This is a genomic window from Nitratidesulfovibrio sp. 1201_IL3209, assembly GCF_036763125.1.
In the GTDB taxonomy this organism is placed as follows: domain Bacteria; phylum Desulfobacterota; class Desulfovibrionia; order Desulfovibrionales; family Desulfovibrionaceae; genus Cupidesulfovibrio.
The window spans coordinates 173015-286322 of the sequence record NZ_JBAIYT010000002.1; the positions used below are offsets into that span (position 1 = coordinate 173015).

Annotated in this window: 102 protein-coding genes, 2 tRNA genes, 1 other RNA gene and 2 pseudogenes; 62 read left to right on the forward strand and 45 right to left on the reverse strand. The window is 67.8% G+C overall.

The window, feature by feature from the left end; all coding sequences use genetic code 11:
* Positions 1-135: 135 nt before the first annotated feature.
* Complete coding sequence (gene aprA / locus V6B97_RS02290) at positions 136-2133, reverse strand: adenylyl-sulfate reductase subunit alpha (protein WP_333504868.1); 1998 nt, start codon at positions 2131-2133, stop codon at positions 136-138.
* A 42-nt stretch (positions 2134-2175) separates the two neighbouring features.
* Positions 2176-2679: an adenylyl-sulfate reductase subunit beta gene (aprB, locus tag V6B97_RS02295; protein WP_333504870.1), complete on the reverse strand. Its 504-nt coding sequence runs from the start codon at positions 2677-2679 to the stop codon at positions 2176-2178.
* Positions 2680-3543: 864 nt separating this feature from the next.
* Between aprB and V6B97_RS02300 the strand changes: the two genes are divergently transcribed.
* From V6B97_RS02300 to V6B97_RS02445, 30 genes are all read left to right on the forward strand, one after another.
* Positions 3544-5379, forward strand: a complete 1836-nt coding sequence (locus V6B97_RS02300) for a chorismate mutase (protein WP_333504871.1) — start codon at positions 3544-3546, stop codon at positions 5377-5379.
* Positions 5369-5602: a hypothetical protein gene (locus V6B97_RS02305; protein ID WP_333504872.1), complete on the forward strand. Its 234-nt coding sequence runs from the start codon at positions 5369-5371 to the stop codon at positions 5600-5602. The genes V6B97_RS02300 and V6B97_RS02305 overlap by 11 nt, the downstream gene beginning before the upstream one ends.
* 118 nt (positions 5603-5720) lie before the next feature.
* Positions 5721-6905, forward strand: a complete 1185-nt coding sequence (locus V6B97_RS02310; RefSeq protein ID WP_333504873.1) for a pyridoxal phosphate-dependent aminotransferase — start codon at positions 5721-5723, stop codon at positions 6903-6905.
* A 1027-nt stretch (positions 6906-7932) separates the two neighbouring features.
* A complete protein-coding gene (gene ffh / locus V6B97_RS02315) occupies positions 7933-9480 on the forward strand; it encodes a signal recognition particle protein (protein WP_333504874.1) in 1548 nt (515 codons plus the stop codon).
* A gap of 88 nt (positions 9481-9568) precedes the next feature.
* Positions 9569-9808: a 30S ribosomal protein S16 gene (rpsP, locus tag V6B97_RS02320; protein ID WP_333504875.1), complete on the forward strand. Its 240-nt coding sequence runs from the start codon at positions 9569-9571 to the stop codon at positions 9806-9808.
* A gap of 84 nt (positions 9809-9892) precedes the next feature.
* Positions 9893-10126 carry a KH domain-containing protein gene (locus V6B97_RS02325; RefSeq protein ID WP_333504876.1) on the forward strand — a complete coding sequence of 78 codons (234 nt, stop codon included), beginning with the start codon at positions 9893-9895 and terminating at the stop codon, positions 10124-10126.
* 224 nt (positions 10127-10350) lie between these two features.
* The gene (gene rimM, locus V6B97_RS02330; protein ID WP_333504877.1) at positions 10351-11013 is read left to right on the forward strand and encodes a ribosome maturation factor RimM; all 663 of its coding nucleotides are present in this window, start codon (positions 10351-10353) and stop codon (positions 11011-11013) included.
* A gap of 15 nt (positions 11014-11028) precedes the next feature.
* Entirely contained in the window at positions 11029-12333 is a 1305-nt protein-coding gene (gene trmD / locus V6B97_RS02335) for a tRNA (guanosine(37)-N1)-methyltransferase TrmD (RefSeq protein ID WP_333504878.1), read from the forward strand.
* A gap of 55 nt (positions 12334-12388) precedes the next feature.
* Complete coding sequence (rplS, locus tag V6B97_RS02340; RefSeq protein WP_333504879.1) at positions 12389-12736, forward strand: 50S ribosomal protein L19; 348 nt, start codon at positions 12389-12391, stop codon at positions 12734-12736.
* Between the two features lie 252 nt (positions 12737-12988).
* Entirely contained in the window at positions 12989-13771 is a 783-nt protein-coding gene (locus tag V6B97_RS02345; protein WP_442935456.1) for a ribonuclease HII, read from the forward strand.
* A gap of 65 nt (positions 13772-13836) precedes the next feature.
* Positions 13837-14220, forward strand: a complete 384-nt coding sequence (locus V6B97_RS02350) for a YraN family protein (RefSeq protein ID WP_333504973.1) — start codon at positions 13837-13839, stop codon at positions 14218-14220.
* Positions 14162-15001, forward strand: a complete 840-nt coding sequence (rsmI, locus tag V6B97_RS02355) for a 16S rRNA (cytidine(1402)-2'-O)-methyltransferase (protein WP_333504880.1) — start codon at positions 14162-14164, stop codon at positions 14999-15001. Before V6B97_RS02350 ends, rsmI begins: the two co-directional genes overlap by 59 nt.
* A 98-nt stretch (positions 15002-15099) precedes the next feature.
* A complete protein-coding gene (locus V6B97_RS02360) occupies positions 15100-15879 on the forward strand; it encodes a PTS system mannose/fructose/sorbose family transporter subunit IID (protein ID WP_333504881.1) in 780 nt (259 codons plus the stop codon).
* Between the two features lie 70 nt (positions 15880-15949).
* The gene (locus V6B97_RS02365) at positions 15950-16246 is read left to right on the forward strand and encodes an HPr family phosphocarrier protein (protein ID WP_333504882.1); all 297 of its coding nucleotides are present in this window, start codon (positions 15950-15952) and stop codon (positions 16244-16246) included.
* 3 nt (positions 16247-16249) lie between these two features.
* On the forward strand, positions 16250-18025 hold the full coding sequence (gene ptsP, locus V6B97_RS02370) for a phosphoenolpyruvate--protein phosphotransferase (protein ID WP_333504883.1): 1776 nt from the start codon (positions 16250-16252) through the stop codon (positions 18023-18025).
* A 985-nt stretch (positions 18026-19010) separates the two neighbouring features.
* Positions 19011-19472 (forward strand): SsrA-binding protein SmpB, encoded by a 462-nt coding sequence (smpB, locus tag V6B97_RS02375; protein WP_333504884.1) that lies wholly within the window; start codon positions 19011-19013, stop codon positions 19470-19472.
* Between the two features lie 117 nt (positions 19473-19589).
* On the forward strand, positions 19590-21002 hold the full coding sequence (locus V6B97_RS02380; RefSeq protein WP_333504885.1) for an FAD-binding oxidoreductase: 1413 nt from the start codon (positions 19590-19592) through the stop codon (positions 21000-21002).
* Positions 21003-21047: 45 nt separating this feature from the next.
* Positions 21048-22454 carry a (Fe-S)-binding protein gene (locus V6B97_RS02385; protein WP_333504886.1) on the forward strand — a complete coding sequence of 469 codons (1407 nt, stop codon included), beginning with the start codon at positions 21048-21050 and terminating at the stop codon, positions 22452-22454.
* Between the two features lie 365 nt (positions 22455-22819).
* A complete protein-coding gene (secA, locus tag V6B97_RS02390) occupies positions 22820-25354 on the forward strand; it encodes a preprotein translocase subunit SecA (protein WP_333504887.1) in 2535 nt (844 codons plus the stop codon).
* A 251-nt stretch (positions 25355-25605) separates the two neighbouring features.
* A complete protein-coding gene (argJ, locus tag V6B97_RS02395) occupies positions 25606-26856 on the forward strand; it encodes a bifunctional glutamate N-acetyltransferase/amino-acid acetyltransferase ArgJ (RefSeq protein ID WP_333504888.1) in 1251 nt (416 codons plus the stop codon).
* Positions 26857-26973: 117 nt separating this feature from the next.
* Positions 26974-27066, forward strand: a tRNA-Ser gene (locus V6B97_RS02400).
* Positions 27067-27313: 247 nt separating this feature from the next.
* Positions 27314-29239: a site-specific integrase gene (locus V6B97_RS02405; RefSeq protein ID WP_333504889.1), complete on the forward strand. Its 1926-nt coding sequence runs from the start codon at positions 27314-27316 to the stop codon at positions 29237-29239.
* Between the two features lie 201 nt (positions 29240-29440).
* Positions 29441-29839, forward strand: coding sequence for a hypothetical protein (locus V6B97_RS02410; protein WP_333504890.1), 399 nt, complete (start codon positions 29441-29443; stop codon positions 29837-29839).
* A 766-nt stretch (positions 29840-30605) separates the two neighbouring features.
* Entirely contained in the window at positions 30606-31067 is a 462-nt protein-coding gene (locus V6B97_RS02415; RefSeq protein WP_333504891.1) for a hypothetical protein, read from the forward strand.
* A 14-nt stretch (positions 31068-31081) separates the two neighbouring features.
* Complete coding sequence (locus V6B97_RS02420; protein ID WP_333504892.1) at positions 31082-31501, forward strand: hypothetical protein; 420 nt, start codon at positions 31082-31084, stop codon at positions 31499-31501.
* Positions 31502-31525: 24 nt separating this feature from the next.
* Positions 31526-32107 (forward strand): virion core protein, T7 gp14 family, encoded by a 582-nt coding sequence (locus V6B97_RS02425; RefSeq protein ID WP_333504893.1) that lies wholly within the window; start codon positions 31526-31528, stop codon positions 32105-32107.
* Between the two features lie 397 nt (positions 32108-32504).
* Complete coding sequence (locus V6B97_RS02430) at positions 32505-33047, forward strand: KilA-N domain-containing protein (protein WP_333504894.1); 543 nt, start codon at positions 32505-32507, stop codon at positions 33045-33047.
* 321 nt (positions 33048-33368) lie between these two features.
* Positions 33369-33668, forward strand: a complete 300-nt coding sequence (locus tag V6B97_RS02435) for a phage antirepressor N-terminal domain-containing protein (RefSeq protein ID WP_333504974.1) — start codon at positions 33369-33371, stop codon at positions 33666-33668.
* Positions 33669-34004: 336 nt separating this feature from the next.
* Positions 34005-34682 carry a recombinase family protein gene (locus V6B97_RS02440; RefSeq protein ID WP_333504895.1) on the forward strand — a complete coding sequence of 226 codons (678 nt, stop codon included), beginning with the start codon at positions 34005-34007 and terminating at the stop codon, positions 34680-34682.
* Between the two features lie 22 nt (positions 34683-34704).
* Positions 34705-34998, forward strand: a complete 294-nt coding sequence (locus V6B97_RS02445) for a hypothetical protein (RefSeq protein WP_167127659.1) — start codon at positions 34705-34707, stop codon at positions 34996-34998.
* Between the two features lie 311 nt (positions 34999-35309).
* On the opposite strand, the gene V6B97_RS02450 is transcribed toward V6B97_RS02445, so the two are convergent.
* Complete coding sequence (locus V6B97_RS02450; protein WP_333504896.1) at positions 35310-35843, reverse strand: ATPase; 534 nt, start codon at positions 35841-35843, stop codon at positions 35310-35312.
* A gap of 980 nt (positions 35844-36823) precedes the next feature.
* Here V6B97_RS02450 and V6B97_RS02455 point away from each other — a divergent pair.
* Together V6B97_RS02455 and V6B97_RS02460 are read left to right on the forward strand one after the other, a co-directional pair.
* Complete coding sequence (locus V6B97_RS02455) at positions 36824-37579, forward strand: motility protein A (RefSeq protein ID WP_333504897.1); 756 nt, start codon at positions 36824-36826, stop codon at positions 37577-37579.
* Positions 37569-38312: an OmpA/MotB family protein gene (locus V6B97_RS02460; RefSeq protein WP_333504898.1), complete on the forward strand. Its 744-nt coding sequence runs from the start codon at positions 37569-37571 to the stop codon at positions 38310-38312. The genes V6B97_RS02455 and V6B97_RS02460 overlap by 11 nt, the downstream gene beginning before the upstream one ends.
* A 93-nt stretch (positions 38313-38405) precedes the next feature.
* Here V6B97_RS02460 and V6B97_RS02465 read toward each other — a convergent pair whose 3' ends face one another.
* Entirely contained in the window at positions 38406-38648 is a 243-nt protein-coding gene (locus V6B97_RS02465; protein WP_333504899.1) for a GlsB/YeaQ/YmgE family stress response membrane protein, read from the reverse strand.
* Positions 38649-39026: 378 nt separating this feature from the next.
* On the opposite strand from V6B97_RS02465, the gene V6B97_RS02470 reads away from it, so the two are divergent.
* Positions 39027-39464 carry a hypothetical protein gene (locus V6B97_RS02470; RefSeq protein WP_333504900.1) on the forward strand — a complete coding sequence of 146 codons (438 nt, stop codon included), beginning with the start codon at positions 39027-39029 and terminating at the stop codon, positions 39462-39464.
* Positions 39465-39569: 105 nt separating this feature from the next.
* Here V6B97_RS02470 and V6B97_RS02475 read toward each other — a convergent pair whose 3' ends face one another.
* Both V6B97_RS02475 and V6B97_RS02480 read right to left on the reverse strand, forming a co-directional pair.
* Entirely contained in the window at positions 39570-40637 is a 1068-nt protein-coding gene (locus V6B97_RS02475; RefSeq protein WP_333504901.1) for a hypothetical protein, read from the reverse strand.
* A 57-nt stretch (positions 40638-40694) separates the two neighbouring features.
* On the reverse strand, positions 40695-42392 hold the full coding sequence (locus tag V6B97_RS02480) for a cobyric acid synthase (protein ID WP_333504975.1): 1698 nt from the start codon (positions 42390-42392) through the stop codon (positions 40695-40697).
* 250 nt (positions 42393-42642) lie between these two features.
* Between V6B97_RS02480 and V6B97_RS02485 the strand changes: the two genes are divergently transcribed.
* Together V6B97_RS02485 and V6B97_RS02490 are read left to right on the forward strand one after the other, a co-directional pair.
* The gene (locus tag V6B97_RS02485) at positions 42643-44823 is read left to right on the forward strand and encodes an AsmA family protein (protein WP_333504902.1); all 2181 of its coding nucleotides are present in this window, start codon (positions 42643-42645) and stop codon (positions 44821-44823) included.
* A gap of 91 nt (positions 44824-44914) precedes the next feature.
* Positions 44915-45406, forward strand: coding sequence for a peroxiredoxin (locus tag V6B97_RS02490; RefSeq protein WP_333504903.1), 492 nt, complete (start codon positions 44915-44917; stop codon positions 45404-45406).
* Between the two features lie 137 nt (positions 45407-45543).
* On the opposite strand, the gene V6B97_RS02495 is transcribed toward V6B97_RS02490, so the two are convergent.
* From V6B97_RS02495 to V6B97_RS02530, 8 genes are all read right to left on the reverse strand, one after another.
* On the reverse strand, positions 45544-46473 hold the full coding sequence (locus tag V6B97_RS02495; RefSeq protein ID WP_333504904.1) for a Tim44 domain-containing protein: 930 nt from the start codon (positions 46471-46473) through the stop codon (positions 45544-45546).
* A gap of 237 nt (positions 46474-46710) precedes the next feature.
* Positions 46711-47109 carry a response regulator gene (locus V6B97_RS02500; protein ID WP_333504905.1) on the reverse strand — a complete coding sequence of 133 codons (399 nt, stop codon included), beginning with the start codon at positions 47107-47109 and terminating at the stop codon, positions 46711-46713.
* Between the two features lie 267 nt (positions 47110-47376).
* The gene (locus V6B97_RS02505) at positions 47377-48165 is read right to left on the reverse strand and encodes a DUF4198 domain-containing protein (RefSeq protein WP_333504906.1); all 789 of its coding nucleotides are present in this window, start codon (positions 48163-48165) and stop codon (positions 47377-47379) included.
* 188 nt (positions 48166-48353) lie between these two features.
* A complete protein-coding gene (locus V6B97_RS02510; RefSeq protein WP_333504907.1) occupies positions 48354-49157 on the reverse strand; it encodes a ComF family protein in 804 nt (267 codons plus the stop codon).
* Between the two features lie 3 nt (positions 49158-49160).
* Positions 49161-49793 (reverse strand): flavodoxin family protein, encoded by a 633-nt coding sequence (locus tag V6B97_RS02515; RefSeq protein ID WP_333504908.1) that lies wholly within the window; start codon positions 49791-49793, stop codon positions 49161-49163.
* Positions 49794-49795: 2 nt separating this feature from the next.
* Positions 49796-50017: a hypothetical protein gene (locus V6B97_RS02520; protein ID WP_333504909.1), complete on the reverse strand. Its 222-nt coding sequence runs from the start codon at positions 50015-50017 to the stop codon at positions 49796-49798.
* A gap of 133 nt (positions 50018-50150) precedes the next feature.
* Positions 50151-50783 carry an MBL fold metallo-hydrolase gene (locus V6B97_RS02525; protein WP_333504910.1) on the reverse strand — a complete coding sequence of 211 codons (633 nt, stop codon included), beginning with the start codon at positions 50781-50783 and terminating at the stop codon, positions 50151-50153.
* Entirely contained in the window at positions 50780-51316 is a 537-nt protein-coding gene (locus V6B97_RS02530; protein WP_333504911.1) for a nitroreductase family protein, read from the reverse strand. Before V6B97_RS02530 ends, V6B97_RS02525 begins: the two co-directional genes overlap by 4 nt.
* Positions 51317-51592: 276 nt before the next feature.
* On the opposite strand from V6B97_RS02530, the gene V6B97_RS02535 reads away from it, so the two are divergent.
* Together V6B97_RS02535 and V6B97_RS02540 are read left to right on the forward strand one after the other, a co-directional pair.
* Positions 51593-54166: a tetratricopeptide repeat-containing diguanylate cyclase gene (locus V6B97_RS02535; protein WP_333504912.1), complete on the forward strand. Its 2574-nt coding sequence runs from the start codon at positions 51593-51595 to the stop codon at positions 54164-54166.
* 207 nt (positions 54167-54373) lie between these two features.
* Positions 54374-55354, forward strand: a complete 981-nt coding sequence (locus tag V6B97_RS02540; protein WP_333504913.1) for a hypothetical protein — start codon at positions 54374-54376, stop codon at positions 55352-55354.
* A 134-nt stretch (positions 55355-55488) separates the two neighbouring features.
* On the opposite strand, the gene V6B97_RS02545 is transcribed toward V6B97_RS02540, so the two are convergent.
* A complete protein-coding gene (locus V6B97_RS02545; protein ID WP_333504914.1) occupies positions 55489-56355 on the reverse strand; it encodes a YitT family protein in 867 nt (288 codons plus the stop codon).
* A 220-nt stretch (positions 56356-56575) separates the two neighbouring features.
* Between V6B97_RS02545 and V6B97_RS02550 the strand changes: the two genes are divergently transcribed.
* The 4 genes from V6B97_RS02550 to V6B97_RS02555 all read left to right on the forward strand — a co-directional run bounded on the left by V6B97_RS02550 (position 56576) and on the right by V6B97_RS02555 (position 58075).
* Entirely contained in the window at positions 56576-57247 is a 672-nt protein-coding gene (locus V6B97_RS02550; protein ID WP_333504915.1) for a CBS domain-containing protein, read from the forward strand.
* A gap of 276 nt (positions 57248-57523) precedes the next feature.
* Positions 57524-57673: a BrnT family toxin gene (locus V6B97_RS17380; RefSeq protein ID WP_442935453.1), complete on the forward strand. Its 150-nt coding sequence runs from the start codon at positions 57524-57526 to the stop codon at positions 57671-57673.
* Complete coding sequence (locus tag V6B97_RS17385) at positions 57628-57807, forward strand: BrnT family toxin (protein ID WP_442935454.1); 180 nt, start codon at positions 57628-57630, stop codon at positions 57805-57807. Before V6B97_RS17380 ends, V6B97_RS17385 begins: the two co-directional genes overlap by 46 nt.
* Positions 57767-58075: a BrnA antitoxin family protein gene (locus V6B97_RS02555; RefSeq protein WP_333504916.1), complete on the forward strand. Its 309-nt coding sequence runs from the start codon at positions 57767-57769 to the stop codon at positions 58073-58075. Before V6B97_RS17385 ends, V6B97_RS02555 begins: the two co-directional genes overlap by 41 nt.
* A gap of 306 nt (positions 58076-58381) precedes the next feature.
* On the opposite strand, the gene V6B97_RS02560 is transcribed toward V6B97_RS02555, so the two are convergent.
* A complete protein-coding gene (locus tag V6B97_RS02560; RefSeq protein ID WP_333504917.1) occupies positions 58382-59794 on the reverse strand; it encodes an outer membrane homotrimeric porin in 1413 nt (470 codons plus the stop codon).
* A gap of 347 nt (positions 59795-60141) precedes the next feature.
* Positions 60142-61560 (reverse strand): outer membrane homotrimeric porin, encoded by a 1419-nt coding sequence (locus V6B97_RS02565; protein WP_333504918.1) that lies wholly within the window; start codon positions 61558-61560, stop codon positions 60142-60144.
* A 298-nt stretch (positions 61561-61858) separates the two neighbouring features.
* Between V6B97_RS02565 and uvrC the strand changes: the two genes are divergently transcribed.
* The 6 genes from uvrC to V6B97_RS02595 all read left to right on the forward strand — a co-directional run bounded on the left by uvrC (position 61859) and on the right by V6B97_RS02595 (position 69933).
* Complete coding sequence (gene uvrC / locus V6B97_RS02570; protein ID WP_333504919.1) at positions 61859-63946, forward strand: excinuclease ABC subunit UvrC; 2088 nt, start codon at positions 61859-61861, stop codon at positions 63944-63946.
* A 183-nt stretch (positions 63947-64129) separates the two neighbouring features.
* A complete protein-coding gene (locus V6B97_RS02575; RefSeq protein WP_333504920.1) occupies positions 64130-65515 on the forward strand; it encodes a sensor histidine kinase in 1386 nt (461 codons plus the stop codon).
* A 20-nt stretch (positions 65516-65535) separates the two neighbouring features.
* Positions 65536-67173 carry a sigma-54 dependent transcriptional regulator gene (locus V6B97_RS02580; protein WP_333504921.1) on the forward strand — a complete coding sequence of 546 codons (1638 nt, stop codon included), beginning with the start codon at positions 65536-65538 and terminating at the stop codon, positions 67171-67173.
* A 176-nt stretch (positions 67174-67349) separates the two neighbouring features.
* Positions 67350-67646, forward strand: coding sequence for a phage regulatory CII family protein (locus V6B97_RS02585; RefSeq protein WP_333504922.1), 297 nt, complete (start codon positions 67350-67352; stop codon positions 67644-67646).
* A 180-nt stretch (positions 67647-67826) separates the two neighbouring features.
* Positions 67827-68264, forward strand: a complete 438-nt coding sequence (locus V6B97_RS02590) for a response regulator (RefSeq protein WP_333504923.1) — start codon at positions 67827-67829, stop codon at positions 68262-68264.
* 355 nt (positions 68265-68619) lie between these two features.
* The gene (locus V6B97_RS02595; RefSeq protein WP_333504924.1) at positions 68620-69933 is read left to right on the forward strand and encodes an EAL and HDOD domain-containing protein; all 1314 of its coding nucleotides are present in this window, start codon (positions 68620-68622) and stop codon (positions 69931-69933) included.
* Positions 69934-69969: 36 nt separating this feature from the next.
* Here V6B97_RS02595 and mnmA read toward each other — a convergent pair whose 3' ends face one another.
* From mnmA to V6B97_RS02625, 6 genes are all read right to left on the reverse strand, one after another.
* The gene (gene mnmA / locus V6B97_RS02600; RefSeq protein ID WP_333504925.1) at positions 69970-71013 is read right to left on the reverse strand and encodes a tRNA 2-thiouridine(34) synthase MnmA; all 1044 of its coding nucleotides are present in this window, start codon (positions 71011-71013) and stop codon (positions 69970-69972) included.
* Positions 71014-71058: 45 nt separating this feature from the next.
* Positions 71059-72585, reverse strand: a complete 1527-nt coding sequence (gene gatA, locus V6B97_RS02605; protein ID WP_333504926.1) for an Asp-tRNA(Asn)/Glu-tRNA(Gln) amidotransferase subunit GatA — start codon at positions 72583-72585, stop codon at positions 71059-71061.
* Positions 72586-72960: 375 nt separating this feature from the next.
* A complete protein-coding gene (gene gatC, locus V6B97_RS02610) occupies positions 72961-73248 on the reverse strand; it encodes an Asp-tRNA(Asn)/Glu-tRNA(Gln) amidotransferase subunit GatC (RefSeq protein WP_333504927.1) in 288 nt (95 codons plus the stop codon).
* Between the two features lie 24 nt (positions 73249-73272).
* Positions 73273-75291 carry a penicillin-binding protein activator gene (locus V6B97_RS02615; RefSeq protein ID WP_333504928.1) on the reverse strand — a complete coding sequence of 673 codons (2019 nt, stop codon included), beginning with the start codon at positions 75289-75291 and terminating at the stop codon, positions 73273-73275.
* A gap of 359 nt (positions 75292-75650) precedes the next feature.
* The gene (gene dnaK / locus V6B97_RS02620) at positions 75651-77564 is read right to left on the reverse strand and encodes a molecular chaperone DnaK (RefSeq protein ID WP_333504929.1); all 1914 of its coding nucleotides are present in this window, start codon (positions 77562-77564) and stop codon (positions 75651-75653) included.
* 432 nt (positions 77565-77996) lie between these two features.
* Positions 77997-78347, reverse strand: a complete 351-nt coding sequence (locus tag V6B97_RS02625) for a DVU0772 family protein (protein WP_333504930.1) — start codon at positions 78345-78347, stop codon at positions 77997-77999.
* 205 nt (positions 78348-78552) lie between these two features.
* Between V6B97_RS02625 and V6B97_RS02630 the strand changes: the two genes are divergently transcribed.
* Both V6B97_RS02630 and V6B97_RS02635 read left to right on the forward strand, forming a co-directional pair.
* Positions 78553-78957 (forward strand): hypothetical protein, encoded by a 405-nt coding sequence (locus V6B97_RS02630; protein WP_333504931.1) that lies wholly within the window; start codon positions 78553-78555, stop codon positions 78955-78957.
* Positions 78954-79190, forward strand: coding sequence for a hypothetical protein (locus V6B97_RS02635; RefSeq protein ID WP_333504932.1), 237 nt, complete (start codon positions 78954-78956; stop codon positions 79188-79190). Before V6B97_RS02630 ends, V6B97_RS02635 begins: the two co-directional genes overlap by 4 nt.
* A 291-nt stretch (positions 79191-79481) precedes the next feature.
* Here the strand turns inward: V6B97_RS02635 and V6B97_RS02640 are convergent, their stop codons facing one another.
* The 13 genes and pseudogenes from V6B97_RS02640 to V6B97_RS02700 form a co-directional block, all read right to left on the reverse strand.
* Positions 79482-79886, reverse strand: coding sequence for a F0F1 ATP synthase subunit epsilon (locus tag V6B97_RS02640; RefSeq protein ID WP_333504933.1), 405 nt, complete (start codon positions 79884-79886; stop codon positions 79482-79484).
* Between the two features lie 10 nt (positions 79887-79896).
* A complete protein-coding gene (gene atpD, locus V6B97_RS02645) occupies positions 79897-81312 on the reverse strand; it encodes a F0F1 ATP synthase subunit beta (protein WP_333504934.1) in 1416 nt (471 codons plus the stop codon).
* A 17-nt stretch (positions 81313-81329) separates the two neighbouring features.
* Positions 81330-82211, reverse strand: coding sequence for a F0F1 ATP synthase subunit gamma (locus V6B97_RS02650; protein ID WP_333504935.1), 882 nt, complete (start codon positions 82209-82211; stop codon positions 81330-81332).
* Between the two features lie 14 nt (positions 82212-82225).
* The gene (atpA, locus tag V6B97_RS02655; protein ID WP_333504936.1) at positions 82226-83734 is read right to left on the reverse strand and encodes a F0F1 ATP synthase subunit alpha; all 1509 of its coding nucleotides are present in this window, start codon (positions 83732-83734) and stop codon (positions 82226-82228) included.
* 4 nt (positions 83735-83738) lie between these two features.
* Positions 83739-84290, reverse strand: coding sequence for an ATP synthase F1 subunit delta (atpH, locus tag V6B97_RS02660; RefSeq protein WP_035068451.1), 552 nt, complete (start codon positions 84288-84290; stop codon positions 83739-83741).
* The gene (locus V6B97_RS02665; protein ID WP_333504937.1) at positions 84287-84856 is read right to left on the reverse strand and encodes an ATP synthase F0 subunit B; all 570 of its coding nucleotides are present in this window, start codon (positions 84854-84856) and stop codon (positions 84287-84289) included. The genes atpH and V6B97_RS02665 overlap by 4 nt, the downstream gene beginning before the upstream one ends.
* A 38-nt stretch (positions 84857-84894) precedes the next feature.
* Positions 84895-85311: an ATP synthase F0 subunit B gene (locus V6B97_RS02670; protein WP_333504938.1), complete on the reverse strand. Its 417-nt coding sequence runs from the start codon at positions 85309-85311 to the stop codon at positions 84895-84897.
* Between the two features lie 185 nt (positions 85312-85496).
* Positions 85497-85838: a bactofilin family protein gene (locus V6B97_RS02675; protein ID WP_015946447.1), complete on the reverse strand. Its 342-nt coding sequence runs from the start codon at positions 85836-85838 to the stop codon at positions 85497-85499.
* 59 nt (positions 85839-85897) lie between these two features.
* Entirely contained in the window at positions 85898-87013 is a 1116-nt protein-coding gene (rodA, locus tag V6B97_RS02680; RefSeq protein ID WP_333504939.1) for a rod shape-determining protein RodA, read from the reverse strand.
* Between the two features lie 473 nt (positions 87014-87486).
* Positions 87487-89265: pseudogene (gene mrdA / locus V6B97_RS02685) on the reverse strand (penicillin-binding protein 2); the annotation flags it as partial.
* Positions 89249-89719: a hypothetical protein gene (locus V6B97_RS02690; RefSeq protein ID WP_333504940.1), complete on the reverse strand. Its 471-nt coding sequence runs from the start codon at positions 89717-89719 to the stop codon at positions 89249-89251. The gene V6B97_RS02690 and the pseudogene mrdA, both read right to left, overlap by 17 nt.
* 194 nt (positions 89720-89913) lie before the next feature.
* Positions 89914-90966, reverse strand: coding sequence for a rod shape-determining protein MreC (mreC, locus tag V6B97_RS02695; RefSeq protein WP_333504976.1), 1053 nt, complete (start codon positions 90964-90966; stop codon positions 89914-89916).
* Positions 90962-92002, reverse strand: a complete 1041-nt coding sequence (locus V6B97_RS02700; RefSeq protein WP_007527040.1) for a rod shape-determining protein — start codon at positions 92000-92002, stop codon at positions 90962-90964. The genes mreC and V6B97_RS02700 overlap by 5 nt, the downstream gene beginning before the upstream one ends.
* A gap of 81 nt (positions 92003-92083) precedes the next feature.
* On the opposite strand from V6B97_RS02700, the gene V6B97_RS02705 reads away from it, so the two are divergent.
* The 3 genes from V6B97_RS02705 to V6B97_RS02715 all read left to right on the forward strand — a co-directional run bounded on the left by V6B97_RS02705 (position 92084) and on the right by V6B97_RS02715 (position 94346).
* Complete coding sequence (locus V6B97_RS02705) at positions 92084-93223, forward strand: TIGR01212 family radical SAM protein (protein ID WP_333504941.1); 1140 nt, start codon at positions 92084-92086, stop codon at positions 93221-93223.
* Between the two features lie 155 nt (positions 93224-93378).
* On the forward strand, positions 93379-94011 hold the full coding sequence (locus V6B97_RS02710) for a methylated-DNA--[protein]-cysteine S-methyltransferase (protein WP_333504942.1): 633 nt from the start codon (positions 93379-93381) through the stop codon (positions 94009-94011).
* Between the two features lie 8 nt (positions 94012-94019).
* Complete coding sequence (locus V6B97_RS02715; protein WP_333504943.1) at positions 94020-94346, forward strand: hypothetical protein; 327 nt, start codon at positions 94020-94022, stop codon at positions 94344-94346.
* Positions 94347-94722: 376 nt separating this feature from the next.
* On the opposite strand, the gene ffs is transcribed toward V6B97_RS02715, so the two are convergent.
* The 6 genes from ffs to V6B97_RS02745 all read right to left on the reverse strand — a co-directional run bounded on the left by ffs (position 94723) and on the right by V6B97_RS02745 (position 100478).
* An RNA gene (gene ffs, locus V6B97_RS02720) (signal recognition particle sRNA small type) lies at positions 94723-94818 on the reverse strand.
* A 17-nt stretch (positions 94819-94835) separates the two neighbouring features.
* Positions 94836-94927: transfer RNA gene (locus V6B97_RS02725), tRNA-Ser, on the reverse strand.
* A 786-nt stretch (positions 94928-95713) separates the two neighbouring features.
* Positions 95714-96478 carry an enoyl-ACP reductase FabI gene (locus V6B97_RS02730; protein ID WP_333504944.1) on the reverse strand — a complete coding sequence of 255 codons (765 nt, stop codon included), beginning with the start codon at positions 96476-96478 and terminating at the stop codon, positions 95714-95716.
* A 129-nt stretch (positions 96479-96607) separates the two neighbouring features.
* Entirely contained in the window at positions 96608-97504 is an 897-nt protein-coding gene (locus V6B97_RS02735) for a phosphoribosylaminoimidazolesuccinocarboxamide synthase (protein WP_333504945.1), read from the reverse strand.
* Between the two features lie 231 nt (positions 97505-97735).
* Positions 97736-99040, reverse strand: coding sequence for a histidinol dehydrogenase (gene hisD, locus V6B97_RS02740; RefSeq protein ID WP_333504946.1), 1305 nt, complete (start codon positions 99038-99040; stop codon positions 97736-97738).
* A 349-nt stretch (positions 99041-99389) separates the two neighbouring features.
* Positions 99390-100478, reverse strand: coding sequence for a TOBE domain-containing protein (locus V6B97_RS02745; RefSeq protein WP_333504947.1), 1089 nt, complete (start codon positions 100476-100478; stop codon positions 99390-99392).
* 366 nt (positions 100479-100844) lie between these two features.
* On the opposite strand from V6B97_RS02745, the gene V6B97_RS02750 reads away from it, so the two are divergent.
* The 4 genes from V6B97_RS02750 to V6B97_RS02765 all read left to right on the forward strand — a co-directional run bounded on the left by V6B97_RS02750 (position 100845) and on the right by V6B97_RS02765 (position 105188).
* Positions 100845-101798 carry a sulfite exporter TauE/SafE family protein gene (locus tag V6B97_RS02750; protein WP_333504948.1) on the forward strand — a complete coding sequence of 318 codons (954 nt, stop codon included), beginning with the start codon at positions 100845-100847 and terminating at the stop codon, positions 101796-101798.
* A gap of 202 nt (positions 101799-102000) precedes the next feature.
* Positions 102001-102894, forward strand: a complete 894-nt coding sequence (locus V6B97_RS02755) for a pyridoxamine kinase (protein WP_333504949.1) — start codon at positions 102001-102003, stop codon at positions 102892-102894.
* Positions 102885-103826, forward strand: coding sequence for a glutamate racemase (gene murI / locus V6B97_RS02760; protein WP_333504950.1), 942 nt, complete (start codon positions 102885-102887; stop codon positions 103824-103826). Before V6B97_RS02755 ends, murI begins: the two co-directional genes overlap by 10 nt.
* 258 nt (positions 103827-104084) lie before the next feature.
* Positions 104085-105188 (forward strand): pyridoxal-phosphate-dependent aminotransferase family protein, encoded by a 1104-nt coding sequence (locus tag V6B97_RS02765; protein ID WP_333504951.1) that lies wholly within the window; start codon positions 104085-104087, stop codon positions 105186-105188.
* 233 nt (positions 105189-105421) lie between these two features.
* Here the strand turns inward: V6B97_RS02765 and V6B97_RS02770 are convergent, their stop codons facing one another.
* Entirely contained in the window at positions 105422-105580 is a 159-nt protein-coding gene (locus V6B97_RS02770; protein WP_333504952.1) for a rubredoxin, read from the reverse strand.
* 85 nt (positions 105581-105665) lie between these two features.
* Entirely contained in the window at positions 105666-106220 is a 555-nt protein-coding gene (locus V6B97_RS02775; protein ID WP_333504953.1) for a BON domain-containing protein, read from the reverse strand.
* A 358-nt stretch (positions 106221-106578) separates the two neighbouring features.
* Between V6B97_RS02775 and V6B97_RS02780 the strand changes: the two genes are divergently transcribed.
* Positions 106579-107937, forward strand: a complete 1359-nt coding sequence (locus V6B97_RS02780; protein WP_333504954.1) for a glycerate kinase type-2 family protein — start codon at positions 106579-106581, stop codon at positions 107935-107937.
* Positions 107938-108060: 123 nt separating this feature from the next.
* On the opposite strand, the gene V6B97_RS02785 is transcribed toward V6B97_RS02780, so the two are convergent.
* Positions 108061-108336 (reverse strand): HU family DNA-binding protein, encoded by a 276-nt coding sequence (locus V6B97_RS02785; RefSeq protein ID WP_007526990.1) that lies wholly within the window; start codon positions 108334-108336, stop codon positions 108061-108063.
* Between the two features lie 316 nt (positions 108337-108652).
* On the opposite strand from V6B97_RS02785, the gene V6B97_RS02790 reads away from it, so the two are divergent.
* From V6B97_RS02790 to V6B97_RS02810, 5 genes and pseudogenes are all read left to right on the forward strand, one after another.
* Positions 108653-109123, forward strand: a complete 471-nt coding sequence (locus V6B97_RS02790; protein WP_333504955.1) for an AraC family transcriptional regulator — start codon at positions 108653-108655, stop codon at positions 109121-109123.
* Positions 109124-109187: 64 nt separating this feature from the next.
* Positions 109188-109778: a hypothetical protein gene (locus V6B97_RS02795; protein WP_333504956.1), complete on the forward strand. Its 591-nt coding sequence runs from the start codon at positions 109188-109190 to the stop codon at positions 109776-109778.
* A complete protein-coding gene (locus V6B97_RS02800; RefSeq protein ID WP_333504957.1) occupies positions 109779-111260 on the forward strand; it encodes a tetratricopeptide repeat protein in 1482 nt (493 codons plus the stop codon).
* A gap of 404 nt (positions 111261-111664) precedes the next feature.
* Entirely contained in the window at positions 111665-112864 is a 1200-nt protein-coding gene (locus tag V6B97_RS02805) for an aminopeptidase (protein ID WP_333504958.1), read from the forward strand.
* A 233-nt stretch (positions 112865-113097) separates the two neighbouring features.
* Positions 113098-113308, forward strand: a pseudogene (locus V6B97_RS02810) (IS1595 family transposase); the annotation flags it as partial.

A 113308-nucleotide genomic window follows, 5' to 3' on the forward strand; every position in this document is an offset into this window, starting at 1 on the left:
CCTACAGTTTATCGGGCCTTCGTCAAAACGGCCTAAGCCCAGACAATAAGGCATGCTTACTGCCCCGGCTTAGGCCGTCCGGGTGAAAGGAGAAAGGGGCGGTTGCGGCTTGCCGCAACCGCCCCTGAAGCTCACCTATTCGGTGGGAATGATCTGGTAGTAGGGCTTCTTGAAGATCTTCGTTTCGCCCTTCTTCGGATCATGCTTGGAGTTCACGAAGCACTTCCACTTGGAGTCGTCGAGGCCCATGAAGTCGGCACGGTAGTAGAAGCCGGGGTAACGGGACTCTTCACGGAAGCGGATGTGCTGCATGTGCAGGCGCACGGTCCACAGACGGTGGTAGTTTTCCCAGCAGCGCAGCAGTTCGTGCAGGTCGCGAGCGGCCAGCTTGAGGGAGTCTTCTTCCAGCATGTCCATGAGCGCGAAGCCGGTGTCCAGCGCCGCAGCGGAGGTGGTGTAGTAGGTACCCACGCCACCGCCGTATTCGTCGGTGCACTTCACGAGGCGCATCATGAAGTTCTTGGGGCTGATGTAGGTCGGGTTCACCACCGGGTCGGTGGAGGCGTCCTTGCCGGCCAGGTAGTTGAAGTACGGACGGTAGATGAGCTGCTTCAGCTCTTCGGCCGTTTCCTTGATGGCGGGCTTGAAGTCCTTGTGGTCGATGCACCAGCGGACCATCTGCTTGCCGCAGATACGGCCTTCGGCGTGCGAACCGGAGGAGAACTTGTGGCCGGAAGCGCCCACGCCGTCGGCGCAGGTCCACAGGCCCATGACGGTGGTCATGCGGTTGTAGACCTTGCCGTTGTCCGCGCGCACCTTGTAGTCTTCGGGCACCCAGGGCTCGTCCGGACCGGACACCCAGATGCCGCAGCAGCCGGAGTGCGAGCCGAGCAGGTAGGGTTCGGTGGGCATGATTTCCGAGCCGCGTTCTTCGGGCTGGATGTTCATGCAGGCCCACAGGTTGGCCTGACCCACGCACATGTCGAGGAAGTCTTCCCAGGCTTCGGACTCGAGGTGCTTCTGCTGTTCGGGGGTCATGGTGGCGAAGGTGGTCTGCAGGGCGGTCTTGGTGTCCATGTAGATGGGACCGCGACCTTCGCGCATTTCGCGAAGCATCATGTGGTTACGCAGGCAGGTCGGGATGACGTGGCCCTTGGCGTAGCCGCGATCTTCGTAGGGCTTCAGCATCGCGCGGTTGGTGGCGCAGTAGTCTTCACCCTTGTAGTTGGTGGCCTTCGCCTTGAACAGCAGGAACCACGCGCCCACCGGGCCGTAACCGTCCTTGAAGCGGGCGGGCACGAAGCGGTTTTCCATCATGGTCATTTCGGCGCCGACCTGGGCACACATGGTGTAGGTCGAACCGGCGTTCCACACGGGGTACCAGGCGCGGCCCATGCCTTCACCGGTGGAGCGGGGCTTGTACACGTTCACCGCGCCGCCGCAGGCAACCATCATCGCGTTGGCGCGGAAGATGTGCACTTCGTTGGCGCGCAGGTTGAAGCCCACGGCGCCGGCGATGCGGTTCTCGGTGTTGGCGTCGAGCAGCAGCTTCACGATGAAGATGCGTTCCATGATGCGGGCTTCGCCAAGGGCGTTCTTGGCCGCTTCGGCCACGATGCACTTGTACGATTCGCCGTTGATCATGATCTGCCAGCGGCCGGAGCGCACGGGCTCGTCGCCGTTGCGCAGCGACTTGCCGGCGGCCTTGGCCTGGCCACCGTCGAGGTTGTGGCCGTGTTCGTCCTTGATCCAGCAGGGCAGGCCCCACTCTTCGAACAGGTGCACGGAGTCGTCGACGTGACGGCCAAGGTCGAAGATGAGGTCTTCGCGCACGAGGCCCATCAGGTCGGTGCGGACCATGCGCACGTAGTCGTCGGCGGCGTTCTTGCCGAGGTACGTGTTGATGGCCGACAGGCCCTGCGCCACGGCGCCGGAGCGCTCGAGGGTGGCCTTGTCCAGCAGCATGATCTTCAGGTCGGGAGCGTACTTGTCGGCCCAGCGAACGACTTCGAACGCGGTGCCGCAGGCGCCCATACCACCGCCGACGATGAGGATGTCGACGTCATGTTCCTTCACGATGGGATCGGCGATGGCCACACCCTTCGGCTGTTCCTTAACGGGAATCATCGGCATAGCTAAATCTCCTTATCGCAATGACTTGCGGTGGGTTCCGGACTAGCGGTTGCCGCCTTCGCAACCGGTTTCATACCAGCACTGGCTCAGATCGGCGTCGCTGATCGCGGCCTTCTCGCCCAGGGCGACCTTGGGAGCGATGAGGGCGGTCTCGGTGAACAGCAGTTCGTTTTCGAGGTCGCCGGCTTCGGGCTTGCCGTCGAAGGGCTTGATGGAGCCTTCAGGGGTGGTACGAATGGGGAACTTGAAGCGCTTCACATTCCCGTTGCGGAACTTGACGGTCCACATGATGGAGTCGGCCGAGCGCATGGGGATGCAGGTGCCGCCCATGGGCGCGAAGTCGGCGTAGGGGCGGGCCGTGATGGCGCCCTGGGGGCAGATCTTCACGCAGGAGTAGCATTCCCAGCAGGCTTCGGGCTCCTGGTTGTAGGCCTTCATGGCCTCGGGGTCGAGGATCATGAGGTCGTTGGGGCAGATGTACATGCAAGCGGTCTTTTCGCCACCCTTGCAGCCGTCACACTTGGACGGGTCAACATAAGTCGGCATACCTTATCCTCCAACTCAGCGAATTAAGGGGTTATACCTTGTCAGCCTCAACCCATGCGGATCCCACCATCATGTCGATGGAGGCTGAAAAAGCAGGTTCGGGAGCCTGCCTTTTCGGACTGCATCGCCGCCTGGCGGCCTGATCGTGTTGCTTGTGACCGATTTAACAATGTGGCCCGATAGTGTCAAGCAACTTGTTCAAACCCTTCACAAGGATACGCCATGACACTGTTTTTTCGGGATTTATTCGACTTTTTCGCCACGTTGCCGCCACCCGTGGGGGCCCGGCCCACCGCACTGCCCCTTGCGGTGTATCGTGAAGCAGGCAGAGTTTCAAGACCGTCCGCCGCCGATTCCCGGCCTTTTATCCATTTTTTCACGAAAGACCGTTCGGAACGGGTTTCCCGCGATGGAGGATCGAGTCGATTCCGAACCGGAATTCCCGGCTATGACTGTTCAAACAAGCAGTTGCACGTCGTCGCGACACCAAGGCGACGGGCTTGTGACGGTATGCGCATGCCGCCGAAACGTCACGCGGGCGCGGCCCATCGCCGCATGATGTTGGAGGGACGAACCCGCACCATTCATGCAACCATGCTAAATAACAAGCATCCTCGCCGAAACTGCATCCCGGCCGAGCATGTGCGCTCTGTCTCAAGCAGGTGACGCCCCGCTCGCGGCCGCGCGCGGGCACGTTCCCCCGGCCAGGCCGCCCCTCCCGTTGACACACCGCTGCCGCTCCACGCCGCACAGACGGCCACGGTCGCCGCTTCCCCAGGGGCATCCACGGGCCTTGCCACTTGCCGAAGAACACGTTTCGGGCTAGGTGGTACGCCACATCACCATCCCAACACAGGTTCCCCCATGCACGACACCAACGATTCCCCGTCCGGCCATCCGGAACGGGATGCCGCGTCCCAGCCGGAGCGCTTCGAACGGCCTGAACGGTCCGAGCATTCCGCCCGTCCCGACAGGCCCGCCCGCTCGCCCCGCCCCGGCCAGGGCCGCCCCTCTTCCGGCCAGTCGCTGGTCGAATCCATCATGGAGCTCGACCGGGACATCATCCGCCTGCTGGCCAAGCGCGCCCGCCTCTTCCAGAAGGTGCGCGGCAGCCGCCGTCCCGGCGTGTCCTCCGCCCCCGCGCGCGACACCGTGGCCGAAAAGCAGCTGCGCGAGGCGTGGGAAAGCGCCGCCGCGCGCGTCAGCCGCGACCCGCGCTTCGTGCGCCAGTTGTTCGCCCTGTTGCAGGAAGTGGAAATCCAGGAGCGCAGCCCCGAAGGCGAGGTGCGCCCCAGCTTCAACCTGGCTCCGCCGCGCCGTCCGGTCTCCATCAATATATATGGACCGCTGGCGGCCCGCCCCACCCGGCTGTGGGTGGCGCTGGCCGCCGCCGCCGGTGCCGAGGCTGCCATTGAGGGGGCCATGCTGGGCGACCACCTGATCGACGCCGTGAAGGCGCTGAACCAGGCGGGCGCCCACCTGTCGTGGGAAGGCGACGCCATCGTGCGCAGCAAGGGCGGCGACGCCCTGGACTTCACCGACAAGGTCATCTACGCGGGCGACGATTCCCTGAATTTCCACCTGCTGGCCGCGCTGTCCCTTGGCGCCGTCGGCAAGGTCAAGTTCACCGGCGGACCGGCCCTGAAGATGGCCGACACCACCGCCCTGCGCCAGTTCCTGCCGCAGCTCGGCGCGCGCCTGGCCCCCGTGGTGCCCAAGTCGTCCGGCCTGCCGGTGCGCCTGGAATGTTCCGGCGTGCTGCCCGACGAGGTGCGCATCCCGGCCGAACTGCCCGCCGACGCGCTGACCGCGCTGCTGCTGGCCGCCCCGTTCTGGAACGCCGCCATCACCCTGCACTGCGCCGGCCATCCGGACGCTGCCGCCTGCATCGCCGAGGTGCTGCCCCTGCTCAAGGCCTGCAAGGCCGATGTGGCCATGCTGGGCGAAACCGGCGAGGCCGCCCTGTCGGTGCGCATCGCCCCCACGGCCAGACTGCGCGTGCCCAAGGCCCCGGCCATGGGCATCGACCCGCTGGTGGCCGCCGTGATGCTGGCCATGCCCGCCTTCACCGGCGGCGAAGCCCGGCTTTCCGGCGCCTGGGACGCCGCCCAGCCCCATGCCGCGCAGGTGCTGGACCTGCTGCGGGGCGCGGGGCTGGTGGTCACCGCCGACGCCAAGGGCGTGGCCGCCAGGCCCGCCATGAAGCCCTCGGTGCAGGCCGCGCCCGCGCCCACGGCCCCGCTGGACGCCTCCGCCCTGCCTCTCGACTACGCCCCGCTGGCGCTGGCCCTGGCCGCCGCCACGGCCCGCGCGGCCAAGGTGGACGTGGTGCCCGCGCCGCTCCTGCCCGAAGGGGTGGACGGAGTGACGGCGGAGAGCTTTGCCGGACAGCTGGGCTTCGCCCTGGCGACCGAGGCCGGCCAGCCGGTGCTGCGCGCCGTGGTGGCCGCCGGTTCCAAGGCCCCCGCCAACGGTTCACCCTGGGCCAGCCCCACGGCGGCCTGGACGTTCGCCCTGGCGCTGGGCGCGCTGCTGCGCCCCGGCCTGCACCTGTCCAACCCCGGCAACGTGACCGAGCTGATGCCGGGCTTCTGGGCGCTGTACAACGGCCTGCCCTCGCCCGAGAACGCCCCGCGCAAGCCCAAGGAGCAGAAGGATGACGGCGCCAAGCCCGCTCGACGACGCATCATTGCCGAATAGCATCCCCGAGTTGGAGGCCCAGATGGCCCTGCTCGAGGAGGAACGCCGCGCCTGCGAGGCCAACGTGCGCCGCCTGTGCGAGGCCGAGCGCCCCGACGAGGGCATCTGCTTCGCGCAGGAAATCCACGAGGCGCGCCAGCGCAAGCTGCAACTGGAAGTGCAGAAGGAGTTGCGGCGGGTGCGCATCAACCGCCTGCGCCTGGACGCCAATTCCATGTTCTAGTTCATGACCCGCCGGGGGAGGCGACGCACCGCGCGTCGCCTCCCCCGCGCCGTTCGCGGTCCGCCGCCAGCTTCGCGCCGGACCGCCCGCAGCACCGATCAACCGCCGAGGTCACAGCATGTCGCTCATCTCCCAGCAGATTTCCGGGTACCTTGAACGTTCGTCGTGGATCCGCAAGATGTTCGAGGCGGGCATCGCCCTCAAGCAGCAGTACGGCGAGGAAGCCGTGTGCGACTTCAGCCTGGGCAACCCCGACCTGCCCGCCCCGCCCGCCGTGGCCCAGGCCCTGCGCGAACTGGCCGACCACGCGGGCGAGCCCTTTGCCTTCGGCTACATGCCCAACGGCGGCTATCCGTGGGCGCGGGCGAAGCTGGCCGCGCATCTTTCGCGGGAGCAGGGTGTGGACCTGACCACCGACGACGTGGTGCTCACCTGCGGCGCGGCGGGCGGGCTGAACGCCTTCCTGCGCGCGGTGCTGGAACCCGGCGACGAAGTGCTGGCCGTGTCCCCGTTCTTCGTGGAGTACGGCTTCTACGTGGCCAACCACGGCGGCGTCTTCCGCACCGTGCCCTCGAAGCCCGACACCTTCGCGCTGGACGTGGCCGCCATCGAGGCCGCCATCGGCCCAAAAACGCGCGCGCTCATCGTCAACTCGCCCAACAACCCCACCGGGGTCATCTACAACCGGGCGGAACTGACCGAACTGGCGGCGGCGCTGGGCCGCGCCTCCGCAAGGCACGGGCGGCCCATCTTCCTCATCTCGGACGAGCCGTACCGCTTCCTGTCCTACGACGGCGACGAGGTGCCCTCGCTGCTGCCCCTGTACCCGCACGCGGTGGTGGTCAGTTCGTTCTCCAAGAACCTTTCGCTGGCGGGTGAACGGCTGGGCTACATCGCCCTGTCCCCGCTGATGGAAGGCCGGGGCACGCTGACGGCGGCGCTGCTGCTGACCAACCGCATCCTCGGCTTCGTGAACCCGCCCGCCGTGGGCCAGCACCTGATGGCCAAGGCGCTGGGCTCGCAGGTGGACGCGGGCATCTACGCCCGACGCCGCGACCTCATGGCGCGCATCCTGCGCGACGCGGGGTACGAATTCCAGATGCCCGCCGGGGCGTTCTACTTCTTCCCCAAGGCGCCGGGCGGCGACGACGTAAAGTTCGTCAACCGGCTGATGGAAGAAAAGGTGCTGGCCGTGCCCGGCTCCGGCTTCGGCGGACCGGGGCATTTCCGGCTGACCTTCTGCGTGGGCGAGGATGTGATCGCGCGGTCGGAGGAAGGGTTTAGAAGGGCCATTAGGGGCTGACGCCGGAAAGATTGGGATAAGAGCAAGGCAAGAGAGGTCGTGCGCTGCTGCACCCGGCTTCTACGAAGACACTCCTGCCTCATCGTTCACGCCCGATTTCGTTATGTCTCCGACGGGCAAGGGGCCGCAGAGCGGCGGCCCCTTGCATCCCCGCGCTCCAGGGGGGCTTCGCCTCCCCTGGACCCCCAGCGATTCCTGCACCGCATTCCTTTCGCCGCCAGCTTCCCTGCGGCGCTGGCGCGCCTCGGGCGATCTGGCGGCGGGAATGCGATGTGCGCGCAACTCCCGCAGCCACACCCACACTCGGAAGCCTTTCCCCACGCCCTCGTTGCGACGCATGTGCCGCCGTCAAAGCCCGGCGTCACACGCTTCCACGCACGACACGTCCGCCGTTGTCCAACCAGCGCGCACGCCGGACAACAGCTGATTCCGCATCCGCCCCAAACCTCTGGCGCGTAACAATCGCTCCCAATTACTTGCGCACCGCAAACCAACCGTGGGTAAAGCCCCCCTTTGCCCAAGGCTGCGAGAGATTCGCGCACATCGCATTCCGCCGGGCAGATCACCCGAAGGCGCCTTGGCCGAGGGAAGCTGCCCGGCAGGGAATGCGGTGCAGGATGCCTGCGGATAAAGGCACCCAAGCCTCGCCAGGCCAACGGGAGCCTTGCGCGCATTGGCGTTCCCGGCGGCAGATCGCCCGCAGGCGCCCTGCGCCGCAGGGAAGCTGCCGCCGAAGGAACGCCGCGCATGAAACGCCGGGGGGTTCAGGGGGCAGCGCCCCCTGAAGCGCGGGGATGCAAGGGGCCATCGCTTAATGGCCCCTTGCCCGCCGGAGGCATAACGAAGCCAAACGCATTCAACAGGGCTAGCATGTCTTCGTAGAAGCCGCCTCCAACCGCGCACTACCCCAAACGAACATCACTTTCTCCCTCCCCATCCCCTCCCTTCCCTCCCCCCCCATCCTTGACTTCCCCCCCAAACCCATGTACCGAACCTCCTCTTACGATATTCGCCGGACGGGGTATTCATGTTCGATAGTCTCTCGGACAGGCTGACAGGAGTTTTCCGGAAATTCAGCGGCACGGGCCGCCTCGACGAAGCCAACATCCAGGATGGCCTTCGCGAGGTGCGTCTGGCGCTGCTGGAAGCCGACGTCAACTTCAAGGTCGTCCGCGACTTCATCGAGCGCGTGCGCGAGCGCTGCCTCGGCCAGGACGTGCTGAAAAGCCTCACCCCCGCCCAGCAGGTGGTGAAGATCGTCCACGACGAACTGGTCGAACTGCTGGGCGGCGGCGCCACCCAGCTCGACCTGCGCGGCAAACAGCCCTACGTCATCATGATGGTGGGTCTGCAAGGCTCGGGCAAGACGACCTCGTCGGCCAAGCTCGCCAACCTGCTGCGCAAGCAGAAGATGCGCCCGTACCTGGCGCCCGCCGACGTGTACCGCCCGGCGGCCATCGACCAGTTGCACACGCTGGCCAAGCAGCTCGACATCCCGGCCTACCCCTCGGCCACCGGCATGAACCCGGTGGACATCGCCGTGGCCGCCGTGGAAGACGCGCGCGAAAAGCAGTACAACGTGGTCATCGTGGACACCGCGGGCCGCCTGCACATCGACGAAACCCTGATGCAGGAACTGGTCTCCATCAAGGGCCGCGTCGAGCCGCAGGAAATCCTGTTCGTGGCCGACGCCATGACCGGCCAGGACGCGGTGACGGTTGCCGAATCGTTCAACGCCGCGCTGGACATTTCCGGCGTGGTGCTCACCAAGATGGACGGCGACGCCCGCGGCGGCGCGGCCCTGTCCATCCGCTCGGTCACCGGCAAGCCGGTGAAGTTCGTGGGCATGGGCGAGAAGCTCTCGGACATCGAGGTCTTCCACCCCGACCGCGTGGCGGGCCGCATTCTCGGCATGGGCGACATGATGACGCTCATCGAGAAGGCGCAGTCCACCATCAAGGCCGAAGAGGCCGAGGAACTGGGCCGCAAGTTCCAGAAGGCGGAGTTCGACCTGGAGGACTTCCGCACCCAGATGCGCCGGCTGAAGAAGCTCGGCTCGCTGGAAGGCATCCTGAAGCTGATTCCCGGCATGGGCGCGCTGCGCGAAAAGCTGGGCGAGATGAACGTGCCGGAAAAGGAGATGGGCCGGGTGGAGGCCATCATCAATTCCATGACCATGCAGGAACGCCGCAACCCCAAGGTGCTGAACGGCAGCCGCCGCCAGCGCATCGCCAGGGGTTCCGGCACCACCGTGCAGGACGTGAATCAGCTGATCAAGAATTTCGAGCAGATGCGCGACATGATGAAAAAGGTCATGGGCGGGGGCAAGCCCGCGCAGGCCGGAAAGATGCCGCGCATGCCCAGGCTGCCCGGAATGGGCGGCATGGGCGGGCTTGGAGCGATGGGCGGCATGGGCGGCCTTGGCGGGCTCGGCGGTATGCCGGGAATGCCGGGCATGCCCGGTGCGGGTGACGGCGAAGCCGCGCCCGGCGGTCCCAACCCCATGTCCAGGACCGCGCTCAAGAAGAAGAAGCAACTGCGCAAGCAGCAACGCAACAAGAGCAAGAAGCGCTGAGGACGAAAAGGCGCGGTGTGGGAATTCTCGCCCACTTGCGCTTTTCCCGAGATACCATACTATACACAGACTAGTTGGAGACCAAGCCATGTCCGTGAAGCTGAGACTCGCCCGCATGGGCAACAAGAAGCGTGCCTTCTACCGGATCGTCGCCGTCAACAGCGCCGCGCGCCGCGACGGCCGTCCGCTGGAATTCCTGGGCTTCTACAACCCCATGGTGAACCCTGCCGAAGTGAAGATCGACACCGCAAAGGTGCAGAAGTGGCTGGACCAGGGCGCCGAGCCCACCGACACCGTCCGCGCCCTGCTCAAGCAGCAGGCCGGGTAGTGCGGCGCCGGCTTGCCCGGAATCCCGTCGCGGAGGCGCCTCGCCGGAAGCTGTAATCCTGCGGAACATCCTGTGGAGGTGGCCATGCTGAAGGAACTGGTCGAATACATCGCGAAATCCCTCGTCGACAAGCCGGAAGACGTGCATGTGACGGAGGTCGAGGGCGAACAGACGTCCGTTCTCGAACTGAAGGTAGCGAAGGAAGACCTCGGCAAGGTCATCGGCAAGCAGGGCCGCACGGCGCGCGCCATGCGCACCATTCTGGGAGCGGCTTCCACCAAGGCGCGCAAGCGTTCCGTGCTCGAAATCCTCGAGTAGCCGACGCGCCCCTCCTGGTACGCCAGGACACGCCACGGCCCGCCAAGGCGTGCCACGGTGGGCCAGCACGCGACAGCAGCCATCGAAACGACTAGCCCGGACGCGCAAGCCGAAGGGCTCTTGTCGCTTGGGCGGCCGGGCACGCGCAGTCAGGGGCGAGGCCCCACGGCACCCCGCCCCCCGCACCCTACGGCCATCACCCTCAATCCACGCATCGGGCGCACATGAGCGACGACTCCTTCATCGAAATCGGCCTCGTCGGCAGGCCGCACGGCCTGCGCGGCGAGGTGGGCGTGGACTTCTGGGCCGATTCGCCCGACCTCTTGCGCGGCACCCTGTGGCTGCGCCCCGGACGCGGCGCGCCCCGCTCCATGACGGTGGCGGCGGTGCGGCGACATCAGGGCCGCCCGCTGGTGCTGTTCGAGGGCATCGCCGACCGCAGCGCGGCGGAAACCCTGCGCGGCATGCGCGTGCTGGTGCCCAGGGACCGCCTGCCGGAACTGGACGAGGACGAGGTGTACCTGCACGAACTGCTGGGCCTGCGCGTGCTGCTGCACGACACGGGCGAGGCGCTGGGCATCCTCGACGACGTGCAGATGCCCGGCGGGCAGGAGGTGTGGTCCATCCGCACCGCCGACGGCAAGGAAGTGCTGCTCCCCGCCGTGGACGAGTTCGTGGCGTCCATCGACCTCGACGCGCGCGAGGTGCGCATCACCCCGCCACCGGGGCTCATCGAGCTGTATCTCGAAGCTCCGGACAAGTCCGGGGCCGGCAAGTCCGCCGCCCGCGCATCCGATGCCGACAACGTCGGGCGGAATGGGGCCGGACGGAACGGGGCCGGGGAACCGGCAGGGACCGGAAAACAGACAGGAACGGGCGGCGCATAGCGCCAGGCAGCCGCCATGCACTTCACCCTCGTCACCCTGTTCCCGGAATTCTTCGACTCGCCCCTGTCCGCCGGGCTCATGGCCAAGGCGCGCGAGTCGGGCACCGTGGACTTTTCCTTCCGCAACCCGCGCGACGCCACCACCGACCGCCACCGCACCGTGGATGACCGCCCCTACGGCGGCGGCCCCGGCATGGTCATGCTGCCCGAACCGCTGGCCGCCACCCTGCGCGCCCTGCGTGACCGACATGACGGGGCTCCCACGGGCCGCATCCTGATGATGGCCCCGCGCGGCCGCCGCTTCACCCAGCAAATGGCCCGCGAACTGGCCCGCGAAGAGCGCGTGACCATCCTGTGCGGCCGCTACGAGGGGTTCGACGCGCGCATCGAGGAATTGTTCGACATCGAACCGGTGTGCGTGGGTGACTTCGTGCTCAACGGCGGCGAGGCGGCGGCGCTGAACGTCATCGAGGCCGTGGCGCGCCTCGTCCCCGGCTTCATGGGCAAGGAGGAGTCGGGAGAGGACGAGAGCTTTTCCGACGGCTTGCTGGAATACCCCCACTACACCCGGCCGGAGGTGTTCGAGGGGCTGCCCGTGCCCGAGGTGCTGCGCTCCGGCGATCACGGCCGCATCGCCGCGTGGCGGCGCGAGCAGTCGCTGGCGGCCACCCTGCGCCTGCGTCCGGAACTGCTGCCCGAGGCCCCGCTGACCGAAACCGACATGGCCTTCCTGCGGCGCGAAGCCGCCGAAACCGTGGAACGGCCCGGCCGCAACCTGCATTGCGCGCTGGTGCACTACCCGGTGCTGAACAAGGAAAAAAAATCGGTGGCCGTGTCTTTGACAAACCTCGACATTCACGATATAGGCCGCTGTTCCTGCACGTATGGTCTCGGCGGGTATTACATCGTGACCCCCATCGAAGACCAGCGGCGACTGCTCGACGGCATCCTCCGGCACTGGACGGAGGGCCCGGGTCTTGCGGCGAACCCCGACCGGGGCGAGGCGCTGGGGCTGGTGCGCGGCGCCGATACGGTGCAGGAAGCGGTGGACGACATCACCCGCCGCACGGGCCAGCGCCCCCTGGTGATCGCCACCAGCGCGCGCGGCGCGGGCGACACGACCGTCGGTCAGGTGCGGTCCATCCTCGCGGAACGTCCGGTGCTGCTGCTGTTCGGCACCGGGCACGGCCTCTCGCCGCACCTCGTGGCGGCGTGCGACGGCACCATGCGGCCCGTCCGGTGGATGGACGGGTACAACCACCTTTCGGTGCGCACCGCCGCCGCCATCATCATGGACAGGATTCTCGGCGACTGCTATTAGGCGAAACCGGCGAGACCACGATAGCGAAAAACTCCGGTCCAAGGGAGACACGATCATGAATATCATCAAGAAAATCGAAGGCGAACACCTGCGCTTCGACCTGCCCCAGTTCAAGTCCGGCGACACCGTGAAGGTGCACCTGCGCATCGTGGAAGGCGAAAAGGAACGCATCCAGGTGTTCCAGGGCAACGTCATCCGCATCCACCGCGGCACCACCGGCGGCACCTTCACCGTGCGCAAGGTGTCCGACGGCGTGGGCGTGGAACGCGTGTTCCCCCTGCACTCTCCCTTCATCGACCACGTCGAGCTGGTGACCGAAGGCCGCGTGCGCCGCAGCCGCCTGTACTACCTGCGCGAACTCAAGGGCAAGGCCGCCCGCATCAAGCCCAAGAACCGCTTCTAGGCCAGACTGCTTCATGCAAGGGGGGTCCGGCACGCCGGTCCCCCCTTTTTTCGTTGGCGCGACACGCATCCCCGCCTTGATGATGCGCCGCGTCCACCCCGCCGGACCCCACCCTGCTCCGGCCGCGCATCCGCCCCCGTTTCGGCCCGCTCCACCTGTCCCCCATCCGCAGGAGGCCGCATGTCACCGCCAGCCCGCCGCGCCAGCGCACCCCGCGCGCGTTCCCCGCACGATGGGCACGGCGCGCACGGCATGCTCCAGGGCCTGCTGGCGGACATGGCCCCCACCCACCCCGCCACGCCCTACATCGGTATCGACGAAGCGGGACGCGGCTGCCTTGCCGGGCCGGTGGTGGCCGCCGCCGTCATCCTGCCCCCCCACGCCGACGCGGCCGCCCTGACCGCCCTGCTGCCCGGCCTTGCCGGGCTGACCGACTCCAAGAAGCTCACCGCCGCCAAACGCGAAGCCCTGGCCCCGCGCATCCGCCAGCATGCCGTGGCCTGGGGCCTGGGCGTGGTCTGGCCGCGCGACATCGAGCGCATCAACATATTGCAGGCCACCTTCCACGCCATGTGGCGAGCCGTGCGCGCCCTGCGCCCCGGCCATGCGGACCGGGACGGCGCAAGCCCATGCGGCTTCGACCCAGCGGCCCTGCCCGGCCTGTCCGGTATCCCGTTGATCATCGACGGCGACAAGACCATCCCGGACGCCGTGTTCGCGGGGCAACCGCCCTGCCCGGCCCGTCCCGCGCCCAACGTCGCCGTCCGCCCCGCGCCGACGCAGCGCGCCGTGGTGGGGGGCGATGCGCTGGTCCCGGCCGTGTCCGCCGCGTCCATCCTGGCCAAGACCTTCCGCGACCGGCTCATGACCGCCCTGGACCGCCGCCACCCCGGCTACGGCCTTGCCGTGCACAAGGGCTACGGCACGGCGGAGCACATGGCGGCCATCGCCGAACGGGGCCCCTGCCCGCAGCACCGGGCCACCTTTCGCGGGGTGCGGCCGGATACCCCGCAAACCCAGGGGTCGCTGCTGTGAGCCCGCGCCGCGCCGCGCCCCCGGCCACACCATCCGCCACCGCTACCGCCACCGGCAATGCAGCCATTGGGGCGCGGGGCGAGGAGGCCGCGGCCCGCCTGCTTGCCGAACGCGGCCTGCGGGTGCTGGCCCGCAACTGGCGGCACGGCGGCCTGGAACTGGACATCGTCTGCGACGACCGGGGCACGCTGGTCTTCGTGGAAGTGAAGACCCGCGCCGCCAGCGGCCCCGCCCGGCCCGACGAGGCGCTGACCCCGGCCAAGCGCGGCAAGCTGGTGCGTGCCGCCCGGCAGTATCTGGCCGCCCACGACGCCTGGGACCGGCCGTGCCGTTTCGACCTCGTGTGCGTGGTGCACGACGGGGCAACCCTGACGCTGGAGCACTACCCCCATGCCTTCGACCTCACCGCGTCTCTGGGTGGTGGCGACGCCGCTTGGCAACCCTGGTGACCTGTCGCCCCGCGCCCGCGAAGTACTGACCCAGGCCACTCTGGTGCTGGCCGAGGACACCCGGCGCGCCGGGCAGCTGTTCGCCCGTTGCGGCATGTCCGCCCAGCGGTTCATGAGCTTTCACGACCACAACGAGGAAGAGCGCCTCCCGCGCATCCTCGACGAATTGCGGGCCGACGCGCGCATCGCGCTCATCTCCGACGCGGGCATGCCGCTCATGGCCGACCCCGGCTTCCGGCTGGTGCGGGCCTGCCGGGCGGAAGGCATCGACGTTTCGGTGCTGCCCGGCCCCTCGGCCCCGGTCACGGCGCTGGCGGGCAGCGGCATCGCGCCGCAGCCGTTCACCTTCCTGGGATTTCCGCCGCGCAAGCGGTCCGACGTGGAAAGGCTGTTCGCGGAATACGCCGCCGTGCGCACCACCCTGGTGTTTTTCGAACGCAAGGACCGGCTGGCCGATACGCTTGACGCCGCCTACACCGCGTTGGGCCCGCGCGAGTGCTGCATCGCGCGGGAATTGACCAAGCCCCACGAGGAGTTTATCCTTCTACGGCTGGAAAACAGGGCGCAGCTGACCCGTGAATTGCTTGGAGAAATCACGGTAGTCATCGGTCCTCCGGAATCCGTGACCGCCACCCCGCGCGCGGAGGTGCTGGCCCTGCTGGCGGACGAGGCCGGGGCCGCCCCCGGCGAGAAGCCGCGCGAACTGGCCCGCCGGGTGCATGAGGCCACCCGGGGCTGGACGGTGAAGGACATCTACAAATTGTTGCAGGACAACCGCTAGGGGCTGTTTCCCGGCGAACACGCCCCCGGCCAAACCTGGCCGGTCCAAACCAACCCGGCCGAACCCGCAACACGACAACGGCCTTGCCACGGTGCCCCATGCCCACGCCCGCCCCCTCCATGCCCGACGCCAAGACCCTGCTGCTGTGCTTTCTGCGGTCGTATCTCGTGGGCGCGGCGTTCAACACGCGGGGGCACCAGAACATCGGCATCGTGTTCGCCATGGAGCCGGGGCTGGCCGCCATCTACCCCGACCCGCGCGCCCGGCGCGAGGCGCGCAAGCGCTACCTGCGCCATTTCAACACCCACCCGTTCTGGGCGCCGCTGCTGGTGGGCACCTTCCTGTCGCTGGAGGCGCGCATCGCCCGCGGAACCTTTCCGGCAGAGGTGTTGCGCAGCCTGAAGGACACCACCGTGTACACCCTGTCGGCCATCGGCGATTCGGTGTTCGGCGGCAGCATGCTGGTGTTCTGGTCGCTGACCACCTGCGCGCTGGTGGTTTCGGGCAACAACGGCGCGGCATTCCTGTGGAGCCTGATGCTGTTCGTCTCGTTGCAGGTGTTCAAGCTGTTCACCTTCGCGGCGGGCCTGCGCGAAGGGCTGAAGGTGCTGCAACGGCTGAAGCAGTGGGACCTCATCAACTGGGGCGAAAAGCTGAAGCTGTGCAACGCCGTGGTGCTGGTCGGCCTGTTGTGGCTGATCTGGCCGCACCACCAGCACGCCACGCGCTGGACGCTGTCCGCGCTGCTGCTCATGCTGGCCTCGTGGCTGATCGGCCGCTTTCATGTTTCGCGCATCTTTCTGGCCGTCTGCGCCACCGCCGCGGCCTTCGCCCTGCCCTGGGCCGATGACTGGATGCCTATGCCCTGGGGCTTCTAGGGGGATGTTGGGCGCACCGCCGCCCGCACCATGAACCATACCGGCGCCCTGGCCGGACAGGATACACGACGTGCAGGAACCCATAGAAGAGACGCAGGAAGGACTTACCGTGACGGTGTGCGTGGTCAACGACCAGGGCCTGCACGCCAGACCGGCCGCCCGCCTGGCCCAGGAAGCGCAAAAGTTCGGCGCGGAACTCTTTCTTGCCATGGACGGCATGGAAGTGGACGCCAAGAGCATTCTGGACATCCTCTCCCTGGCCGCCGCCAAGGGCACCCGGCTTACCCTGCGCGGCGTGGGCGCCGATGCGCGCCACGCCTTGGAGCACCTTTCCGCCTTGTTCAGCAACCGCTTTCGCGAGGAGTAGCCGGTGGCGCGCGAAATTCTGCAGGGCATAGCCGTTTCGGCGGGCGTTTCCATCGGCAAGGCGTTCTTCACCAACCGCCGCCGCAGGAGCGTCTCGTTCGAGATCATCCCGCCCGGCGCGGCGGATTCGGAGGTGGCCCGTCTGGAGCAGGCCGCCGCCGACGTGCGCGAGGATCTTGCCCGCGCCCGCGACAACGTGCCCGCCGAACTGCGCGACCACGCCGCGATCATCAATTCGCACATGATGATCTGCCAGGATCCCAAGCTGATCCGCGCCGCCTCGCAACGCATCCGCGATCACCACATCTGCGCCGAATGGGCCCTGGACCAGGCGGTGGACGCCATCGCCGCCGCGTTCTCGGCCATCGAGGACCCGTACATCCGCGAGCGCGTGCAGGACGTGCGCGCCGTGGCCGAACGCATCCAGGCCCGCCTTGTGGGCCGCCTCGCCGAGCCCCTGCGCACCCCGGACGAGCGCATCGTGCTCATGGCCCACGACCTGACCCCGGCCGACGCCATGGGCCTGCCGGTGTTCAAGATCATGTCCTTCGCCACGGCCGAGGGCGGCAAGACCTCGCACACCGGCATCCTGGCGCGCAGCCTGCAGATTCCCGCCGTGGTCGGCGTCTCGTCGCTGGAGGAATCCGTGGCCGACGGCGACCTGGTCATCGTGGACGCCCTGCGCGGCCTCATCCTGGTGGACCCGGACGAGGCGGAACTGGCCGACTACACCGACCTCAAGTACCAGTTCGAGAACTACCAGAAGTCCATCCGCCGCCAGTCCACCCTGCCCGCGGAAACCCTGGACGGCTACCGCATCGACGTGCAGGCCAACATCGAGCTGGTGGAGGAAGTGCCCCAGGTGCTGGACGGCGGCGGGGACGGCGTGGGCCTGTACCGCACCGAATACGCCTTCCTGAACCGCCGCACCTCGCCCACCGAGGAAGAGCTGTACGAAGAGTATGCCCAGTTGGCCAGCCTGCTTTCCCCCCGGCGGGTGGTGTTCCGCACGCTGGACGTGGGCGCGGACAAGATGCTGGCCGAGCAGAGCCAGTTGGAGGAACCCAACCCGGCCCTGGGCCTGCGGGCCATCCGCTTCTGCCTGCGCCACCAGGACGTGTTCCGGCGGCAGTTGCGGGCCATCCTGCGGGCCAGCGCGCACGGTTCCGCGTCGCTGCTGTTCCCCATGATCTCGGGGCTGCACGAACTGCGGCAGGCCAAGCACATCCTGAACGAAGTGCGCGCCGAACTGGACGCGGCGGGCCAGCCCTACGACCCGGACATGCCCGTGGGCATCATGGTGGAACTGCCCTCCGCCGTGCTGATTTCCGAGGCGCTGGCGCAGGAAGTGGACTTCTTCAGCATCGGCACCAACGACCTGATCCAGTATTCGCTGGGCATCGACCGGGGCAACAAGCACGTCTCCTATCTGTACCAGCCGCTGCACCCGGCCATCGTGCGGTCCATCAAGTACGTGGTGGATTCGGCCCACCGCATGGGCATATCCGTGTGCGTGTGCGGCGAGGTGGCGTCCGACCCGTACTGCCTGCCCATCCTGCTGGGCATGCAGATCGACGCCATATCCATCGCCCCGCAGGCCATACCGGGCATCAAGCACATTCTGCGGCGCACCAACATGGAAGAATGCAAGGAACTGTTGCGCGACGTGCTGAGCGCGTCCACCGTCTCGACCATCAACCGCATGGTGAAGGAGACGATTTACAACCGGTTCCCGGAAGAGTTGACCTTCTTCTCGTCCATGCTGGACCAGGATGATTAGGGGCTGACGACTTCCCCACAGGGGAGGAAGAGATTGTGCCCGGTTGGGCACGGCCTCTACGAAGACACTCCAGCGCTGTTGATAACGCTCGATCTCGTTATGCCTCCGGCGGGGTTGAGCGGGGTTGTGCGCGGTTGGGCACGGCCTCTACGAAGACAGTCCTGCCCTGCTGACCACGCTCGATTTCGTTATGCCTCCGGCGGGCAAGGGGCCATTGAACGATGGCCCCTTGCATCCCCGCGTTCCAGGGGGCGCTGCCCCCTGAACCCCCGACGTTTCATGCGCCGCATTCTTACGCCGGGCAGCTTCCCTGCGGCGCTGTGCGCCTCCGGGCGATCTGCCCGTCTGAATGCGTACGCGCGCAATGCTCCCGCTGGTACAGCCACGCGGGGGTGCCCTTACCCAATCCCTCGTTGCGACGCATGTGCCGCCGCCAAAGCCCGGCGTCACACGCTTCTACGCACGTCACGTTTCCTTCGTACCAAACCTATCCTGCCCCACGATATTTGGGATACCGACACCCAAGCTTTGCCAAGCCACCGGGAGCCATGCGCGCATTGGCGGCACCGGCGGCAGATCGCCCGGAGGCGCCCCGCGCCGGAGGGAAGCTGCCGCCGAAGGGACGCCGCGCAGGAAAACATGGGGGGACCAGGGGGGCAGCGCCCCCCGGAGCGCGGGGGTGCAGGGGGCCGCCGCTCAGCGGCCCCTTGCCCGCCGGAGGCATAACGAAATCGAGCGTGGTCAGCAGGGCAGGACTGTCTTCGTAGAAGCCGCGCCCAACCACGCACAACATTTCCACCTCCCCCTATCCCCCTTCCCCCCAACCCTTGCCAATCTCCTCAATTTCTGGTCTTGAAACCCCTTGCGCGCCACGTCATCGCGCGGCACCCGGCGCACGTTTCGCCGCCGCAGCCACCGCCATCCCCTCCCCCGATGGCCCATCCCTCCCCGCGCGCCAGCAACCGCACGAACATTCCCCAAACATATGAGCAAGAAACCCTCTCCCGCCCTCATCGCCCAGAACAAGAAGGCCCGGCACCTCTACGAACTCGACGACTTCATGGAGGCGGGCCTCGTGCTGACCGGCTCGGAGGTCAAGAGCCTGCGCGCGGGCCACGTGAACTTCCGCGACAGCTACGTGGACTTCCGCAACGGCGAGGCGTTCCTCATCGGGCTGCACATCGCCCCATACGACAACGCGGGCTACGCCCAGCACGACCCCGACCGCGACCGCAAGCTGCTGCTGCATGCCAGGCAGATCGACACGCTGGCCTTGCGCGTGGCGCAGAAGGGCCTGACCGTGGTGCCGGTGAACCTGCACTTCAGCAAGGGCCGGGTGAAGGTGGAAATCGCCGTGGGGCGCGGCAAGAAGCTGCACGACCAGCGCGAGGACCTCAAGCGCCGCGCCGCCGACCGGGATACCGAGCGAGAGCTGGCCCGATTCTAGGCAACCGTGACGGGGACGTCGCCGCCACCGCCGCCCCGCCGTTTCCGTTTCCCCCTTTTCCCTTCCCTCCGGCCATCTTTCAGCCAATCTCCAACCGCATCAGCCCCGGGTAGTTTCGTGTCCACGCAAGCCCCCCATCTCACCGCCACGCAGGAACGTTCCCTGCGGGACATCTTTCCCGGCGATTCGCTGCTGCTCGCACCGGAGCAGACCCTGATCTTCGCCACCGACGCGGGCCGCCGCATGGGCACCCCGCTGGCCGTGGTGCGCCCCGCCACCGAAGCGCAGGTGGTGGAACTGCTGCGCCTGGCCCAGGCGGAACACCTGCCCGTGTACGCGCGGGGCCGCGCCTCCAACCAGGTGGGCGCGTGCGTGCCCGCCCGGCCGGGCATCGTGGTCTCGCTGCTGCACATGAACCGCATCCTCGACATCGCGGACGACGACTTCGTGGCCGAGGTGGAGCCGGGGGTGGTCACCTCCGACCTGCAACGCGCCGTGGAGGCGCGCGGCCTGTTCTACCCGCCGGACCCGGCCAGCATCGACATTTCCACCATCGGCGGCAATGTGGCCACCTGCGCGGGCGGCATGCGCGCCCTGAAGTACGGCGTCACCCGCGAATACGTGCTGGGGCTGACGGCGGTGCTGCCCGGCGGCAGGGTGCTGCGCACCGGGGGCCGCTGCCACAAAAACGTGGTGGGGCTGGACCTCACCCGCCTGTTCGTGGGCTCGGAAGGCACGCTGGGCATCGTCACCCGCATCGCGCTCAAGCTGCTGCCCCTGCCGCAGGCCACGGCCACCCTGCTGGCCGGGTTCTCGTCCATGGAAGCGGCCATGCACGGGGTGCGGCGCATCTTCCGCGCGGGCATCCTGCCGGTGGCGCTGGAATTCCTGAGCCCGGAAGTGCTGGACTGCGTGGCCCGCCGCCAGACGCCCCCGTGGCCCGACTCCGTGCGCGGCGCGCTGCTGATCCGCCTGGACGGCAGCCGCGAATCGCTGCCGCTGGAAGTACGCCGCATGCACGACGCCCTGCACGTAACGGATGGCGCCCCCGGCAACGAACCGCCGGTGTGGTCCGCCCACGGCGTGGGCCGCGACGAGGAAGAACCCCTGTGGGCCATGCGGCGCGGCATCAGCCCGTCATCATACCTGGTGCGGCCCAACAAGATCGGCGAGGACATCGCCGTGCCACGCGGCCGCCTGCTGGACGCGCTGACCGGCATCCGGGCCATCGCGCAGGCCCACGACCTGCCCATCCTCACCTACGGTCACGTGGGCGACGGCAACATCCACGTGAACATCATGTACGACGGGGCCGACCCGTCGGAGGTCACCCGTGCCGACGCCGCCACCGTGGAGGTCATGCGCCTTGTCCGCTCCATGGACGGCACCCTTTCCGGCGAACACGGCGTGGGCATGGCCAAGAAGGAATTCCTGCACCTGCAACTTTCGCCGCTGGAAACGGAACTGATGCGCCAGGTGAAGCACGCCTTCGACCCGCTGGGGATCATGAATCCCGACAAGGCATACTAGGGGCACTTCCGCAGCGTTTCTTCACACACCACGCGGCAACACATCATGAGCACGGACACCACTCCCATATCCACGGCCACGCCGGACGACACCGCGCACGGCGACGCCCCCGAACGGCCCCGCGCCTGCCTGCTGTGCGGCCAGTGCACGGCCGTGTGCCCCGCCTTCCTGACCACCGGGCGGGAGGAACTTTCGCCCCGCGCCAAGCACCTGGTGTTCGCCGCCCTGCGCGACGAGCCGGGACGCCTCGGCCTGAAGCCCGCGCGCGAACTGGCCGACCGCTGCCTGTCCTGCGGGCGCTGCGCGGCCATCTGTCCGCAGGGGCTGTCGGTGCCGCAGGCGCTGGCCGCCCTGCGCGCCAAACACCCCAACTGGCAGCAGTGGCTGTGGAAGCAGTGGATCGAACACGGCCGCCTGCTGTGGCCCGCGCTGGCCCAAATGACCCGCGTGGTGCCCGGCGCCGTGGTGCCGGGAGGCGTGCAGCACATACTGCGCTCCGCCGCCGCCATGCTGCCCCCGCCGCCGCCCGCCCCGTGGATAGTGGCGGACAGGGATGAGCACGACCGGGCGACACCGGACACCCTGCGCAACGGCGACGGCCAGAACGAGGCAGGGGACGAAACGCGGGACGAAACGCGCGGCGACGCCCCCCGTCCCCCGGCCATGCTCTTTGCCGGGTGCACGGCCCGGCGCATCCGCCCCCGCTGGAAGGACACGGCCCGCGCCCTGCTGCGCTGGCTGGGCCACCCCGCGCCCGCCCAAGGCGACGAGGACGCCTTCACCTGTTGCGGCTCAACGCTGGAGCACGCGGGCATCCCGGACGCCGCCGCTGCGGCCCGCGCCCGCAACCTGGATGCCTGGCGCGCCGCGGGCCGCCCGCTGCTGGTCACCTTCTGCGCCACCTGCCACCACGGCCTGGCCGAATACCCCGGCCACGCCGACCTGGACTGGCAGGAGGGCGAACGCGAGGCGTGGACCGCCGCCCTGCGCCCCCTGTCCACCCTGTGGGGCAAGGCCGCGTTCCGCGTCACCGGTGACGCCCCGGCCCTGCCCGAACCCGGCGCCCCCGCGCCCGTGCGCTATCACCAGCCCTGCCACCGCAAGGACACGGACCCCGACGCCACATGGCTGCGCGCCCTGCTGGGCGACCGCATGCGCGCCCCCGGCGGGGTGAACTGCTGCGGCATGGGCGGCGTGCTGCAACTGGCCGCGCCCGACCTTTCGCGCACCGTGGCCGACGCCTGCTGGAACGCCCTGCTGCCGGAACGGGCCACCGCATCCGCCCCCGTGTCCACCCCGGTATCTTCCCCGGCGTCTTCGATGGACGCGCAGGCTCCGGAGGTCACCGTACTGACCGGATGCAGCGGCTGCACCCTGCAACTGGCCGCAACCGCGCCCCGCAACGTGCGCGTGCTGCACTGGCTGGACGTGGTGGGCGCTCCGCATTCCTAGTCCGGCCCGCATCCGCGCCGCCCTTCCATGCCACCCCGCCGCGCGCTGCCGGAGACATCCCGCCCCGGCATTCCCCGGCGCGATGTATACGTCACGATTCCCTGTCATTCCGGAATACTGCGTGTGAATTCAAGGTGCGCGCATTGCCAACAGCCGGTATTTGACTTATTTGAGACGGGTTCGGCCACCCGCCGCGCGGCCCATGTTTTCCGTTCCACCGCCGCACGGTGAGCGCCGCGCCATGCGGCCCGCCCGGCACGTCGCCCTTGCGGCCATCGCCAGCCCCGCCCCGCGCGGGGCCTTCCGCGCGGCAACCGGCCTTGGCCGCCCCGCGTTCCCACCGCCTCCATCTTTCGGGAGAAGGAATGTTCGATATCCTGTTCAAAAGCATCTTCGGCTCTTCCAACGACCGCTACATCAAGCGCTGCCGCGCCCGCGTCGAGGCCATCAACGCCCTCGAACCGCAGATGCAGGCCCTTGCCGACGAGGACTTTCCGGCGCGCCTGGCCGAATACCGCGAACAGGCCCAGAACAGCCGCAGCCTGGACGACCTGCTGCCCGAAGTCTTCGCGCTGACGCGCGAGGCGGGCAGGCGCGTCCTGAACATGCGCCACTTCGATGTGCAGTTGGTGGGCGGCATGGTGCTGCACGAAGGCCGCATCGCCGAAATGAAGACCGGTGAAGGCAAGACCCTGGTGGCCACCCTGCCCGTGGTGCTGAACGCCATTTCCGGGCTGGGCGTGCACGTGGTCACCGTCAACGACTACCTGGCCAAACGCGACGCCGCGTGGATGGGCCGCCTGTACAACTTCCTGGGGCTGTCCGTGGGCGTCATCGTGCACGGGCTGACCGACGAGGAGCGCAAGGCCGCCTACGGGTCCGACATCACCTACGGCACCAACAACGAATTCGGCTTCGACTACCTGCGCGACAACATGAAGTTCTACCCGCACCAACTGGTGCAGCGCGAACACAATTTCGCCATCGTGGACGAAGTGGACTCCATCCTCATCGACGAGGCGCGCACCCCGCTGATCATCTCCGGCCCGTCGGAGGATTCCACCGGCCTCTACCGCCGCGTGGACGACATCATCCCCAGGCTTGCGGCCGAAACCCACTTTTCCGTGGACGAAAAGGCCCGCACCGCCACCCTCACCGACGAGGGCGTGGCGAAATGCGAAGAACTGCTGGGCATCGACAACCTGTTCGACCCCGGCAACATCACCTTCCAGCACCACGTGTTGCAGGCCCTGAAGGCCCACCACGTGTTCCGGCGCGACGTGGACTACATCGTCACCCCCGAGGACCAGGTGGTCATCGTGGACGAGTTCACCGGCCGCCTGATGCCGGGCCGCCGCTTCAGCGACGGGCTGCACCAGGCGCTGGAAGCCAAGGAAAAGGTGAAGGTCGAGGCGGAAAACCAGACGCTGGCCTCCATCACCTTCCAGAACTACTTCCGCATGTACAGGAAGCTGGCGGGCATGACCGGCACGGCCGACACCGAGGCCGTGGAATTCCAGCAGATCTACGGGTTGCAGGTCATCACCATCCCGACCAACAAGCCCATGATCCGCCGCGACTACCCGGATTCCATCTACCGCACCCGCCGCGAAAAATTCGACGCCATCGTGGCCGCCATCGGCGAACTGCACCAGAGCGGCCAGCCGGTGCTGGTGGGCACCATCTCCATCGAGACCTCGGAACTGCTTTCGGCCATGCTCAAGAAGGCAGGCGTGCCGCACAACGTGCTGAACGCCAAGCACCACGAGCAGGAAGCGGAAATCGTGGCCCAGGCGGGCCAGCGCGGCAAGGTCACCATCGCCACCAACATGGCCGGCCGAGGCACCGACATCGTGCTGGGCGAAGGCGTGCGCGAACTGGGCGGCCTGCACATCCTGGGCACCGAACGCCACGAAAGCCGCCGCATCGACAACCAGTTGCGCGGCCGCTCCGGCCGTCAGGGCGACCCCGGCTCGTCGCGGTTCTACCTTTCACTGGAAGACGACCTGATGCGCCTGTTCGGGTCCGACCGCATCTCCGGCCTGATGCAGAAGCTGGGCATGGAGGAAGGCGAACCCATCGAAAACCGCATGGTCAGCCGCGCCATCGAAAACGCCCAGAAACGCGTGGAAGGCCACAACTTCGAAATCCGCAAGACGCTGCTGGACTACGACAACGTCATGAACCAGCAGCGCGAGGTCATCTACACCCTGCGCCGCGAAACCATGATGGAGGCGGACCTCGAAGAGACCGCCCTCGAATTCATGGACGACCTGTTCGACGAAATCTACGGCGACGCGGAGCAGGGCAAGGGCGGCGAGGGCGACGACGCCAGGGCCTATGCCCTGGCCCGCCTGCGCGACGTGTTCAACATCACCCGCGTGCTGCCCCTTGCCGACGGCAACCTGCCCGACCGCGAAACCGCGCGCGGCGCCGTGCTGTCCATACTGGAAGAACTGAAGCGCGACACCGGCGAGGTGTACCGCGACATCCTGCGCTTCTTCCTGCTGGAGGAAGTGGACCGCTGCTGGAAGGAACACCTGCTGAACATGGACCACCTGCGCGACGGCATCGGCCTGCGCGGGTACGGCCAGCGCGACCCCAAGCAGGAATACAAGCGCGAGGGCTTCTCGCTGTTCCAGGACATGCTGTTCCGCGTGCGCGAAAACCTGTTCCGCGCCCTGACCCGCCTGCGCATCCAGCGCGAGGAGCAGGCGCCGCCGGAAGAACTGAAGCAGGAATTCAAGCACAAGGAAGAGCCCAAGAGCCTGAACTATTCCGGTGCGCAGAAGGAAACCCCGTCCGCGACGCCCGAGCGACGAGCCGAGCCCAAAGTCGGCCGCAACGACCCGTGCCCCTGCGGCAGCGGCCAGAAGTACAAGAAGTGCTGCGGCGCATGACGCGCCCCACGGCACTGTCGCACACACAGGGGCGGCGCGGGAGTTCCCGCGCCGCCCTTCACTTTTCCGGGACTTGCCCGTAATACGAACGGCGTGCACCGCTGCACGCCGGATTGTGCGCCAACCGCGCGCCACCGTGCGTCACGGCATGTCATGTCATGCCGATCATGCCGAATGCGCGCCGCCACGGACGCCAGCGGGCACCCCACGCACCCGCCAACCGGCCCGACGGGCCGAACACGGAGCCCACCATGGAACCGAACAGGGCCAGCAACCACACCCCCGCCGCCACCCCCGCCACCGCCCAAGAAGCCCCCGCCACCTGCGCGGCTCCCAAGGGCTTCCGCTTCGCCACCACGGGGGCCGGGTTCCGAAAGTCGGGTCGTGACGACCTGGCCCTGGTGGTCAGCGACACCCCCGCCGTGGCTGCCGCCGTGTTCACCAAGAACCTGTTCCAGGCCGCTCCGGTGCTGGTGGCGCGCGACATCCTGGCCCGCGCGCCCAAGGCCCGCGCGGTGCTGATCAATTCCGGCCAGGCCAACGCCTGCACCGGCGACGAGGGCCTGGCCAACTGCCGCGCCACGCTGGAACTGGTGGCCGCCGCCACCGGCCTTGCGCCGCAGGACATCCTGCCCGCGTCAACGGGCGTCATCGGCGCGCAACTGGCGATGGACAAGTGGTCCGCCGCCGTGCCCGCCCTGGCCGCGGACCTTGGCAGGAAGGGTCCGGAAGACTTCGCCAGGGCCATCATGACCACCGACGCCTTTCCCAAATTCGCCTCGCGCACGGTGGAGCTTTCCGGCGGCACGGTGACCCTGGCGGGCATGGCCAAGGGCGCGGGCATGATCTGCCCGAACATGGCCACCATGCTGGCCACCGTGCTGTGCGACGCCGACGTGGAGCCCGCCGCCTGGCAGGCCCTGTTCCGCGACGCGGTGGACGCCACCTTCAACCGCGTGACCGTGGACGGCGACACCTCCACCAACGACACCGTGTTCGGCCTGACCAACGGCGCCTCGGGCGTGTCCGCGCGCGGCGCGGACCTGGCCGTGCTGGGCGCGGCGCTTACCGGCGTGCTGGGCGAGGTGGCCTACATGCTGGTAAAGGACGGCGAAGGCGCCACCAAGGTCATCCACATCAACGTGGCGGGCGCGCGCGACGACGCCGACGCGGAACTGGCCGCGCGCACCGTGGGCCATTCGCAACTGGTGAAGACGGCCATGTACGGCCGCGACGCCAACTGGGGCCGCATCGTGGCGGCGCTGGGCCGCAGCGGGGCCGTCTTCAACCCGGCGGCGGTCATCGTGTCCCTGTGCGGGGTGGAACTGTTCCGGGGCGGACAGCCCACCAACCTGGACTTCGACGCCCTGCTCAGGGAACCGCTGGCCGGGCGCGACATCGTGGTCAACATCATGCTGGGCAACGGGCCGGGCAGCTACCGCCTGCTGGCCTCGGACCTGACCCACGACTACGTCAGCTGCAACGCCGACTACCGCAGCTAGCGGCAGGCGACGCCGCCCCGCCGTGGTTTCCGACCCATGAATCTGGCCCGCGTGCTTGACAGCGCGCCCGCCAACCGGGTACACACGCTTTCTCGCGCGGCTTGTCCGCGCGACAACGGAGAGGTGGCCGAGCGGCCGAAGGCGCTCCCCTGCTAAGGGAGTATACGGGCAAAACCTGTATCGAGAGTTCAAATCTCTCCCTCTCCGCCAGTGAAAGTCAACCATCTAGAATGGTTGCAATATCCCGACGGCGGGGGCTTCAGGTCCTTGTGGATACACCACACGGATACAAACTGGAGCCTCCGCCGTGTCGCTTTTCCAGTCCTCCCCGCCGCCCCTTCCTGCGCCATTACCTTGCACTCTCGGCCAGCAGGCCCCCATTAGGTCCCACTATCGGACCAGCCGCCCACCGCGCGGCCCTCGCTCCACCCTGTCCACGTCAGCACCCGGCTACCTCGTGCAGCACCGGGGCATCCTCTACTTCCGCTTCCGTGTCCCTGCCGAACTCCGGGCCTGCCTTGGCTGGACCGAGATTCGCCGCAGCCTCGGCACGGCCAGTTTGAGGGAAGCCCGGCCTCGCGCGTTGAAGCTGGCTGCCGTCGTTCATGATCTATTCAACCTCGCAAGAAGGCACACGACGATGATGGAGAACACCACACCCAGTGAGGACATGCGGGAACTGGCCCGCAAGTGGCTGGATAAAGTCCTGCACGACGAATACGAAACCCTCCTGATCCGGAGGCCTGTCAGCACGCCGGGGGAACTCAAGACCCGTGAGGAACAGTCAGCCAACCTCTACCACACGCTCATGGAGGCGCAGAACCGGAAGGACCACCGGCACACCACCGCCACGGCGCGAGAGGTCTTGCTGCGGGCGGGCTATCCGGCCACCGTGTCACAGCGGGGCGATTTCGAGGAAAAAAGCCCACCGAACGACGGCACCCCAACGAATGACCCGACCGGAACCGAATCGCCGCTCTCCGGCCATCCTCGTGCGTCGAGTAACGCCCCCACGGACGGTGCTGGATCGCGGCCCCCTGTCTCCCGCCTTCAGTTCCTCAAGCTCTGCGATGCCCTGCTTCTGGCGCAAGCTGCCGTCATCGAGTCGGCATCTTGCCCGACGTTCGCCGGGGAACTGACCGCCCGGCCTGACTACCGGCTCTCGGCGGTCCGGACCATCATGGACGCCCCCGGATGGCAGGCCACGGCCACGGCACCGCATCCGGCCCCTGATTCAGTCCAGGCATCGACTACCACCGTCACCACCGGGGCAGCACAGGCCATCACCCTGTCAGCGGCGGTCGAGAAGTACATAGCGGCGAAAGACCCCGAACTGGCAGAAGGCAGCAAGCGCAACGTCTTCGTCAACGTCCGCCAGTTCGCGGAGGCGATCACGGAAACGCGAGGCCGGGACGTCACCTTGGCCGAACTCGACCGGGACATGATCCGGGACTATGGCCGCCTCATGGCTGCCCAGCCTGCGAACCCGAAGAGCAGGGAGTACGCCGGTAAACGCCTGCATGCTCTCGCCGCTCTCGACCTTCCGGCGGAAAAACGACTGTCCGCAAAGACGCTGAACACGAAGTTCAACATGGTCCGTTCGCTGCTGAACTGGCTGGAACTGGAATACGGGATCATCGCCAAGCCCCTGAACGCCGCCTTTGTGATCCCGAAGGCGCAGGGGAAGGCCCGCTCATCCCGACGCCCGTTCACCACCGAAGAACTGCAACGGCTCTTCAACCCTCGTTCCTACCTCGCCGCTACCGAGCAATCCCCGGCCTACTTCTGGACGCCCCTGATCGCGCTGTTCACCGGCATGCGCATTGAGGAGATCGCACAACTCCTCGTGACCGACATCCGGCAGGACGATGGCGTGTGGTGCATCGACGTGAACGAGGCCGGAGACGGGAAGCACGTCAAGACCGAGGCGGGGGTCCGTTTGGTTCCAATCCACCCGTTCCTGATCGACGGCCTTGGGTTCCTGCGGTTCGTCGAGGAACAGAAGGCCGCCGGACATCATCGCCTGTTCCCCGACCTCAAGCGCGAGAAACGCGGCAACGTCGGCGGCCCCATCACCACATGGTTCACCCGGTACCGGCGCAAGCTGGGCATCGGCGGGGCGGACGGCGAAATCAGTGATGTCGTCTTCCACAGCTTCCGGCACACGGTATCCACCTACCTGCGGACACGGGCCGGGGCTGACATCCTGATGATTCAAGAGGTCATCGGGCACGATAAGAAAAGCGGCGACATCGGGGTTACCGCTACCTACATCGGCAAGTACCCCACCGCCGCGTTGCGGGATAAGGTCATTGCGGTCCTTCCGTGGGCCGAAGAACTCTCTCTGTCGAAACTCAAGGACAGCACATGGGCAAGAAAATGAGACACAACAAACTATTCAACGATCGTTGAGGATCACCCAGCAAACACAGAAACTGCAACGCTTGCGCCATTCAACGTTCATTGACAATCCCGGAAGCGGGGCGATTCAGGCGTTGACATGTTTCCACCAATTCCGCATACGATCGCGTCATCGCTCATGGCCATCATGATTCCACCATCAACATCACACGGACCATCGACCATGAACACGACACACACCCACACCGCCGCCGCCCTGCTCTGCGACCGTCTGTCCTACTGCCTGTCCGCCGTCCATGCCGTGGATCGGATAGCCTCCCTGCTGGGCCTCCCGCCGTCCACCGTGGCTAACCTGCTGGCCCCGGTCATGGGCAACACGGAGCACGGCAAAGGGCCGGACATCGCCCGCCTCGACACCCTGCTCCACACCGCCAAAGCCTTCGGGCTGATCGAAGAGTACGCCATCTGGGAGACCCCCACCGCCACCGAAGGCCCGGACATCGGAGCACCCCGGATCACCGTCGAGGCCACAGACGCCCAGTGGCTGGAGTACCGGATCATCCTGCCGGGCGCGGAGGTCGTGCTTGCCCTCCCCGGCGCGGGCGAGGCGGCGATGAACTGACCAGCCTACTCCCGCCGGAATCACGCGAGGAAGGCGTATCAGGCCTGATCCTGTCCGGGCATGGCCAACGACCTACCTCGGACAGATTCCCCCCCCCGAACTTGCACGAAAAAAGGCCCGCTGTGTTCTGACGACGCAGTGGGCCTTTTCGCGTTCTGGAGGGCCGGGAGACTGACGACCATCCGGGGGCTGAAACAGCGACCACCCATCGCTATTGATTTCAGTGCATTACAATTAGGTTCCACTATCGGGGCAGAGGCCCGTCCGGGGGCCGGAGCAAAGACCGCCCATCGTCATTGATTCCAGACCATTGCCAATTATCTTGCACTCTCGGGCAAAGGGGAACCTCAAGCCAACCTGTAGGGACACCTTAAGCCAGACTGAAAGGGACTACCTTCAGGGGCTATAAACAAGATGAACTACGACTAACACCTTAAGCCCCACCTGTGGCCCACCTGATGCCAACTAAAGGCATCACCATAGGCCCACCTTCAGGGACGCCGCTGCCGTTGTCGTTCATCGTCCATCCCCGTCACAGACCGCCCCACCAGCTACGCAAGCCTTCCTGTTCCCCTCTCGGTTCAACCGCCTACGGCCTCACGTCTCCCCTCCACCGCGCATGGGGGATGGCGTGAGGTCGTGGGCGGTTCTTGGCGCTCCGGGGCATCCGTACCGCCAGCCCGTGAGGTGGATCAGTCGTCCATGTCGTTCAAGGCCCACCCTGTTCACCAACCCCAACCGCTCTACCGAGAGCAAGGAACACACCATGACCAAGAAGACCGTTATCCAGCCCCACACCCTCGACATCCCCCCGCGAACCTTGGCGGTCTATGACCTGATCCTCGAACCGACGCGGCCCATTGATGTGGATGCCGTATCACGGGAAGACCTTCGGCTTGCGCTCGACAATGCAGCCCGCAGGCTCCACGAGGTAGCGGAGGCCCTCGACCGCGCCGCCGAGGCTGTGAAGGAAGTGATCGATGTTGATGTCGCCTTGGAAGTTGCCCGTTCAGGGGTGACGGTGGCTGACGAGACGATCACTCGCCTCGCCCCGTCTGCCATCGCCGTCATGACGTACCGGGAAGCTGTTGTCGCTGTTCGGGAAGCCGCCGAAGCCACCGAGGCCCGCGCCCAGACCCTGCGGTCGATGGCCCCTGTGCTGAACACCTGCGCAGCCCGGCGTCGTACCCGTGGAACCTGCGCCCTTCGTGGCTGTAAGCGGGCCTAAGGGGGATGGTCGTCATGAATGAACCAACCACGACCACCCAGCGCATGACGGTCGAGCAGGCTGCCGACCACCTCGTGGCCTGTCTGTTCGCCGGGAGTACCCCGCCTCGCTCCATGACCGCCCTTGAGGCCATCCGCCACCACTGCGTCCACGACTGCATGGGCGGTGACCGGCGGGCCGTGGAGGAGTGCGCCGACGCAGGGTGCCCGCTGCATCCCTACCGCTTCGGACGCCGGGCCACGACCTGTCCCCATCGGCCCACACCGGCCATCCGGTCCTTCTGCCTCTACCGCTGCATGGGAGGCGATGCCGAGGCCGTGGTCGGGTGTGAGCTGTCCCCGGACGTCGATCCCCGGTACTCCCCGTGCCACCTCTACCCGTTCCGCTGTGGCTGCAATCCGAACTACGCCGCCGCCACTGCGGGACGGGCATAGGGCGAGGTCGTCATGTGTGGTCTAATGGCTGGCCTCGCCACCTCACTTGCCATCGCTTCCACCGCCGCATCCCTCCACGCCCAGCAGCAGCAGGCCGACGCCCAGGCATCGTACCAATCGGCCATGTCCGACGAGTACGCCCGCACGGCCAAGCTGAACCAAGAGGCGGCCAACAGGGAATACATCGAGGCCGCAGCCGCCGAGCGCATCAACCAGATGCAGCAGCAGGCGTCGGCCTCCGAAGAACTCCAGAAGCTCCAGCAGGAGAAGATACAGAAGCAGGGTCAGGCCCTCGCCTCCAGTGAGGCCGCAGGGACCGCCCTCGACGCACTCATGGCCGACTACGAGCGTTCCGCTGCCCAGAAGCGGGACGTGATCATGCAGCAGCTCGACATGGTGGGCGTCAACGCCGACACCGCCATCAGCGGCTACAAGGACAAGGCCGAGGCCCGCATGAAGTCCCAGTCCAACTACATCGGCTCCCCCATCAACCAGCCGAACTACCTCGGCGGTGCCCTGTCCATCGGCGGCTCGGCGCTGGGGGCCTACGACAAGTACGTCTATCAGCCTGAGCAGAAGGCCAAACGGTCTACCACCGCCCCGTAGTGGTCCTGCTAGATCGTCGTGTTACGGTGGGCCGTTTTTCGATGAAAGACCCCACCCAAGCCGGACGACCTAGACCAACACACGGCCCCGTCCCTCTTCGCCGCTCTCCGGCCATCCTCGTGAGCGGACGGCCCAACCTGCCCGCCTCGCGTGGCCCCATACCCATACGACGCACAACGACGGCCCCTCCACATGTCACCCACTCAAGGGCGGCACACGTGGAGGGGCCGTCGTTGTTCGTGCCGGGCTATCGGCTCTGCAAACGGAAGACGCCTGCTAGGTCAGGACTGACAAGGGAATCACGGCAACCACAGTCGCGTTTCTTCCGCACTATGGTCACCGGAGTTTTGGTCCAGTGAGGAGACGATCACCGCCCGCCACCTGCACCCCCGCCCTCGTGATCAACGACACCGCCATCCGCTTCACCGACGACAAGTTCGTGAACCTGACCGACTTCTGGAAGGCCAGCGGCGCGGAATACAACAAGCGCCCGGCGCATTGGCGCGAAACCGATGAAGCCCAGCGTTTCATCAACGAAGTCAGCAAGAAAGAAAATGTCCGCGTGGCGGACCTTTTCCACATCACCCGTGGCCGCTTCGGTGGCACCTTCGCCCACTGGCAGATCGCCTTGGCCTACGCCAAGTACCTGTCCCCCGAGTTCCACATCCTCTGCAACAACATCATCCGCCGGTTCGTGGAGGAAGAGCAGAACCCCGACATGGCCGTGGACCGCGCCATCTCGGTCACTCTATGTCACAAATGGCGTCGTGGAAATGGCTTCCATGCAGCCTCTCGCTCCCGTTTTTGTCGCTCTTTAGCCGCTTTCTCCCTTTCACGCCCACCCTTCGCATACACCACATGTTCACAAACGCCACACACCCAATGGTATGTCCGCTCGACCATTCTAATTCTCTTCCCTCGATCATCCAGACAAACCTGACAAAACGGCTCATCGCGCTCCGTATCCGCATTGTCAAAATAGGCATAGTATTCTTTATCATACACAACAGACTTCATCACATCATCAAGGCCTCTGGCTGCAATAAGCTCACTCTGAAGCCTAGTATTCTCTTCATACAGGTCAAGCACTGCACTTCTCAAGCTAACAAACATCTCCATCAACTCCGGATCGTGGTTAGCTGTTTTTCGCAAATGAGATGCAATATCCTTCGCCAAATCTACAGCCGCTTTTGCTTCTTGGAAAATCATTACAACCTCCACGTTTCCTCGAAGTTAGCCCATCACACAGCATTTCGCCACCATCCTCGCCGACGTCACCGCCGACGACCGCTGCTACTTCTTGCCCCGCCATGTGTGCGAGGCGCTGGGTATCGACTGGAAGTCCCAACATGTGAAAATCAAGGCCGATCCGGTGCTTACCAAAGGTGTGGTGAAAATCACCACGCCTTCCGCTGGCGGTTACCAACGTACCCTCATGCTCCCCATCGAGTTCCTGTCCGGCTGGCTCTTCACCATCAAGAAGGTCCGTCCCGAAGTGCAGGACAAGCTGAATGTCTTCCGGGCCGAAGGCTTCGTGGCCGGACACCCCGGATGTTTCTGACACAAAAATCTGACAGCCCATCTCCTATACCGACCAAGACCCATTCCCCCCATACCGAGGGGTCAATCCATATGGGGGTGGTCGTCCACCTGCCCACCGTAACACGACGGGCCGTTTTCCATCGTAGGAACCCCGCTACCACCATACCCCAACCCATCCCCGACCATCATCCGTTCCGCCGCTCTCCGGCCATCCTCGTGCGCTACCTTGGGCCGGGACGCTGGCCGGGGACAGCCACGACCACTGCCCACCACTTCCCGGTTGACGCCCTGCCTCTTCTTTGTTTACAAACCCCCCTAACGTTCGTTAGCGAGTTCTGTAAGCACGGAGACCACGATGGGACGAGACCTCTTTGTTTCCTACCTACGAGTATCGACGACCAAGCAAGGCGCATCCGGCCTTGGCCTTGAGGCACAGCGGAAGGCGGTAGCCGACTACCTGAACGGCGGGGACTGGACCCTGCTGGGCGAGTATGTGGAGGTGGAGAGCGGACGGAAGAACGACCGTCCCGAACTGCTCAAGGCGCTGGAACACTGCCGCCTGACTGGAGCGAAGCTGGTCATTGCCAAGCTCGACCGCCTGTCCCGCAATGCCCACTTCCTGATCGGGCTTCAGGAAGCCGGAGTGCCCTTCGTGGCTACCGACATGCCGAACGCCAACGAGTTGACCGTGGGCATCATGGCCCTCGTTGCACGGGAGGAACGGAAGGCCATCTCATCCCGGACCAAGGCCGCCCTTGCCGCAGCTAAAGAGCGAGGGGTCAAGCTGGGGTGCCCCACCGGGGCGTCTCACCTCCGGCAGTACGGCAACGCCGCCGGAGTGGAAGCCGTGAAGCAGAACGCCGACGCACGGGCGCAGGGGCTTCGGTCCCTTGTCGAATCCATCCAGGCATCGGGGATCACGTCGGCCAAGGGGATAGCCGAAGAGTTGAACCGTCGTTGTGTTGCCACCCCTCGCGGTGGTAAGTGGCATGCATCAAGCGTTAGCAACCTCATCGCAAGATTATGTCCGTGACGATGCTCAGAAAGGAGTCCACATGGTAGTCTATCCCATCAGAGTCCACGTCAAAGGATACAGCGGAAGCAATCAGAGAAAGCGTGAAAAACTACACAACGACATTGCTGTAGCCCGCAAGCTTGAGGAGTACACCAACACCGAATTTAAACGTCGCATGGAGCTTGGCGTTGATTCCTGCGTCTTTCTGTACGCGAACATTGCCCGCGCGACCGGCGTTGATGTCGAAACAGTGAGTAGGTTGATGTTCTCCGTTGACTGCGGTTCAAATGGGTTCACGATCTGTGCTCCCGGACACGATCCATTGGCGCGGTAGCTACCCTGTCAGCTACAGTTTTTTTGCCTAACCGACGACTTGCCCCGGATACACCCCCTTGCTACAAACGCTCTCTAGGCCCTTCGACGGACCTGAAAAAATCAGTGATTTCGGCAGGAAAAATATCCGAACTGCCGAATCTCTCCCTCTCCGCCAGAATTTTGCGGCAACGCAATCGAGAAAGACCGGAAGCCCCAGCAACAGGGACTTCCGGTCTTTCTTTCGTCCGGTTCCGGGGCGTTCGCGGCCAGGCAAGACAGCGGCCCGGAAGTGTATCCGGGCCGCTTGTCATTGCGATTATGCGGGTGCCGTCACGCTGCCGGGCGTGCAGGACGGAACGCGCCGGGTTCCGTGCCGTTTTCGACCAGCCGCACGTTGGCGTAGAGGTTGCGCATGCGCAGGATCAGTATGGAAGCCTGCTCAAGCAGACTTCCCAGGCTGGAAATCACATAGCCCCTGACCCGTGCGTCGGCATGGACGCTTTTCATCAGCTTGACCAGCCCCACGAGGTACACATGGGCCTGGTCGAGCAATTCGCGGAAATCCCTGGCCGTGTATTTTTCCAGAAGTTCCCGCTCATGCCGGAGCGTGGACGGCGAAAAGTAATAGCTGCGCGTTTCACCGACAGCCTCCACGTCTCCGGCGTCGGCGTCCGGCGTGCCGGAGCCGCCGGGCAGGAGCCTTTCCGCGTCGTTTCCGGCGGGCGGCATTTGCCCGCAGCAGACGAGCAGAGCCTGCGCGGCCTCCCGGAGGTTGTGCGCCAAGGCGGCGAGTTCGGCAGGGTCGGGATGTTGCGGAAGGTTCCGAGGAGGTGAATGCGGGGCATTCGGGGAAGAAGCAGACATGGTAAGGCTCCATTGGGTTAGTAGTATCGGCACTTGGAGATGAGAAATGCCGGGACTCAACTGCGCCCAATGAGCGCTGCTCTTATTCCCCCGAAGGGTATTGTATTCGGAGCTATCGACCCGGCAATGCATGCTGATGGCGACAAGTCGCACAAGAAAAAACCCAGCATAATGCCGGGCAGAGTACGCGCTACGTTTTACCAGCTGCGCGTGCTGCCATTGGGAGTAGTGAAGAAAAAATACCCCAAGCGAAGAAAGGCGTCAATCAGCCCACACCGGCAGCCTCCGCGTCTCCGGCGTCAGTGCCCGGCGTGCCGGAGCCGCCGGGCAGGGGCCTTTCCGTCCCGTTTCCGGCGGGCGGCAGTTGCCCGCAGCGGACAAGCGAGGCAGTGCGGCCTCCCGGAGGCTGCGCGCCAAGGCGGAGAGTCCGGCAGAATCCGGCAGGGTCCGGATGTTACGGAAGGTTCCCAGACAGTGAGTGCGGGACTTTCGGGGAAGAAGCAGGCATTGTTGATGGAAAGTTGCAGCAGAAGCAGTTGCCGGAAACCTTCCGCACCGGCAACGGCGCTTCCTTGAGCCCCGGCGCCACCCCTCGGCAACTCCATCCCAACCCCCATGGTGGGCGGCCCCGCACGTTTTTTCCGCGCCAACCCGGTTCCGCAGTCCCCCTTCCTGCCATAATCCCCAATATATCTAGCGGGCACAGCGTGTTGCGTGAAAACTCACCCCCTTGGCACTTGCATTTCCAGGGGGGTTGCACCAAGATGCTGCACTAGGTTTGCCCGCATTTTCCCAAGACTACGACGCAAGGCCGCTTTCATGGCAAGCGCCGCTGCCGCGTCATGCCCTTTCCGCAACGCCGCAGCGCTTCCGTGCGTCCGCACCGGGCGGTTGCGACGCGCACGCGGGGGAAACGTGGCGGGCGGGCCGCCGCGACAAGCGGGACAACATTGCGGGGCACTTCCCCGGGAGTACGGCGCATGGACATCGCAACCCTCTTCGGCCTCATCGTCGGACTTGCCATGGTCTTCGGGGCCATCATGGGCGGGGGTTCCATATGGCTGTTCGTGGACCTGCATGCCTTCATGATCGTGGTGGGGGGCTCGCTGGCGGCCATCTGCATCAACTTTCCGCTCAACCAAGTGCTTCAGGCATTTCGCGCCGCAACCAAGACACTGATGATGCGCGAATTCTCCGACGCCGACGTGGTGAACACCATGGTGCGCATCGCCGAACTGAGCCGCCGCGAGGGCATCGTGGCCCTGGAGCACGTGCACACCAACGACGCGGTGCTCAAGAAGGCGTGCATGCTCATCGCCGACAACGCCGGGCCGGAACTGATCAAGGATTCGCTGCTCATCGAGATATCCTCGCTGTGCAAGCGCCATTCGGTGGCCCAGAACGTGTTCAAGCGGCTGGGATTGCTGGCCCCTTCGCTGGGCCTTACCGGCACGCTGATCGGCCTGGTGCAGATGTTCGCCAACCTCGACAATCCCAAGAGCATCGGCCCGGCGATGTCGGTGGCCATGATCTGCACCTTCTACGGGGCCATGCTCTCCAACCTCATCCTCACCCCCATCGCGGGCAAGCTGGCCGCGCGCACCCAGCTTGAGGTGCACCGGCTGGAGATCATCTTCGAGGGGGCCAAATGCATCCTCGAAAACAACAACCCGCGCCTGGTCTACGAAAAGCTGTCCTCGTTCCTGGCCCCCAAGGAGCGCCGCTATGCTCGATAGGGATGAACGCAGGAAGGCCATGGAACCCGATGGCGACGACCAGGCCATCTGGCTGATCACCACCTCGGACCTGTCCCTGCTGCTGCTGGCCTGCTTCGTGCTGCTCTTTTCCATGTCCTCGGTGGAAAAGGGCATGTTCTCCGACTCCATCAACTCGGTGCAGCAGGCCCTGGGCGTGGGGGAAAGCGCGCGCATCGTGCGCCTGAAGGACGAGAAGGTGGGCAGCGTGGTGGACGAGGTGATGTACCGCCGCCAGCTGGTGGAGGCCCAGAACCGGCTCTACGCGGAAGTGCGCCTGTTCGCGCAGTCGCGCGGCATGAGCGACATCCTCACCGGCAGCAGCGAGAACGGCAAGATCACCCTGAACATGCCCGCCGGGGTGCTGTTCGAGCCGGGCAGCGACACCATCACGCCGGAAGGCCGCAAGCTGTTGCAGCACATGTACGACCTGTTCGTGCGCCACCCCGACCAGGACATCAACGTGCGCGGCTTCACCGACAGTTCGCCCACCCCTCCGGGCGGACGGTTCCGCGACAACTGGGATTTGTCCTCCGCCCGGGCCATCAACGTGCTGCGCGCCCTGCTGGACATGGGCATAGCCCCGCACCGCATCACCGCCACCGGCCTTGCGGACATGAACCCGCTGTTCCCCAACACCACGGAAGAGAACCGGGCCAGGAACCGCCGCGTGGAATTCGTGCTGGAAAAGCAGATCCTGCGCGACAACACGTAGCGGCGGCGGCCTGCGGGCAATGCCGCGAGCCCCGTGCGACCTGGACAACGCGGGGCCGCGCCGGACCTTGCCGCCCAGCCCGACCCCGCCGCATCAGTTCCGCTTTATCAGGCCCACCAGGAACAGCAGCACGATGGCGCCCACCACGGCGGTGACCAGCGATCCGGTCATGCCGCCGCCGTGCACGCCCACCATGCGGAACAGAAAGCCGCCCAGCACCGCGCCCACCACGCCCACGGCCATGTTGCCCAGAAAGCCGAAGCCGCGCCCCTGCATCAGCTTGGCGGCCAGCCAGCCTGCCAGCGCGCCCAGCAGCAGAAACCAGATGATGCCCATGGATGTGTCCTCCCGTTGTGTTCGGGGGCGCGCGGCAACGGCGCCCGCCGGGGTTGCACCTTCCATGGTACCCGCAGCCCGGAAAAATGTCTGCCCCCCGCGCGGGCGCGGGATGTTTCCGCGTCCGGCGGGGGGCATGCCGTGCCCGGCATCCTTCACGCCACCATCCGCCTGCCGTCAGCCCGCCATCAGCCCATTATCCGCTGACCGCACCCGAGCGCAGGGAATTCCCCACCGTGCGCGTGGTTGCCCGCGACGCGTGCGGGGGTGTATGCTGCGGGCAGTACCGTGCCGGGCCTTGCCGGATACCATGTCCCGGTTTTCGCGCCCGGCGCGCCCGCCATCCGCAACCGTCACCCAACCGTAAGGGAGGTTCCCATGCGCACCCTCGTGCTTGTCTTCGCCCTGCTGCTGTTGCCGGGCGCGGCCACCAGCGCCCACGCCGTGCTCGGGCTGTTCGAGAACGACTACCGGGTGGTGTTCGACGCCGTGCCCGACATCAAGGACGAAAAGATATACCTTGGCGAATCGGTGATGGGCGACATCACCAAGCGCGAACTGAAGGGCAACAACGTGGTGCTCACCGTGGACGTGAAAAGGGAGTTCGTGGGCAACATGGTGGACACCACGGTGTTCGTGGTGGAAGACGGCCGCCTGAAGCACGCCACCCTCGGCCAGTCGTCCACGCCGCTGAACAAGGGGGCCAACGTGCTGGGCTTTACCGATGCGCTGCACCTCAACCTGTTCAAGGCCAAGGCGGCCATGAACGATCTTGGCGACTACCTGCGCAAGAAGGCCGACGAACTGGCCAAGTAGCGGGGGGCGCGGCCGGAAGGGCCCCGGACGGCCGGACGCAAGGCAGGGGAATGGAAACACGGCCTGGCCGGAAAGCGGGAACACGCCCGCCCCGGCCGGGCCCGGCTATTCCAGCCGGCCGAGCATGATGGAGGTCACCAGCCGGTGCCGCGAAACGCCGCCCCGCCACCAGTAGGCCACGGGGTGGCCGGTGGCGTCGGTGGCCAGGCCGATGACCCCGGTGCCCACGCCGCCGATGCCCGGCTCTCGCGTATCCCTGGGCAGTGCGGCAAGCCATGCGGCGCTGCCCCGTTCGATGCCGGGGGCGATGGCCGGGGACGCCTCCACCTCCGGCGGCCGGGGCTGGCCAAGGGTGGTGCCGGGCACGGGTTCCCTCGCCGGTTCCATCACCGGTTGCGTGGGCCGCGCGGCTTCGGATTCCGGGCTGCCCGCCTCGCGCATGGCGGCCAGGTCGCCGTGCGGGCTCAGGGTACAGTCGGCCACGGGCAGCAGCACTTCGCCGGGCCGGGCCGGATTGGAGCGCGGACCGCCCAGCGCCACCATGACGTGGCCGGTGGCGGAACTGGCGCTGCGTTCGGCGGGCCGCAGCCACGCCACCACGTCGCCGGGGCGCAGGTCGGAAACCCGCTCCAGCCGCAGCCAGCCCGTGCCGTCACCTCGCGGCCCGGCGCACAGGATGCTGCGGTGGAAGTCCTCGGCCCGGGGGCGGTAGTGCTTGCCGCTGCGGTCCACGGTGGCCAGCGCCGAGGGGTTCACCTCGTACAGCAGCATGGACAGGAAGCCGGAACAGTTCAGTTCGAACCGGCCGGTCTCCTCGTCCACCACGTAGTTGCCGGTGTAGCGGGTGCTGCGCACCTGCGAGAGCACGCGCACCGCCTCCGCGTACAGGGCCCTGGCCCCTTCGGTGGCGGGCTGGTCGCCGAAATTCGGCATGTGGACAATGGGCGCTGGGGCGGGGGCGGCGACGGAAGCGGGGACGGGGGATTCGGAAGACGCGGGGGAGGGAGACACGGGGGAGGTCATGGCGTCGGAAGCGGGCGCCGCTGCCTGCGGCGCGGCCTCTTCGGCCGCCACGGCGGACACGGCGGGCAGGGCCGCCAACAGTCCCGTCAGCAGACACGCCAGCAGGCACCGGGCCGCCATGCGCGAAATCCGGCCGAAACCATCCGGCATGGCCCGCGCCGCAGCCCGTCTCTCTCCGTCAGTACACATCGCCTCTCCTTTTCGGCATCAGGCCCGCGTCAGGCCCAGCATACCGTAAATGGCGTCCATGTCCACGGCGGCGCGCACGGCGTCGGCCAGCCGGTCCAGCGCCGGGTCCAGCGAATAGGGGGCCACCACCCGGCCCAGCGGAGCCAGCCCCCGGCGTGCGCGCAACCCGTCCAGAAAATGCCTGCGGAAGCCGTCGGCGTCGAACACCCCGTGCAGCGAGGTGCCCCACACCCGCTCCCGTGGCCCGGTTCCGGCGGACCAGCCCAGCGCGCCGCCGTCCTCGCGCAGCAGGAAGGCGCGCGCGGTGTCCGCGCTGGCCGCGTCGCCCGGGTTTCCCGCGTCACCGGACCCTGCACTCCCCTCTCCAACGGTTATCCCGTGCCGGATCTCGTACCCGGCCACCGGCAGGCCGCTGTACGGGTGCACCCCGGCCGTGCGGCGCAGGGTCTTTTCCGCCGCCAGTTCGGTGCGCACCGGCAGCAGGCCCAGCCCGTCCTCGCACCCGCCGCCTTCCAGTCCCAGCGGGTCGGCCACGGAAAGGCCCAGCATCTGCAACCCGGCGCAGATGCCCGCCACCACCGGCCCGTCCGGGTCGCGCGCAAGGCGCGCCAGCGCATCGGCCATGCCCGAGGCGCGCAGGGCACGCAGGTCGCCGGTGGTGTTCTTGCTGCCGGGCAGGATCACCGCGTCCGGGTGGCGCCCCCCCGGTCCCCCCGATACGGCCGGTCCCGCGAGGTCCGCCGGGGTGCGGGCCACGCGCAGCCGCACGTCCGGCTCGCCGCGCAGGGCGTCCACGTCGGTGAAATTGCTGATGTGCGGCAGGTCCACCAGCACGATGTCCAGCGCATCGCCGCCGCCTTCTCCCGCCGCGCCGCCGCCCAGGTCTCGCAGACCACGCAGACCGCCCAGACTGCCCAGACCGGGCAGACCGGGCAGCCCTTCCTTGAAGGTCACGGAATCCTCTTCCGGCAGGCTCAGGTCGCGCAGGTACGGCACCACGCCCAGCACGGGGCGGCCGGTCCGTTCCCTCATGAAGTCCAGCGCCGGGTCCAGCAGGCTGGCGTCGCCCCGGAACTTGTTCAGCAGGTAGCCCGTCACCAGGTCGCGCTCCCAGCCGTCCAGCAGTTCCATGGTGCCCACCAGCGCCGCGAACACCCCGCCCCGGTCGATGTCGCCCACCAGCAGCACCCGCGCCCCGGCGTGGCGGGCCATGGCCATGTTCACGATGTCGTGGGCCTTCAGGTTGATTTCCGCCGGGCTGCCCGCCCCTTCGATGACCATCACGTCGTGCTCCGCCGCCAGGCTGTCGTAGGCGGCAAAGGCCGCGTCGCGCGCCCGTGGCTTGTAGTCCACGTACTGGCGCACCCGCATGACGCCCACCGGCCGCCCCATGACGATGACCTGCGAACCCACGTCGGAACAGGGCTTCAGCAGCACCGGGTTCATGCGCACGTCCGGGTCGAGGCGGCAGGCCGCCGCCTGCACCGCCTGCGCCCGGCCCATCTCCAGGCCGTCGGGGGTGACGCAGGAATTGAGCGCCATGTTCTGCGCCTTGAACGGGGCCACGCGCAGGCCGTCCTGCAAAAAGATGCGGCAGAACGCGGCGGCAAGGATGCTCTTGCCCGCGTTGGAGCAGGTGCCCTGCACCATCAGGGCGGGAGTGCGGGGGGCGGGAGCGCGGGGAACGGCGCGGGTGGATGCGCCGACGGGGGGCATGGGCTGCGTGGCGGGCTTCATGACGGGATTCATGGGCCAAGGTCTAGCGCGAATCGGACCGGTCCGCCAGAGCGTCCGGCCCCGCTCCCCAATCCGCGGACGCCCCAATTCCCCTCCATGCCTTGCCCCAACATCCCCGGTGGGTTATCTTTGGGGAAGGTTCGGGCTTCCCTTCTTCCGCCGCCGTGCCGCGCGGCCCCCGGCCCGCGCCCGCTGCCCTCTTCGGCAACCCCAAACCGGGAGCACCGCCATGAACAGAACGCTCAAACTCGTGGCCGCCGCCATCGGCGCCCTGGTCATCCTTGCCGCGGCGGCCGTCGCCATCGTGGTGGCGACCATCGACCCCAACGACTACAAGGGCCGCATCGCCGACGCCGCACGCTCGGCCACCGGCCGCGAACTGGTCTTCGACGGCGACCTCTCGCTGTCCTTCTTCCCATGGCTGGGCATCGCCTTCGGCCCCATGCACCTCGGCAACCCGCCGGACTTCCCCGGTGCGGGGGCGGGGGCCGCCCCGTCTGCCCCGGCAGGCGACGACGACGTCTTCCTGCGCATCAAGGGCGGCGGGCTGCGCGTGGCCTTCATGCCGCTGCTGTCCAAGCGGGTGGAGGTGGCGGAGCTGATTCTGGACGGGCCGCACCTGAATCTGGTGCGCGCCGCCGACGGCCGGACCAACTGGGACTTCTCCAAGCCTGGCCAGGCCCCCGGCGCGTCCGGCACGTCCGGCGCATCCGGCGCGCAACCGGCCCAGCCCCCGGCATCCGGTTCCTCCGGCTCCTCCAACTCCGCCAGTTCCGGCGGCGCGCCCCTGGCCGTGGCCGTGGACACCCTGTCGGTGAACGGGGCCTCGCTGTCCTTCCGCGACCTGGCCACCGGACAACAGTTCCGCGCCCGCGACCTGAACGTGGACGTCAACGGCCTGGCCCCCGGCGGCGACCCCGCCGACATCAGGCTGACCGTGGCCATGTCCGGCCAGAAGCCGGACATGGAGGCCGACCTTTCCGTCACCGCCAAGGTCCAGTCCGACCTGGGCGGCTCGGTGCTGGAAGTGAACGGCCTGACCGTGACCCTCACCCCCAAGGGCGGCGTGACGCCCGCCGGGCTCGGCAAGGTGGAACTGGCGGGCGACATGACCTTCCACACCGTGCCGCAGCGGCTGGACATCGCCCGGCTGTCGCTGTCCACCCCCACCATGAAGGTTGGCGCCAACGGCACCGCCGCGCTGGGCGCGCAGTCCTTCGAGGGCATGCTGACCCTGGCCGGTTCGCCGCGCAAGGCGCTGGAATCGCTGGGCACTCCCGTGCGCACGGCCGACCCCAAGGCGCTGGACGCGCTGGACCTCACGCTGGACGTGCAGGCCGCGCCCGCCAAGGTGGACGTGCGCTCCATCATCGGCAAGCTGGACGACACCACCGTCCAAGGCAAGGCATCCGCCATTCAGGGCAAGGCGTCCGCCGTGCCCGGCCCGGTGCAGGTGATCCGGGCGGAACTGGCGCTGGACGCCATCGACGTGGACCGCTACCTGCCCCCGGAAGGTGGGCAGAGCGGGAGCAAGGCGCCGGAGAAGGCCGCCCCCGCCCAGCAGGGCGGCAAGGCGGCTCCCCAGGGCGGCGCGGCCGAGGCCAAGAAGGCCCTGCGCGCCTACGACGCGGACGCCACCTTCAAGGCCGGGCGGCTCGTCGCCTCCAAGGTGCCCATGACCAACGTGCTGGTGCGCCTGGTGGCCGACAAGGGGTTGGTGCGCATCAACCCGCTGAAGCTGAACCTGGGCGGCGGCTCCGTGGACGGCGACATCACCGCCGACACCCGCGCCGAAGCGACGAAGTCGCGCATCGTCACCACCGTGAAGGGGGTGGAGGTGGGCGAATTGCAGCAGGCCGCGCTGGGCAAGCGGCACGTTTCGGCCCGCACCGACGCGAAGACCGACCTCACCGCCACAGGCGACGACTGGAACGCCGCCAAGCACACCCTGGCGGGCACGGCCTCGCTGGCCATGACCCAGGGCACCATCCACGGCTTCCAGATCATCCCCGAAGGCATCAAGGGCGCGGAATCCAGGCGGGCCGGGGCATCGGGCCAGAAGTTCGACAGCCTCACCGCGTCCGTCCGCGCCGACAAGGGCGTGGTCAGCAACAGGGACCTCAAGTTCGTCTCGCCGGGCATCGGCGCCACGGGCGCGGGCACGGCCGACCTTGGCCGCAACGTGGTGGACTACGCCGCCACCCTCGACGTCACCGGCCTGCCCAGGATACCCATCAAGATCAGCGGCCCGCTGGACTCGCCCAGCTACGGGGTGGACCCGGCCAAGATGCTGATGAACACCCTGGAAGGCGCGGGCGGCGTCATCCAGGCCCCGGTGGAAAAGGGCGGCGAGGCGGTGAAGGGCATCGGCGGGGCCATCAGGAACTTGCTGCCCGGCCAGAAGCAGTAGCAACGAAGCGACAACCGCCCGGAACGCATGCCCGCCGCGAGGGCCCCGCGTTCCGGGCGGCATCATGACCGGATACCCACGGAGCACATCCATGAACGAACTGATCTCCGCCGCCTCGCTGTCGGGCAAGGCGGCCCCCGGCTTCAGGCTGGCGGACGCATCCGGCGCGCCGCGCGCCCTTGCCGACTTTGCCGGAAAATGGCTGGTGCTCTACTTCTACCCCAAGGCCAGCACCCCCGGCTGCACGCGCGAGGCGCGCGACTTCACCTGCATGCTGTCCGACTTCGCGGCGGCGGGCGCGGCCGTGGCCGGGGTAAGCCCCGATTCGCCGAAAGCCCTCGGCAACTTCACGCTGAAGCAAGAACTGGGCGTGACCCTGCTGAGCGACCCGGACCGGGCCGTGGCCAGGGCCTACGGGGCCTTCGGCACCAAGATGATGTACGGCAAGGCGGTGACCGGCATCGTGCGCTCCACCTTTCTCATCGGGCCGGACGGCATGGTGCGGGCGGTATGGTCGCCGGTGAAGGTGGACGGGCACGCCCAGGCGGTGCTGGACGAAGTGCGGCGGCTCTCGGCCGGATAACGCCCCCCAGCGTCCGCAGGCACGAACGGAACGGGGCGGTTTCCCGTGGGTTTGCCCACGGAAAACCGCCCCTTCCGCATCATCGATCCGCAGCCCGGCTGGACGGCGCTGCCCGCCGCCCGGCTTCGGCCGCGCCGCTACATTTCCACCTGCTGGATGCCGTCCAGACGCCACATCTCGCTGTCCGAACGCACGAAGTGCCACACCTCGCGCACCTGGCCGGGTGCGTCGGCCTGGGCGTCCTCGCGCATCAGCACGTCGAAGAACACCGTGGCCACGGTGCGGCCCTTCTCTTCGGCGACGGACAGCACGCTGGCGTTGCAGTACAGGATTTCGGTGCGCGAGGGGCCGGGGTCTTCCTGCGCCTGCCGGGTGATTTCCTTGAGTATGTCCGGGGTGGTGAACTGGGCGATGTCGTCCAGGTCGCGCCGGTCCCACGAGGATTGCAGGCGGGTGTAGGCCAGCTTGGCCCCGCGCAGGAAGTCCTCGGTGTCGAAGCCTTCCGGAATGCCGGGGGACGCGGGCTGCGCGGCGGCGGACGCCGCCGGGGCGGACCGCAGGGCGTCCCACCCGGCGCCGGAGCCGGACTGCGCGCCATGGTCGGCGTCGCGGCGCATGCCCCTGTCCGGAGCGGGGCCGGTGGCCGGGGCCGGGGCGCCGCCGCCGCGCCGCGCCGCGAAGAACTTCAGTGCCATGAACGCCACCAGCGCGATGAGCAGCATGTCCACCATGCCCACGCCGCCGAAGCCGCCGCCGAACAGCAGCGAGCCAAGCAGGCTGCCCGCCAGCATGCCGCCCATGATGCCGCCGAAGCCGCCGAAGCGGGAACGCGGAGCCTGCTGCGGCGCGGCGGGGCCGGGCTGCTGGGTCTGCTGCTGCCGGTTCATGTTGGGCCCGGCGGGCGAGGAAGGCGAAGGCTGGGTGGGGGTGAAGCTGCGCTGGTAACTGGGGCTGCCGCCGAACGACCTGCCCCCGCCAAGACGCTTGGCGTCGGCAAGGTCGGTCATGCTCAGGCAAAAGGCCACGGCCACGGCCAGGCAACAGGCAATAATCCGGGTACGGGTCATGGGTACTCCCGATGGTTGCGTGCGGTTGGTCGGAGTCGGGGTAGACTGGCGGGCTGTGCCCACCGGCATACCGCATCAGTTGCGGCCCGCAACGTATCGGGCCGGTGCAACGACGTGGGTGTCGGTGCGGCGTCGGTCCACCATCGAAACGGCGGCATGCGACGGGGCGGCGCTGCGGCACGGGGCCGGATGCGCCGGAGCGGATGCGGGGGAAGGGAAAGGTTTCCCGGAGAAATCCTAGCGAATCACTCCCAACCCCTTCAGCATCTGCAGGAACAGCTGACGGTCGATGGGCTTGGGCACGTACGACGTGGCCCCGCCCTTGTAATAGGCTTCCACCACGTTGCGCGGATCGTCGAGGGCCGTGGTCATGACCACGGGCACCTCGTCGGCCGGGGCCACCCCGCGCTCGCGCTCCAGGGCGCGGATGCGCCGCAACGCTTCCTGTCCGTCCATCTCGGGCAGCATGATGTCCAGACAGACAAGGTCGTACGGTTGCTGCGTGTTCAGTGCCGCCGCGAACGCCTCCACCGCCTCGACGCCACTGACGGCGATGTCGCAGGCCCCGTAAGGCGAAAGGATGGTCTGCAGGAACTTGCGGCTGGTGAAATCGTCCTCGACGATGAGCACGCGCATGAAAGCCTCCGAACCGGTTCTGGCGCCGGGACCGGTGCGCCGTGGGGCCGCGCCGGTGGCGTTGGGGCAATCATAAGGTTTCGCCCGTGGAATGCAAGTCATCGCGGGGCAACCTATCACGCGCCCTGCCCTTTTCACGCGCGCCGGTTGCGCTCCGGCCGGGGCCATCCCGCCAATGCGGCAACGCCCGGCCCCGGCGAAGCCGGAACCGGGCGCGCAGCGTCGGCCATGCCCGGCGGGGTGCCCCGCCGCGCGTTATTTGGCGCGTTATTTGGCGGGCTTGAAGGCGTCGAAGCGGGTCCACAGCACCGCGCCGATCTCCACGTCCTTCATGGCGCCGTCGGGACCCTTGACCTGCTCGGGCGCGGTGGTCAGCGCGGCAAAGCCCCACCAGCCGGCCAGCGGGCAGGCCACGGTGAACACGCCGTTGGCGTCGGTCCTGACCACCTGGGTCACGTGGAATTCGGTGGGCGCCGCGTACTTGCCCTGGGCGTTGTAGTATTCCACCTCCACGTCCACGCCGGGGGCGGGCTTGCCGTCCAGCATGGCCACGCCGGTGAACACGCCGCCCGCGTAGTTGCCGAAGGGCCGGGTAAGGGGAATGATCTCGAACTTCAGCCCCGCCGGGGTGTCCCAGCCGTCCTCGTTGCCGAAGGCGGGCACCACCACCTTGGTCAGGTGCTGGATGTAGCAGTCTTCTTCCGGTTCCCAGTACAGCTTGGGCTCCATGGTGAACATGTACACGCCGGGCCTGGGGAAGGTGAAATCGGTCTTCCAGGCGGTCTTGCCCATGACCTTGGCTTCCTTCAGCGCGGCCAGCAGGTCGGTCCGCTCGGTCTTGTCTCCGTCCACCCGCAGCACGCCGAAGGCTTGCGGCCGCTCCAGGTTCATGCCGTGCCCCTCGAAGGGGTGCGAGAACGACAGGGTGACGGTGGTGGCCCGCTTGGCGGCGGTGGCCACCGGGGCGTCGGGGATGATCATGCCGAAGTGGGCAAGGGCCGGGGCCGCGGTGACGAGCACCAGCGCCAGCGCGCCGACGAGCCTGCGAAGCTGCATGGGACACTCCTTTCCTGTTGATATGCGTGTGGGAATACGAAGCGTTAAATATGCGATGCTTCGTTACACGAAATAGATGGTCGTGTCACCATGAAATGCGGACAATGGCGGGCACGGAGGGCGGCCGCGAGGCGGCAAAAATGAAACCGCCCGCCCTGCCGGGCGCTGAAAGCGCGGGAAACCGGCGGCTATCCCCGCCGGTCGGGATGGGCCGGGGTGCGCGCCACCACGGCGCAGTCCACCGCCACGGCACCGGCCCGCAACAGGCAGTCCACGGCGCGGGCCAGCGTGGTGCCGGTGGTGCAGATGTCGTCCACCAGCAGGATGCGCCTGCCGCGCACGTCCGGATGGGCGGTGAAGGCCCCGCGCAGGTTGCGGCGGCGTTCCTGCCGCGAAAGGCCCGTCTGCGGCCGGGTGGGCGCCACGCGCGTCAGCCAGCCGGGCCGCAGCGGCGCGCCCAGGGCGACGGCGGGCAGGCGCGCCAGTTCCAGACACTGGTTGCAGCCCCTGCGGCGCAGCCGTTCCGGGTGCAGCGGCACCGGCACCACCGCTCCGGGCCGGGGAAGGTCCGCGCAGGCCGTGGCCAGCAGACCGCCCAGCAGCCGCGCGGCGGCGTGGTCCTCCGAAAACTTCACGCGCAGCACCAGATGGCGCAGCGCCCCTTCGTACAGGCCGTGCATGCGGAAGGCCGCCCACGGCGGCGGGGCGGCCAGGCAATGGACGCAGGGGGTGTCCGGCAGGGTGGGCAGGGCGTGCGGCGCGCCGCAACGCGGGCAGATGCCGCCCCGGCGCGGGGCCAGGGCACGGGCGCAGGCCGGGCACAGGGCCGGGGCATGGGCATGGGAAGGGGATTCCGGCGCGCCGGATGGTGTGGCCGGGTGCCCGTCGCACGGCCTGCCGCAGGCGGCGCAACGCACCTCGGCCAGGCCGCAGGCGCGCGCCCACGCTCCCAAATCGGCCAGACCGGCCAGACGGGCCAGAAGCGAACGCACCTGCTACTGGTTCACGGCCATGGCCTGGCCGTCGAACATGGCCCGCGCGGCGTTGCCGCCGTATTCCAGCACCCGCGCGCAGGTCACCGGGTCGTTGGCGATGTCGTCGGGTCCGTCGTAGCCCGCCAGCAGCAGCGGTTCGGCCAGGGTGATGTTGAACGCCGCCAGGAAGTAGCGCAGCGTCAGCAGGCTGCCGTCAAAGATGCGCTCGCCCTTCTTGCGCCCGGCCACCAGGGCCACCCAGGCCGTGCGGCGCGGCAGGGACAGCAACCTCTCGTCGCCGTCCTCGCGCCGCAGCCAGTACGACTGGCCCCGGTCGATGAACGCCTTGAACATGGCGGGCAGGTGATAGAAGAACACCGGCGCGGAGAAAAACAGCGCGGGCGCCTCGAACAACATGGAGAACAGCGGCGCGCTGCGGTCGGTGCCCTCCAGGAAGCACCAGCCGTTGGGGTCGTGCTGGCAGCGGTAGCAGGACACGCAGGGGCGCACCTCGTACTGGCGCATCAGCGTAACCTCGATGTTGCCGCCCGCCTCGGCGAAGCCGCGCGCGAACAGCGCGGCCAGCTTGTCGCTGTTGCCGTTCGCCCGCGGGCTGCACGAAATCGCCCGGGCCGGAATGGTGCTTGCGTTCATGGCTACTCCTTGCCGTGCCCCCCGGTGTGGCGTCCCCCACCGGCATCGTCTGGCCCATTCATCGCGTCCGGCCCGGCATCCCGCGCGGGCTCCGGCTCCGGCGCGCCCCGCCGGAAGCGGACTTCCGCATGGCCGTCGTGCCGGACGACCTCGGCCCGCCAGCCGGAAACCGTGTGCAGCGCGCCCAGCGCCGCATCCACGGACCCGTGGCCGACCAGAAACACCAGAACCGCATCCGGCTTGAAACGGAGATACCAACCTACCTCCAGGCCCACCCCTCAGCAGGTGGCGCGCAGGTCCACCATCAACGGTTCCGGCATGTCCATACGCTCCGATATAACAGCTTGCGCGTAAACACTACAGGGAAAACTCCGTAAAGTACGGGTTGTTCAATTTCTCCGCGCCCACGGTGGTCTCCGGCCCATGGCCCGGGTAGACCACGGTGTCGTCGGGCAGGGTGAAGATCTTCTCCACCACCGAGCGGCGCAGGGCGTCCAGGTCGCCGCCGGGAAAGTCCGTGCGGCCGATGGATCGGTGGAACAGCAGGTCGCCCACGATCACCGCGCCCGCCTGCGGGAAATGGAACGACAGGCTGCCCGGCGTGTGCCCCGGAGTGGCCAGCACCCGGCAGACGAGGGGGCCCAGGTCCAGGTCGCCCTCTTCCACCGGCCGGTAGCTGAAGGGGGCCACGCGCGGAAAGCCGAAGGCCCCGCCGCGCCCCAGTTCCGTCTCCATCAGGAAGGCGTCGGCCGCTCCCGCCAGCACCGGCGCGCCGGAGGCCTCCGCCAGGGCGGCGGCGCCGTAGATGTGGTCGAAGTGCAGGTGGGTGATCAGGATGTGCGTGAGCGTGAGCTTGTTCCTTTCCGCATACTGCAACATGGGACGCGGCGTGCCGCCGGGGTCCACGGCCACGGCCGCCCCATCCAGGTGCACGAGATAGCCGTTGGTCTCCAGCGGCCCCATGGGAAAGGTGGAAATGCGCGGCTTCACAGGGCCTCCAGCAGCAGTTCTTCAAGGGGGACGCGGCTGGACGAGCCGCGCTGGGCGGGACGCCCGGCCGCGATGAGGGCCATGAATTCGTACCGTCCGGCGGGCAGGCCCAGGGCCTGTTCCACCTGTTCCGCCTGGTTGACGATCTCGCCCAGCCACACCGCGCCCAGGCCCAGCGCGTGGGCGGCCAGCAGCAGGTTCTGGATGCACGCGCCCGCGCCCTGGTGGTCCTTCATGGGGTGGTAGCACGCCTCGCGGTCGAGGAACACGGCCACCAGCACCCCGGCGTCGCGCACGATGCGGGCGTACTTGGTGCAGCCCGCCAGCGCCTCCTGCCGGGGGTCGCCGCGCTGCACCGCCAGAAAGCGCCACGGCTGGTTGTTCAACCCGCTGGGCGCCCAGCGGGCCGCGTCCAGCATGGACACGATCTCGTCGCGGGTGACCGGCGCATCGGTGAAGCGCCGGATGCTGCGCCGCCCGTGCAGGGCGTCGAGCACGGCGCGGGCTTCTGTGGGAATATGGAGTTCCGTCATGGGAGTGCTCTCGGGAAATATGTCTGGGGTATGTTCTCGGAAAGTGCGCCCGACTCGCGCGATGGCAAGAAGCGGCGCGAACGGGAAACGGATGCGCGCCTGCCCGGCCCATGCCGGTCCGGCCTGACTGGACATTCGGGACCATAGCCCAAGCCACCGCACGGTTCAACCGGCACCCGCACGCCGGGCGGAATGCCACCCCGCACCGGCCATGGCGCGCCATGCCGCGGGCACGTCCGCACGCCTTTCCAACAGTGCGGAAAGACGGTATAAGCCATGCCCATGAAGCAGCCCACCGCCACCCGCGCCGCCGCGTCCGCCAAATCGGGCAAATCGGACAGATCGGACAGATCGGACAGATCGGACAGATCGGGCAGTCCCGCCCAACCCGCCGCCCAGCCCGCCGCCGGGACTTCCGCCGCGTGCCGTCCCGCACGCCCCGAACATCTCGTCCAGCTCAACCGGCGCGACCTGATCGCTTTCGAACACCGCCTGCGCGACGCCATGGCCCGCGTGCTGTCCTTCAAAACGTACAGCCTGTATTTTCCCCGCGCCGCCAGCGGCCCGGAACCGCTGTGGCTGCCGCAGGAGCGCAAGCTGCTGGTGCCCCTGCTGCACCAGGGCGAGCAGCTTGGCGTGTTCGTGGCGCGCGGGGTGGCCGCGCGCACGGTGCGCGCGCTGTCGCCGGTGCTGCCGGGCGTGGCCGCGCTGTGCCTGGAAAACCTGCAACTGTACAAGGCCAGCCTGACCGACCCGGTGACCGGGCTGGCCACCAGGCAGCACTTGCTGGACGCCATCGCGCGCGAGGTGGACTGCATCCGCGACTGCTTCTCCACCGCGTCGGAGGGCAAGTGCGACCTGGCCGCCGGGCACCGGGCCAGCATGGGTGTCATCGCCGTACGCCTGGGCAGCCTGCGCGAGGTGGCGCGCGACCACGGCTACGTCTTCGCCGACCGGCTCATCGCCGCGCTGGCCGAAGAACTGCGCAACGCCGCGCCGGAACAGGCCCTGCCCGCCCGCACCGGAGACTTCGAGTTCGCCCTGTTCGTGCCCGCGGGCACCTCCGGCGGCTGCCGCAAGCTGGCCGTGGACATGGTGCGCCGCCTGCGCGGGGTGACCATCACCTGCGGGCTCACCGACGAGCCCGTGGGGGTGGCCGTTTCCGCCGGGTTCGCCGTCTACCCGCAGGACATGGAGGGCGCCGCCTTTGCCCGCGACCACGGGGAACAGGCCCGGGTGCTGCTGCGCAAGGCCCGCCTTGCCGCCGCCGTGGCCGTGGAGGCCGCGGCCCTGCCGCCCGGCGACGGAGACGGCAAGGGCGACGCGGCCCCCGGCGTGCCGGTGATGGGCTTTTCGCGCATCCTGGCCGAAGGCGGCCGGGTGCTGGAAACCCTGCCCCTGTCGCGGGTGGTGGTGAGCCTTGGCGGCAACATGAACGCCCGCGAAGGGCAGCGCTTTTCCGTGTGGTCGGTGGCCTACCCCGTGCGCGGCGGCTCGCAGGAGCCGCGCCAGCCCCTGTACAAGGGCGAGGTGGTGCTGATGGAGGTGCGCGACAACACCTCGCTGGCCGAAATCATGCATGTCGGCGACCCCACCTGGCCGGTGGAGCCCGGCGACCTGCTGACCCTGCTGCCCGAGGAAAAGGGCGTCACCGTGCGCGACGGCGGCGAGGCCCCGCGCACCGATCCCCTGACCGGCCTGTTCCGGCACGGCGACTTTCTGGCCCGCTGGAGCGCCGAACGGGAGCGTTGCGACGCCTTCTCCCTGGCGCTCGTCCGCCTGTCCGACGAAGGCCGCGAGCCGGAAGGCCGCGCCGCGCACCCGGAGCAGCTCATGGCCGAGGCCGCCCAACTGTGCCGCGACCTTCTGGGGCCGCAGGCCCTGGGCGGGCGCTACGGCCTGAACAGCCTGATCTTCTTCCACCCCGGCATGACGCCGGATGGAACGGACGGGGCGGACGGGGCGCGGGAAGTATACGGCGCGCTGTGCCATGAACTGGAACGCCGCCTGCGCATCGGGGCCGCCGTGGGCGTGGCCTGCCATCCGTATCTCAGCTACCGCAAGGCCGACGCGCTGGAAAACTGCCTCAAAGCCCTGGAATACGCCATGCTGCTGCCCCCGCCGCGTGTGGGCGTGCTGGATTCGCTGGCCCTGAACATCAGCGCGGACAAGCGCTACAGCCTGGGCGACACCTTCGGGGCCATCGAGGAATACAAGCTGGCCCTGCTGGCGGACGAAACCAACACCATGGCCTGGAACTCGCTGGGGGTGTGCATGGCGGGCCTGGGACGGCACTCCGAGGCGCGCCGCCACTTCGGCGAGGCGCTGGCCCGCAAGCCCGGCGACCCCATGGCCCTGTACAACCTGGGCACCGTCTGCCAGTCCGAGGGCGAAACGGCCGAGGCGCGCGACTGCTTCCGCAAGTGCCTGCGCAACGCGCCGGGCCACGTCTACGCCCTGATCCGTCTGGGCCAACTGGCCGAGGGCGAGAAGCGCTTCGCCCAGGCCCGGCAGTACTACACCAAGGCCGCGAAACTGGATGGCGGCGCGGCGCTGACCTGCCGCCACCTGGCCCGGCTGTGCATGCGCCAGGGCCGTCCGGACGAAGCCCGCGAACACCTGCACGAGGCGTTGCTGCACAATCCGCAGGACGCCATCGCCCTGCAACTCATGGCCCGGCTGTACCTGGACGGCGGCGAGGATCCGGAAATCGCGGAGGTCATGGCCCGGCAGAGCGTGGCCCTGCGGCCCGACCTGAAACAGGGCTGGCTGGAACTGGCCCGCGCCCTGCAAGCGCGCGGCCGCGACCACGACGCCCGCGAAGCCCTGCTGCGCGCCGGGGAGCGCTGAGAACCAGCGCCGCTCCCCTTGCGCCCTGGCAATTGATTGGGTACGCTTTCAGTGTGAGGGCCCCGATGCCCGGAACGCCACGGACGTTCCCCCGTCCCACCGCAACCGCGACGGCCCATGGCCGCGTGGCCGCAGCCCGTCCCTTTTGCCCCGCCGGCGCCCAGGCCGGACCACATGGACCCCGCCCCCCCATCATCCGAACCGCACTTGCGACGCATCGCCTGGAACGGCCTGAGCCTTTCCGCCCCGCCCGACTGGCAGCCCGCCAACGTGGAACACCACTTCTTGGCGCTGGCACGGCACGGCCGCACCGCGCTGGAATGCGCCTGGCGGCCCGACCCCGCCGAATTTTCCGTCCCCCGCCGCCGCGCGGCCCTGGAACGCCAGAACCGCCGCCTTCCCGGCTTCACCGCCGACCCGCGCCGGGTGCCCGCCCGCTGGGCGCAGGTGCTGGCCGCCTTGCGCCCCCGGCTGGCCTACGTGCCCTTTGCCTGGCACGGGGGCTGCGGCGCCCTGTGCCACGACGCGGAGGCACTGTGCACCGTTGAAATCCGCTTTCCCGCCGGGAACACGGCCGCCCATGGCGGCGGGGGAACCGCCGGGCCGGGCACGACGCCCGCCGTCACCCGCCTGCACGCCCCGGAACCGGACGAGGCGGCCCTGCTGGAGGCGGCCACGGTGCTGGCCACCCTGCGCCTGCACCCCCGGCACGAGGCCATGCCCTACCGGCTGCACGACATGGAGCTTTCCGTCCCCCCCGGCTTCGCCCTGCGCGACTTCACCTTCCGGCCGGGGTTGTGCGCCCTGCGCTTTCGGCGCGGCGCGGACACCCTGTCCGTAGAGCGCCTTTCGCCCGCCAACGTGGTGTTGCAGGGGCTGCCGCTGCGCCACTGGGCCGCCCGCCGGGCCGGGGTGGATACCCGCGAGGTGCGCTCCCGCCTGCCGTACTGCCAGCCGCCCCGCGCCCGCGAAACCGCCGTCTGGCAGCGCACGCTGCGCCGTCCGCTGCTGGGGGCGCTGCCGGTGCTGCGCGGGCTGTCCCGTGGCCCCACCCGCGAGGAGGGCGCGGCATGGCTCATCGGCGACGAAAACAAACTGGTGACGGTCTGCCTGCGCAGCGCCGGACAGCCGGAGCCCGATACCCTGACCGTCCTGTGCGCCAGCCTGCACCTCATCGAGGAAGACTGACGCCACGGGTGTTACGCGAAAATGATGCGGCGGACAGGGTATCCCTCCTGCCCGCCGCCGTATTCATGAAGCCACGAGGGCGCTGTCCGGTCGGTCGATCCGGCCCGGTCCCGCAATGCCCGTATCCGTGCCGCCTAGTACACCTTGCGCCTGGAAAAACCCGTCCCCAACACGTTGAAGGTGTTCTCCACGATCATGAACGCATTGGGGTCGTGCCGGAACACCGTTTCCTCCAATCGCTTCAACTGGTGGTTGTGCACCACGGTCATCAGCACCTGCTTTTCCCGTCCCGTGAACGCACCCTTGCCTTGCAGGAATGTGGCTCCACGATGCAGGTGCTGCAAAATTTCCGCAGCAATGCATTCCGAGCACTCGGAAATGATGAACACCATCTTGCGCTGGTTGAACAGTGAGTGCACGTAGTCCATGACCTGCGAATAGGTGTACACCAGAATCACGGAATAGAGCACCATGTCCACGTCCAGCGTGGCCAGGCCCACCATGAACAGCACGAAGTTGTAGAGAAAGCTCACCTGCCCCACGCGCATGCCCCAGCGCTGGTGCAGCATGATGGCGATGATGGTCATGCCGCCCTCGCTGCCCAGCGAACGCAGCACGATGCCGAGGCCCGCCCCGCACACGGTGCCCGCCGCCACGGCAGCCAGCAGCGGATTGGCGATGTGCGCCTGCCAGGTGATGAACTGCGCGGCGATGGTGGTCACCGCCGTGCCGTACAGGCTGTACAGGAAGAAGCGGCGGCTGACGAACAGCCAGCCCAGCACGAAGATGGGCAGGTTGAGCAGCACGTACCACAGCGCCGGCGACAGCGCGTCCGTGGCGTAGTAAATGTAGATGCCCGTGCCGAAGATGCCGCCGGAGATGAACCCGTGCGGCACGGCGATGGACTTCATGCCCAGGGAGAACAGCGTGCCGCCGATGGTCAGCAGCGCAAGGTTCCACCACACGGTCATGCTGACGTTGCGCAATTCCCTTTCGAACATGCTGCTTCCCCTGATGTTGCCCGCACCCGGCATGGCGTGGCGGCGCCCGCTCCGCCCAGTTTCGCCCAGTTCCGTTCAGTTCCGTTCAGTTCCGCCCCATTCCCCCGGCCGGGCGCCCGCCGGGTGGTTGTGCTCCCGCCGGAAACAGGTATAGAATGGTTCCAACAGGATACCCTAGAACATCAACGCACGCCATCCGCGACCAAGGAGGTTTCACCATATGCTCATCCGCGAATGGATGACCAAGGATGTCATCACCGTCACGTCTGACACGTCCATGATGAAGGCGTCCAAGATCCTCAAGGAGAACCGCATCCGCCGCCTGCCCGTGGTGGACGCCGAAGGCCGCCTGATCGGCATCGTCTCCGACCGGGACATCAAGGAAGCCTCCCCCTCCAAGGCCACCACGCTCGACATGCACGAGCTGTACTATCTGCTTTCCGAAATCAAGGTCAAAGATATCATGACGCGCGACCCGTTCACGGTGCGCGCCGACGACACGGTGGAAACCGTAGCCCTGAACATGATCGAGAAGCGCATCGGCGGCCTGCCCGTCATCGACGACAACGGAAAGCTGGTGGGCATCATTTCCGACAGCGACGTGTTCAAGGTGCTCATCACCATCACCGGCGTGCGCCACGGCGGCGTGCAGTTCGCCTTCGAACTGGAGAACACCCCCGGCACGCTGAAGCCCATCGTGGACACCCTGCGCGAACACAGCGCACGCATCATCTCCATCCTCACTTCCATGGACGATGCCGGCGGACCCACCCGCCGCGTGTACATCCGCATCCTGCCCATGGACCGCGCCGAAGAAAACCGCATCATCGAAGCGGTGAAGAATCGCTTCCCGCTCATGTACTGGGCGCGCGACAACGTGCATCCCGCCTAGACAGCGCGGAGAGGACGGAATCCCACCCGGCGATGGCGCGCCCCCAGCAGAATACGGGCAGGATACGAACCGCGCAGGACAGCACACGGCCCGCACACGGAAAGGTGCGGGCCGTTTCGCTTGGGTACAGCCAGCGCCTCTGGGCCCCGCTTTCCGGGTCCGGAAACAGAAAAGCCCCGGCCATCTCCGGCTGGGGCTCTGGCGATATCAACCGTTGGCGTATCTTGACATCGCCCGGATTTGTTGTAACATTTTTATAATGACAACGGCGGCGCCATGAAATTTGAATGGGATCCCGTCAAGGCCGAAAAGAACGCGCCCAAGCACGGCGTCGATTTTGAAGTTGCAGCCCGCGTCTTTCTCGATCCCATGCGCTCGAGGTGTTTGACGCAAACCACGTCGAGGATGAAGACCGTTGGAGAATAATCGGCATGGTAGACCCGGTTGTTCTGGTCGTCATTTATACCGAACGCGGGCCAGCGGGCGAAAGTATCCGTATCATATCCGCGAGGAAGGCCAATGAGCAAGAACGCAAAGCATACCACTCGATTCGAGCTTGATCAGCATAATCCCCCCCCTTTGACCGCCAAGCAGCAAGAAATGCTGGCGGCATTGGCTCGCATGCCCGATGAAGAGATTGACTATTCGGACATCCCGGCCCAGGACTGCATGTACCGCCCGGACAAGAAGATGACCACCGTTCGCATCGATGCGGACGTGCTGGCGTGGCTGAAAAGCGGCGGCAAGGGATACCAGACGAAAATCAACGCCATTTTGCGCCGGGAAATGCTGGCGGCAAAACGCAAGTGTCGGCTTCAGGCTTGTTAGGACATGCTGCGCTTGCAATAAGCAACGTCCTCTTGCGGCCATATCTGGCATGTTTTGCAGGCAAACCCTTGCAGGATGTTTCAACGTTTCCACCCGCTTCAACTGAAAGCGCACTGCCGTACGCGCACAACGCCCCCGTCAGAAATGACGGGGGCGTTGCAGTCCTCTTCCAGAGGGCGTCCCCCGGACGCTGGTTGCTTCACTGGGCAACCCGCGCACCTGCGCCCCGCTTTCCGGGTCCGGAAAATGAAAAACCGGGGGCCTTACGGCCCCCGGCGGGGTGTGCGGTCTCAGGCAGAGTAAGGCTTAGAACTCGTAGATGAAGTTGAAGACCAGCTTCTTGGCGTCGGAGAAGTCGTCCGTGCCCCAGGTGTCTTCATCCATGTCGAGCTTGATCCAGCCCATTTCGACCACGAGGGAGAGATTCTCGTAGATCTTGTAGGTGGTGTCGAAGTTCACTTCGATGGCGCTGTCATCGTCGGTCAGGAACACTTCGCCGCGCTTCGGGGAGAAGAAGGCGGCGGCACCGGCGGTATCCTTGATCACGTCGGCGTCGTTGGTGCCCTGCATGTAGACCACGCGGAACACGTGCGACAGGTTCTCCATGAAGGAGATGTCGGCCAGTTGCAGGCCCACGGCCCAGGTGCCGGCGCCGTTAAGACCGAAGTAGGTGTCCTGGCGGTACACGGAACCGGGGAAGCCGAAGCTGGTCACGCCCCAGCCGGTGGGGGAGATGGAGGGCATGCGTTCGGAACCGTCGGACATGTCGTCGTCTTCACCGGAACCGTACCAGGCCAGGATGCCGGGGGTGACCATGTCGAGCTTGTACTCGGCAAGAGCGGCAACCAGCCAGCCGGCGCGTTCGGCGGACTCGGCGTCGTCGTCGGCGGTCTTGGAGCCGTACACGGCATCGACCTTCAGACCGAAGGGAGCGAAGTAGCTCATTTCAAAAGCCACGCCGCCCCACCAGGCGTTGTAGGTGTCGGAATCCTGGTCGATGCCGCTGCCCATGGCTTCAGCCATGCTCAGCATGCCCTGGGTGAATTCCCAGCCTTCGTTGGTGACATTAGCGAATCCAGCATCCTTGCCCACAGAGGCGTACACGCCGTAGGGGGTGATCTTGAAGCCGTCCAGGGTCACGGGCACGGCCAGGGCGAACACGTCGACTTCATCGAAGTCGTTACGATTCTCGGCGACCGTGTTGCCACTGCTGGAATCGACGGGGCGAGCCCACAGGGCGGTCACGCCCACCATGTCGTTGACGGCGTAGGACAGCGTAAGGGCCGCCACGTCGTCGTCGAAGATGGGGGAGGAAGGCGCCACGGCGCCGGGCAGGGACAGGCCCTGGATACCCATGCGCACCTTCAGTTCGGTGTTGGGCACCAGCCAGTCGATGTACGAACGGCGAACCTTGACGGCCTTGCCGTCGGCGCCCAGGGCGCCGTCTTCACGGCCCCAGACCTGGTGGCCGATTTCGAAGAACACGACGCCCTTCAGGGATTCGCTGGCGATGACGTCGATCTGGGTGCGGAAGCGCTGCGCGGCGGAGAAGTCGTCCTCGCCGTCGCCGCCGTCGTCAGAGGACTTGTAGTCGCCGCTGTCGAGCCACGAGAAGTCGAAGGCCCACACGCCCTTGGCCTTGATGTCGGCGGCCTGCGCGCCGGAGAAGGCGCCCAGCACCAGCGCGAAGGCCAGCATCAGGGTAGCAAAACGTTTCATGAAAGCTCCTTCCTTCTTTGCTGTTGGGGGTGCCTGAAACCACCCGCACTACGTACCCGAAGTTTAAAATTTTGGCAACAATTGTGCGACGGGCGCTTTTTGCCCACCGTCCGGCGAATTTTTTGTACGACAAAAATGAAAAACTGCAAAAGCGGGCCGCTTTTGCTATGGCGCACAGCGCCGAAACCACAAGGGCGCCAACCACGCTGACGTCACCGTTTCGATGCCGCCATCAGTGCGCAGCGACAGGAAACCCAAAAAAACCACCGGCATAGCCGGTGGTTTTCTGGACGAAAAAAGAGGAGGCCATGCGGCCTCCCCTCGGGGTGCGTCAGGAACACTGCGCCTTAGAAGCTGTACTTCAGGTTGAAGCCGAGCTTCCAGGCGTCGTCGAAGTCCTGATCATGCCAAGTGTCTTCATCAAGGTCGGCCTTGATGTAGCCCATTTCGACGATCAGGTCGAGGTTTTCGTAGATCTTGTAGAAGTGGTCGAAGTTCACTTCCCAGAGGCTGTCCTTCTCGGTCAGGTACAGGCCGTTCCAAGCGGCGCCATTGCTGTCCACAGGACGCACGGAAGCATGGTCGGCCATATCCTTGTCGTTGGTACCTTCCATGTACACCACGCGAAGGGTGTGCTTCAGGTTCTCCACGAAGGAGATGTTGGCCAACTGCACGCCAACGCCCCACATGCCGGTACCGCTGACGGAAGCCAGTGAGTCGGTAGCGATGGGCGCGCCGACCTTGTCGAAGCCGAACGAGGTGGGACCGAAGTCGGGCACGACGTAGGGCATGCGCTCGGAACCGTTGTTTTCGTCGTCGTCGTCACCGGAGGCGTACCAAGCGAAGATACCGGGGGTCATCATGTCCATCTTGTAGTCGATGGCGCCGATCACCAGCCAGCCGGCGCGGTCCATGTCGATGTTGCCGATTTCGTCGCCGTCCACGGAGCCGTACATGGCGTCCAGCTTGAACGACAGGGGCGAGAACATGGTCAGTTCGAACGCGGCGCCGCCCCACCACGCGGTGGAGTCGTCACCAAAGGTCTGGGTGGTGCCGGAGTAGTTGGCAGGACGCAGGCCGTAAGCGGCCTGGTTCCAGGAAGCGCCATTGCCGTCACCCCGGGCCACGTCCTTGCCGAGCACGCCGTACATACCCCAGGGGGTGATCTTGGCGCCGTCAAGGGTCACGGGCAGCACGAGGCCGAACAGATCGAGTTCATCGAACGCGTTGTTGTTGTGGCCCCCGGCCGGTTCACCGGAGTAGCTGTCGTACGGACGCGCCCAGAAGGCGGTCAGGCCGACCATGTCGCTGAACTTGTAGGTCAGGGTAAGGGCGGCCACGTCGTCGTCGAGGACCGGGGAACCGGCCACGGCGCCGGGCAGGGCCAGGCCCTGGATGCCCATGCGGACCAGCAGGTCGGTGTTGGGCACGGTCCAGTCGATGTACGAACGCTTCACTTCCACGGACTTGCCGTCGGCGCCCAGGGCGCCATCGTTGCGGCCCCACACGGTGTCGCCCATTTCGAAGAACACCACGCCGCGCAGGTTTTCGCTGGCGATGATGTCGATCTGGGTGCGCAGACGCTGCTTGGCGCCGAAGGTGTCTTCGTTGGGCCCGTCGTTGTCTTCACCCTGGAAATCGGGGTTGTCCAGCCACTCGAAGCTGAAATCCCACTGGCCTTTCACCTTGATGTCGGCGGCCGAGGCGCCGGCGACGGAGCCGAGCACCAGCATGGCGGCGAGCATCAGAGTAACGATGCGCTTCATTGTTTTCCCTTCCTTCCTTTGCGGTTCAAGTGCGATGTTCCTGACGCGGGAACACTAGGATTCGGTCCGGAACATACTCCTCCCGCAAAACCTTGGCAAGAGCCGGTGTAAAAATTTTTTTACGGTAGAAGTTTTTCGACCCGGCCCGTCCGGAACCGTCACGCTTGACGCACGAAGTCCGATGGGGGAGACCGGAACGCGACCGCCCGCGCCGCATTCCCCTTTCGCCCAGGAGCGGTCACCCGAAAGTCACGCTTTTGACACATGGCCCGCACCCGGCGGGCCGCCCCTCTTCCGCATGCAAAAGCCCGTCATATCGAGCATTCCCGATACGCCCGGCGTCTATCTGTTCAAGGACGCCGCCGGGCGCATCCTGTACGTGGGCAAGGCCAAGCACCTGCGCCGCCGCGTCGCGTCCTATTTCCGCGAGGCCGCCGAAGGCGCGCCGCCGCCCCAGACCCCCAAAACCCTCGCCATGCTGCGCCAGGCCGAGCGCCTCGACACCCTCAGCACCACCACCGAGAAGGAGGCGCTGCTGCTGGAGGCCAGCCTGATCAAGAAGCACCGGCCGCGCTACAACATCGTGCTGCGCGACGACAAGCAGTACGTGCTCTTTCGCCTGCAGAAGAAACACCCCTACCCGCGCCTGGACATCGTGCGCGCCGTGCGCCGCGACGGCGCCCAGTACTACGGCCCGTTCGCCTCGGCCGGGGCCGCCCGCGCCACGTGGAAGGCCATCCACCGCGCCTTTCCCCTGCGCCGCTGCACCGACCGAGCCCTGGAAAACCGGGTGCGCCCCTGCCTGTACCATTTCATAGGGCAGTGCCTTGCCCCGTGCGTGATCGACGTGCCCAAGGACGACTACGCCGCGTTGGTGCACCGGGTGGAAATGCTGCTCTCCGGCCGCTCGGGCGAACTGGTGGGCCAGTTGCGCAGCGAGATGGAAAGCGCCTCGGAAGCCCTGGAATTCGAGCGGGCCGCCGTGCTGCGCGACCAGATCCGCGCCGTGGAGCGCACCGTGGAACGGCAGGCCGCCGTGCTGCCGGGCGGAGGCGACCTGGACGTGGTGGGCATCGTGGACACCGGCGGCGGGCTGGGTCTCGGCGTGCTGTTCGTACGCCAGGGCGCGGTGCTGGACGGTCGGGCCTTCCTGTGGCCGGGGCTGGGCTTCGAGGAGGCCCCGGAATTGCTGCTGAGCTTCCTGGGCCAGTTCTACGGCCCGCATTCGGCCATTCCCGCGCGCATCGTGGTGCCGTGGCTGCCGGTGACCGAAGATATGGAGGCTGCCGGAGACTCCCCGGAGGCGGATACGCCGGAAACCGGAATGGCGCAGGGCACGCCCGCATCCTCCGCCGCCCCCCTCCCGCTCCAGGCGGCCACGGACATGAGCCTGCGCGCCATCGAGGAAACCCTGGCCGACCTGCGGGGCGGCCCGGTGCGCATCGCGGCCCCCCGCTCGCCCGAGGAGAACCGGCTGGTGGACATGGCCGCCGCCAATGCCCGCGAACATGCCCGCCGCGAGACGGAAGCCCCCCTGCCGGACCTGCTGGCCCGCGCCCTGCACCTGTCCGCACCGGTGCGCCGGGTGGAGGCCGTGGACATCTCGCATACCGGGGGCCGGTCCACCCGCGCGGGCATGGTGGTCTTCGAGGATGGCCGCCCGGTGCGCGACGCATGGCGCGCCTACGCCCTCGATCGGGCCGCCGATGACACGGCGGACGGCCCGGCGGGAGAAACGCCCGATGGCGACAGCGCATTCACCTCGCCACAGGACACCCCGCACAACGACGCCCAGTCTCCCGCCTCCCCTGTCCCGGCCTCGTTCACGGCGGGCGACGACTACGCCGCCCTGGCCGAATGGGCCCGGCGGCGGATCGCCTCCGGCCCGCCGTGGCCGGACCTGGTCCTGATCGACGGCGGCAGGGGCCAGCTTTCCGCCGTGCACCGGGCCATCCGCGAGGCAGGCGGCGAAGGGCTGTTCGCGCTGGCCTCCATCGCCAAGGCCCGCACCGAAGACGGCCGGGCAGACCGCCGCGCGGGCAACGTGGCCGACCGCATCTTCCTGCCCGGACGGGCCAACCCGCTGCCCCTGCGCGACGGCGCGCCGGAACTGCTGTTTCTCCAGCACGTGCGCGACGCGGTGCACGACTTCGCCATCGGACGGCACCGCCGCGCCAGGGCCGGGGCGGCGCTGACCGGCGAACTGCAACGGGTGGAGGGCGTGGGCCCCAAGACCGCGCGCCTGTTGTGGGACCGCTTCGGCACGCTGGCCGCCATGCGCGAGGCCAGCGAAAAGGAACTGGCCGAGGTGCCGGGCATCGGCCCGCGCCGGGCGCGCCAGATTCACCAGCGGCTGAAGGAAATGGACACCACCCGCCGCCGCTGACCCGCCCTCGCTGACCCGCCGCCGTTACCTCGTCGATCCCGCCGCGCACCGGGCCGTTTTCCCCGCGCGCCCCGCAGGTTCCGCATCCCGGCCCATTGCCTTGCGACGCGACTTTGCGCAGTATGGGGCCACACTGGAGATTCCGGCGGATTCCCCGCCGCACCCTTTGGACGCGGAACGCACATGACACGCCTGCTGCACGACCATGCCGGAACCGGCCTTTGCGCGGTGGCCCCCACGGGCCGCGTGCTCGGCGTGAGCGGGCTGTTCCTGCGGGCGCTGGGGCTTGTCGCCCCCCCGCCGGACGCCATGCTGCACGACCTGTTACCCCTGTCCGAGGGCTGCCCCCCCTGCGCGGGGTGGCACTGGCTGCTGGACCTTCCGCCCGCCCCCGGCCAGGCCAGCCAAGCACCCCGTCCGGCCGCCGTGCGCGGCGGCGTGCTGGTGCGGACCCTGCACCCCGCCGAAATCCGCGCCATCCCCCAGTGTCCGGACCTGCGCGATCACGCCGCCGATACCCCCGCCCGGCCAGCCTCCCCCGGCCGTACCGAGGTGCTGCTGCAACTGCATGCCCCGGACCTGTGGGACCTGTGGGATCTGGCAGACTTGGCGGATCATCCCGGCCCGACCGGCCATGCCGGCATTTCCCCGCCCGGCTCCTCCCCCGCCGTACCCGACGCCCACCTGCGCCAGGCGCTGGACGCCCTGTCCGTGGGGCTGGCGCACGACTTCGGCAACGTGGTGGCCTCCATCCTGGGCTTCGCGGAAATCGCCGTCTCGCGGCTGCACGCCGCCCCCGCCGCGCCGCCCTCCACCGACCCCATGGTGGTGCGCAGCCTGGACAACATCGTGCTGGGCTGCCAGCGCGCCCGGGAGGTCATCGCCTTCGCCCAGTCCGTCGCCGGGCGGGTGGACCTGAACACGGAACCGGCCGACCTGCACGCCCTGGTCACCGCCTGGTGCGCCGAGCTTGCGGGCGAGTTGCCCCCCGATGCCCGGTGGACGGTGTCCTGCGGCCAGCCCGCGCCCGAACGGCCGCAGCCCGAACGGTTGCCGCCGGTGCGCGTGGATGCGGCCCGCCTGCGCGAGGCCTTTGCCGAGATATGGCGCAACGCCGCCTGGGCAGTGCAGGACATGGGCCAGGACATGGGCCAAGGCATGAGCCAAGACATGAGTCAGGTCCAGACGCGGGACACGGGATCGCCGGACAGCGCCGGGCATGCCATTCCAGCCACCCCTCAGTCCCCCCAGGCCCCGCCGTCCCCTCAGAACGACAATCCCTCCGGACGCATCCTGGTGGAAACCACCCTGATCACCGCCTCGCCGCGCCATCCCGGCCGCTGGGTACGCGTGCGCGTGCGCGACACCGGACGGGGCATGGACGCGGACACCCTGTGCCGCATGCGCGACCCCTATTTTTCCACCAAGGCCCGGCACGAGGGCAAGGGGCGCGGCCTGGCCCGCGCGGCGGGCATCGTGCGGGCCCACAGCGGGCGGCTGGACATCGCGGCGGGGCCCGGTCTGGGCTGCATGGTGGACATCCTGCTGCCCGTGGCCCACGGCGACTGATCCCTACGGAGCCTGACCACATGGCCAACGTGCTCATCCTCGACGACGACGAACTGTTCTGCGAAATGCTGCGTTCGGCCATGGAGATGGAGGGTCACGCCTCGTCCGCCGCCCACTCGCTGGCGGAAGGCGCCCGCCTGCTGGAACGCGACGTGTTCGACGCCGTGTTCCTGGACGTGCGCCTGCCCGACGGCAACGGCCTGGACATGCTGCCCCGGCTGCGTCACATGGCCAGTCCGCCCGAGATCATCATCGTCACCGCCGCGGGCGACCCGGACGGCGCGGAACTGGCCATCACCGACGGGGCGTGGGACTACGTGGAAAAGCCCGCCTCGCTGGAGCAGATGCGCTTCACCCTGGACCGCGCCCTGCGCCACCGCGACCGGCAGGCCCGCATGCACCGCCGCCCGCTGGACACGGGCGGCATCGTGGGAGCCAGCCCGCGTCTGGCCGCATGCCTGGAACGGCTGGCCGAGGCGGCCATGGGCGACGCCGCCGTGCTCATCACCGGCGAGACGGGCACCGGCAAGGAACTGTTCGCGCGGGCGCTGCACCGCAACAGCCGCCGCGCCTCGGGGCCGTTCATCACCCTGGACTGCGCGGCCCTTTCGCGCTCGCTGCTGCACAGCGAGTTGTTCGGCTACCGGCGCGGGGCGTTCACCGGCGCCATGGAATCACGCGCCGGGCTCATCCGCCAGGCCGACGGGGGCACCCTGTTCCTGGACGAAGTGGGCGAACTGCCCCTGGCCCAGCAAAAGGCCTTCCTGCGCGTGCTGCAGGAGCGGCGCTTCCGGCCCATCGGCAGCAGGGAGGAGGTGGAGAGCGACTTCCGCCTGGTGGCCGCCACCAACCGCAACCTGCCGGACATGGCCGAGCGCGGGGCCTTCCGCAAGGACCTGCTGTTCCGCCTGCAGGCCGTGGAAGTGCAACTGCCCCCCCTGCGGGAACGCAAGGAGGACATCCGCGAACTGGTCGCCGCCCACGCCGCGCGCATCTGCCGCCGCGACGACATCGGGGCCAAGGGCTTCGACCCGGAAGTGTTCGAGGCGCTGGCCGCGTACGACTGGCCCGGCAACGTGCGCGAACTGGTCAACGTGGTGGAGGGCGCGCTGTTGCAGGCCCGCGAGGAGCCGGTGGTGCAACCGGAACATCTGCCCGTGCCCCTGCGCGCCCGCCGCGCCCGCCACAGGCTGGCGCCCGGCGCGACGGGCGGAGTGGCCAGCTCGGGCGGATCGGCCGGACCGGCCGGAGCGGGCGGATCAGTGGATGGACCGGGCGGATTCGGCAACCTGGCCGGACTGGGCGCGCCGGGGAACGCCAGGAGCCCCGCGGGCTGCCTGCCGGGCATCGCCTGCCCGGCCCCCGCCGCGGGTGTACCCGGCCAGACCGCCCCCGGCGGAATCGCCCCGGCGCCCCAGCCGCCGTGCGGCGCAGCCCAAACGTCCGGCACCGCGCCCCCGGCCTGGAAGGACTACCGCAACGCCGCCCTCGGCAGCGTGGAAAAGGGCTACCTGCACCACCTGCTGCTGGCCAGCGGGGGCAACATCACCAGGGCCGCCCGCATGGCCGGCCTGTCGCGGCAACGGCTGTACGCGCTGCTGCGCAAGCACGGCGTGATGCGGCAGTGGGCGGGGGACGGTTCGTCCACGCCAGAATGACAATGTAAACTTTTGCAAGACAAAATATCGTAAAAAATTACGGTTTGATGTCTGCGCACCCGCCTCCATATCACATAACACGCTACTTTAATTGATCAATATCAAAAATAACGCCATGGTATGACTTTTGATAGGACATGCGCGTGTCGCCCTTGATCCCAACCAGGAGACCGCTCATGCTTTCCGAACTGACCAAGATCGTCCACAGCATCGTGCTGGACAGCCCCACCCCGGCCAAGGCGCTGGCCAAGGAAATCGGCAAGCCCTACTCCACCCTGCTCCGCGAGATCAACCCGTACGACACCGGGGCCAAGCTGGGTGTCGAGACGCTTCTTGAAATCATGAAGCACACCGGCAACATCAGGCCGCTGGAATACATGGCGCGGCAGTTGGGCTACCGTCTGGAGCCCGATGCGGGCGGCGCCGAGATCCATCGCCCCCTGCTGCCCCTGCGCATGTCGGCCGAGCGCTAGCCCGGCCCCCACGGGGTCCATTGCCCGACCGGGCACCGGCCGGGCAGTGGTGTTTGCGGACACCTGTCCGTATGGCGACGGGCCGGGCGCACTGCCCGGTTCACAGGCAAGACACCCGCGTTGCCGCACCGGCGGCGCGGACATCCCGCGGGCCTTCCCGCATGCCCACCGGAGGTCGAGGTGCGGATACTGGTCGTGGACGACGATGCCGTGACGCTGTGCTTTCTCGAGGCCCTGCTGTGCAGTTGGGGGCACGAGGTGGCCACGGCGGACAACGGCCGTTCGTGCATGACCTGCCAGCGCACCGCCCCGGCCGACGTGGTGATCACCGACATCATCATGCCCGAGCAGGACGGACTGGCCACCATCGCGCAACTGCGGCGCGAGTTCCCGGGGGTGAAGGTCATCGCCATGTCCGGCGGCACGCCGGTCATGGACATGGAATCGGCCATCCGCACCGCCCACCTCATGGGCGCCGACGCCGTGCTGCCCAAGCCGCTGGACACCGACGTGCTGCGCGGGGCGCTGACCGCCGTGTCCACGCCGCGCGTGCTGGCCGCCACCGCCAGCCACCCGGACGCCCACCCCGCCGCCATGCCCCTGCCCAAGCTCTGCTGACCCTGCCTCCCGGTTGCCGACCCGCACCCGCACCCTTCCTCGCCCCTTTCCCGCCCCTTTCCCTCCGGACGCCCACGGGCCAACGACGCCGGATGCCCGTCATCCCGCGCGCACCCGCTTGCCCCCATGCCCACCCGCATGAAAAACACATCGCCCCCACCCTTGCCGGCAGCAACACCACCAGCCTCCGCCCTCCTCCTGCTCCACTCCCTGCCCGGCGTCTTCACCCGCATCTCCATCAATAGCATGTGCTCACACCCATTCATGGGGCATGCCCGACTGTCGCAAGGCACGAATTCCACGTAGTTCATGTAGGATTGACCCCAACCGGACAATTCCAGGAGCGGAAGGCCACATGGACGAAATCCCGAACAACGATACCCGCCCTCCCGACACGGCAACAACCGGCCCGCCCGCCAGGGATGCCGCGCATGCGCGCCCCGGAAGCACGCCCGTCATGGTCGCGCACCAGCCCATCTTCGACACCGCCGGTCACATTTTCGGATTCGAGCTGTTGTACAGAAACGCATGCTGGCCGCCCGGCAACTGCCCGCCATTTTCCGACGCCGTCGCCACGTCCTCGGTGATCATCGACGGTCTGCCGCTGATCATGGACAGCCTGGGCGACGCCCGGATGCTGTTCGTCAACTTCGACGAATCCCTGCTGCTCAGCGGTCTGGCCAACATGCTCGACCCGGCCCGCACCTGCATAGAGGTGCTGGAAAACACGCCGGCCCTGCCCGGCGTGATGGCCCAGCTGGCCGCGCTCAAGCGGCGCGGGTTCACCATCGCCCTCGACGACTACGCAGGGCCGGGACCGGCGGACGCACTGCTGCCCCTGGCGGACTACGTGAAAGTGGAGGTGTTGCGCAGGCCGCGCGCGGACGTGGCGCGGGACGTGGAGCGGGTGCTTGCCGGCGGGGCCAGGGTCGTGGCCGAGAAGATCGAGGACCGGGCCACGCTGGAATACTGCCGCAAGCTGGGGTGCCATCTGTTCCAGGGGTATTTCCTGGCGCGCCCGCAACTGGCCTCCGGGAGTACGGTCAGCACCACCCAGGCCCTGCGGCTGAAGACCATCAAGATATTCGCTTCCGGCAGCACCACCACCCCGCGCCTCATCGAGGCCATCCGGACCGATGTATCGCTGTCCTACCGGCTGCTGCGCTACCTGAATTCCGCGCACTTCTCCTTCACCGCACGGGTATCGTCCGTGGAGTTCGCGGCCAGGCTCATGGGCGAGGCCGGGCTGCGCCGGTGGCTGTGCGCCGCGCTGCTTTCCGGCATCGCCAAGGGGCCGTTCGTGCCGGAACTGATCCGCATGTCGGTGTTCAGGGGCATCTTTGCCGAGGCCCTGCGCAACAGCACCACCGGCGGGCCGCCGCCGGACAGGTTGTACCTGGCCGGTCTGTTCTCGCTGCTGGACGCAATCCTGGGCATGCCCATGGAGGCGGTTCTGGCGGACATACGGCTCAGCAGCGACATCGACGAGGCGCTCATCGAACGGCGTGGCGCGCTGGCGCACTGGCTGCACGTGGTGGAGTCGTACGAGCGGGGAGACTTCGGCGAGGCCGCGCGGGGCTTTGCCGAACTGGGACTGGACATGTCGCTGCTGACGCACCGCTACCTCCAGGCCCTGAACGTGTCGCAGTGCATCTGCACGGCGCAGTAGGGGCGAAGGCCGCCACGGCCGCAAGGGGTCCGTGACCTACACCGGCCCCAGGATGACGCCCCCGGCCAGCACATGGCCTTCGGCATCGTACACCGCCGCCACCTGCCCGCGCGCGGGCGGGGTTTGCGGCTCGCGGAAGCGCACGGCCATGCCGGTGTCGCCCACGGTCACCCGCGCGGGCTGCGGGGCCTGGCGGTAGCGGGTGCGCACGCTGATCTCGGCGGGCCAGTCGGCGGGCTCCACCAGCAGGTTCACGTCCTCGGCCAGGCAGCCGCGCGCGGCCAGGTGTTCGCGCCCGCCCACCAGCAGCACGTTGTTCTCCATGTCCTTGGCCACCACGTACAACGGCTCGTCCCAGGCGATGCCCAGGCCCCGCCGCTGGCCCTCGGTGTACTGCCACAGCCCCCGGTGGCTGCCGATCTTGCGGCCGCGCACGGTCACGATGGGGCCGGGGCCGGGCAGGCGCGCCTGCCGGTGGCGCAGGAAGGCGCGGTAGTCGTCGCCGGGCACGAAGCAGATTTCCTGGCTTTCCGACGGCAGCGGCGGAACGATGTTCCGCTTCGCCAGTTCGGCCTTCACCTGTTCCTTGCGCCAGTTGCCCAGCGGGAACACGGCCTGCTCCAGCCGGGCGCGGGCCACCAGCGACAGGAAGTAGCTCTGGTCCTTGGCCGGGTCGGTCCCGCGTTGCAGGGTCATGCCCCACTCGGGGTGGCGCAACTGGCGCACGTAATGGCCGGTGGCCAGGCGGGCCGCGCCAAGGTCGCGCGCGGCGTCCAGCAGCAGGCCGAACTTCATGGTGGCGTTGCACCGGGCACAGGGGTTGGGCGTGCGGCCCACCACGTATTCCTCGATGAACGGGGCCACCACGGCCTCCTCGAAGGCGTCGGCCAGATCCACGGCGTGAAAGTCCACCCCAAGGCGGGCGCACAGGGCGCCGATGGCCTCGGCCGGGTCCGGCTTGCCGGGCTGCGGGGGCAGGAAGCGCGCGTGCAGGCCGAACACGTCCTGCCCCTGTTCCAGCAGGAGCAGGAGCGCGAACAGGCTGTCGGTGCCTCCGCTGAGTGCGACGGCGATCTTCATGCTGCGCGGGCTGCCGTGGTACGGGGTGCGGTCATCCGGACGCGCTTACGCGCCGCCCCCGCCAGATGAGCCAGTCGCGCCGGGGGACGCGACAGGGGACGCGGGGGCCACGCCCGGCACGCCCAGCGCGCCGGACAGCACGTTGGCGGCGGCCAGCAGGTCGCCCTCGCCAAAGGAGCGGCCCAGCATCTGCAATCCCACGGGCATGCCGGAACGGCCGCCCATGCCCACGGGGATGCACAGGCCCGGCAGGCCCGCCAGGTTCAGCGACAGGGTGAACACGTCCATCATGTACATCTTCAGCGGGTCGCTGGTCAGTTCCCCAAGGCCCCATGCCGTCACCGGGGAGGCCGGGCCGCACAGCACGTCGCACCGGGCAAGGGCCTTCCCGTAGTCCTCGCGGATCAGGCGGCGCACCTGCGCGGCCTTGCGGTAGTAGGCGTCGTAATAGCCGGACGACAGCACGTAGGTGCCCAGCATGATGCGCCGCTGCACCTCGTCGCCGAATCCCTCCGCGCGCGAGCGCACGTACAGGTCGGCCAGGTCGCGCGGGGACTCCGCCCGGCGGCCGTAGCGCACCCCGTCGAAGCGGGCCAGGTTGGAGCTCGCCTCGGCCGGGGCGATGATGTAGTACGCCGCGATGCTGTAGGGGGTGTGCGGCAGTTCCACGTCCACGATGCTGGCGCCGAGTTCCTTCGCCGTGTCCAGCGCGGCCTGGCAGGCGGCGGACACCTCGGGGTCGATGCCCTCGCCCCGGAACTCGCGCGGCACGCCGATGCGCACCCCGGACAGATCCTTGCGGGCGGCCAGCGCCCCCAGGTAGTCGTCCACGGGCAGGGCCGCGCTGGTGGCGTCGCGCGGGTCGTGCCCGGCGATGACCGACAGCAGCAGGGCCGCGTCCTCCACGGTGCGGGTCAGCGGGCCGATCTGGTCCAGCGACGAACCGTAGGCCACCAGCCCGAAACGCGACACGCGCCCGTAGGTCGGCTTCAGCCCCACGCAGCCGCACAGCGAGGCGGGCTGGCGGATGGAGCCGCCGGTATCGGTGCCCAGCGAACCGAAGCACTGCCCGGCCGCCACGCTGGCGGCGGAACCGCCGCTGGAGCCGCCCGGCACGCGGGCCGCGTTCCACGGGTTGCGGGTGGGGGCGAAGGCGGAATTTTCGGTGGACGAGCCCATGGCGAACTCGTCCATGTTGGTCTTGCCCAGGATCACCGCCCCGGCCTCGCGCAGCCGGGCCACGGCAAAGGCGTCGTAGTGCGGGGTGAAGTCGCCCAGGATGCGCGAGCCGCAGGTGGTCCGGGTGCCCGCCGTGGTCAGGGCGTCCTTGACCGTCAGCGGCACGCCCCACAACGGCTTTGCCGGGTCCGGCCCGGCCGCGTCCAGCGCGCGGGCCTCGGCCAGCGCGGCCTCGCCCCGGTTGGTGAGCAGCGCGGCGATGGCGGGCTCGGTGGCCGTTATGCGGTCAAGACACGCCGCGGTGACCTGCTCCGCCGTCAGTTCGCGCCGGGCCAGCCGGTCGCGCACTTCGGCCAGCGACAGGGAAACGATCGAGGTGGACGTATCGGACATCTCACTATCCTTGGCTGTGCATGCCGCCGCCTGCGCGGGGCCTTGTCTGTGAACTCTCCGGAAAATACCCGCACGAGAGGTGGGCAAGGAATCGGGGCTCCGCCCCGAACCCCGCCGGGGGAACATATTCCCCCGGTCCCCCTGCATTGCCTGCCACCGGGCCGGACACGCATCGGCAACCGCGCCGCGTATCTCCGCGCGTCAGGCGGCCACTCCTTCTTCCTGTCTTTCCCTTCGCGCCTCCGCGCGTCAGGTGCGGGAAGTCCGTGTCGTGGCAAGGAAGGCGATCTTTCCGGGGCGCAGGAATACTCTTCCCGTATTTCAAGCCCCGGAAAGGAAGCCTGACGCCGCCACGGCGCGGAATCCCCGCACCGACTAAACAATCCTGGGCACGATGAAGAATTCGGAATCCGCCTCCGGCGCATTCCGCAGCACGTCCTCGCGCGTGCAGCGCGGGGCGGCCTCGTCGGGCCGCAGGGCCGTGGCATGCTCCACGGGGCTGTACAACGGCTCGACGCCGGTGGTGTCGAGGCCGTTGAGCATCTCCATGTAACCCAGGATGTCGCCGAACTGCCGGGCGAAGGTTTCAAGCCGGGCCTCGTCCGGGGCCAGCCGGGCCAGCCGCGCGATGGCGGCCACCTGATCGGTGCTGATGGTGGTCATGATCGGTCCTGTATGGCGTACGGATTATTGCGGGGTGGCGGTGGCGGCGGCCTTGGCCCGCGCCTCGTGGCGTTCGCGGGTGCGTTCCAGCTTCTGGCGGAACTCCGTGGGCTCCACGGGCCTGAAGCCGTCGGACGCGGGTGTGAACAGGAACAGGTCCTGCGAGGCGCGGCCGTCGGCGGACCAGTGCAGGGCGCCCATGGCCCACTGCATGCGCTGGGCGTCGGCCAGGCGGCGGTTCACCTCCTCCGGGGTCCAGCCTGTTTCCGGCAGGCCCAGGGTGGTGGCGAAGCGCACGAAGTCGTAGCCCAGCCCCACCCAGAAGTCGGGGGCGTCGGGGTTGCCCGCCTCGCGCAGGGTGCGCGCCAGGGCGTCGCCCGCGGGCGAGGACTGCGCGCCGTTCCACGCGCCGGGAAACACGGCCAGGCCGAAGTTGCGCACGTCCACGCCCTTCTGCCCGGCCAGCCCCTGCTCCCACAGGGTGGTGCCCAGCAGCACCTGCCGGTCCTCGCCGTGGAAGAACAGGTTGGGCACCAGCATCTCGGTGTTCTTCCAGCCGTCGGGCAGGAAGGTGGCCTCGAAGGTGGCGGCGGGCACGGGATAGCTGTTGACGGTGCGCACCTTCACGAAGCTGCCCGCGATGCGGTTCCATTCCTGGTGCCTGCTCGCCGGGTAGGACATGGTGGAGGCCACGCTGCCGCCGCGCGCGCGGGCCTGCCCGGCGAAGAGCGAAGCCATCCTGCCGCCGAAGGCGTCGTCGGGGTGCAGCACGCCGTAGCTGGCCACGCCAAGGTTGTCCCGGGTGAAGTTCAGCAGCGCGTTGACCTGGTCGTCGGGGCTGGTGAAGAAGCGCCACGCCACGCGGCCCTCGTCGCTGCCGTCAAGCTGCGGCAGGAAGGTGAAGAAGGCGCGCTGGCCGGTCAGGCCGCGTTCACGGGCGGCATTGAAGCTGTTGGTGCGCAGCGGCCCGCCCACCACCATGCACTGGGGCGGCAGGGCGGCCAGCTTGTCCAGCCAGTCGGGCGATTCGGTGTTCAGCACCACCACCTCGACCTCCACGCCGGTGCGCGAAAGTTCCCACTGGGCGGCGCCCGCCCCGCGCGAGATCTTCCAGCCGATATTGCCGAAAGCGCCGGTCATGGGCAGGGCCAGGGCCACGGTGCGCGAGGCGCGCATGCCGCCCTGCTCCAGCGGCGTCAGCACCCCGCCGAGCAGGTTGGGATCGTTGAAGTTGCCGCTGCGCTGCAACCGGGTGAGGGTTTCCAGCGCGCGCAGCGAACCGGCGTTGGCGGCGGCCATGCGCCGGGCCGACTCCAGTTCGATGATGTTGTACGGGTAGCGGCCCTCGTTTTCCGGGGTCACGCTGGCGGCCAGATTGTCCACCGTGGCCTGGTCGGCGCGCTTCAGCTCGTCGAGCAGGCGGTTTTCCAGCGCGGCGCGGAAGGACTGGCTGCCCGCGCCGCCCCCGCCCTGCGCGCCCGCCTGGGACCACAGGCTGGACAGGGTCTGGAGCGAACCGGGAATGTCGCCCCCTTCCCACTGCCGGGTGGCCACGATGAGCCCGGCCTGCGCGCGCAGGCCCCACGGACGCGCCTGGTCGCCGAACACGGCGCTGGCGCGCTGGCGGCTTTCGTTTCTGGAAATGCGGGTCATGGCGCGGTACCAGGTGTCCTGCCATTCCTGCCCGGCGTCGGCGGCCGGGTCCAGCCTGCGCCACGCCTCCAGGCCGTCCAGGGCCAGGTTGGGGTGGGCGTTGGCCTCGGCCGCGATGCTGTAGCCGCGCCACGCGCCCAGGCGTTCCTCTGGCGTGATGTCCGTGCGCGCGGTCATCATGCCGAAGATGCGCTCGGCCGTGGCCGCGTCGCCGCGCGCGAGGGCCTCGTTGCCCTCGTCCAGCACGGAGCGCCGCACCGGCTGCTGGGCCTGTGGGGTGACCGGTTCCTGCGGAATGATGATGGACCGCTTGCCGCCGCACCCGGCGGCGGAAAGCACCAGAAGCGCGAGCAGGGCAAGGACCGTGGCGCGCGAAAGAACGTGCTGCATCGTGGGTACCGTGGTGTGCACCATGGGGGTGGACCGTTGCTTGCCGGGTGGCCCGCACGGACCTGCCGTACGGGAGTGCCGCGCGGAAAACGCGCCGAAGGCCCATGCGCGAAGGCCCTGCGCGAAGGGCCGGGGCCAGGGACCGGGGCGAAGGCGAAACCCGGCGCCGCGAAACGAGCGGACGTGCTCCGGCATGCCCCGCGGCGAATCGCGTCAGGCTATACATTGTGGCCCCGGAATGCAAGCGGGGCGCGCCCTGCGCCCGGCCTTGCCCCCTGGGACCGGCCGGACGCGCGACGCGCCCCACAGCATTCCATCCTTGCCGCCCGCCATGCGCGCGGGCGGCCAAGGACGGCGGATTACTTCTTCACTTCGGTGTAGTCGGCGTCCACCACGTCGTCCTCGCCCTTGGCGGAACCGGCGTGACCGGCCTCATGCCCCGCTTCCGGACCGGCGCCGGGCTGGCCCTGCTGGCTCTGCTGGTACAGCTGTTCGGCCAGCTTGTGCGAGGCGCGCGACAGTTCTTCCGAGGCGGACTTGATGGCGTCCACATCGGAGCCGTCCATGACCTTCTTCAGGGCTTCGATCTTGCCCTCGATGTCGGCCTTGGTGGCCCCGTCCAGCTTGTCGCCCAGATCGGCGATGGATTTTTCGGTGCCGTAGATCAGGCCGTCGGCCTGGTTGCGGGCCTCGATGAGTTCCTGCTTCTTCTTGTCCTCGTCGGCGTGCGATTCCGCTTCCTTGATCAGGCGCTGGATCTCGCTTTCCGACAGGCCGGACGAGGCGGTGATGCGGATGGACTGCTCCTTGCCGGTGCCCAGGTCCTTGGCCGACACGTTGACGATGCCGTTGGCGTCGATGTCGAAGGTGACCTCCACCTGCGGGGTGCCGCGCATGGCCGGGGGAATGCCGGTCAGCTCGAAGCGGCCCAAGGTCATGTTGTCGCCGGCCATGGGCCGTTCGCCCTGCAACACGTGGATGGACACCGAGGGCTGGTTGTCCGCCGCCGTGGTGAAGGTCTGGCTCTTGCGGGTGGGGATGGTGGTGTTGCGGTCGATGAGTCGGGTGAACACGCCGCCCAGGGTCTCGATGCCCAGCGAGAGCGGGGTCACGTCCAGCAGCAGCACGTCCTTCACGTCGCCCGCCAGGATGCCGCCCTGGATGGCGGCGCCCATGGCCACCACCTCGTCGGGGTTCACCGAGCGGTTGGGCTCCTTGCCGAAGAACTCGCCCACCTTCTTCTGCACCAGGGGCATGCGGGTCATGCCGCCCACCAGCACCACCTCGTCGATCTGCGCGGCGGAAAGGCCGGCGTCGGCCAGGGCCTTGCGGCACGGCTCGATGGTGCGGTCCACCAGGTCTTCCACCAGCTTTTCCAGCTTGGCGCGCGACAGCTTCATCATCAGGTGCTTGGGACCGTTCTGGTCGGCGGTGATGAAGGGCAGGTTGATTTCCGTCTCCATGGAGGTGGAAAGATCCTTCTTGGCCTTTTCCGCCGCTTCCTTCAGGCGTTGCAGGGCCATGCGGTCCTTGGAGAGGTCGACGCCGTTCTCGCGGCGGAACTCTTCCACAAGGTAGTTGATGACCCGCTGGTCGAAGTCTTCGCCGCCCAGGAAGGTGTCGCCGTTGGTGGCGCGCACTTCCACGACGTTGTCGCCCACCTCGAGGATGGAAATGTCGAACGTGCCGCCGCCAAGGTCGAACACCGCGATCTTCTCGTTGGCCTTCTTGTCGAAGCCGTAGGCCAGCGAGGCTGCGGTGGGTTCGTTGATGATGCGCTTGACGTCGAGGCCCGCGATGCGGCCCGCGTCCTTGGTGGCCTGGCGCTGGGCGTCGTTGAAGTAGGCGGGCACGGTGATGACCGCGTCGGTCACGGTTTCGCCAAGGTAGGCTTCCGCGTCGGCCTTCAGCTTGCCGAGGATCATGGCCGAAATCTCGGCGGCGGAGTACTGGCGGCCCTGCACCTCGACGGCGGCGTCGCCGTTGGCCCCGGCCACGATGCGGTAGGGGCTGTGGGTCTTCCAGTTGTTCACTTCGGGGGCGTCGCCCTTGCGGCCCATCAGGCGCTTGACGGCGAACACCGTGCGCTCGGGGTTGGTGACGGCCTGGCGCTTGGCGATATCGCCGACAAGGCGCTCCTTGTCGGTGAAGGCCACGATGGAGGGCGTGGTGCGCCCGCCTTCGGGGTTGGTGATGCACTTGGGATCCTTGCCCTCCATCACGTAGACGCAGGAGTTGGTGGTCCCGAGGTCGATGCCGATGATCTTGCCCATTGTCTTCCTCCTCAAAGGGTACGCGAACGCATCGCGAAATGATCTTGCGCTGGCCGCCGTCCCGGTGCGAGCCGTTCCGGCGTTGGCTGGTGTGAATAGTAAGGCGGGGTTGCCCGTCGTAAAGAGGGGGAAGCCAATTTTTCGTGCAAGGATGTGCACCGGCCCGATTCGTGCGGGGTTCGTGCGGGGTTCACGCGAGGTTGGCGCGGGGTTGCGGGGCGGAAATGCACACGGCGGCGCGCGGGCGGGACGAGGCTGCCCCCCGAAACGCCGACGGCCCCGACACAATGCCGGGGCCGAAGGGGGATCCTTGCCATCGCTGCCGAGGATGGAGGAAGGAGAAAAGCTGGAATCAGCTCAGATTGCGGACGGTTCCGGACACCTTGTCCGGCCTGCGGAGCACGTTGTTCCGTGAGCAATACGGGTCGGGTCTTACGCCAGTCCCATCTCCTGGCGGAGCCATTCCTTGATCTCGGGGGTGGGCTCGTAGATGCCGCGCAGGTCCCCAAACTCGGCCAGAAAACGGTTGGCCAGCCGTTCGGGCAGCGGGGCGCTGTAGATGTCCTCCGCCGCCTCGGAATTGCGGCGCACCAGGCGCACCACCGGGCGCGAGCCCCAGGTGTCCACCACGAAATAGGTGGAGACGTCGTCCTTGGAGCGCACCGGGGGGTATTCCGAATGCCAGTTGTTGTTGCCCCACTCGAGGTACATGGTCACCGCGTGCTCGGGGCTGAGGTTCCAGTCGATATCCATGTGGCCGAGCGTCTTCAGGTCTTGTTGCATCGTTCACTCCCGCCGTGTGGGTTCGCGTGGTGGGCGGACTGCATGCCGCCCGTTGCGTAAGACATCTCGTGACGGCCTGCATGCCGCCGGGGCGTCGAAATTCCGCGTGGCCGCCTCCCCTGCCTGCGGGCATCCGGTCACCTGAGCGGGCCGGGCTGCCACTCCCGGCCCGCTGGTGAACCGTCGCCAATGTGAAGGAGAGAGTGTGGCTGAGGAAGCACCACTCGACTACACAGTAACAATTACCATTACCGTGTCAACGTGTTTCCGGAAAATTCCCGGCACGTCGCACCGGCATGTTCCGGAACCCGGCCAAGGCACCCTGCCAGATGTGGCGGACGTGCCGGACATGACAGACGTGCCGCACGTGCCGGGCATGGCGGACATGGCGGACATGGCGGACATCGTTATCCATGCCGGGCTGCGTCGGCTTGACGGTTGGTGTCCGGTATGTCTTTATGGTGACGGTGGGAAAGCCCAGGGCCATGCCCGGCCTTCCCCACGTGGTTCGGACATGGTTCCGCCCGTTGCCGCCCGCCCTGCTGCCAGCCTGCGCGCGGGTCCGGCGGCGGGCCCTTCTCGCAACACCGCGACCTGGGAGGATACATGAAACCGGAAGAATTCGCCCACAAGTTCATGCAGACCGCCACGGCCATGGGCTGCACCATGAGCCCTTCGGGCAACGTGGTCTGCCCCGGCGGCAAGAACATTTCGGCCGGAAAGGCCGCCGCCGTGTACAAGCGCTACGGCGACGGCGTGGCCAAGGTGCCCTCGGTGGAATTCCGCAACGAGCCGCACAGCCTGAAGCTGTTCCGCTCCATCGCCGCCAAGGCCCTGGGGTAGCCCTGACATTGCGGGGCCTGCCCCGCGACGGAAAAAGCGCCCGAAAGCCGGGTGCCGTGTTCAGCCTGCATGCCGGGCCGGTACTTCCGGCCCGGCTTTCGCTTTCCCGGGCCGGGTGGCCGGTGCCCTGCCCCGCTTCGCGCACGCCGACGCCGTCGGCGCGAAGCGGCGAACGGCAGGCACGGCGCATGGCAGGAAGGCGGCGTGCCGCAACCGCATGCAACGCAAACGGCCCGGAGGTTTCCCTCCGGGCCGTGGCATGTCGTCTTGGGACCGGGCGTGTGCGGCGGGCTAGGCCGCGCCGCGCACCCTCATGCGCGCCAGGGCGCGTTGCAGGGCTGCCTGGGCCCGTGCGCCGTCGAGCTTTTCCTTGGCCTGGGCCAGGCGCTGCTCGGCACGTTCCTTGGCCTTGCGGGCGCGTTCGAGGTCGATGTCCTCTGCGCGTTCCGCCGATTCGGCCAGCACGGTCACCTTGTTGTCCGAAACCTCGGCAAAACCGCCGGACACGAAGATCCAGTGCGTCTTGCCGCCAGCCTTGTAGTACAGGCTGCCGATGTTCAGCGCGGAGAGGAAGGGAATGTGGTTCGGCAGGATGCCGAATTCGCCCTCGTAGCCGGGCGCGCCCACATAGTCGACCTTCTCGCTGAGCACGAGCCTGTCAGGCGTGACGATTTCGAGATGGAGCGACTTTTCCATGGGTCACTCCTTATTGCTGCTCCTGGCGCTTCTTGTACTTTTCGAGGGCCGTCTCGATGCCGCCCACCATGTAGAAGTCGCCTTCCGCCAGGTGGTCGAAATCACCGTTCAGGATGCCCCGGAACGCCTTGATGGTGTCTTCCAGCTTCACGTACACGCCGGGCGTGCCGGTGAAGGTTTCGGCCACGTGGAACGGCTGCGACAGGAAGCGCTGGATGCGGCGCGCGCGGGCGACGGTCATCTTGTCTTCGTCCGACAGTTCGTCCATGCCGAGGATGGCGATGATGTCCTGCAGGTCCTTGTACTTCTGCAGCACCTGCTGGACCGAGCGGGCCACCGAGTAGTGCTCGGGGCCGACCACGTTGGGGTCGAGGATGCGCGACGTGGAGTCGAGCGGGTCCACCGCGGGGTAGATGCCCAGTTCCGCGATCTGACGCGAAAGCACCAGCGTACCGTCAAGGTGCGAGAAGGTGGTGGCCGGCGCGGGGTCGGTAAGGTCGTCCGCGGGCACGTACACGGCCTGGACCGAGGTGATCGAGCCCTTGACCGTGGAGGTGATGCGTTCCTGCAGGCCGCCAAGGTCGGTGCCCAGGGTGGGCTGGTAACCCACCGCCGAGGGCATGCGGCCGAGCAGCGCCGACACTTCCGAACCCGCCTGGGTGAAGCGGAAGATGTTGTCGACGAACAGCAGCACGTCCTGGTTCTCGACGTCGCGGAAGTATTCCGCGCAGGCGAGGGCGGTCAGGGCCACGCGGGCGCGGGCTCCTGGCGGTTCGTTCATCTGGCCGTAGATCAGCGCGGCCTTCTCCAGGACGCCGGCGTCCTTCATTTCGTGGTACAGGTCGTTCCCTTCACGGGTACGCTCGCCAACACCCGCGAACACGGAGATGCCGCCGTGCTGCTTGGCGATGTTGTTGATCATTTCCATGAGGATAACGGTCTTGCCCACGCCCGCGCCGCCGAACAGGCCCATCTTGCCGCCCTTGGGGAACGGGATGAGCAGGTCCACGACCTTGATGCCGGTTTCGAGCAGTTCAACCTTGGTGTTCTGCTCGGTGAACTCCGGCGCCGCACGGTGGATGGGCAGGTACTTGTCGGTATCGATGGGGCCCATTTCGTCAACGGGACGGCCCACGACGTTCATGATGCGGCCAAGCGACGCCTTGCCGACGGGCACCGAGATGGGCTTGCCGGTGTCCACCGCTTCCATGCCGCGCACGAGACCTTCGGTCGCGTCCATGGCGATGGTGCGGACGACGTTGTCGCCGAGGTGCTGGGCAACTTCGCAGACCAGCTCGGGCGCATCGACGTTGTTGGGGTTCTTGATGTCCAACGCGCTCAAGATGTTCGGCAGGTTGCCGCTCGGGAACTCGACGTCCACGACGGCGCCGATGACCTGAACGATCTTGCCAATGTTAGCACTCATGTGTGTACGCTCCCTTATTAGCCTTTCAGCGCCTCGGCGCCACCGACGATGTCCATGAGGTCGCGCGTGATCGAAGCCTGCCGCGTCTTGTTGTAGAGCAGCGTCAGGGAACCGATCATGTCGTCGCAGCTGCGCGTGGCGTTATCCATGGCGGCCATGCGCGCCGCGTGCTCGCTGGCGGAGGTGTCGAGCAGGCCGCGATACAGCTGCACCTTGATGAAGCGGGGCAGCAGTTCGGCCAGCAGGCCCTCCACGGCGGGTTCGTAGATGTACTCCTTGTTGGAGGCGGGGGCAGCCGGGGCGGCCTCCTCTTCCTTGGGAGCGATGGGCAGGATGGGCAGGGCGATGGGCACCTGCCTGGCCATGCTCACGAACTCGCCGTAGACCATGATCACTTCGTCCAGTTCACGCGTCAGGTAGGCATTGATGACATCGAGCCCGATCCGGTTGGCGAGCTGGAAGTCGAAGCTGCCCATCTGGTCGGCAAGCGCCATGGCGACCTCGTGGTCGGTCTTGCGGGCCGCGTCGCGGCCTTTCTTGCCCACGCAGTAGAACTTGACCTTCTTGCCTTCCGCGGCCTTCTTGGCGGCCAGCTTCAGGGCGGTGGTGATGAGGTTGGAGTTGAAGCTGCCGCACAGCCCGCGGTCGGAGGTGGCGAGGACGATCCCACACGTCTTGATTTCCTCGCGCACTTCCAGAAGCGGGTGGACGGAGCTGTCCGCCTTGCTCGCCAGGTCCCCCAGCATGTCATAGAACTTGGCCGCGTAGGGGCGGAACCGTTCTATGCGCTGCTGGGCACCGCGCAGCTTCGCCGAGGCCACCATGTTCATGGCCTTGGTGATCTGCTTGGTCTTCTTGACCCCGGCGATCTTGACCTTGACGTCTTTCAAAGAAGGCATCGGTTACCTCCCGCCTAGGCTTGGAAGCCCTTTTTGAACTCGGCAACAGCTGCCTTCAGGCGGTCTTCGATGTCCGCGTCGAGAGCCTTCTTGGTCTTGATGTCGTTCAGGATGTCGGCCTTCGAGTTCTTGAGGAAGTCGAGCATCTCGGCTTCGAACTTGCGAATGGCCAGCACGGGCACGTCGTCCATCAGGCCGCGGGTGGCGGCGTACATGGAGGCGACCTGCTGTTCGACGGGCATGGGCTGGTACTGGGGCTGCTTCAGCAGTTCCACCAGGCGCGCGCCACGGTCGAGCTTCTGCTTGGTGGCCTTGTCGAGGTCGGAACCGAACTGCGCGAAGGCGGCCAGTTCGCGGTACTGGGCAAGGTCCAGACGCATGGTGCCGGCAACCTGCTTCATCGCCTTGATCTGCGCGGCGCCGCCCACCCGGGAGACCGACAGACCGACGTTGATGGCGGGACGGATGCCCGCGTTGAACAGGTTGGGTTCCAGGTACACCTGACCGTCGGTGATGGAGATAACGTTGGTCGGGATGTACGCGGACACGTCGCCGGCCTGGGTTTCGATGATCGGCAGGGCGGTGAGGGAACCGGCGCCCAGCGAATCGTTGACCTTGGCCGCGCGTTCCAGCAGGCGCGAGTGCAGGTAGAACACGTCGCCGGGGTAGGCTTCGCGCCCCGGAGGACGGCGGAGCAGCAGCGACATCTGGCGGTAGGCCACGGCCTGCTTGGAAAGGTCGTCGTAGATGATCAGCGCGTGCTTGCCGTTGTTGCGGTAGTGCTCGGCCATGGTGCAGCCGGAGTACGCGGAAATGAACTGCAACGGCGCGGGTTCCGACGCGGTGGCGGAGATGATGGTGGTGTATTCCATGGCGCCGTACTTGCGCAGGGTGTCGGCCACCAGGGCAACCGTCGCCTTCTTCTGGCCGATGGCCACGTAGAAGCAATGGATGTCGGTGTCCTTCTGCGCCAGGATGGCGTCGATGCAGACGGCGGTCTTGCCGGTCTGACGGTCGCCGATGACCAGTTCGCGCTGGCCGCGGCCGATGGGCGTCATGGCGTCGATGGCCTTGATGCCGGTGGGCATGGGTTCATGCACCGACTTGCGGGCGATGATGCCGGGCGCCTTCAGTTCCACCGGGCGGAAGTCCTTGGCGTCCAACGGGCCCAGGCCGTCGATGGGCTGGCCGAGGGGGTTGAGCACGCGGCCCATGACCGCGTCGCCCACCGGCACCGAGAAGATCTTGCCGGTACGCTTGACCGGGTCGCCTTCCTTCAGGCCCGTGTCGTCACCGAGAAGAGCGACACCCACGTTGTCCTCTTCAAGGTTGAGCACCATGCCCATGAGGCCGCCGGGGAACTCGAGCAGTTCCATGGCCATGGCATTGCGGACGCCGTAGACGCGCGCAATACCGTCACCGACGTAGAGCACGGTGCCGGTCTCGCTCATCTCGACCCGCTGCTCATAGCTTTGGATCTGCTCTTCGATGATCTTGCTGATTTCTTCGGCTTTGATCTGCATAGCCCTACTCACCCCTCTTGATGTTGTCTTTGAGGATACCTAACTGCGCGCGCAGACTGGCATCCAGCACCCGGTCGCCGACCTTCAGCACGACGCCGCCAAGGATGTCCTTGTTCACGCTGAAGGTGAGTTCCAGCTTGCGTCCGGCCTGCTGTTCAAGAGCCGCCTTGACCTGTGCGCGCTTTGCTTCCGCAAGTTCAACGGCCGTCATCAGCTCGCCGCGGATGACGCCCTTTTCGGCGTCGAGGAGAACGCCGTAGAAGGCCTGTATGTCGGAAAGGCAGTCGAGACGCCCCTTGTCCGCCAGCAGCAGACAGAAATTGCGGACGGTGGCGCTGACGCCGTACTTCTCGACCAGTTTCAGGATCACGTTCCGCTTCTCATCGGCGGTGATGATGGGATTGCGGAAGATGCGGCCAAGTTCGGGTGCCTTGTCGAGAGCCCCGGCAAGCGCGGCAAGGTCGCTGCCGAGCTTCTCGAGCTCACCGACGCCCGATTTCGCGCCCAGCGCAAAGAGCGCGCGGGCGTATCTGCGAGCTACGATGTTGCCGGTCAATTGAGCACCACCTTCGTTAAGTATTTGTCGATGAGCTTCTCGTGCTCCTCACCAGTGAGCTTTTCCTGAAGCATCTTTTCGGCGGCGGCGATGATCTGGTCGGCCATCTCGGCGCGCATGGTCTCCATGGCCTGCTTGATCTCGTTCTCGGCCGTGCGCGCGGCCTGCTCGGTGATCTGGGAGGCGGTCTTTTCCGCCTTCTCGATGATGGCGGCCTGCATGGCTTCGCCCTGGGCGCGATATTCGGCCAGGATGCCCTGCCGTTCCTGCTCCAGGTTGGCGATGCGGCGCTCGACCTCGGCCAGGTTCCTGGCGGCCTCGGCCTTGCGGCTTTCAAGGTCGTTCAGTTCCTGCTCGATGCCCTTCCTGCGGCCGGAGAAGAAGCCCACAATCTTCTTGCCCGCGGCCCAGTAGATGATGCCGATGAAGATGACGAAGTTGGCGACACGGAAGGCGAAGTTGCCCCAGTCGGCCTGGTGCTCGCCCCCGCCCTCGGAGGCCAGCGCCACGCCGGCGGTGACAAGCACCAGTCCGAGCGCCCCTGCACTGTGTTTCAGCCCTTTCAACGCCGATCCCTCCTTGCTGTTGCGCACTGACGGGGTGACTAGCCCAGCACCTTGGCGGTAGCCTTGGCGGCCAGCGCGTCGACCTGCCCCTTCAGGGTGTCCATGGCGGTCTTCACCTGGGCGGCCACCTCCTGCCGGGACTTTTCCAGGTAGTCCTGGGCCTGCCTGCCGGCATCGGCCAGGATCACCTGCTCCCGGGCCACGCCCTCGGCGCGGGCCTTGTCACGCTCGGCCGTGGCTTCGGCGCGGGCCTTGACAAGGGTGGCCTCGTAGTTCTTCAGCTTGGCGTCGGCCTGCCCGGCGAACTGCTCCGATTCGCCGAGAAGACCGGACATCTTGTCACGCCGCTGTCTGATGATATCCCGCACCGGCCGGATGAGGATGGCATTCAGGACAACCAGCGTCACAAGGAAGTTCACCAACTGGAAGAAGAAGGTGATGTTCAGATCGATCATGCCTGCTCCCTTGGTGAGGTTGTGAATTTAAGCTCAAAGTCGGGTTGGATTTAGCTGATTACAACCCGGGTGTCAAAGTCTTTTTTCCTTTGCAAACAGTCTTCTGGAAGCCAACCCGCCGTCATTGCGATACAAATGAAAAAGCCGCCCGAAGGCGGCCTGGAAGGGCATGTGAAGGGGCGGCGTTACTCCGTCTTTTCGGCGGGCTGCATGGTGATGCGGCCCTCGATGACGGCGCCCTCCTCCATGACCAGCACGGGGGTGGACAGGTTGCCGTTCAGGTTGCCGGTGCGGTGCAGGATGACCTTGCGCTGGGCCGCCACCTCGCCGGTGACGCGGCCGGACAGGATCAGCTGTCCCACGCGCACCTGCCCTTCCACGTTGGCGTCCTTGCCCACGATGAGCGTGCCCTCTGAATGCACCTCGCCCACGAAGTTGCCGTCTATGCGCACCGCCCCCTGGAAACTCAGCTGGCCCTGGTACACGGTGCCCGCGCCGAGGAAGGCGTTTATCTCGTCCCTTGCCATGTGTGTCGCCTCCTTTGTGAGCGAAAGTGCAACGCTTTGCAGCCTTGTATTTTCAGTGATCACGACGTCTTGAACATGAACCGCCGCATGGAGACATTGAGCACGAGCCCAATCAGGCAGAAATTGACCAGGGTCGCGCTGCCCCCGTAGCTGATGAACGGCAGGGGCACCCCCACCACCGGCATCAGCCCCATGACCATGCCCATGTTGATCAGTATCTGCCAGAAGAAATAGAAGAACACCCCCACCGTCAGGTAGCTGCCGAAGCGGTCCTTGGCGTCGCGGGCGGTGTTGAAGATGCTGAGCAGGAACAGGCAGAACATCACCACCAGCAGCACGCAGCCGATGAAGCCCCATTCCTCGCCGAACACGGCCAGCGCGAAGTCGGTGTGCTTTTCCGGCAGGAAGCGCAGCTGGCTCTGGGTGCCGCCCAGAAAGCCCTTGCCCCACAGCTGCCCGGACCCGATGGCGATCTGCGACTGGATGATGTGGTAGCCCGCCCCCAGCGGGTCGTTGCCGGGGTCGAGGAAGGTCATGATGCGCTGCTTCTGGTAGTCGTGCAGGCGGAACCAGGCCAGCGGCAGCATGGAGGGCACCACCACCAGGCAGGTCTTCAGCACGCCCGGCCTCACCCCGTGGAACAGGGTGATGCCGCCCAGCAGCATCATCAGCAGCAGCGTGGTGCCGAGGTCCGGCTGCATGACGATGAACCCGGCGGGCAGGGCGCCCAGCGCCAGCACCTCGAACAGCCCCTTCCAGCCCAGCGGCTCGCGGCTGCGCGACAGGAAGCGCGCCCCCATGATCAGGATGGCGATCTTGGCCACCTCGCTGGGTTGCAGGTTCATGAACCCCAGCGGCAGCCAGCGCCGCGCGCCGTACACCACCTTGCCGAACACCGGGATGGCGGCCAGCAGGATCATGGTGACGATGAACAGCGGCAGGGCCAGGCTTTTCATGTGCCGGTAGTCGAACAGCATGAAGAAGACCATGCCGCCAAGCCCCATCAGCCCCCACAGCAGCTGCTTCTGGTAGAACGTGGAGACCACGATGCCGTCTTCCATGCGCATGCCGCTGGCCGAATACAGGTTGGCCACCCCGGCCAGGAACAGCAGCGCGGTGAAGCCCAGCAGGCCCCAGTTCATGTGGGTGATCAGTCGTCGGTCGATGGGGCTCATTGTCCGTCCTCCGGGGCCACGTTCTGGAAGCGGCGCAGCGGCGGCACCACGCCGTCGTCGCCGCCCCGCCCGTCCGGCGAGTCCGCGTCGGGGTCGAAGGTGTCGGGGTCGTAGCGGTGCTGGCCCTCGCGCGCGTCCTCGACCTCGGTGGACTCGGCCCCCCTGCCCGCCGCGCGGTCACGTCCGGCGGGCCGCGCCGAACGGCCCGTGGGCACGGTACGCAGCCCTTCTTCCTGCCGGTCTGGCCGGTCCTGTCGATCCGGCCGGTCCTGCTGTTCCTGCGCGCCCGCCGCCTGACCGGGGCGGGCGGGCGGCACGGCCGGGGCGGCGGGACGGGTGGCCGGGCCGGGCTGAACCTGCTGCATGGGCTGCACGGGCTGCGCGGTCTGGCCGGGGGCGGCCACGCCCGGAGTTGCCGGGGCGGCCGGAGTGGCCTGTCCGGCGGGCGCCAGCGGCGCGGCGCCCGGCGGCGGGCCGAAGAACCTGTCGTACACCCGGCGCGCCACGGGCCCCGCGTCGGAGCCGCCGTGGCCGCCGTGTTCCACCATGACCACCACCACCAGCCGCCTGCCCGCCTTCTCGCCCCAGGTGGCGATCCAGGCGTGGTCGCGGTGCTCGTAGGCCAGGTCTTCGGTGCGCACGCGCTGCTCGCCCACCATCTTCAGCTTGGTGACCTGGGCCGTGCCGGTCTTGCCGCCCATGACGGCGTCGGACCGGCGCAGCACCTTGGCGGTGCCCCGGTCGTCGTTGACGGTCAGGCGCATGCCGTCGAGAATCATCTTGCGGCCCGCGGCGGTGAACGGCAGCGAGGCCCGCACCGTGGGGTCCTCGTCGGCCAGCAGGCTGGGCTTCAGCAGCTTGCCGCCGTTCATCAGGGCGGAAACGAAGGCCGCCACCTGCACGGGCGTGACCAGGGTGAAACCCTGGCCGATGGAGACGTTCAGCGTTTCGCCCCGGTGCCACGGCTCGCCGAAGCGGCGGCGCTTCCAGGCCTTGGAGGGCACCAGGCCCGACTTTTCGTGCGGCAGGTCGATGCCCGTGGGCGAGCCGAAGCCGCAGGCCTTGGCGAAGGCCTCGATCTTGTCGATGCCGAAACGGTCGCTCATCTGGTAGTAGTACACGTCGCACGACTCGATGAGCGAGCGCATCATGTCCACGCGGCCGTGGCCGCCCTTCTTCCAGCAGCGGAACACCTGCTTGCCCAGGGCCACCTCGCCCGTGCACCACACCGAGTCGGCGGGGTTCACGCCCTCGTTCAGCAGCATGCCCGCCATCATCAGCTTCCACACCGAACCGGGCGGGTACACGCTCTGGATGACGCGGTTCTGCAAAGGGTGGCGGGGGTTGTCGCGCAGGGCCGTCCATTCCTTCAGCGAAAGCCCGGCGGCAAAGGCGTTGTTGTCGAACGAAGGCTTGGTCACCAGGGCCAGCAGCTTGCCGGTGTCGGGGTCCATGGCCACCACGCAGCCGGTCTCGTCCTCCAACGCCTCCCAGGCCACCTGCTGCAACCCGAGGTCGATGGCGAGGTCGATGTTCTCGCCGCTCACCGGTTCCTGCACCAGCTTCTTGTTCAACTGGCGGCCCAGCACGTCCACTTCCAGCTGGTGCAGGCCCTTCTGGCCGCGCAGGCGGCGTTCCAGCACCAGTTCCAGCCCCTGCTTGCCCACGAAGTCGCCAAGGTTCAGGTCCTTGTCGTCCTCCAGTTCCTTTTCGTTGGCTTCGGCCACGTACCCCAGGATGTGGGCCATCAGCTCGCCCTGCGGGTAATTGCGCTTGGACCGGGTGACGATCTCGAGGCCCGGCCACTGCAACACGCGGTTCTCGATGCGCGCCAGCAGGTCGAAGGGCATGTCGGAAATGAGCAACAGGTGTTCGAAGGGCTTCACCCGCTGGCGGTCCTGGTTGAACTTGGCGGTGAGCTGTTCGAGGGGGATGCCCGTCCACTCGCTGACCTGGGCCAGGGTGGAGGGGATGTCGCGGCAGTCTTCGCGCACCAGGGCAAGGCCGAAGGCGGGGCGGTTCTCGGCCAGCAGGCGGCCGTCGCGGTCGCGCAGCAGCCCGCGCGAGGCGTAGATGCGTTCCTGGCGCAGCCGGTTCTCGCGCGCCATGCGGGCGAACTCCTCGCCCCGGTGGATCTGCAGGTACCAGAAGCGCACCACGAACAGGAAGAACAGCCCCGCGACGATGCACTGAAGCAGTATCAGGCCCGCGCGGGGCGGCTGGAAGCCTTCCGGCTCAAACTGTATACGCATCGCCCATGCATCTCCGGCGCACGATATGGGTCAGCCACCAGGCCGGGGGAACGACGCAGGCCTGCCACACGCTTTCCAGGAACAGCCTGTCCTGCGGGATGTCCAACTGCTGTAGCGAGGCCATCATCAGGGTGAACAGGAAGTGGCACGCGCCAAGGCCAAGGCTGAGCAGCACCACGAAGGCCAGATTTTCCGCCTCGAACAGCCAGCGCCCCACGTTGAAGAAGACCACCAGCCCGCCGTACCACAGGACCGTGGAGCCGAAGGCCAGCGTGCCCGCCCCCTCCTGCACCAGCAGCAGCACCAGCAGCAGCCAGAAGGTCTGGTAGTGGCGCCGCTCCTGCAACGACACCAGCAGGCCGGCCACCAGCACGTCGACGCCGGGCAGCCCCTGCTGGAGCCACACCCCCGCGACGATGAAGCAGGCCCACCAGACGAGATTGCTGAAATTCATGGACGTTCCGGCATGGCTTGGTGGTTGCGCCCCAACGGGACCGGACGGGACCGGGCAGGACCGGACTGGGTTGGGCTGGTTGGAGTGGGCGGCGTTGGGGTGAACGGGCCTGGGTTGCGTGCGCGTCGCGCGCCGATGGCGCGCCAGGGTGCATGTCCGGCCCCGCGACGCGGCGCTGGCCGGGCGGATGCCGCCTATTGCCGGGGAGCCTGGGCAGGCTGCGGCGCCTGCTGCGGCTGCTGGGTCTGCTGCGCGGGTTGCGGACGCGGCGCGCGCGGCGCGGGCTGGTTGGACTGCACCGGCTGCGCGCGCTGGCCGGCGTGCCCCGCCGTGCCGTTGCCCTGGCCCGGACCGTGGCCGGTGCCCGGCCCCACGCCCTGGGTGGCGTTGACCGCGGGCAGGGGCAAGGTGCGCGCGCCGGGCTGCACGGGGGGGCGCTCCAGCAGCAACACCTCTTCCAGGGCTTCCAGGTCGGCCAGGGGGCTGGCGTACACGGTCTGGAACAGCGAAAGGTCGGACTGGGACACGCTTTCCACCCGGGCCACCGGTACCCCCTTGGGGAAGGCGCCCTCCAGGCCGGAGGTCAGCACCAGTTCGCCCACCTCGATGCGGGCGTTCTGGGGCACGTACTTCATCTCCAGCAGGCCGCGCGGGCCGGTGCCCACCAGGATGCCCGCGGTGCGGTTGGCGGCGCTGAGCACGGCCATGCGGCTGCCCGGGTCGGTCAGCAGCAGCACGGTGGCCGTGTAGGGGCCCGCGCGGTACACGCGGCCCACCACGCCCTCGTGGGTGACCACGGGCGTGCCCGGCCCCGCGCCGGAATAGTAGCCCCGGCTGATGATGGCCGATTCCAGCGCGGCCTGCGGGCCAAGCCGGTTGGCCACCACGCGCGCGCCAAGGGGCCGCCAGCCTTCGGGGGGTTCCAGTTCCAGCAACGCGCGCAGGCGGGCCAGTTCGGCCCGCTCTTCGGAGGCAACCTGCACCTGTTGCGAAAGAGTGCGCACCTGCTCGTGCAGCGCCTCGTTTTCCTCGCGCACCCCGACCAGGTCGAGGTAGTTGTTCCACGACGAAACGACCTGGTCCCTCGCCCACACGCCCGGCTTCAGGATGGCGCCCACGAATTCGAGACCGGCGTGTTCCGCCAGCCTGTCGAGCACGCCGGTTCTCTGGTTCCAGGTATACAGGCCGAGGTACAGGAACAGCGCCAGTACCAGAAGCAGGATGATGCGCTTGAGCGAGGCGTTAATCTATGCACACCTCCTTCAGGATGTGCAGATTGTCCAGCGCCTTGCCGGTGCCGATGACCACGGTGGAGAGCGGATCGTCCACCACGGTGATGGGCAGCGAGGTTTCTTCGCGCAGCAGCTGGTCGAGCCCCTTGAGAAGGCCGCCGCCGCCCGTGAGCACGATGCCCCGGTCCACGATGTCGGCCGCCAGTTCCGGCGGGGTCTGTTCAAGCGCGATGCGCACCGCCTGGACGATGCTCTCGACCTGCTCGGAAATGGCCTTGCGCACCTCTTCGGAGGTGATGATGATGTTCTGCGGAATGCCGGTGACGAGGTCGCGGCCCTTCACCTCAAGCTGCTGCTCGGGGTCCATGGGATAGGCCGAGGCTATCTTGATCTTGATCTCTTCGGCCGACGATTCGCCGATGAGCATGTTGTACTTGCGCTTGACGTGGGTCATGATCGCCTCGTCCATCTTGTCGCCGCCCACGCGCACCGAGCGCGAGTAGACGATGCCCGACAGCGAGATGACGGCCACTTCGGTGGTGCCGCCGCCGATGTCCACCACCATGTTCGAGGTGGGTTCCTGGATGGGCAGGTTGGCCCCGATGGCCGCGGCCATGGGCTCCTCGATCAGGTACACCTCTCGCGCGCCCGCGCTCTGGGCCGATTCCTTCACCGCGCGTTTTTCCACCTGGGTGATGCCGGTGGGCACGCAGATCATGATGCGCGGCCGCACCAGGCGGCGGGAATTGTGCACCTTGGAGATGAAGTGGCGCAGCATGGCCTCGGTGATCTCGAAGTCGGCGATGACGCCGTCCTTCATGGGCCGGATGGCCTGGATGTTTCCGGGGGTGCGGCCCAGCATGCGCTTGGCGTCGTGGCCCACGGCCAGCACCACGTTGTTGCCGCGCGTATCCTTTTTCACCGCCACCACCGAGGGTTCGCGCAGCACGATGCCCTGGCCCTTGACGTAGACGCAGGTATTGGCCGTACCCAGGTCTATGGCCAGGTCGTTGGAAAACATTCCAAGGACGAAATCCAGTATCTTTGCCATGTTATCTTACTTGCCTCTCTGAGGGGGAATGCGTATCAACGTTGGAAACAGGGCATTCTTCCAAAAGGACAGCCATTGTCAATGGAAAACACCACGGCCCGGCTGCACCTGCTGGCGACGTATTTGCGGTTGCGCTTCGGCGCGCGCGTCCAGAAGGTGCCGCTCGACGCCGGCTTCTCCTGCCCCAACCGCGACGGAACATTGTCGCGCGGGGGCTGCGTGTTCTGCAACCCGCGCGGTTCCGGTTCCGGGCTTGGCGAAGATGGACTGACGCTGGAAGAACAGTGGACGGTCTGGACGGGGCGTTACGCCCGCACGCGCAACGCCGGACTGTTCATAGCCTATTTGCAGTCGTTTTCCAACACATATGGGCCAATCGACAAATTGCGCCGTGTTCTCGGCGCGTTGCCTGCACTGCCGGGCATCGTAGGCGCGGCCGTGGGCACCCGGCCCGACTGTGTGGACGATGAACGGCTGGACCTGGTGGCCGCACTTCCCCTTCCCGAAGTCTGGCTGGAACTGGGCTTGCAGTCGGCCCACGACGCCACCCTGGCCCGCATCAACCGGGGGCACGACGCGGCCGCGTCCGAGCGGGCGGTGCGCGCGGCCGCCGCGCGGGGGCTGCGCGTGTGCGCACACCTCATGGCCGGGCTGCCGGGCGAGAACGCACGGGATTTCCTGGCCACGGTGGATTGGGTGAACCGGCTGCCGGTGCACGGGGTGAAGTTCCACGGGGTGTACGTGTGCGAGCACACCGCGCTGGCGCGGCAGTGGCGGGCCGGGGAGTATACCCCGCTGGAACGCGAGGAGTACGCGGACCTCATGGCCCGCGCCCTGCCCCGGCTGCGGCCGGAGATCGTCGTCCAGCGCCTGACCGGCGACCCGGCGGGAGGCGAACTGCTGGCCCCGGACTGGGCCGGGGACAAGCGGGCCACCACGGCGCGCATCCACGAACTGCTGGCCGAGCGGGACACCTGGCAGGGGAAGGATGTGGCGGGGGAAGCCCCGGACGCGCCAAACACGACGGACGCGCAAGACGGGCGCGACACCCGGCCCGCCCCTTCCGGCCCTCCCGCCCCTCCCGCATGGTTCGCCGTGCCGCCCCACCGCCTGCCGGGGGCCGCGCCGCGCCTGCGCGACACGGAACAGGCCCGCGCGTGGGAGGGAGAATACGCGGCGGCGTGCGCGGCGTTTCCGCACCTGCGGCCCGTGGAGGGGTGACGGCGCATTTGTTGACGCGGACGGGCAGGCGTCTGCCGCGCGTTGCCCCCGGTTTGCATGACCATATCTTGTCGTGCACGACAAGCGCGCCATCCGTAACGGAGCGGCAGCGCCACGCAACACCATACTATCCGGAGCGACCTCGCGGAGGCCACATGTCACGACATTCCACCACTCCCCGCCGCCGCCTCGCTGCGGCCGACTTCCTTGACGAATCGCTGTTCGACGAGGTGCGCGAACGCCTCGTGGCCGGACCGCTCTCGCTGATCCTGCACTGGCGTGGCGACCGCTTGCGCGAGATCACCATGAGCTGGGACGCGCCCGCGCTGACCTCCGCACCCGCCGCGCGCGACGGGTGGAGCAACCCGCGCCCGGACTCCTGGCCCGGCTTGCCCGCAGGCCCCGTCACCGTCCATGGCCGCGCCGTGCAGGCCGCCCTTGAAGCCTACGTGGCCGGAAAGCCGGTGCGCTGGCCCGACCTGCCCTTCCTGATGGACGGCCTGACCCCGTTCACCCGCGACGTGCTCATGGCCCTGCGCGACAAGGTGCCGCACGGACAGTTCACCACCTATGCCGGGCTGGCCGCGCTGGCGGGCCGCCCCGGAGCGGCGCGCGGCGTGGGGCAGATCATGGCGCGCAACCCGTGGCCGCTGGTCATTCCCTGCCACCGGGTGCTGGGCGGATCGGGCCGGAACATCCGGCTGCACGGCTTCGGCGCGTCCGGCCTGCCCATGAAACGCTGGCTGCTCTCGCTGGAAGGGGCCATCGACGAGACCATGAAGGACTGACCCGGCCCATGCTGGACAAGACCACCCTCATCGCCGCGGTGTGCGAACGGCTGCCCCGGCTGGAAACGGGCCACTGCCTGGACCTGCGCACCTACAAGCGCAACCGCTCCGTGGCCATCGTGCGCACCGGGCCGGACAGCTACGACGTGTTTGAGGCGGGATTCCACGAGGAGCAATGGACCGGCCTTCCCGCCGACGATGTGCGCCGTCTGCTGAAGACCCTGCTGAAACGGGAATTCCCCCGCAGCCACAAGGTGCGCCTGTACACCCTGCCCAGCCGCGAGGCCGCCAACGTGAACCGCATGGGGCACGGCGCGGGGAGGTTTGGGGAGTGAATCCCGCCATTTCAGCCCGGAAAAACGAGACGGCCAGCGCTCCCGATTGCGCTGGCCGTCTTGTTTGGAGGTGGCGGTGGTATGCCGAGACTTCCCCATAGGGGCGCCCCGTCCTGGTATCTGCGAATTGGTCTTCCGCACGCTGGCTGCGTCAAACGCCTTCCGCCACATCGGGTGAATACATAAAGAGCGCGTTGCGGTCGCCAGCCGTAAAGCTCGAAGACTCGCAAACGGCTGCCGCATACACCCTTGCGACGAACGGGTTTTCCTTGCCAGCGCACGGAATCCCTGCTTCGCAGGTATTGCAGGAGTCCGCCGATGCGCACGTGCGGTATGGACACGGGCACATAACAGATGAAGGCACAAGCTGCCTTGTGCCTTCAGGGAGCCGGACACCCGGCCACAACCGTTACCGCTGCTTCCTTTCGGACCTGACGGGGTTGGCGGCGTTGCCGCCGTCCGGCTCCCGATCTGTGATCAAGCGAAAACTGGCGGAGAGGGGGAGATTCGAACTCCCGGTACCGGGTTAGGGTACACACGATTTCCAATCGTGCTCCTTAGGCCATCTCGGACACCTCTCCGTGCGAGAAGGCAGTGTCTAGCAGACGCCGGGGCAGCATGGCAAGCGAAAAGTGCGGGGGGCGCGCAATCCTGCCGCAAACGGCCCCGCAGCCGCCATCCGCGCGAAATGCAGACAGTTTCCGCATCATCCGCACCAGAGGCGCCACGCACGGCGCACCATGCCGGGCAGCCCGCAGACCGGCCCTGCCAGCCTACTTCCTTTCCTCGTCATGCCCCGTACGGCGCCCCGCGTCCTCTTCCGTCCCGGCACGCTCCCGGCGCGCCCGCGGCGGGCCTCAGCACCCGCCGCCCGAGGGCAGAAACCGCCCCGCAACCACCATCCACACCACCAGAACGGCCACCAATATCAAAATCTCCCACATGGGAAACTGCTCCTTGCGTACGGCTGCCGGAGCGGGCGCGGCATGCCCGCCCATCTCCGGCGCTTCTGTACTCCTACGCCCACGCCCTCCGGACGGCAACGGTGTGGGAACACCGTGGGGCCGACACGCCGGGCCATCCCTCTTCCACAAACACAAAAGGCCCACCCTTTCGAGTGAGCCCTTGCGAAAAAGCCGAAACCGTGGCGGCACTGAAGGGACTGTTCACACTGCGGGGATTTCGTTCTCCGGCAAGGAAGGCGAGTTCCGGGCGAGGGGAGTGCGGCATCCGTATGCGAGCGCCCCGCGCGAGCACTACGGATGCCGCCGCAACGCGCTTCCATACTCGACTCTCGCACGGAACGAGCCTGACGCTTTGCTCTCGATGGCCGGAGGGCGAAAGGGCGCAGTGTGGGCAGTCCCTGCCTAGATGCCCATGACATTGTAGCCGGAATCCACGAACATCACCTCGCCCGTCATGGCGGACGACAGGTCCGAGGCCAGGTACACCGCCGCGCGGCCCACGTCCTCGGTGGTCACGTTGCGGCGCAGGGGCGAATGTTCCTCGATGTGGTCCAGGATCTGCTTGAAGCCCGAGATGCCCGAGGCGGCCAGGGTCTTGATGGGCCCGGCGCTCAGGCCGTTGATGCGCACGCCCTTGGCGCCCAGGTCCACGGCCAGGTAGCGGACCGAGGCTTCCAGCGCGGCCTTGGCCACGCCCATGACGTTGTAGTTGGTGATGACCTTCTGCGCGCCGTAGTAGGTCATGGTCAGCACCGAGGAGCCGGGGTGCAGCAACGGCTCGAAGGCCTTGCACAGCGCCACCAGCGAGTAGGCGGAAACGTCCAGCGCCAGCTTGAAGCCGTCGCGGGTGGTGTCGATGAAGCGGCCGTGCAGGTCGTCGCGGTGGGCAAAGGCCACGGAGTGGACGATGACGTCCACGGCGCCCCACTTCTCGCGCACCATTTCGGCGGCGGCGGCCATCTGCGCGTCGTCGGTGACGTCGCAGGGGAAGGTGAAGTCGCCGCCCAGTTCCTCGCAGATGGGCTCCACGCGCTTCTGGATGGCCTCGCCCACGTAGCTGAAGGCCAGCTGGGCGCCGTGGTTCTTGAATTCCCTGGAAATGCCGTAGGCGATGCTCTTGTTGTTGGCCACGCCGAAGATCAGTGCCTTCTTTCCTGCGAGCAGCATGCGGTTCTCCCTGTTGTTCTGGGTAGATGGCGGAAAACGGGGATGCGGCGCGCGGCGCGGCGCCCCGGCTTGCGGCGGCGCGGCGTTCTTCCCTCAAGGACGCCGCGCGCCGACAGGAATCTGCGAAAATTAGACGGCCAGCTTGGCTCCGGTCAAAATCTCGTACGCCTCGCGGTACTTCCTGCCGGTTTCGGCAATGACGTGCTCCGGCAGGGCCGGGGGCGGCGGCGTCTTGTCCCACGGCTGCGAGGCCAGCCAGTCGCGCAGGTACTGCTTGTCGAAGCTGGGCTGACCCTTGCCGGGCGCATACCCTTCGGCGGGCCAGAAGCGCGACGAATCGGGGGTGAGCACCTCGTCGATCAGGATCACCTCGCCATCCACCAGCCCGAACTCGAACTTGGTATCGGCGATGATGATGCCGCGCCCTTCCGCGTATTCGCGCCCCTGCGAAAAGATCGCGATGGCAAGTTCCTGCACCCTGGCGGCCAGGTCCGCGCCGAGCAGCCTGGCAGCTTCCTCGATGCTGATGTTCTCGTCGTGCGCGCCCTGTTCCGCCTTGGTCGAGGGGGTGAACAGCGGGGTTTCCAGCTTGGCGGATTCCGGCAGCCCGGCGGGCAGCTTGTGGCCGCACACCGCGCCGGTGGCCTGGTAGTCCTTCCAGCCGGACCCGGTGATGTGCCCGCGCACGATGCATTCCACCGGCAGGGGCCTGGCCTTGCGCACGATGACGGCGCGGCCCTCCAACATGTCGCGGTAGGGGGCGAGCGGCGCGGGAAAGCGGTTCACGTCGTGCTCGACGAGGTGGTTCTTCACCAGCCCGGCGAAGCGCTGCATCCAGAACAGGGTAATGCTGTTCAGGATCACGCCCTTGTAGGGGATGGGCTCGCCCATGATCACGTCGAAGGCCGACATGCGGTCGGTGGTGACGATGAGCAGGGTCTGCGCGTCGATCTCGTAGATGTCGCGGACTTTGCCCCGCGAGAGCAGCGGGTATTCCTTGATGTCGGTTTGCGTGACGACCTGCATGTAGCTTCCCTTGTCTTCCCTTGTCTTGCGGTTGCGGTGCGATGCTGCGCGATGCCTGGCGGCGTCACGGCTTGCCGGTGCAGGCAGGCCCGCCCGCGCGGGGGCGGGCCGGAACCGCCGGGCCTTCGGATACGATAACGCGGGTCGGGCGGGCCGTACAAGATGCGCGGCCGGTACAACGTGCGGCCAGACAGGCCATGCGACCAGGCGGCCACGCTCCCCGGCCCGCCGCTACCTGTTGCGGGATTCCGCCGAGCGGGCGTGCGCCTCCAGCCCTTCCAGCCGGGCCAGCCGCGCGATGGAGGCGGCATGCCCGCGCGTGAACGCGGCGGTGGCCGAAATGACACTGGTGCGCTTGCAGAAGGTCTGCACCGAAAGGGCGGACGAGAAGCGCGCCGTGCCCATGGTGGGCAGCACGTGGTTGGGCCCGGCGAAGTAGTCGCCCACCGGCTCCGGCGACCAGCCGCCCAGGAACACGGCCCCGGCATGGCGGATGGAGCCCAGCAGCGCCCACGGGTCCCTGGTCAGCACTTCAAGATGCTCCGGCGCGATCCTGTTGGTGATGGCGACGCCGGTGTCCATGTCCGGCACCACCACGATGGCGCCCCAGTCGGCCAGCGCCTTGCGGGCGATGTCGGCGCGGGGCAGCGTGTCGCACTGGGCGGCCAGTTCCAGCTTCAGGGCGTCCACCAGCGCGGGCGAATCGGTGACGCAGATGGACGAGGCCAGCGGGTCGTGCTCGGCCTGGGACAGCATGTCGGCGGCCACCCAGTCGGCGCGGGCGGTGTGGTCGGCCAGGATCAGGATTTCGCTGGGTCCGGCGATCATGTCGATGCCCACCCGGCCGATGAGCAGCCGCTTGGCCGTGGTCACCCAGATGTTGCCCGGCCCGGCGATGACGTCCACGGGCCGCACGGTTTCAGTGCCGAAGGCCAGGGCGGCGATGGCCCAGGCGCTGCCCGCGCGGTGCACCTCGGTGATGCCCAGGTGGTGCGCGGCGGCGAGGATGTACGGGTTCAGCGTGCCGTCCTCGCGGGGCGGCGAGATGACGGCGATTTCCGGCACCCCGGCCACCTGCGCGGGAATGGCGTTCATCAGCAGGCTGGAAATGAGCGGGGTGTTGCCGCCCTGCCCGCCGGGCACGTACAGCCCGGCGCGGTCCACGGGGGTGACCATCTGGCCCAGCACGGAGCCGTCCGGCCGGGTGGCGAACCACGACCGTTCCTTCTGCGCCTCGTGAAAGACGCGGATGTTGGCGGCGGCTTCGGCGATGATGGCCCGGTCGCCGGGGCCGACCTCTTCGAGGGCGGCGGCGATTTCGTCGTCGCCCACGCGGATGCGCGCGGCGTCGAAGCCGGGACAGTCGAAACGGCGGGTGTAGTCGGCCAGGGCCGCGTCGCCCCCGGCGCGGACGGTATCCAGAATCTCGCGGACGGCGGGTTCCACGGTGTCGCCGGGGTTGTCACGCCCCGCGAGCAGGGCCTGCAGTTCCTCCCCGTCGTCCACGGACCGGAGGAAGAGCGTACGGCATGGCATGGCGGCCTCCTTGAGAGTGCGGCCTGTTGTGCGACGGAAATGCGACGGAAATGCGCGCGGCGGGCACGCCGGCGAAAACTGCCTGCGCGCTCAGGCGGCATGGTGTGTCCGCGCCACATACCGGAGCGGCGGGCAAAAGTCGAGAGCGCCGCACTGGCGCACGGTCCGGCCCCGGCAGGGGGAAGGTGGGGGCGAAAGGCGGGGTGAAAGGGGCGTGGGACGTGGGGGATCGGGAGCAGGCCGACGGCGGCGGGCCACGCACGCAACGCCGTGCCGGACCGCCGACGCGCGTCGTGGAGGCACATTGCCGGAGCGCGCCGCCCGGAACGACGCAGGGCGGGCCGCCCCGTCAGCTTACGTTCAGGATGACGGAAAACACGTTGATCAGCACCCACACCGGAGTGCCCACGGCCAAGTCCAGCGCACGCACCCGGTCCGCCGTGAGCACGGAGCAGATCTCGGTGCCGTCCGCAAGGCGCGCCACCGCTTCCGCCGTGGCCGCGCCCATCAGCACCTTGACGATGGTGGCCGGGTACACGTTGCCCGCCGTGGAGGTGGGGGCCTCGCTGCCCACGGTCAGCACCACCCACGGAGCCTTCACCTCCGCCGCGGCGAACACGCCGGGGCGCAGGCCCAGGTTGTCCAGGCTGTCGTTGGTGATGACCGAGGCCACCCGGATGCCCGACGGCGTTTGCACCGAAACCACCGACTGCACGTCGCCGCGCACCACCGCCGCGATGCGCCCGTAGAAGGCGTTGCGCGCGCTGGTGCGGCGGCGCTGCTCGCGGTCCAGCGCGTGGCCCACCATGCGCTGCATGTCCTCGTGCGAGACGTCGATGTACGCCGCCGTCAGGCTGGCCGTGGAATGGCCCAGCAAGCGCTGCACCACGGGCAGCGGCAGGCCCGAGCGCAGCAGTTCGATGGCCCGCGAGCGGCGCAGGGCGCTGGGGTTGGCGAGATCCGGGGCCAGGTCGCACTCGTGGGCGCGCTCGTAGAACTTGCGACGCACGTGGGCCTGGTCCACGTCGAAGGGGCGTTCGCCCTCGCCCGCCACGGCCTCGTCCAGCAGGTCGGACAACTGGGTGACGAGATCGGGCGGCAGTTGCACCTCGCGCACCGGTTCGCCCAGGCGGGCCACGCCGCGCGCCGTGTCGATGTCGCGGGCCGGGGCCAGGGCCAGCACTTCGCCCAGGCGCGCCCCGGTGTGGCGGATGAGCAGGAACACCAGCAGCATGCGCAGGCGCGAGCGGCGCACGTCGCCCCGCGCCGGACGGGCGGCCCACAGGCGGAAGGCCTCTTCCAGCCGGGCCAGTTCCACCGTGTCCAGATACTTCACGTCGTCGGGTATGGAGAGCATGCCCGCCGGATTGTGGCGGCGTTCCGCCACGTTTTCGGCCAGCGCTTCCCAGATTCGTTCGAGGCTGTCGTCCTGTCGCATGGGTGTCCCGTTGGTTGCGTGCGCGTGGGGCCGGGCGGGGCCGTGCCTGTCGCCGGGCGTGCGCCCTGCGGCCACAGGCCCGGAACACGGCGGCGAACGCCGCGAACCCGTCCGTCGTCGGAATTTTTATCATATAGGCGCTGCCGCGCGAAAATAAAAGCCGTGATTCATTCCGTGCACAGGCATGAAAATAAAATAATCCGTGACATCCGCCCGGCCATGCGCTATTTTCCAACTAACACGAAGATTATAAAAAACGTGTTAGCCAAAGAACCGCCGGAACCGGCCGGGCATCCTGCCCGCCACCGCCGGTCCGGCATCCGCCCCGGTCTTTCCCGCCCGGCCGCTCACGCGCAGGAGGCCGCCATGTACTTCCCCGTCGCAGGCATACACGCGGAACCGTGGATACCGCCGCTGGTGGCGTTCGTGGTGTCGTTCTTCATGTCCATGGGGGGCGTGTCCGGCGCGTTCCTGCTGCTGCCCTTCCAGATGTCCTTCCTGGGCTACGTGAACCCCTCCGTCAGCGCCACCAACCAGTTCTACAACGTGGTGGCCATCCCCAGCGGGGTGTACCGCTACATCCGCGAAGGGCGCATGGTCTGGCCGCTGACGTGGGTGGTGATCGTCGGCACGCTGCCGGGGGTGCTGATAGGGGCTCTGGTGCGGGTGACCTGGCTGCCCGACGCGCGCGACTTCAAGCTGTTCGCCGCGTGCGTGCTGGCCTACATCGCCCTGCGCATGGTGCGCGACCTGACGAAGAAGAAGGCGGGCAACGGCAAGGCCACGGCGGAGGAAAAGTTCCGCGCGCTGGTGCGCGCCCACCGCGAAAAGGCGGCGGCGGAAGGCAGGAACCCCGACGATCTGCCCGCCGTGTGCATGAACGAGTGCTGCCTGTCGCGCATCTCGTACAGCTTCTACGGCGAAACCTACAGCTTCCGCACCGTGGGCATCTTCAGCCTGAGCTTCGTCGTGGGCATCGTGGGCGGGGTGTACGGCATCGGCGGCGGGGCCATCATCGCGCCGTTCTTCGTCTCGTTCTTCGGGCTGCCGGTGTACACCGTGGCGGGCGCGGCCCTGATGGGCACCTTCGTCACCTCGGTGGCGGGCGTCACCTTCTACATGGCCATCGCGCCGCTGTACCCGCACATGTCCGTGGCCCCGGACTGGATGCTGGGCCTGCTGCTGGGCCTTGGCGGCATGGCGGGCATGTACCTGGGCGCGCGCTGCCAGAAGTACGTTTCCGCAAAGCTCATCAAGTGGATGTTGTGCTGCATCCTGCTGTTCACGGCAGGGAAGTACGTGCTGGAGTTTTTCAGGTAACGCAGCGCACAGCGTTCGGAACATGGCAGGCGCTTCGCGCCAAGGGGGCTCCTGCCGGGTGCCTCCTTTTCCTTATGCCTGATGCCCCCCTTGCCTTTTGCCCCGCTCCGTGGTGATGGTGTGCCCGCCGGGCCATTGCGGGCATCCATCGCCCTGCCCGGTGTCCCCGGCCAATCCGGAACTCCGCGCAAGGAGCCCTGCAATGCGCAATCCCGTGCCGCGCGTGGCGGCCATCCACGATCTTTCCGGCTTCGGCCGCACCTCGCTCACCGTGGCCATACCCGTGCTGTCCGCCATGGGCGCGCAGGTCTGCCCCATGCCCACGGCGGTGCTGTCCACCCACACGGCGGGCTTCACGGACTACAGCTTTCTGGACCTGACCGGCCAGATGCGCCTGTTCCTGGACCACTGGCAGGCCCTGGGGCTGCGATTCGACGCGGTGTACAGCGGTTTTCTGGGGTCTCCGGCACAGGTGGACATCGTGGCCCAATGCATCGACACCTGCCGGGTGGAGGGCGGCCTTGCCGTGGTGGACCCGGTGCTGGGCGACAACGGCCAACTGGAACCCACCATGGACATGGAGATGGTGCAGCGCATGCGCTGGCTGGTGCGCAAGGCGGACATCATCACCCCCAATTTCACCGAGGCCGCCCTGCTGCTGGACGAGCCCTACCGCGAATCCATCTCCACCGCCGACCTCAAGGACTGGCTGCGCCGCCTGACGGCCATGGGTCCGCGCGTGGCGGTGATCACCAGCGTGCCGGTGGCCGGGCATGCGGGCGTCAGTTCGGTGGCGGCCTACCACAGCACCCACGACCGGTTCTGGAAGGTGGACTGCCAGTACATTCCCGCGCACTATCCCGGCACGGGCGACACCTTTGCCAGCGTGCTCACCGGCAGCCTGTTGCAGGGCGACAGCCTGCCCATCGCCATGGACCGCGCCGTGCACTTCGTCACGCTGGGCATCCGCGCCACCTTCGGGCACAATTCGCCCAGCCGCGAGGGCATCCTGCTGGAACGGGTGCTGGACACCCTGCGCGCCCCGGTGACCGTGAGCAGCTACGAACTTCTGGAGGACGAGGACCGATGCAAGTAGACGGCCCCGCGTGCGGCACCGCCGCCACGGGCTCTGACCATGACGGCGCGGGCGGATTCACGCCCGGCACATCCGCCCCCGATGCCGCGCACCTGCCCATCGGCATGTTCGATTCCGGCGTGGGCGGCCTGACGGTGCTGAAGGCCCTGCGCACCCGCATGCCCTGCGAGGACATCCTGTACCTGGGCGACACCGCCCGCCTGCCCTACGGGACCAAGAGCGCGGAAACCATCACCCGTTACGCCGTGCAGGCCGCGTCCAAGCTGGTGCAGCGGCGCATCAAGCTGCTGGTGGTGGCCTGCAACACGGCCACCTCCGTGGCGCTGGACGCCCTGCGCGCCGCCAACCCTGGCCTGCCCGTGGTGGGCGTGGTGCAGCCGGGCGCGCAGGCGGCCTGCCGGGCCTCGCGCCGGGGCAGCATCGCGGTCATCGCCACGGAATCCACCATCCGGGGCCGCGCCTACCACAAGGCCATCCACAGTATGCGGCCCGACGCGCAGATCATCGGGCAGCCGTGCCCGCTGTTCGTGCCGCTGGCCGAGGAAGGCTGGGTGGACGGCAGGATCGTGGAAGACATCGCCGCGCGCTACCTGGACCCCATCTTTAGTCCCGCGTCCGGCAGCGACACGCCGGAAACGCCCGACTGCCTTGTGCTGGGCTGCACCCACTTTCCCCTGCTGGCGCGGGCCATCCGCAACGTCATCGGGCCGGAGCCGGTCATCGTCGATTCCGCCGCCACCACCGCCCTTGCCGTGCAGGCGGAATTGCAGGCCGCCGGGCTGGTGCGCCCCATCCGCACGGGGCCGGGCGGCAACGAATGCGGCGAGGCGCGCTTTCTGACTACCGACGACGTGCCCCGCTTCGCCCGCACCGGCGGGCTGTTCCTGGGCACGGCCATCGCCCCGGACGAAGTCGAGTTGGTGGACCTGTAGTTCGCACGACACGCAGCCGCCGTGCGGCTATGGCATGAAGGCGAAGGGTTAGTTTTTCTGTACGCCTCCGGCGGGCAAGGGGCTATCGCCCCCTGCACCCCCCGAATGGGACGGTGAATTTTTGCTATCAGATGGAGACTACACTGATGGGGATGCAAGGGGCGATAGCCCCTTGCCCGCCGGAGGCGTATAAAAAGTCTCCCCCTTCCTCACAGAGCGCACAAACCCCACAGCCCGGCAACCACCGGAGGTCACCCCATGGCGCACAAGCCGTACGCTCCCATCCCCATGGTGCCCGGCCCGGTCACCCTGCACCCCGCCGTGCTGGCGGCCATGACCCGCGACTACGGCTCCGGCCAGATCGAGCCGGACTACCTGAAACTGTACGCGGAAACGGGCCGCAACCTCGCGCGGCTCATGGACACGCGACACGACGTGGTGCTCATGACCGGCGAGGGCATGCTGGCCCTGTGGGCCGCGCTGAAAAGCTGCCTCGTGCCCGGCGACAGGGTGCTGTCCGTGGGCACCGGCGTGTTCGGCGACGGCATCGGCGACATGGCCGCGTCCATCGGGTGCGAGGTGCTCAAGGTCTCGCTGCCCTACGACGAAACCATCGACGACCTCACCGGCATCGAGGACGCCATCCGCAGCTTCCGGCCCAAGATGCTCACCGCCGTACACTGCGAAACCCCGTCCGGCACGCTGAACCCGCTGACCGGCCTTGGCGCGCTGAAGCAGTCCTGCGGCGTGCCGCTGTTCTACGTGGATGCGGTGGCCAGCGTGGGCGGCGCGCCCGTGCGCGCCGACGCCTGGCACGCGGACCTGGTGCTGGGCGGCTCGCAGAAGTGCCTTTCCGCCCCGCCGTCCATGAGCTTCCTGTCCGTCAGCCCGGCGGCGTGGGAGGTCATAGAGGCCGTGGGCTACCAGGGCTACGACGCCATCGCCCCGTTCCGCACCGTGCAGCGGGACGGCCGCTGCCCGTACACCCCGTACTGGCACGGCACCGCCGCGCTCAACGCGGGCGCGCTGGCCATCCTGAACGAGGCGGGCGGCATGCAGGGCTGCTTCGACCGGCACCGGGACGTTGCCGAACGTTGCCGCGCGGGCCTCGCCAAGCTGGGCGTGGACCTGTGGACGGCGGATGGGGCGGTGAACTCGCCCACGGTGACGGCGGCCCTGATTCCCGAAGGCTTCGACTGGCCGGAATGGCAGCGCCGCCTGCGCGAACGCGGGCTCATCGTGTCGGGCAGCTTCGGCCCCATGGCGGGCAAGGTGTTTCGCCTTGGGCACATGGGCACCCAGGCCACGGAAGCCTTGGTGGACGCGGCGCTGGAGGTCATCGAAAGCGTGATGCAGGACTAGGTCAACGCGCGTGGGCGCGCGGCGGGAATGCGGAAAGCCACCGGCAACTTGCCGTAGTGACGACACGGTGGAAACACAGTTCCGGGCCACCACCGGCACCCATCGAAGGCTTTCCGACACCCAACCATCCTTGATCACAAAACATTCCGCACAATCAAACACCCCCGGCGCGCCCTGACTCAGGGGCGCACCGGGGGCGTCGTCATCTGCTGTCGCGGAAACGGCCCGCGCGACTACTGCACGGGTTCGAAGTATTCCTTCTCCGCGTCGCACCACGGGCACACCCAGTCGTCGGGCAGGTCGGCGAAGGGGGTGTCCGGCCCCACGCCGTGCTCGGGGTCGCCCTCGGTGGGGTCGTACACATAGCCGCAGGGGCACTTGTACTTCTGCATCGATGTCTCCTTGCGCCATGTCGGGCGCTGTTTCGGCCGTCCCCGCATGGCCGCGCACGGCCCGCGCGCGGGCACGGCGGGATGGCTACGGAATCAGGTACGACTTCACCGAACGCACGCCGCCCACGCCCCGGGCCACGGCCACGGCGCGGTCCACGTCGGCCTGCGCGCGCACCATGCCCAGCAGCACCACGTGGCCGCCGTACACTTCATGGTCGATCTGGGTGGAACTCAGGGCCTTTTCGGCGATGAGGTTAGTGCGCACCTTGGTCGAAATGGCCAGGTCGTCGGCGGTATTGCCGGTGCCGGGGTCGAACCAGTGGGTGGTCACCGAGCGCACGCCCTTGACCTTGCGGGCGATGCTCACGGCCGGGTCGCGGAACGACGACTGCACCTCGCCCACCAGGAAGACGCGCCCGTCGTAGCTGTACACCTTCACGGCGTACCCGTCCGAGGCGTCGCGCTGCATGAGTTCGCTCTTGATGGTGGTGCGGATGGTGCTGTCATCCACCATGGTGCCCACGGTGCGTTCGTCCTTCGGCACGGAATAGACGGCACAGCCGCCAAGGCCGGAAAGCGCGAGCACCGAGGCCGCCAGCAGCAGCACCGGCATGACGGCGGAAAGGATACGGCGTTTCATGGCTGTCTCCTGCGTGTTTTCTGCGGTTGGTTGCCCCCTGCCCCGCGCCACCCCGTTGCCAGGGGGGGCGGCGCGGGCACGGGGATTCATGGTGAAATATAGCACGCGCCGGGCGCGCTGTCACCGGGCCCGGTATCGTTCGGACATCATGTGGACGGAATCTCGCGCGGGTTCCCCGCCCTCTCCGCCTCCCTCCCGGCCCCCTCTTGACCACGGGTGTTCCGCCCACCTACCATGCGTCACGCGGCGGCGTCCGCCCGTTCCTTCCCCGACGAAGGACCGCCACGGGCCGGAAGCCGCGCCCCGCAACGCACCCCCAACACACGTCCCCGCAACGACGCCCCAAGGAGATCGCCGCATGACCCCCGAACAGCGCGCCGTCCTCGACCATATCCTGTCCCGCGCCCTCGACGCCGTGGCCCCCGACCGCGCCGTGCACCGCCACGTGCGCCGCGAGGGCGACACCCTGCGCATCGCGGGGCGCGCCTACGACCTTGCCGCCCACGAACGGGTGTACGTGGTGGGCGCGGGCAAGGGCGCGGCCCCCATGGCCGCCGCGCTGGAGGACATCCTGGGCGACCGGGTGCACGACGGCGTGGTGGTGGTGAAGTACGGGCACACCGCCCCGCTGAAGCGCATCGCCCTGCGCGAGGCCGCCCACCCCGTGCCCGACGCCGCCGGTGAACGCGCGGCCAACGAAATCCTGGACCTGGTGCGCACGGCCGGCCCGCGCGACCTGGTGCTGTGCGCCCTTACCGGCGGGGCCAGCGCGCTGACCCCGGCGCTGCAACCGGGCATCACCCTGGACGACATGCGCGCCGCCACCTCCCTGCTGCTGGAATGCGGGGCCACCATCCACGAGATCAACGCCCTGCGCAAACACCTGTCGGCCTTCGGCGGGGGCAACCTGGCCCGCGCGGCGGCCCCGGCGCGGGTGGTCTCGCTGATCATCTCCGACGTGGTAGGCGACGACCTGGACGTCATCGCCTCCGGCCCCACCTCGCCCGACGTGTCCACTTACGCCGACTGCCAGTCCATCGCCGACAGGTTCGGCATCCTCGACAGGCTGCCCGCCCCGGTCATCGAACGGCTGACGGCGGGCCTGCGCGGCATGGCGGCGGAAACGCCCAAGCCCGGCGACCCGGTGTTCGGCGCGGTGCAGAACTGCATCGTGGCCAGCAACCGGCTGGCCCTGGAGGCGGCGGCGGAAGCGGCCGCCGCGCACGGCTACCGGCCGCGCATCCTTACCGACACCATGACCGGCGAGGCCCGCGTGCGCGCCCGCGAACTGGTGGAGGAAGCCTCCCGCGCCGCCGAAACCCTGCCCCACCCCGAAGGGCCGTTCTGCCTGCTGGCGGGCGGCGAGACCACCGTCACCCTCACCGGCGGGGGACTTGGCGGCCGCAACCAGGAAATGGCCCTGGCCGCCGCCATCCGCATGGACGAACTGGCCGATTGCGAGCACATCGCCATGCTCTGCGCGGGCACCGACGGCACCGACGGCCCCACGGACGCCGCCGGGGGCTACGCATCGGGCCGCACCCTGTGCGTGGCCCGGGAATGCGGCGTGGACGCGCACGGACACCTGGCCGACAACGACGCCTACCACTTCCTGGACCGCACCGGGCACATCCTGCGCACCGGCCCCACCCTGACCAACGTCATGGACCTGGCCGTGCTGCTGGTGGACGCGCCCAAGGGCAAGCCCGGCGTCTGAGGCGGCCCGGCCCCGCGTCCTGCCCCCACTTCCGGGCCCTTCCCTTTCCCCCCGAAAATGCGAAACGCCCCGCGTCTCCTTGCCGGAGACGCGGGGCGCGGAAATCTGCGGCCCGTGGGCTGCCTACTTCACGGAATCCTTCAGCAGCTTGCCGGGGGTGAACTTCACCACCTTGCCGGAAGGAATGGTGATTTCTTCGCCGGTGCGGGGGTTGCGGCCCTTGCGCGCGGCGCGTTCGGTCACCTTGAAGCTGCCGAAGCCGGTGAAGGTCACGGATTCACCGGCGGCCAGGGCGTCGGCGAGCACGGCGATGGTGGCGTCGAGGGCGCCTTCGGCCTGGACCTTGGAGGCAAGACCGGCCTTGGCGCGGATCTTTTCAACCAGTTCAGCTTTGGTCATCGGTATCTCCATATGGGGGGTTTCGGTCCGCGCGCGCTCCGGCGGCGCGGTATTGCATGCACGTGGTGCAAGGGCGCAGCTTTTACAGAGGTTGGCCCCCTTGTCAACCGTTTCTGCCCACGAAGGCGCGTCGTTGCTTGATTCGTCACGAAAATGCCCCGGTCCGGGCATGGCCCGCGCACCCGCGCCAACGCCCCCGCCCGGACCGGAACGCGCCGTCATGACGGGAAAACGCGTTGCGCAACCCTTTGATTTCGGCCCCGCTTGCGCTATAGAGACCGGACAGGGAGACGGGAAACAGGGAGACGCAAGCCACATGGAAGTGCGCATCGAACGCCTGCCGGAACTTCGCGCGGCCGGCATCCGCGTGCTCGGCCCCTATGCCGAATCGGGGCCGGAGGCGTGGAAGCTGCTCACGCCGTGGATCGCACGGCGGCAGGTGACCAGCGCTTCCACCATGTTCCTGGGCCTGTGCCACGACGACCCGGAAACCACCCCGCCGGAACGCATCCGCTACGACGCCATGGTCACCGTGCCCGAAGACTTCGAGCCGGACGACTACGTCACCGTGCGCATCATCCGCCCGAGGGAATACGCCGTGGCCGTGCACAAGGGTCCCTACGCCACCCTGCCGTGGTCGTGGTCGGCGCTGTACTGGGAATGGCTGCCCGCCAGCGGGCGCACCCCCATGAACGCGCCCCGCATGGAGGCCTACCTCAACGATCCCGGCGCCACGCCGGAGGACGACCTGCTGACCCGCCTCTACCTGCCGCTGGCCCCGCTGTAACACCCGCCGCCCCGGCGGCGAACACCCATGCGCCGCGCCTTGCGCACCGCGCACAGGAGGAACAATGCTTCACCACAACGTTTCGCGCACGCTCGCCGCGCTGCTGCTGGTCCTTGCCGCGCTGGCCCTTTCGGCCTGCGCCCCCGGCAACTCGGTCCGCCTGCTCTACTCGCCGCCCGACGCCTCGGTGCTGCCCGATCCTTCCGCCCCCCGCGTGACCGTGGTCATGTTCGAGGACAAGCGCCCGGTGGTGCAGGTGGGCGAGCGCAAGGACGGCACCTCGTTCGTGGCCTCGTCCACCGTGTCCGACTGGGTCAGCCGTTCGCTGGCCGACGAACTGGCCCGCCAGGGCTTGCAGGTGTCCTTCGCCCTGACCCAGGACCAGGCCCGCGCGGGCGGCCCCGACTACATCGTCACCGGCGTGGTCAACGAGGTGTGGCTGAAGGAGCTGAAGACCACCGAGTTCAGCACGTCCATGAAGCTGGCCGTCACCGTGTCCGACTACACCAAGACGCTGTACACCGAGCACCTTTCCGGCGGGCAGTCCAAGCAGGTCCTCCCCGCCTCGGACGTGGCCGAAAAGCTGCTGGCCGAAACCCTGCGCGACGTGCTGCAACCCGCGGCCCGCAAGATACAGGCCACCGTGAAGAAGTAGATGCGTCATTCCGGACGGGCGGCGCCGGGCCTTTCCACGGGCCCGGCACCGCCCCCTTCCGCCCGCCCCCGCGCCGGGCTTGCCCGGCTGCTCTGCGGCATCGCCATCCTGCTGGCGACAGCCGCCACCGCGCACGCCGCCAGCACCGTCACGGTGCCCTTCGGCGGCGGCCTGCGCAAGGAATCCGCCCTGGTCATCGCCCGCTCCGCCGCGCGCCTGGCCGCGCTGCGCGAGGGGGTGCCCCTCCTGCGCGAAGGCGCGGCCGCGTCCTTCGCCGCCCTGGCCGCGCACGATCCGCAGCGCCGCCTGGCCGTGGCGTCCGCCGTGCTGGCCACCCGCGTCACCGCCACCCGCGTGGAAGGCTACCCGCCCGAGGTGCGCGTGGCCGTGACCGTGCAGGCCGCGCCGCCGTCCGGCATGGCGTCTGGTTATGCCGCTGCTGCGGGGTCAGGTGATGCCACGTCCTCTCCGGCCGACGGTTCCGACCTCGTCCGCGCCGTGCTGCGCAACGAATCCCTGCTGGAACTGCACGAAGAAATGCTGCGCCGGGAGGCCGCCCTGACCGAAGAGGCCCTTGACGCGGCCCAGGCCACCGCCCGCCACGTGGCCCGCCACGGCGGCGACGACGAAAGCCCCTTTGCCCAGCGGCTGGGCGCGCTGGCCCGCTCGCTGGAAGCGCTGGAACTGTACCGCGCCTGCCTGACCGGCATCCCCGCCGAGGGCGAGGCGCAGGACGGAGGCGGCGCGGCGGTCCCGGCCCCCCAGGCCGCAAACGGCGCGGGGAACGGCTGGGGCCTCGCGCCCGAGGCCGTGCTGCGCCACATGCGCCGCGCCGTGACGCTGGACGCGCGCAACCCGCTGCTGTGGAACGCCCTGGGCGAAGCCCTGCTGCTGCTGGACCGGCCGCAGGACGCCATGGAGGCCCAGGACCGCGCCCTCAGGCTGTCCCCCGGCTTCGCCCGCGCCCTGCATGCCCGCGCCGTGTGCCACCTGCGCTTGCAGATGCCCGCCCTGGCCGTGGAGGACGCCTCGGCCGCCATCCGCCTGCGCCCCGACGTGGCCGCCCACTGGCGGGTGCGCGGGGCGGCGTGGCAGGTGCGCGGCGAGCCCGGCCCCATGTGCGACGATTTCTACCGGGCCTGCGCCCTGGGCGACTGCGAGGGGTTGCGCCTGGCGCGCGGGCGCGGGCAATGCCGGCCCCCGACGGACGAAACGGACCAGACGGACGGGGCGGACGGGGCGGGCGCGTTCATCGGGCACGTTCCCCCCGGCGAAAAACCTGCTATGCTGCAACCGTCGCCGCAGGACGGCGCATCGGGCGCCATGGGCGCGCCCGATACGACCGACACGACCAGCAACCCCGGGCAGGGGGATACGTCCACCGGCAACGGCGTTCCCCAAGACACCGGGCGCGACGCCGGACGCAAGGCCAGCCTGTACGAACTGCCGGATGACAGCCCGGCGCCGCGCACGCTGCCCTGACCCCGGTCATCCGAAAATCTTGCGGTGCTGGCGGGCAATCCGGCCCGTCCGGTTCCACGGTTCCGGCGCCACGGTTCCTGCCGCCACCGCCGCCGCGCGCCGCAAAAGAGGTCGGCCGCGCTCCGAGGGGCTGGAACGCGGCCGACGCTGCAAGGGGGAGGATGAGTGGCCGGGGCGCCCTTGCCGTGTCCCTCCGGCGATACGTTTGCTGCCGTACGTATCTCCCGGACGTGTCTCCCGGATCCGGGTCCTGCACAGGGGGGTGCGGGCGGACGCGGCGTGGAAACCGTAAACGGGTTTCCAAGGCACCACGCGCCCACGATAGCATGATCCGTTGACCCGGCAATGATAACTTCGCCGCGACGGCGACATCTCCGCGCGGTCCGCACCTTTTGGAGCACGCCATGTACGATGCCGAAACCCTGGGAAAATATGCCGACGTCATGCTGTGGGGCCTGGCGCGCGGCCGCCGCGCGCCGCTGCGCAAGAGCGACTTCGTGCTGGTGCGCTTCGACCTGCCGGGCCTGCCCCTGGCCGAGGAACTGTGCGGCAGGCTGCACGACATGGGCATGATTCCCGTGCCGCGCATGCAGCCCACCCCGCGCATGGAGTACGACTTCTACGCCAGGGCCAACAACAAGCGACTGACCACGCTGATTCCCGGCGAGCGCGACCTGTACAGCCACCTTGGCGGGTGCATCACCATCATCGCGCCGGAATCGCTCACCCATCTGGCCTCCATCGATCCGGAGCGCATCGCCATGGTCCAGGCCGCCCGCCGCCCGTTGCAGGACATCGCCCACCTGCGCGAGGACATGGGCGCCTACGGCTGGACCCTGTGCATCTGGCCCACGGCGGCCCTGGCCGGGCAGGCCGGGCTGTCGCCCGCCGACTACGCCGACGAGGTGCGCCGCGCCTGCCTGCTGGGCGAGGCCGACCCCGCCGCCACCTGGGCCCGCGTGGCGAAGCAGGCCGAGGAAATCCGCACCAGGCTGGACGAACTGGGCGACGCCACCCTGCACGTGGAGGCCGAAGGCACCGACCTGCGCCTGCGCGTGGGCCGCATGCGCCGCTGGGCCGGGGTGACCGGCCGCAACATTCCCAGCTTCGAGCTGTACGTCTCGCCCGACTGGCGCGGCGTGGAGGGGGTGTACACCGCCGACCTGCCGTCGTTCCGCTCCGGCAACATCGTGCAGGGGGTGCGCCTGGAATTCCGGCAGGGCCGGGTGGTGCGGCTGGACGCCGAACGGGGCGAAGGCTTCGCCACCGGGCAGCTCAACAGTGACCCCGGCGCGGCCATGCTGGGCGAATTCGCCCTGGTGGACCGGCGCTTCTCGCGCATCACCCGGTTCATGGCCAACACCCTGTACGACGAGAACCACGGCGGCCCGCACGGCTCCATGCACGTGGCCCTGGGCCAGTCCTACGCCAACACCTTCTCCGGGCCGTCCGACGAACTCACCGCCGATGCCCGGCGCGACCTGGGCTTCAACAGTTCCAGCCTGCACTGGGACCTGGTGGCCACCACCCCGCGCAAGGTCACCGCCGTCACGCCGGGGGGGAAGCGCGTGGTGGTCTACGAGGACGGGGAGTTCCGGCTGTAGAGGGAGAGGGAGGGAGATTTTTTATACGCCTCCGGCGGGCAGGGACGGCAGCCGTTACACGAGTCTTCGAGTGTTACGGATGGCGATCGCAGCGCGGACGTTGTCCCCTGCACCCCTTACTGTGTGATGGCTTTGCTTGCTTGTAGTATATGTGGCGATGAACACGCTTCAACTGCCGTAATAAAAAATACAAGGCTCTAGACCATCAGGCCAAGCCCTGATAGGCTAGAATCATGTTTAAAAACAGCAAATTAAGCCGCTACAAAATCGGAAAAATTGCTGAATGCTTTTGCATCGATATTGATGCCACCAAAACTGCCTTGCTCCTGAAGCTCAACCGGAAGACCGTGAATAGGTACTTTCTGGCCTTCAGGACGCTGATTTACGCTCACCAGGCATCCCAAAAGGAGAAAATCCTGGGGGTTGTCGAGGTTGATGAAAGCT

Bases quoted from the DNA above. Each gene is read 5' to 3' on its own strand.
- aprA (WP_333504868.1), bottom strand. From the start codon at position 2,133: ATGCCGATGATTCCCGTTAAGGAACAGCCGAAGGGTGTGGCCATCGCC.
- aprB (WP_333504870.1), bottom strand. From the start codon at position 2,679: ATGCCGACTTATGTTGACCCGTCCAAGTGTGACGGCTGCAAGGGTGGC.
- V6B97_RS02300 (WP_333504871.1), top strand. From the start codon at position 3,544: ATGCACGACACCAACGATTCCCCGTCCGGCCATCCGGAACGGGATGCC.
- V6B97_RS02310 (WP_333504873.1), top strand. From the start codon at position 5,721: ATGTCGCTCATCTCCCAGCAGATTTCCGGGTACCTTGAACGTTCGTCG.
- ffh (WP_333504874.1), top strand. From the start codon at position 7,933: ATGTTCGATAGTCTCTCGGACAGGCTGACAGGAGTTTTCCGGAAATTC.
- rpsP (WP_333504875.1), top strand. From the start codon at position 9,569: ATGTCCGTGAAGCTGAGACTCGCCCGCATGGGCAACAAGAAGCGTGCC.
- V6B97_RS02325 (WP_333504876.1), top strand. From the start codon at position 9,893: ATGCTGAAGGAACTGGTCGAATACATCGCGAAATCCCTCGTCGACAAG.
- rimM (WP_333504877.1), top strand. From the start codon at position 10,351: ATGAGCGACGACTCCTTCATCGAAATCGGCCTCGTCGGCAGGCCGCAC.
- trmD (WP_333504878.1), top strand. From the start codon at position 11,029: ATGCACTTCACCCTCGTCACCCTGTTCCCGGAATTCTTCGACTCGCCC.
- rplS (WP_333504879.1), top strand. From the start codon at position 12,389: ATGAATATCATCAAGAAAATCGAAGGCGAACACCTGCGCTTCGACCTG.
- V6B97_RS02345 (WP_442935456.1), top strand. From the start codon at position 12,989: ATGCTCCAGGGCCTGCTGGCGGACATGGCCCCCACCCACCCCGCCACG.
- rsmI (WP_333504880.1), top strand. From the start codon at position 14,162: ATGCCTTCGACCTCACCGCGTCTCTGGGTGGTGGCGACGCCGCTTGGC.
- V6B97_RS02360 (WP_333504881.1), top strand. From the start codon at position 15,100: ATGCCCACGCCCGCCCCCTCCATGCCCGACGCCAAGACCCTGCTGCTG.
- smpB (WP_333504884.1), top strand. From the start codon at position 19,011: ATGAGCAAGAAACCCTCTCCCGCCCTCATCGCCCAGAACAAGAAGGCC.
- V6B97_RS02385 (WP_333504886.1), top strand. From the start codon at position 21,048: ATGAGCACGGACACCACTCCCATATCCACGGCCACGCCGGACGACACC.
- secA (WP_333504887.1), top strand. From the start codon at position 22,820: ATGTTCGATATCCTGTTCAAAAGCATCTTCGGCTCTTCCAACGACCGC.
- argJ (WP_333504888.1), top strand. From the start codon at position 25,606: ATGGAACCGAACAGGGCCAGCAACCACACCCCCGCCGCCACCCCCGCC.
- V6B97_RS02410 (WP_333504890.1), top strand. From the start codon at position 29,441: ATGAACACGACACACACCCACACCGCCGCCGCCCTGCTCTGCGACCGT.
- V6B97_RS02415 (WP_333504891.1), top strand. From the start codon at position 30,606: ATGACCAAGAAGACCGTTATCCAGCCCCACACCCTCGACATCCCCCCG.
- V6B97_RS02420 (WP_333504892.1), top strand. From the start codon at position 31,082: ATGAATGAACCAACCACGACCACCCAGCGCATGACGGTCGAGCAGGCT.
- V6B97_RS02425 (WP_333504893.1), top strand. From the start codon at position 31,526: ATGGCTGGCCTCGCCACCTCACTTGCCATCGCTTCCACCGCCGCATCC.
- V6B97_RS02440 (WP_333504895.1), top strand. From the start codon at position 34,005: ATGGGACGAGACCTCTTTGTTTCCTACCTACGAGTATCGACGACCAAG.
- V6B97_RS02445 (WP_167127659.1), top strand. From the start codon at position 34,705: ATGGTAGTCTATCCCATCAGAGTCCACGTCAAAGGATACAGCGGAAGC.
- V6B97_RS02450 (WP_333504896.1), bottom strand. From the start codon at position 35,843: ATGTCTGCTTCTTCCCCGAATGCCCCGCATTCACCTCCTCGGAACCTT.
- V6B97_RS02455 (WP_333504897.1), top strand. From the start codon at position 36,824: ATGGACATCGCAACCCTCTTCGGCCTCATCGTCGGACTTGCCATGGTC.
- V6B97_RS02460 (WP_333504898.1), top strand. From the start codon at position 37,569: ATGCTCGATAGGGATGAACGCAGGAAGGCCATGGAACCCGATGGCGAC.
- V6B97_RS02465 (WP_333504899.1), bottom strand. From the start codon at position 38,648: ATGGGCATCATCTGGTTTCTGCTGCTGGGCGCGCTGGCAGGCTGGCTG.
- V6B97_RS02470 (WP_333504900.1), top strand. From the start codon at position 39,027: ATGCGCACCCTCGTGCTTGTCTTCGCCCTGCTGCTGTTGCCGGGCGCG.
- V6B97_RS02475 (WP_333504901.1), bottom strand. From the start codon at position 40,637: ATGCCGGATGGTTTCGGCCGGATTTCGCGCATGGCGGCCCGGTGCCTG.
- V6B97_RS02480 (WP_333504975.1), bottom strand. From the start codon at position 42,392: ATGCCCCCCGTCGGCGCATCCACCCGCGCCGTTCCCCGCGCTCCCGCC.
- V6B97_RS02485 (WP_333504902.1), top strand. From the start codon at position 42,643: ATGAACAGAACGCTCAAACTCGTGGCCGCCGCCATCGGCGCCCTGGTC.
- V6B97_RS02490 (WP_333504903.1), top strand. From the start codon at position 44,915: ATGAACGAACTGATCTCCGCCGCCTCGCTGTCGGGCAAGGCGGCCCCC.
- V6B97_RS02495 (WP_333504904.1), bottom strand. From the start codon at position 46,473: ATGACCCGTACCCGGATTATTGCCTGTTGCCTGGCCGTGGCCGTGGCC.
- V6B97_RS02500 (WP_333504905.1), bottom strand. From the start codon at position 47,109: ATGCGCGTGCTCATCGTCGAGGACGATTTCACCAGCCGCAAGTTCCTG.
- V6B97_RS02505 (WP_333504906.1), bottom strand. From the start codon at position 48,165: ATGCAGCTTCGCAGGCTCGTCGGCGCGCTGGCGCTGGTGCTCGTCACC.
- V6B97_RS02515 (WP_333504908.1), bottom strand. From the start codon at position 49,793: ATGAACGCAAGCACCATTCCGGCCCGGGCGATTTCGTGCAGCCCGCGG.
- V6B97_RS02530 (WP_333504911.1), bottom strand. From the start codon at position 51,316: ATGACGGAACTCCATATTCCCACAGAAGCCCGCGCCGTGCTCGACGCC.
- V6B97_RS02535 (WP_333504912.1), top strand. From the start codon at position 51,593: ATGCCCATGAAGCAGCCCACCGCCACCCGCGCCGCCGCGTCCGCCAAA.
- V6B97_RS02545 (WP_333504914.1), bottom strand. From the start codon at position 56,355: ATGTTCGAAAGGGAATTGCGCAACGTCAGCATGACCGTGTGGTGGAAC.
- V6B97_RS02550 (WP_333504915.1), top strand. From the start codon at position 56,576: ATGCTCATCCGCGAATGGATGACCAAGGATGTCATCACCGTCACGTCT.
- V6B97_RS17380 (WP_442935453.1), top strand. From the start codon at position 57,524: ATGAAATTTGAATGGGATCCCGTCAAGGCCGAAAAGAACGCGCCCAAG.
- V6B97_RS02555 (WP_333504916.1), top strand. From the start codon at position 57,767: ATGAGCAAGAACGCAAAGCATACCACTCGATTCGAGCTTGATCAGCAT.
- V6B97_RS02560 (WP_333504917.1), bottom strand. From the start codon at position 59,794: ATGAAACGTTTTGCTACCCTGATGCTGGCCTTCGCGCTGGTGCTGGGC.
- V6B97_RS02565 (WP_333504918.1), bottom strand. From the start codon at position 61,560: ATGAAGCGCATCGTTACTCTGATGCTCGCCGCCATGCTGGTGCTCGGC.
- uvrC (WP_333504919.1), top strand. From the start codon at position 61,859: ATGCAAAAGCCCGTCATATCGAGCATTCCCGATACGCCCGGCGTCTAT.
- V6B97_RS02575 (WP_333504920.1), top strand. From the start codon at position 64,130: ATGACACGCCTGCTGCACGACCATGCCGGAACCGGCCTTTGCGCGGTG.
- V6B97_RS02580 (WP_333504921.1), top strand. From the start codon at position 65,536: ATGGCCAACGTGCTCATCCTCGACGACGACGAACTGTTCTGCGAAATG.
- V6B97_RS02585 (WP_333504922.1), top strand. From the start codon at position 67,350: ATGCTTTCCGAACTGACCAAGATCGTCCACAGCATCGTGCTGGACAGC.
- V6B97_RS02595 (WP_333504924.1), top strand. From the start codon at position 68,620: ATGGACGAAATCCCGAACAACGATACCCGCCCTCCCGACACGGCAACA.
- mnmA (WP_333504925.1), bottom strand. From the start codon at position 71,013: ATGAAGATCGCCGTCGCACTCAGCGGAGGCACCGACAGCCTGTTCGCG.
- gatA (WP_333504926.1), bottom strand. From the start codon at position 72,585: ATGTCCGATACGTCCACCTCGATCGTTTCCCTGTCGCTGGCCGAAGTG.
- gatC (WP_333504927.1), bottom strand. From the start codon at position 73,248: ATGACCACCATCAGCACCGATCAGGTGGCCGCCATCGCGCGGCTGGCC.
- V6B97_RS02615 (WP_333504928.1), bottom strand. From the start codon at position 75,291: ATGCAGCACGTTCTTTCGCGCGCCACGGTCCTTGCCCTGCTCGCGCTT.
- dnaK (WP_333504929.1), bottom strand. From the start codon at position 77,564: ATGGGCAAGATCATCGGCATCGACCTCGGGACCACCAACTCCTGCGTC.
- V6B97_RS02625 (WP_333504930.1), bottom strand. From the start codon at position 78,347: ATGCAACAAGACCTGAAGACGCTCGGCCACATGGATATCGACTGGAAC.
- V6B97_RS02635 (WP_333504932.1), top strand. From the start codon at position 78,954: ATGAAACCGGAAGAATTCGCCCACAAGTTCATGCAGACCGCCACGGCC.
- V6B97_RS02640 (WP_333504933.1), bottom strand. From the start codon at position 79,886: ATGGAAAAGTCGCTCCATCTCGAAATCGTCACGCCTGACAGGCTCGTG.
- atpD (WP_333504934.1), bottom strand. From the start codon at position 81,312: ATGAGTGCTAACATTGGCAAGATCGTTCAGGTCATCGGCGCCGTCGTG.
- V6B97_RS02650 (WP_333504935.1), bottom strand. From the start codon at position 82,211: ATGCCTTCTTTGAAAGACGTCAAGGTCAAGATCGCCGGGGTCAAGAAG.
- atpA (WP_333504936.1), bottom strand. From the start codon at position 83,734: ATGCAGATCAAAGCCGAAGAAATCAGCAAGATCATCGAAGAGCAGATC.
- V6B97_RS02670 (WP_333504938.1), bottom strand. From the start codon at position 85,311: ATGATCGATCTGAACATCACCTTCTTCTTCCAGTTGGTGAACTTCCTT.
- V6B97_RS02675 (WP_015946447.1), bottom strand. From the start codon at position 85,838: ATGGCAAGGGACGAGATAAACGCCTTCCTCGGCGCGGGCACCGTGTAC.
- rodA (WP_333504939.1), bottom strand. From the start codon at position 87,013: ATGAGCCCCATCGACCGACGACTGATCACCCACATGAACTGGGGCCTG.
- V6B97_RS02690 (WP_333504940.1), bottom strand. From the start codon at position 89,719: ATGAATTTCAGCAATCTCGTCTGGTGGGCCTGCTTCATCGTCGCGGGG.
- V6B97_RS02700 (WP_007527040.1), bottom strand. From the start codon at position 92,002: ATGGCAAAGATACTGGATTTCGTCCTTGGAATGTTTTCCAACGACCTG.
- V6B97_RS02705 (WP_333504941.1), top strand. From the start codon at position 92,084: ATGGAAAACACCACGGCCCGGCTGCACCTGCTGGCGACGTATTTGCGG.
- V6B97_RS02710 (WP_333504942.1), top strand. From the start codon at position 93,379: ATGTCACGACATTCCACCACTCCCCGCCGCCGCCTCGCTGCGGCCGAC.
- V6B97_RS02715 (WP_333504943.1), top strand. From the start codon at position 94,020: ATGCTGGACAAGACCACCCTCATCGCCGCGGTGTGCGAACGGCTGCCC.
- V6B97_RS02730 (WP_333504944.1), bottom strand. From the start codon at position 96,478: ATGCTGCTCGCAGGAAAGAAGGCACTGATCTTCGGCGTGGCCAACAAC.
- V6B97_RS02735 (WP_333504945.1), bottom strand. From the start codon at position 97,504: ATGCAGGTCGTCACGCAAACCGACATCAAGGAATACCCGCTGCTCTCG.
- hisD (WP_333504946.1), bottom strand. From the start codon at position 99,040: ATGCCATGCCGTACGCTCTTCCTCCGGTCCGTGGACGACGGGGAGGAA.
- V6B97_RS02745 (WP_333504947.1), bottom strand. From the start codon at position 100,478: ATGCGACAGGACGACAGCCTCGAACGAATCTGGGAAGCGCTGGCCGAA.
- V6B97_RS02750 (WP_333504948.1), top strand. From the start codon at position 100,845: ATGTACTTCCCCGTCGCAGGCATACACGCGGAACCGTGGATACCGCCG.
- V6B97_RS02755 (WP_333504949.1), top strand. From the start codon at position 102,001: ATGCGCAATCCCGTGCCGCGCGTGGCGGCCATCCACGATCTTTCCGGC.
- murI (WP_333504950.1), top strand. From the start codon at position 102,885: ATGCAAGTAGACGGCCCCGCGTGCGGCACCGCCGCCACGGGCTCTGAC.
- V6B97_RS02765 (WP_333504951.1), top strand. From the start codon at position 104,085: ATGGCGCACAAGCCGTACGCTCCCATCCCCATGGTGCCCGGCCCGGTC.
- V6B97_RS02770 (WP_333504952.1), bottom strand. From the start codon at position 105,580: ATGCAGAAGTACAAGTGCCCCTGCGGCTATGTGTACGACCCCACCGAG.
- V6B97_RS02775 (WP_333504953.1), bottom strand. From the start codon at position 106,220: ATGAAACGCCGTATCCTTTCCGCCGTCATGCCGGTGCTGCTGCTGGCG.
- V6B97_RS02780 (WP_333504954.1), top strand. From the start codon at position 106,579: ATGACCCCCGAACAGCGCGCCGTCCTCGACCATATCCTGTCCCGCGCC.
- V6B97_RS02785 (WP_007526990.1), bottom strand. From the start codon at position 108,336: ATGACCAAAGCTGAACTGGTTGAAAAGATCCGCGCCAAGGCCGGTCTT.
- V6B97_RS02790 (WP_333504955.1), top strand. From the start codon at position 108,653: ATGGAAGTGCGCATCGAACGCCTGCCGGAACTTCGCGCGGCCGGCATC.
- V6B97_RS02795 (WP_333504956.1), top strand. From the start codon at position 109,188: ATGCTTCACCACAACGTTTCGCGCACGCTCGCCGCGCTGCTGCTGGTC.
- V6B97_RS02800 (WP_333504957.1), top strand. From the start codon at position 109,779: ATGCGTCATTCCGGACGGGCGGCGCCGGGCCTTTCCACGGGCCCGGCA.
- V6B97_RS02805 (WP_333504958.1), top strand. From the start codon at position 111,665: ATGTACGATGCCGAAACCCTGGGAAAATATGCCGACGTCATGCTGTGG.